The organism is Enterobacter genomosp. S (genome assembly GCF_001631805.1).
In the GTDB taxonomy this organism is placed as follows: Bacteria; Pseudomonadota; Gammaproteobacteria; order Enterobacterales; family Enterobacteriaceae; genus Enterobacter; species Enterobacter quasihormaechei.
Window position 1 is genome coordinate 57672 of sequence record NZ_LVVA01000024.1, and the last position, 96294, is coordinate 153965.

94 protein-coding genes, 1 pseudogene and 1 other annotated feature (1 of these 96 cut by a window edge) are annotated in these 96294 nt (G+C 54.5%); of the genes and pseudogenes, 57 read left to right on the top strand and 38 right to left on the bottom strand.

Features of this window, described 5'->3' with window-relative positions; all coding sequences use genetic code 11:
- The 5 genes in view from oppB to A3466_RS21405 are tightly spaced (at most 45 nt apart) and all read left to right on the top strand, a layout consistent with a single transcriptional unit that may run on beyond the window.
- Positions 1–504, top strand: the 3' portion of a protein-coding gene (gene oppB / locus A3466_RS21385) for an oligopeptide ABC transporter permease OppB (protein WP_063452249.1). 417 nt of this gene lie to the left of the window's left edge; only the last 504 of its 921 coding nucleotides appear in the window; its start codon lies off the left edge, out of view; the stop codon is at positions 502–504.
- A gap of 12 nt (positions 505–516) precedes the next feature.
- Positions 517–1425 carry an oligopeptide ABC transporter permease OppC gene (gene oppC / locus A3466_RS21390; RefSeq protein WP_003856740.1) on the top strand — a complete coding sequence of 303 codons (909 nt, stop codon included), beginning with the start codon at positions 517–519 and terminating at the stop codon, positions 1423–1425.
- Positions 1426–1436: 11 nt separating this feature from the next.
- Complete coding sequence (locus A3466_RS21395) at positions 1437–2450, top strand: ABC transporter ATP-binding protein (protein WP_063452250.1); 1014 nt, start codon at positions 1437–1439, stop codon at positions 2448–2450.
- Complete coding sequence (gene oppF / locus A3466_RS21400; RefSeq protein ID WP_003856743.1) at positions 2447–3451, top strand: murein tripeptide/oligopeptide ABC transporter ATP-binding protein OppF; 1005 nt, start codon at positions 2447–2449, stop codon at positions 3449–3451. The genes A3466_RS21395 and oppF overlap by 4 nt, the downstream gene beginning before the upstream one ends.
- 45 nt (positions 3452–3496) lie before the next feature.
- The gene (locus tag A3466_RS21405; protein WP_063452251.1) at positions 3497–4333 is read left to right on the top strand and encodes an ion transporter; all 837 of its coding nucleotides are present in this window, start codon (positions 3497–3499) and stop codon (positions 4331–4333) included.
- A gap of 31 nt (positions 4334–4364) precedes the next feature.
- Here the strand turns inward: A3466_RS21405 and A3466_RS21410 are convergent, their stop codons facing one another.
- Both A3466_RS21410 and cls read right to left on the bottom strand, forming a co-directional pair.
- Positions 4365–4694 carry an HI1450 family dsDNA-mimic protein gene (locus A3466_RS21410; RefSeq protein WP_006810881.1) on the bottom strand — a complete coding sequence of 110 codons (330 nt, stop codon included), beginning with the start codon at positions 4692–4694 and terminating at the stop codon, positions 4365–4367.
- A gap of 33 nt (positions 4695–4727) precedes the next feature.
- A complete protein-coding gene (cls, locus tag A3466_RS21415) occupies positions 4728–6188 on the bottom strand; it encodes a cardiolipin synthase (RefSeq protein ID WP_063452252.1) in 1461 nt (486 codons plus the stop codon).
- Between the two features lie 143 nt (positions 6189–6331).
- Between cls and A3466_RS23380 the strand changes: the two genes are divergently transcribed.
- Together A3466_RS23380 and leuE are read left to right on the top strand one after the other, a co-directional pair.
- The gene (locus A3466_RS23380) at positions 6332–6505 is read left to right on the top strand and encodes a YciY family protein (RefSeq protein WP_017384232.1); all 174 of its coding nucleotides are present in this window, start codon (positions 6332–6334) and stop codon (positions 6503–6505) included.
- Between the two features lie 134 nt (positions 6506–6639).
- A complete protein-coding gene (gene leuE, locus A3466_RS21420) occupies positions 6640–7275 on the top strand; it encodes a leucine efflux protein LeuE (RefSeq protein ID WP_063452253.1) in 636 nt (211 codons plus the stop codon).
- A gap of 32 nt (positions 7276–7307) precedes the next feature.
- On the opposite strand, the gene A3466_RS21425 is transcribed toward leuE, so the two are convergent.
- Complete coding sequence (locus tag A3466_RS21425) at positions 7308–7604, bottom strand: YciI family protein (protein ID WP_063452254.1); 297 nt, start codon at positions 7602–7604, stop codon at positions 7308–7310.
- 221 nt (positions 7605–7825) lie between these two features.
- Between A3466_RS21425 and tonB the strand changes: the two genes are divergently transcribed.
- Positions 7826–8554 (top strand): TonB system transport protein TonB, encoded by a 729-nt coding sequence (gene tonB, locus A3466_RS21430; protein WP_074161123.1) that lies wholly within the window; start codon positions 7826–7828, stop codon positions 8552–8554.
- Positions 8555–8599: 45 nt separating this feature from the next.
- On the opposite strand, the gene yciA is transcribed toward tonB, so the two are convergent.
- The 5 genes and pseudogenes from yciA to A3466_RS23275 form a co-directional block, all read right to left on the bottom strand.
- A complete protein-coding gene (gene yciA, locus A3466_RS21435) occupies positions 8600–8995 on the bottom strand; it encodes an acyl-CoA thioester hydrolase YciA (protein WP_063452256.1) in 396 nt (131 codons plus the stop codon).
- Positions 8996–9093: 98 nt separating this feature from the next.
- Complete coding sequence (locus A3466_RS21440) at positions 9094–11280, bottom strand: TonB-dependent siderophore receptor (protein WP_063452257.1); 2187 nt, start codon at positions 11278–11280, stop codon at positions 9094–9096.
- Between the two features lie 179 nt (positions 11281–11459).
- A complete protein-coding gene (locus A3466_RS21445; protein ID WP_063452258.1) occupies positions 11460–11999 on the bottom strand; it encodes a septation protein A in 540 nt (179 codons plus the stop codon).
- A 13-nt stretch (positions 12000–12012) separates the two neighbouring features.
- A complete protein-coding gene (locus tag A3466_RS21450; protein ID WP_045347760.1) occupies positions 12013–12756 on the bottom strand; it encodes a YciC family protein in 744 nt (247 codons plus the stop codon).
- 25 nt (positions 12757–12781) lie between these two features.
- Positions 12782–12862, bottom strand: a pseudogene (locus tag A3466_RS23275) (YkgJ family cysteine cluster protein); the annotation flags it as partial.
- Positions 12863–13137: 275 nt separating this feature from the next.
- Between A3466_RS23275 and ompW the strand changes: the two are divergent.
- On the top strand, positions 13138–13770 hold the full coding sequence (ompW, locus tag A3466_RS21455; RefSeq protein ID WP_063452259.1) for an outer membrane protein OmpW: 633 nt from the start codon (positions 13138–13140) through the stop codon (positions 13768–13770).
- A 39-nt stretch (positions 13771–13809) separates the two neighbouring features.
- Here the strand turns inward: ompW and A3466_RS21460 are convergent, their stop codons facing one another.
- From A3466_RS21460 to trpL, 9 genes are all read right to left on the bottom strand, one after another.
- On the bottom strand, positions 13810–14091 hold the full coding sequence (locus A3466_RS21460) for a hypothetical protein (protein ID WP_369750612.1): 282 nt from the start codon (positions 14089–14091) through the stop codon (positions 13810–13812).
- Between the two features lie 478 nt (positions 14092–14569).
- Positions 14570–14803, bottom strand: coding sequence for a sulfurtransferase-like selenium metabolism protein YedF (yedF, locus tag A3466_RS21465; RefSeq protein ID WP_063452261.1), 234 nt, complete (start codon positions 14801–14803; stop codon positions 14570–14572).
- Positions 14800–16011: a selenium metabolism membrane protein YedE/FdhT gene (gene yedE / locus A3466_RS21470; protein ID WP_063452262.1), complete on the bottom strand. Its 1212-nt coding sequence runs from the start codon at positions 16009–16011 to the stop codon at positions 14800–14802. Before yedE ends, yedF begins: the two co-directional genes overlap by 4 nt.
- Before the next feature lie 171 nt (positions 16012–16182).
- Positions 16183–16992 (bottom strand): tryptophan synthase subunit alpha, encoded by an 810-nt coding sequence (gene trpA / locus A3466_RS21475; protein ID WP_063452263.1) that lies wholly within the window; start codon positions 16990–16992, stop codon positions 16183–16185.
- Entirely contained in the window at positions 16992–18185 is a 1194-nt protein-coding gene (gene trpB, locus A3466_RS21480) for a tryptophan synthase subunit beta (protein WP_063452264.1), read from the bottom strand. The genes trpA and trpB overlap by 1 nt, the downstream gene beginning before the upstream one ends.
- A gap of 10 nt (positions 18186–18195) precedes the next feature.
- A complete protein-coding gene (gene trpCF / locus A3466_RS21485) occupies positions 18196–19554 on the bottom strand; it encodes a bifunctional indole-3-glycerol-phosphate synthase TrpC/phosphoribosylanthranilate isomerase TrpF (RefSeq protein ID WP_063452265.1) in 1359 nt (452 codons plus the stop codon).
- A 3-nt stretch (positions 19555–19557) separates the two neighbouring features.
- Positions 19558–21153, bottom strand: a complete 1596-nt coding sequence (gene trpD, locus A3466_RS21490; RefSeq protein ID WP_063452266.1) for a bifunctional anthranilate synthase glutamate amidotransferase component TrpG/anthranilate phosphoribosyltransferase TrpD — start codon at positions 21151–21153, stop codon at positions 19558–19560.
- Positions 21153–22715 carry an anthranilate synthase component 1 gene (locus tag A3466_RS22940; protein WP_063452267.1) on the bottom strand — a complete coding sequence of 521 codons (1563 nt, stop codon included), beginning with the start codon at positions 22713–22715 and terminating at the stop codon, positions 21153–21155. Before A3466_RS22940 ends, trpD begins: the two co-directional genes overlap by 1 nt.
- Positions 22716–22738: 23 nt before the next feature.
- Positions 22739–22832: a sequence feature (Trp leader region), on the bottom strand.
- Positions 22809–22853: a trp operon leader peptide gene (gene trpL, locus A3466_RS23280; RefSeq protein ID WP_071524153.1), complete on the bottom strand. Its 45-nt coding sequence runs from the start codon at positions 22851–22853 to the stop codon at positions 22809–22811. Its footprint overlaps the feature before it by 24 nt.
- A 127-nt stretch (positions 22854–22980) precedes the next feature.
- Between trpL and rnm the strand changes: the two genes are divergently transcribed.
- The 3 genes from rnm to rluB all read left to right on the top strand — a co-directional run bounded on the left by rnm (position 22981) and on the right by rluB (position 25464).
- Complete coding sequence (gene rnm / locus A3466_RS21500; RefSeq protein ID WP_063452268.1) at positions 22981–23874, top strand: RNase RNM; 894 nt, start codon at positions 22981–22983, stop codon at positions 23872–23874.
- A complete protein-coding gene (locus A3466_RS21505) occupies positions 23871–24491 on the top strand; it encodes an L-threonylcarbamoyladenylate synthase (protein ID WP_003856793.1) in 621 nt (206 codons plus the stop codon). Before rnm ends, A3466_RS21505 begins: the two co-directional genes overlap by 4 nt.
- A 97-nt stretch (positions 24492–24588) precedes the next feature.
- Complete coding sequence (gene rluB, locus A3466_RS21510) at positions 24589–25464, top strand: 23S rRNA pseudouridine(2605) synthase RluB (RefSeq protein WP_003856794.1); 876 nt, start codon at positions 24589–24591, stop codon at positions 25462–25464.
- 35 nt (positions 25465–25499) lie between these two features.
- On the opposite strand, the gene cobO is transcribed toward rluB, so the two are convergent.
- Entirely contained in the window at positions 25500–26090 is a 591-nt protein-coding gene (cobO, locus tag A3466_RS21515; protein WP_063452269.1) for a cob(I)yrinic acid a,c-diamide adenosyltransferase, read from the bottom strand.
- The gene (locus A3466_RS21520; RefSeq protein ID WP_063452270.1) at positions 26087–26848 is read right to left on the bottom strand and encodes a YciK family oxidoreductase; all 762 of its coding nucleotides are present in this window, start codon (positions 26846–26848) and stop codon (positions 26087–26089) included. Before A3466_RS21520 ends, cobO begins: the two co-directional genes overlap by 4 nt.
- A 251-nt stretch (positions 26849–27099) precedes the next feature.
- On the opposite strand from A3466_RS21520, the gene sohB reads away from it, so the two are divergent.
- Positions 27100–28146: a protease SohB gene (gene sohB, locus A3466_RS21525; protein WP_063452271.1), complete on the top strand. Its 1047-nt coding sequence runs from the start codon at positions 27100–27102 to the stop codon at positions 28144–28146.
- A 36-nt stretch (positions 28147–28182) separates the two neighbouring features.
- Here sohB and A3466_RS21530 read toward each other — a convergent pair whose 3' ends face one another.
- On the bottom strand, positions 28183–28434 hold the full coding sequence (locus tag A3466_RS21530) for a YciN family protein (protein WP_063452272.1): 252 nt from the start codon (positions 28432–28434) through the stop codon (positions 28183–28185).
- A 398-nt stretch (positions 28435–28832) separates the two neighbouring features.
- On the opposite strand from A3466_RS21530, the gene topA reads away from it, so the two are divergent.
- From topA to acnA, 6 genes are all read left to right on the top strand, one after another.
- Positions 28833–31430 (top strand): type I DNA topoisomerase, encoded by a 2598-nt coding sequence (gene topA / locus A3466_RS21535; protein ID WP_063452273.1) that lies wholly within the window; start codon positions 28833–28835, stop codon positions 31428–31430.
- Positions 31431–31616: 186 nt separating this feature from the next.
- Positions 31617–32591 (top strand): HTH-type transcriptional regulator CysB, encoded by a 975-nt coding sequence (gene cysB / locus A3466_RS21540; protein ID WP_006810844.1) that lies wholly within the window; start codon positions 31617–31619, stop codon positions 32589–32591.
- Between the two features lie 336 nt (positions 32592–32927).
- Entirely contained in the window at positions 32928–33068 is a 141-nt protein-coding gene (locus A3466_RS21545; RefSeq protein WP_216636322.1) for a YmiA family putative membrane protein, read from the top strand.
- A gap of 2 nt (positions 33069–33070) precedes the next feature.
- A complete protein-coding gene (locus tag A3466_RS23495; protein ID WP_063452275.1) occupies positions 33071–33241 on the top strand; it encodes a hypothetical protein in 171 nt (56 codons plus the stop codon).
- A 134-nt stretch (positions 33242–33375) separates the two neighbouring features.
- Entirely contained in the window at positions 33376–33477 is a 102-nt protein-coding gene (gene ymiC / locus A3466_RS23765) for a small membrane protein YmiC (protein ID WP_063452276.1), read from the top strand.
- A 165-nt stretch (positions 33478–33642) separates the two neighbouring features.
- The gene (acnA, locus tag A3466_RS21560; RefSeq protein WP_063452277.1) at positions 33643–36318 is read left to right on the top strand and encodes an aconitate hydratase AcnA; all 2676 of its coding nucleotides are present in this window, start codon (positions 33643–33645) and stop codon (positions 36316–36318) included.
- Positions 36319–36355: 37 nt separating this feature from the next.
- Here the strand turns inward: acnA and ribA are convergent, their stop codons facing one another.
- A complete protein-coding gene (gene ribA, locus A3466_RS21565; protein WP_013096372.1) occupies positions 36356–36946 on the bottom strand; it encodes a GTP cyclohydrolase II in 591 nt (196 codons plus the stop codon).
- Between the two features lie 197 nt (positions 36947–37143).
- On the opposite strand from ribA, the gene pgpB reads away from it, so the two are divergent.
- The 5 genes from pgpB to yciH all read left to right on the top strand — a co-directional run bounded on the left by pgpB (position 37144) and on the right by yciH (position 40792).
- A complete protein-coding gene (pgpB, locus tag A3466_RS21570) occupies positions 37144–37911 on the top strand; it encodes a phosphatidylglycerophosphatase B (protein WP_063452278.1) in 768 nt (255 codons plus the stop codon).
- A 148-nt stretch (positions 37912–38059) separates the two neighbouring features.
- Entirely contained in the window at positions 38060–38368 is a 309-nt protein-coding gene (locus A3466_RS21575; protein ID WP_006810839.1) for a LapA family protein, read from the top strand.
- A gap of 6 nt (positions 38369–38374) precedes the next feature.
- Complete coding sequence (gene lapB / locus A3466_RS21580; RefSeq protein ID WP_063452279.1) at positions 38375–39544, top strand: lipopolysaccharide assembly protein LapB; 1170 nt, start codon at positions 38375–38377, stop codon at positions 39542–39544.
- A gap of 184 nt (positions 39545–39728) precedes the next feature.
- Complete coding sequence (pyrF, locus tag A3466_RS21585; RefSeq protein WP_063452280.1) at positions 39729–40466, top strand: orotidine-5'-phosphate decarboxylase; 738 nt, start codon at positions 39729–39731, stop codon at positions 40464–40466.
- Positions 40466–40792 carry a stress response translation initiation inhibitor YciH gene (gene yciH / locus A3466_RS21590; protein ID WP_063452281.1) on the top strand — a complete coding sequence of 109 codons (327 nt, stop codon included), beginning with the start codon at positions 40466–40468 and terminating at the stop codon, positions 40790–40792. Before pyrF ends, yciH begins: the two co-directional genes overlap by 1 nt.
- A gap of 104 nt (positions 40793–40896) precedes the next feature.
- Here the strand turns inward: yciH and osmB are convergent, their stop codons facing one another.
- From osmB to A3466_RS21630, 8 genes are all read right to left on the bottom strand, one after another.
- On the bottom strand, positions 40897–41115 hold the full coding sequence (osmB, locus tag A3466_RS21595; protein ID WP_003856823.1) for an osmotically-inducible lipoprotein OsmB: 219 nt from the start codon (positions 41113–41115) through the stop codon (positions 40897–40899).
- 262 nt (positions 41116–41377) lie between these two features.
- Positions 41378–42130, bottom strand: coding sequence for a DNA-binding transcriptional regulator YciT (locus tag A3466_RS21600; protein WP_063452282.1), 753 nt, complete (start codon positions 42128–42130; stop codon positions 41378–41380).
- 37 nt (positions 42131–42167) lie between these two features.
- A complete protein-coding gene (locus A3466_RS21605) occupies positions 42168–42350 on the bottom strand; it encodes a YciZ family protein (RefSeq protein WP_074161126.1) in 183 nt (60 codons plus the stop codon).
- A 158-nt stretch (positions 42351–42508) separates the two neighbouring features.
- Entirely contained in the window at positions 42509–44500 is a 1992-nt protein-coding gene (gene pdeR, locus A3466_RS21610; RefSeq protein WP_063452283.1) for a cyclic di-GMP phosphodiesterase, read from the bottom strand.
- A gap of 203 nt (positions 44501–44703) precedes the next feature.
- Complete coding sequence (locus A3466_RS21615) at positions 44704–46638, bottom strand: exoribonuclease II (RefSeq protein ID WP_063452284.1); 1935 nt, start codon at positions 46636–46638, stop codon at positions 44704–44706.
- Between the two features lie 88 nt (positions 46639–46726).
- A complete protein-coding gene (locus A3466_RS21620; RefSeq protein ID WP_063452285.1) occupies positions 46727–47713 on the bottom strand; it encodes a CMD domain-containing protein in 987 nt (328 codons plus the stop codon).
- Positions 47714–47865: 152 nt separating this feature from the next.
- Positions 47866–48654, bottom strand: coding sequence for an enoyl-ACP reductase FabI (gene fabI, locus A3466_RS21625; RefSeq protein ID WP_003856831.1), 789 nt, complete (start codon positions 48652–48654; stop codon positions 47866–47868).
- A 266-nt stretch (positions 48655–48920) separates the two neighbouring features.
- Positions 48921–49337, bottom strand: a complete 417-nt coding sequence (locus A3466_RS21630) for a RidA family protein (RefSeq protein ID WP_063452286.1) — start codon at positions 49335–49337, stop codon at positions 48921–48923.
- Positions 49338–49469: 132 nt separating this feature from the next.
- Between A3466_RS21630 and A3466_RS21635 the strand changes: the two genes are divergently transcribed.
- Complete coding sequence (locus A3466_RS21635; RefSeq protein ID WP_063452287.1) at positions 49470–50060, top strand: TetR/AcrR family transcriptional regulator; 591 nt, start codon at positions 49470–49472, stop codon at positions 50058–50060.
- Here A3466_RS21635 and sapF read toward each other — a convergent pair.
- The 6 genes from sapF to pspF form a co-directional block, all read right to left on the bottom strand.
- Positions 50057–50863 carry a putrescine export ABC transporter ATP-binding protein SapF gene (sapF, locus tag A3466_RS21640; protein ID WP_003856838.1) on the bottom strand — a complete coding sequence of 269 codons (807 nt, stop codon included), beginning with the start codon at positions 50861–50863 and terminating at the stop codon, positions 50057–50059. The two genes, A3466_RS21635 and sapF, sit on opposite strands and share 4 nt — an antisense overlap.
- Before the next feature lies 1 nt (position 50864).
- On the bottom strand, positions 50865–51857 hold the full coding sequence (gene sapD / locus A3466_RS21645; protein WP_063452288.1) for a putrescine export ABC transporter ATP-binding protein SapD: 993 nt from the start codon (positions 51855–51857) through the stop codon (positions 50865–50867).
- On the bottom strand, positions 51857–52747 hold the full coding sequence (gene sapC / locus A3466_RS21650; protein ID WP_063452289.1) for a putrescine export ABC transporter permease SapC: 891 nt from the start codon (positions 52745–52747) through the stop codon (positions 51857–51859). The genes sapD and sapC overlap by 1 nt, the downstream gene beginning before the upstream one ends.
- Positions 52734–53699: a putrescine export ABC transporter permease SapB gene (gene sapB / locus A3466_RS21655; protein WP_063452290.1), complete on the bottom strand. Its 966-nt coding sequence runs from the start codon at positions 53697–53699 to the stop codon at positions 52734–52736. The genes sapC and sapB overlap by 14 nt, the downstream gene beginning before the upstream one ends.
- On the bottom strand, positions 53696–55336 hold the full coding sequence (sapA, locus tag A3466_RS21660) for an ABC transporter substrate-binding protein SapA (RefSeq protein ID WP_063452291.1): 1641 nt from the start codon (positions 55334–55336) through the stop codon (positions 53696–53698). Before sapA ends, sapB begins: the two co-directional genes overlap by 4 nt.
- Positions 55337–55424: 88 nt before the next feature.
- On the bottom strand, positions 55425–56417 hold the full coding sequence (gene pspF / locus A3466_RS21665) for a phage shock protein operon transcriptional activator (protein WP_165602771.1): 993 nt from the start codon (positions 56415–56417) through the stop codon (positions 55425–55427).
- Between the two features lie 151 nt (positions 56418–56568).
- Between pspF and pspA the strand changes: the two genes are divergently transcribed.
- The 15 genes from pspA to A3466_RS21740 all read left to right on the top strand — a co-directional run bounded on the left by pspA (position 56569) and on the right by A3466_RS21740 (position 70988).
- On the top strand, positions 56569–57237 hold the full coding sequence (gene pspA, locus A3466_RS21670; protein WP_063452293.1) for a phage shock protein PspA: 669 nt from the start codon (positions 56569–56571) through the stop codon (positions 57235–57237).
- Between the two features lie 49 nt (positions 57238–57286).
- On the top strand, positions 57287–57511 hold the full coding sequence (gene pspB, locus A3466_RS21675; protein ID WP_063452294.1) for an envelope stress response membrane protein PspB: 225 nt from the start codon (positions 57287–57289) through the stop codon (positions 57509–57511).
- Positions 57511–57870: an envelope stress response membrane protein PspC gene (pspC, locus tag A3466_RS21680; protein ID WP_063452295.1), complete on the top strand. Its 360-nt coding sequence runs from the start codon at positions 57511–57513 to the stop codon at positions 57868–57870. Before pspB ends, pspC begins: the two co-directional genes overlap by 1 nt.
- 12 nt (positions 57871–57882) lie before the next feature.
- Positions 57883–58107: a phage shock protein PspD gene (pspD, locus tag A3466_RS21685; RefSeq protein WP_063452296.1), complete on the top strand. Its 225-nt coding sequence runs from the start codon at positions 57883–57885 to the stop codon at positions 58105–58107.
- Between the two features lie 184 nt (positions 58108–58291).
- A complete protein-coding gene (locus A3466_RS21690; RefSeq protein WP_063452297.1) occupies positions 58292–59989 on the top strand; it encodes a sugar phosphorylase in 1698 nt (565 codons plus the stop codon).
- A gap of 13 nt (positions 59990–60002) precedes the next feature.
- Positions 60003–61295, top strand: a complete 1293-nt coding sequence (locus tag A3466_RS21695) for an ABC transporter substrate-binding protein (RefSeq protein ID WP_063452298.1) — start codon at positions 60003–60005, stop codon at positions 61293–61295.
- Positions 61296–61316: 21 nt separating this feature from the next.
- Positions 61317–62198: a carbohydrate ABC transporter permease gene (locus tag A3466_RS21700; RefSeq protein ID WP_063452299.1), complete on the top strand. Its 882-nt coding sequence runs from the start codon at positions 61317–61319 to the stop codon at positions 62196–62198.
- Entirely contained in the window at positions 62185–63027 is an 843-nt protein-coding gene (locus tag A3466_RS21705; protein ID WP_063452300.1) for a carbohydrate ABC transporter permease, read from the top strand. The genes A3466_RS21700 and A3466_RS21705 overlap by 14 nt, the downstream gene beginning before the upstream one ends.
- A 28-nt stretch (positions 63028–63055) precedes the next feature.
- A complete protein-coding gene (locus A3466_RS21710) occupies positions 63056–64108 on the top strand; it encodes a zinc-dependent alcohol dehydrogenase (RefSeq protein WP_063452301.1) in 1053 nt (350 codons plus the stop codon).
- 17 nt (positions 64109–64125) lie between these two features.
- Positions 64126–64914, top strand: coding sequence for a sugar phosphate isomerase/epimerase family protein (locus tag A3466_RS21715; RefSeq protein WP_063452302.1), 789 nt, complete (start codon positions 64126–64128; stop codon positions 64912–64914).
- An 11-nt stretch (positions 64915–64925) separates the two neighbouring features.
- On the top strand, positions 64926–65984 hold the full coding sequence (locus A3466_RS21720; protein WP_102750176.1) for a Gfo/Idh/MocA family protein: 1059 nt from the start codon (positions 64926–64928) through the stop codon (positions 65982–65984).
- Complete coding sequence (locus A3466_RS21725; RefSeq protein ID WP_063452303.1) at positions 65978–68257, top strand: glycoside hydrolase family 65 protein; 2280 nt, start codon at positions 65978–65980, stop codon at positions 68255–68257. The genes A3466_RS21720 and A3466_RS21725 overlap by 7 nt, the downstream gene beginning before the upstream one ends.
- Positions 68247–68912: a beta-phosphoglucomutase gene (pgmB, locus tag A3466_RS21730; RefSeq protein ID WP_063452304.1), complete on the top strand. Its 666-nt coding sequence runs from the start codon at positions 68247–68249 to the stop codon at positions 68910–68912. Before A3466_RS21725 ends, pgmB begins: the two co-directional genes overlap by 11 nt.
- A 13-nt stretch (positions 68913–68925) precedes the next feature.
- Positions 68926–70008 (top strand): ABC transporter ATP-binding protein, encoded by a 1083-nt coding sequence (locus A3466_RS21735; protein WP_063452305.1) that lies wholly within the window; start codon positions 68926–68928, stop codon positions 70006–70008.
- Positions 70009–70073: 65 nt separating this feature from the next.
- Complete coding sequence (locus tag A3466_RS21740) at positions 70074–70988, top strand: OmpG family monomeric porin (protein ID WP_063452306.1); 915 nt, start codon at positions 70074–70076, stop codon at positions 70986–70988.
- 33 nt (positions 70989–71021) lie between these two features.
- On the opposite strand, the gene A3466_RS21745 is transcribed toward A3466_RS21740, so the two are convergent.
- Positions 71022–72032, bottom strand: a complete 1011-nt coding sequence (locus A3466_RS21745; RefSeq protein WP_063452307.1) for a LacI family DNA-binding transcriptional regulator — start codon at positions 72030–72032, stop codon at positions 71022–71024.
- Between the two features lie 155 nt (positions 72033–72187).
- Between A3466_RS21745 and A3466_RS21750 the strand changes: the two genes are divergently transcribed.
- From A3466_RS21750 to tyrR, 3 genes are all read left to right on the top strand, one after another.
- Complete coding sequence (locus A3466_RS21750) at positions 72188–73585, top strand: YcjX family protein (RefSeq protein ID WP_063452308.1); 1398 nt, start codon at positions 72188–72190, stop codon at positions 73583–73585.
- Entirely contained in the window at positions 73582–74634 is a 1053-nt protein-coding gene (locus A3466_RS21755) for a YcjF family protein (RefSeq protein ID WP_063452309.1), read from the top strand. The genes A3466_RS21750 and A3466_RS21755 overlap by 4 nt, the downstream gene beginning before the upstream one ends.
- 111 nt (positions 74635–74745) lie before the next feature.
- Positions 74746–76287 (top strand): transcriptional regulator TyrR, encoded by a 1542-nt coding sequence (gene tyrR, locus A3466_RS21760; RefSeq protein WP_063452310.1) that lies wholly within the window; start codon positions 74746–74748, stop codon positions 76285–76287.
- A gap of 34 nt (positions 76288–76321) precedes the next feature.
- Here the strand turns inward: tyrR and tpx are convergent, their stop codons facing one another.
- Positions 76322–76828, bottom strand: coding sequence for a thiol peroxidase (tpx, locus tag A3466_RS21765; RefSeq protein ID WP_063452311.1), 507 nt, complete (start codon positions 76826–76828; stop codon positions 76322–76324).
- A 106-nt stretch (positions 76829–76934) separates the two neighbouring features.
- On the opposite strand from tpx, the gene ycjG reads away from it, so the two are divergent.
- Positions 76935–77900, top strand: coding sequence for an L-Ala-D/L-Glu epimerase (gene ycjG / locus A3466_RS21770; protein WP_063452312.1), 966 nt, complete (start codon positions 76935–76937; stop codon positions 77898–77900).
- On the opposite strand, the gene mpaA is transcribed toward ycjG, so the two are convergent.
- Positions 77891–78604: a murein tripeptide amidase MpaA gene (gene mpaA, locus A3466_RS21775; RefSeq protein WP_063452313.1), complete on the bottom strand. Its 714-nt coding sequence runs from the start codon at positions 78602–78604 to the stop codon at positions 77891–77893. The two genes, ycjG and mpaA, sit on opposite strands and share 10 nt — an antisense overlap.
- Positions 78605–78787: 183 nt before the next feature.
- Here mpaA and A3466_RS21780 point away from each other — a divergent pair, with 183 nt between their 5' ends.
- From A3466_RS21780 to A3466_RS21835, 13 genes are all read left to right on the top strand, one after another.
- Positions 78788–80404, top strand: a complete 1617-nt coding sequence (locus A3466_RS21780; protein ID WP_063452314.1) for a peptide ABC transporter substrate-binding protein — start codon at positions 78788–78790, stop codon at positions 80402–80404.
- A 607-nt stretch (positions 80405–81011) separates the two neighbouring features.
- On the top strand, positions 81012–81503 hold the full coding sequence (gene tssB, locus A3466_RS21785; protein WP_063452315.1) for a type VI secretion system contractile sheath small subunit: 492 nt from the start codon (positions 81012–81014) through the stop codon (positions 81501–81503).
- Positions 81504–81543: 40 nt separating this feature from the next.
- Positions 81544–83079: a type VI secretion system contractile sheath large subunit gene (gene tssC / locus A3466_RS21790; protein ID WP_063452328.1), complete on the top strand. Its 1536-nt coding sequence runs from the start codon at positions 81544–81546 to the stop codon at positions 83077–83079.
- Positions 83080–83092: 13 nt separating this feature from the next.
- A complete protein-coding gene (gene tssK / locus A3466_RS21795; protein ID WP_063452316.1) occupies positions 83093–84433 on the top strand; it encodes a type VI secretion system baseplate subunit TssK in 1341 nt (446 codons plus the stop codon).
- Positions 84430–85083 carry a type VI secretion system protein TssL, short form gene (gene tssL, locus A3466_RS21800; protein WP_063452317.1) on the top strand — a complete coding sequence of 218 codons (654 nt, stop codon included), beginning with the start codon at positions 84430–84432 and terminating at the stop codon, positions 85081–85083. Before tssK ends, tssL begins: the two co-directional genes overlap by 4 nt.
- Positions 85084–85086: 3 nt before the next feature.
- A complete protein-coding gene (locus A3466_RS21805; protein WP_063452318.1) occupies positions 85087–86805 on the top strand; it encodes an OmpA family protein in 1719 nt (572 codons plus the stop codon).
- 5 nt (positions 86806–86810) lie between these two features.
- Positions 86811–87302, top strand: coding sequence for a type VI secretion system effector Hcp (hcp, locus tag A3466_RS21810; RefSeq protein ID WP_022651331.1), 492 nt, complete (start codon positions 86811–86813; stop codon positions 87300–87302).
- A 172-nt stretch (positions 87303–87474) separates the two neighbouring features.
- On the top strand, positions 87475–90111 hold the full coding sequence (gene tssH, locus A3466_RS21815) for a type VI secretion system ATPase TssH (protein ID WP_063452319.1): 2637 nt from the start codon (positions 87475–87477) through the stop codon (positions 90109–90111).
- Positions 90111–90671 (top strand): hypothetical protein, encoded by a 561-nt coding sequence (locus A3466_RS21820; protein ID WP_063452320.1) that lies wholly within the window; start codon positions 90111–90113, stop codon positions 90669–90671. Before tssH ends, A3466_RS21820 begins: the two co-directional genes overlap by 1 nt.
- A complete protein-coding gene (locus A3466_RS22715) occupies positions 90665–91189 on the top strand; it encodes a putative T6SS immunity periplasmic lipoprotein (RefSeq protein WP_074161120.1) in 525 nt (174 codons plus the stop codon). The genes A3466_RS21820 and A3466_RS22715 overlap by 7 nt, the downstream gene beginning before the upstream one ends.
- An 18-nt stretch (positions 91190–91207) precedes the next feature.
- Entirely contained in the window at positions 91208–93733 is a 2526-nt protein-coding gene (locus A3466_RS21825) for a type VI secretion system Vgr family protein (protein WP_063452321.1), read from the top strand.
- A complete protein-coding gene (locus A3466_RS21830; protein WP_063452322.1) occupies positions 93730–95412 on the top strand; it encodes a T6SS phospholipase effector Tle1-like catalytic domain-containing protein in 1683 nt (560 codons plus the stop codon). Before A3466_RS21825 ends, A3466_RS21830 begins: the two co-directional genes overlap by 4 nt.
- 17 nt (positions 95413–95429) lie before the next feature.
- Complete coding sequence (locus A3466_RS21835; protein ID WP_063452323.1) at positions 95430–96107, top strand: DUF2931 family protein; 678 nt, start codon at positions 95430–95432, stop codon at positions 96105–96107.
- Positions 96108–96294: the final 187 nt, after the last annotated feature.

The window sequence follows — 96294 nt, forward strand, 5'->3', positions numbered from 1 at the left end:
GTTATCCCCAGCTTCGTTGTCGCGCCGTTGCTGGTCATGATATTCGCCATCACCCTGAAATGGCTGCCCGGTGGCGGCTGGAACGGCGGGGCCCTGAAGTTCATGATACTGCCGATGGTGGCATTATCTCTGGCGTACATTGCCAGCATCGCGCGTATTACCCGCGGTTCAATGATTGAAGTTCTGCACTCGAACTTCATCCGTACCGCCCGTGCGAAAGGGCTGCCGATGCGCCGGATTATTTTCCGTCATGCACTCAAGCCTGCACTGTTACCGGTGCTCTCCTACATGGGGCCTGCTTTCGTCGGCATCATTACCGGTTCAATGGTAATCGAAACCATTTATGGCCTGCCGGGCATCGGACAGCTGTTTGTTAACGGGGCGCTTAACCGTGACTACTCGCTGGTGCTGAGCCTTACGATCCTCGTGGGCGCGCTGACCATTCTGTTTAATGCCGTTGTCGATGTGCTGTATGCCGTTATCGACCCGAAAATCCGTTACTAACTGGAGCACGCCATGATGTTGAGTAAGAAAAACAGCGAGGCGCTGGAAAACTTCAGTGAAAAGCTGGAGGTTGAAGGTCGTAGCCTTTGGCAGGACGCCCGCCGTCGTTTTATGCATAACCGCGCCGCCGTTGCCAGCCTGGTCGTGCTGGTGCTTATTGCGCTGTTCGTCACCCTGGCGCCAATGCTGTCGCAGTTCACCTATTTCGATACGGACTGGGGCATGATGTCCAGCGCGCCGGATATGGAATCCGGGCACTATTTTGGTACCGATTCATCCGGCCGTGACCTGCTGGTGCGCGTGGCGATCGGTGGCCGCATTTCCCTGATGGTCGGCATCGCGGCGGCGCTGGTGGCGGTAATCGTCGGTACGCTGTACGGTTCGCTTTCCGGTTACCTTGGCGGGAAAGTGGACTCCGTAATGATGCGTCTGCTTGAAATCCTGAACTCCTTCCCGTTCATGTTCTTCGTTATTCTGCTGGTGACCTTCTTTGGTCAAAATATCCTGCTGATTTTCGTGGCTATCGGGATGGTCTCCTGGCTGGACATGGCGCGTATTGTGCGCGGCCAGACGCTGAGCCTTAAACGTAAGGAGTTTATAGAAGCGGCACAGGTTGGTGGGGTTTCTACCGCCAATATCGTGGTGCGTCATATCGTTCCTAACGTGCTGGGCGTGGTAGTGGTGTACGCCTCCCTGCTGGTGCCAAGTATGATCCTGTTTGAATCCTTCCTGAGCTTCCTGGGATTAGGTACGCAAGAGCCGCTGAGCAGCTGGGGCGCGCTGTTAAGCGATGGCGCAAACTCCATGGAAGTATCACCGTGGTTACTGCTGTATCCGGCGGGCTTCCTGGTGGTCACTCTGTTCTGTTTCAACTTTATCGGCGATGGCCTGCGTGATGCCCTCGACCCGAAAGACCGTTAAGGAGCGCCGTCATGACCATTATTGAAACGGCAAGCGCGCCACAGGCGCAACAGCGATCCAGTGCACTGCTGGACGTGAAAGACCTCCGTGTGACGTTTAAAACCCCCGACGGCGATGTGACTGCCGTTAACGATCTCAACTTCGACCTGCGTGCCGGTGAAACGCTGGGCATTGTGGGCGAATCCGGGTCCGGTAAATCCCAGACCGCATTTGCGCTGATGGGCCTGCTGGCGTCAAACGGTGCGATCGGCGGTTCAGCGAAGTTCAACGGGAAAGAGATCCTGAATTTGCCGGAGCATGAGTTGAACAAGCTGCGCGCCGAGCAAATCTCAATGATTTTCCAGGATCCGATGACCTCCCTGAACCCCTATATGCGTGTGGGCGAGCAGTTGATGGAAGTGCTGATGCTCCACAAGGGCCTGGGCAAAGCCGAAGCGTTTGAAGAGTCTGTCAAAATGCTGGATGCGGTGAAAATGCCTGAGGCACGTAAGCGCATGCGCATGTATCCGCACGAGTTCTCCGGCGGGATGCGCCAGCGCGTCATGATCGCGATGGCGTTGCTTTGCCGGCCAAAACTGCTGATCGCGGATGAACCGACCACCGCCCTGGACGTGACCGTTCAGGCGCAGATCATGACGCTGCTGAACGAGCTTAAGCGTGAGTTCAACACCGCGATAATCATGATCACCCACGATTTGGGCGTCGTTGCCGGGATTTGCGACAAAGTGTTGGTCATGTATGCAGGCCGCACGATGGAGTACGGTAATGCACGCGATGTCTTCTACCAGCCAGCCCATCCGTACTCTATTGGCCTGCTGAATGCCGTACCGCGCCTTGATGCGGAAGGGGAGTCGCTGCTGACCATCCCGGGCAACCCGCCAAACCTGCTGCGTCTGCCGAAAGGTTGTCCGTTCCAGCCGCGTTGTCCGCACGCGATGGAAATTTGTAACAGCGCACCGCCGCTGGAAGCGTTTGCCCCAGGCCGTCTGCGCGCCTGCTTTAAGCCGCAGGAGGAGCTGGTATGAACGCAATCGACGAAAAAAGAAATGTGCTGCTCGAAATCGCTGACCTGAAGGTCCATTTCGATATCAAAGACGGCAAACAGTGGTTCTGGCAGCCTGCCAAAACCCTGAAAGCGGTGGATGGCGTTACGCTGCGCCTGTACGAAGGGGAAACCCTGGGCGTGGTGGGCGAATCCGGATGCGGCAAATCGACGTTTGCGCGTGCGATTATCGGCCTGGTGAAAGCCACCGACGGAAAAGTGGCCTGGCTGGGTAAAGATCTGCTGGGGATGAAGCCGGATGAGTGGCGCGACGTGCGCAGCGATATTCAGATGATTTTCCAGGATCCGCTGGCGTCCCTGAATCCGCGTATGACCATCGGTGAAATCATTGCCGAGCCGCTGCGTACCTATCATCCGAAGATGCCGCGTCAGGAAGTGCGCGACCGCGTGAAAGCGATGATGCTCAAGGTGGGTCTGTTGCCTAACCTCATCAACCGCTATCCGCACGAGTTTTCCGGCGGTCAGTGTCAGCGTATCGGCATCGCACGTGCGTTGATCCTTGAGCCGAAACTGATTATCTGTGATGAGCCGGTTTCGGCGCTGGACGTTTCCATTCAGGCTCAGGTTGTTAACCTGCTCCAGAAACTGCAACGGGAAATGGGGCTATCGCTGATCTTCATCGCCCACGATCTGGCGGTGGTAAAACACATTTCAGACCGTGTGCTGGTGATGTATCTGGGGCACGCCGTGGAGCTGGGCACCTATGACGAGGTGTACCACAATCCGCTGCATCCTTACACCAAAGCGCTGATGTCTGCGGTTCCCGTTCCGGATCCCGATCTGGAAAAGAATAAAACCATCCAGCTTCTGGAAGGCGAATTGCCTTCGCCGATTAACCCGCCTTCAGGCTGCGTATTCCGTACGCGGTGCCCCATCGCCGGGCCGGAATGTGCAAAAACGCGTCCGGTTCTGGAAGGCAGTTTCCGACATGCGGTTTCCTGCCTGAAAGTAGACCCGTTATAATCGCAAGGGCTGACACGATGTCAGCCCTTCTTTTTCGAGGTTAATGTGTCGCGATTACTCACGTCGGCCCGTCAGCGGCTGTATCATTTCTTATTTGATCCTGAAACGGTTTCCGGTCGCCGCTTCGAAGGACTGTGCGGTTTATTTGCGCTGATTAGCGTCATTATTATCTTTATCGAATCCGGCGCCGGCACGCAGTACCACATGACGTATGAGGAGTGGCACGTTTTTGTCTGGCTGGAATTAATCGTCACGCTGGTGTTTACCGCAGAATATGTGCTCAGGGTCATTAGCTGGCCAAATCCGGCAAAATACGTTTTTAGCTTTTGGGGTTTTATTGATTTAGCCACCATTCTGCCGCTGTACGTCATGTGGCTGTGGCCGGAAATAAGCCTGAACTATGTGTTTGCCTGGCGCGCAATGCGGGCGATTCGGGTGTTACGCATTCTGAAGCTGCTGCGCTTTATGCCATCGCTGCGGGTGTTTTGGGTCGCGATTGTCAGCGCCCGCCACCAGCTTATTCTCTTCTATTCGTTTATTGCCATCGTGATGATTGTTTTTGGCTCTCTGATGTATTTAATCGAAGGGCCGAAATACGGGTTTACCACGCTTAATGCTTCCGTTTACTGGGCCATCGTCACGGTAACGACCGTGGGCTACGGGGATATTACGCCGCATACGCCGCTCGGAAGAATTGTGGCATCCGTTCTGATCCTGATCGGCTATTCGGTGATAGCGATCCCGACGGGGTTAATTACCACCCACATGAGCAGCGCGTTTCAGGGCAGCAAACGGCAGCGTAAATGCACGAGGTGTCAGCAGGGGAATCATGAACCCGGCGCGCGGTTTTGTCACCGCTGTGGAAATGTCTTACCGGATTAATTAAAAAAGGCTGCGATGGCAGCCTTTTTTATTATTCGCGCCAGAGAATATGACACAGCTTGTGGTCTTTTTCGCGGCACAGCAGCACGCGCGCAAAGATGTCGTTAATTTCGCCGCCGTCTTCGTCCGCCAGGCCAATCACCACTTCGGCGAAGAAATCCGGGTTGAGGTCAAAATCGACGTGTTCGGCCCAGTCTTCAGACGGATCGAACAGCTCGGCGCCGCCACGCTCTTCAAATTGCAGGTTGAAAAGAATCACATCAGCCGGGTCGAGATTATCGACCGCCAGTTCGAGAAAAATATCGTAGGCCTGCTCGAGCGTTTCGTCTTCGGTCAGGCGATTGTTCAGATCCATTTCCATGATGACTACCTGTTAAACATCGTTGGGCACGTTTTACAGCAACGGACTAAAGAAGTAAAACAGTCGTTCGGCAATTCGCTGCCACAGCGGACGTTTCGCCCACAGCCTGGCGTCCAGCAGGCGTGAACGGGAAATATAATCGTCCTGAACCGCCGCCAGATCGCCGCCAAACCCGGCGTCATCGATGACCAGCGTAATTTCAAAATTCAGCCACAGGCTCCGCATATCGAGGTTGACGGTGCCCACCAGGCTCAGCTCTCCGTCCACCAGCACGCTCTTGGTATGCAGCAACCCGCCCTCGAACTGATAGATTTTCACGCCTGCGGCCAGCAGCTCGCTGAAGAACGCACGGCTTGCCCACCCGACCAGCAGGGAATCGTTCTTGCGCGGCATAATAATGCTCACATCCACTCCGCGCTGCGCCGCCGTACAGATGGCATGCAGAAGGTCGTCGCTGGGAACGAAATAGGGCGTGGTCATGATCAGATATTCACGTGCTGAGTACGCGGCGGTAAGCAGTGCCTGATGGATCAGATCTTCCGGGAAGCCAGGACCGGAGGCAATGGTATGAATAGTGTGCCCGCTGGCTTCCTCAAACGGCATGATATTGCCGTCCGGCGGCGGGGGAAGAATGCGTTTGCCGGTTTCAATTTCCCAGTCGCAGGAGTAGACGATGCCCATAGACGTTGCCACCGGGCCTTCCATGCGAGCCATCAAATCAATCCATTGCCCCACGCCGGAATCCTGTTTGAAGAAGCGGGGGTCAACCATATTCATGCTGCCGGTGTAAGCGATATAGTTATCGATCAGAACCATTTTTCGGTGCTGGCGGAGATCCATGCGCCGCAGAAATACGCGGAAAAGATTCACCTTCAACGCCTCGACCACCTCGATACCGGCATTGCGCATCATGCCGGCCCACGGACTGCGGAAAAAGGCCACGCTGCCGGCGGAGTCCAGCATCAGGCGGCAATGGATACCGCGACGTGCAGCCGCCATCAGCGATTCGGCTACCTGGTCCGCCATGCCGCCCGGCTGCCAGATGTAAAACACAATCTCGATATTATGTCGGGCAAGTTGAATGTCCCGGATCAGCGCCTGCATCACATCATCGGAAGAGGTCATCAACTGGAGCTGGTTGCCTTTTACACCGGCGATCCCCTGGCGGCGTTCGCACAGCTTGAACAGGGATGACGCCACGCTGCTGTTTTCTTCGGCGAAGATATGCTTGCAGGCTTTGAGATCGGCAAGCCATTTCGCCGTGGAGGGCCACATGGCGCGGGCGCGTTCGGCCCGGCGTTTACCCAGATGAAGTTCACCAAAAGAGAGATAGGCGATTATGCCCACCAGCGGGAGAATGTAGATAATCAGAAGCCAGGCCATGGCGGAAGGGACCGCTCTGCGCTTCATCAGAATGCGCAACGTCACCCCGGCAATTAACAGCCAGTATCCTAAAATGACCAGCCAACTCACCACGGTGTAGAAGGTTGTCATAAATAAAAAATCCTTTTGAAAGCGTATTGTTATGAGTTTACGCATCAGGATTCATCTGGCAAATAAAAACGGCAGATAAAAGCGCTGGTTTGCCGCCCGCTTAGGCTTATAATGGCATCTCTGTTAGAGAAAGAGTTGTAGACATGAAGCGCAGTAGAACTGAAGTCGGGCGCTGGCGCATGTTGCGACAGGTGAGTCGTCGTAAGGCTCGTTGGCTGGAAGCACAATCCCGCCGCAATATGCGTATCCACGCCATCAGAAAATGTGGGCTGAACAGACACCGTAATGCGCTGTTGTTCGCGGTCCAGGACATCTGATAACCCTGAGGGCACCGAAAGGTGCCCGTTGTTTAACTGACGCGGTCTGCGGCTTTAACGGTATACAGTTTCAGATTTCGGGAATATCGACGTTGCGGCGATATTCCCTTTGTTTTGAGCAAAAGGAGTGAGACGTGTTTGCGGAGTTTGGTGTACTGAATTTCTGGACTTATGTTGTCGGCGCATTTTTTATCGTGCTGGTTCCAGGACCGAACACCTTGTTTGTGCTAAAAACAGGGATTGGCCACGGCGTAAAAAAAGGGTATCTGGCCGCCACCGGTGTATTTATTGGTGATGCGGTGCTGATGTTTCTGGCCTGGGCGGGCGTCGCCGCGCTGATCCAGACCACGCCGGTGTTATTCAACATTGTCCGCTACCTCGGGGCGTTTTACCTGCTGTGGCTGGGTGGGAAAATGCTCTGGTCCGTTATTAACCGTCAGAATAATACACATGATAACAGCGCCGAACCGGCAAGCGCGATCCTCAAGCGTTCGCTGGTATTGAGCCTGACGAACCCGAAAGCGATTCTCTTTTACGTGTCGTTCTTCGTCCAGTTCATCGATGTAAACGCGAAGAATACCGGCACGTCGTTCCTGATCCTCGCCACAACGCTTGAGCTGATTAGCTTCATTTACATGAGCTTCCTGATTTTCTCAGGCGCGTTTGTGACGCGTTACCTTAAAACCAAAAAGAAACTGGCGAAGCTGGGGAATGGGCTGATCGGTCTGCTGTTTGTCGGCTTTGCGGCGAGGCTGGCGTCGCTGCACTGAATGAAGAAAAGGCTCCTGCGGGAGCCTTTCTTTTAGAACACTTTTTTATACGGACGAACCGTGACTTTCTCGTACACGCCGGCTGCGACGTACGGGTCTGCTTCTGCCCACGCCTGCGCGGCTTCCAGAGATTCAAACTCGGCAATCACCGTGGAGCCGGTAAAACCTGCCGCTCCCGGATCGTTGCTGTCAACGGCAGGCATCGGGCCCGCGGTCAGCAAACGGCCTTCATCCTGTAGCAACTGTAAGCGCGCCAGATGGGCAGGGCGAACGGAAAGACGTTTTTCCAGAGAATCATGTACATCTTCAGCGTAAATCACGTAAAGCACGGCAAAGCTCCTTAACCGGTGAAAGTGACAATAACGTTATGTGAAAGCACAAATGACTGCAATGTAAAGATAATCACATTGTTAAAACCCTGATCTGGATGCCCCTTTTTTGCCCGCTTACGCGCTTAAATTGCGCCAGGACAAAGTGTCTTATTGAATATGATTGCTATTTGCATTTAAAATCGAAGTTCGGTTTTTTAACGTTGATGATTATGACTTCGATGACCCTTGATTTACCTCGCCGCTTTCCATGGCCGACGCTGCTTTCCGTCGTTATTCACGGTGCTGTCGTGGCGGGTCTACTCTATACCTCGGTTCATCAGGTTATTGAAATGCCGGCGCCAGCGCAGCCAATTTCTGTGACCATGGTATCGCCTGCGGATCTTGAGCCGCCGCAGGTTGCGCCGCCACCACCACAGCCCGTTGTTGAACCGGAGCCGGAACCCGAGCCTGTTCCTGAACCGCCGAAAGAAGCGCCGGTGGTGATCCATAAGCCAGAGCCAAAACCTAAACCAAAACCGAAGCCAAAACCCAAGCCGGTTAAAAAGGTCGAAGAGCGTCCTAAACGTGAAGTGCGTCCGGTAGAGCCTCGCGCCACGCAACCAGTAGAAAATGCCGCTCCGTCGCGTCCGATGATGAACAACACCGCGACAGCGACGAAACCGACGGTAACCGCACCAGCGGGCCCGCGCGCGCTGAGCCGTAATCAGCCGCAGTACCCGGCGCGCGCGCAGGCGTTACGCATTGAGGGGCGCGTAAGGGTGAAATTTGACGTCACCGCTGACGGTCGCGTTGATAACGTGCAAATCCTCTCCGCACAGCCGGCGAATATGTTTGAACGTGAAGTGAAATCGGCCATGCGCAGATGGCGCTACGAGGCCGGTAAACCCGGCAGCGGGCTGGTTGTGAACATTGTCTTCCGCCTGAACGGCGGGGCGCAAATGGAATAACGGCTAAAAAAGCCTCCGCAAGGAGGCTTTTTTTATACCTGAAGCTTAGCTCCGGGGAAGCTGGCGCGGTTTACCGTCGCTATCCACCGCCACATAGATGAACAATGCCTCCGTCGCCTTATAGCGCTGACCAATCGGTTCAGAAAAGACTTTTTTTACCCATACTTCAATGTTGATGGAGATAGAGGTATTGCCGCGTTTTACGCAGCGCGCGTAACAGCAAACCACATCTCCAACCGCAACCGGACGCAGGAAGGTCATACCATCAACCCGGACGGTGACTACGCGCCCGTGTGCAATCTCTTTAGCCAGAATTGCGCCGCCCATATCCATTTGCGACATTAGCCAGCCGCCAAAAATATCGCCATTGGCATTGGTGTCAGCGGGCATTGCCAGTGTGCGTAAAACCAGTTCGCCCTGTGGGGCGTCAATCGTTGTCATTGTTTTTAAACTCGTAACTGAAGACTTCAGGCGGGATGCTACTATGATTTCTGGCTGGAGAGAATAGGGATAGCGCCCGCAGCGCGGGCGCCTGAGGGTCAGAAGGACATGGTTACGCCAGCGTAATACGCGCGGCCCGGTTCGTTATAGGTCGATGCACCGTCATTTTCACGGTAAATCTGCTTGTCAAAGAGGTTGCTGATGCCGGCATTCAGGCGCAGGTTTTTGGTCAGCTGATAATTACTGCCGATACCCACGATGGAATACGCGCCGATCTCTCTGTTGGACATCGCATTCTCCTCTTTGCGGATCTCAGCGCTCTCTCTGGGCTTCTGGCGGCCGTACATCGTCCAGCTTACGTTGGCTGAAAGCTTGCTGTTAACCTCCCAGTCCAGCATGGTATTGACGGTGTATTTGGGGATAATCGACAGCGGGTTGCCGGTATCTTTACTTTCAGACTGGATCATATATGTCGCATTGGTTCGCCAGGTCAGCGTATCGCGAATAACCGGCACGGTGAGGTTGCCTTCCAGCCCTTCAACAACGGCCTTGCCGCCGTTCTCCCATTGCAGAATATTTACGCCGCTGCTTGTCTGCCCCAGCACGTCCGTTCCTGAAACGATTTTGTTTTTGTAATCGTTGCGGAACCAGGTAATCCCAGCCTCGTAGCCTTCCAGTGCAAAGGCCAGGCCGATCTCTTTGTTCACGCTGATTTCCGGATTCAGATCCGGGTTGCCTAACAGGTAGCAGCTTCCCTCGGAAATGTTGTTCGGACAACCGTTCCCGCGGGTGGAAAGCAGGTAGCCTTCGCTGGACTGATACAGGTTCGGCGCTTTAAATACCCGAGCGATACCCGCCTTGGCCTTGAACATGTCGCCTAAATCCTGTGAAACGTTAAGGCTTGGGCTCCAGTTGCTGCCAAATTTATTGTGATAATCGAAGCGGATCCCCGGGATCAGGTTGGTACCCTGACGCGCTTCAATATTGTCCTCAAGATAGATCCCGGTGAGATCGGCGCTGTTTTTGCTGTTGCGCTCGGAAGCGGTGCCGGAAACGCCGTTAATCACTTCTCCCGACACGTCGGTCGCCTGCATTGACGCCGGGTCGTTGAGCTCATCGCGGTTCCACTCCGCGCCGATGGTCAGCGTCTGGTCCACCAGCCAGAACAGCGGAATGTTCAGCTCGCCTGTGGAACGGTACGACTCAAGCCGGCTGGTGTCATACTTGTCGCTGTTGATCATACCCTCAACTCTGCCCGTCGACCCTTCCTGCAAGCGGGTGTTGTTGGTCTTCTCGTAATAGACGCCAAACTTCGACTGGCCCCAGTCCCAGATGCCGTTGTGCGTAATGCCGTATGACTGGCGGTACATACGGTTAGTTTCGTGACCGTACAGGGACGACACCAGGCCACCGGGGCTGACGTTACCGTTGCTGTACTGCGTATCGCCCGCGTAGATATTGCCCTGGCGGCTGTAGCTGTAGTCGAAGTCGATAATTTGCTGCGGCGTGAGTTTCCAGGAGAGAAGGGCGTTGATGTCTTTGTTACGTACGCCTTCGCGTCCGGCGGCGTAAGAGCCGTTTTGCGCGGTGTTAATGTCCTCGGCGTCCGCGTCGGTTTTATTGATGTTCCCGTAAAGGCGCATCGTTAACGCATCGTCTGCGAGAGGACCGCTCAGATCGAAGTTAGCGCGTTTAGTCGCTCCCTCTTTATCATTTTCAGGCTGGTTGGTGTAAAGCGAGAGCGAGCCGTGCCAGTCGTTGGTCGGGCGTTTGGTAATGATGTTGACGACGCCACCGGCAGCCCCGGAGCCATAGCGAGCAGCGGCAGGCCCGCGGAGCACTTCAATGCGCTCGACCATTTCTGGCGGAACCCAGTTAGTGTCCCCGCGGGTGTCGCGCTCGCCGCGCCAGCTATAGCGCACCGAGTTACGGGACGTCACCGGTACGCCGTCAATCAGGATCAGGGTATTTTCCGGCCCCATACCGCGAATATCGATCTGGCGGTTGTTGCCGCGGCTGCCCGTCGCGCTGTTGCCGGTGAGGTTTACCCCGGGCATTTTACGAATGATTTCAGAAAGATCGTTTACCGGCGGGTCCTTTTCGATGTCCTTTGCTGTAATAACGGAGACGCCAGGCTGCTGCTTCAGCGCCTCTTCAGCCGTCGCCTGAACCACCATGGTTTCACCGTCGTCGAGAGTCTCTTCTGCTGCGTGCGCGCCCTGGCCCAGTGCCGCAAGGATGGCCAACGTAAGTGAAGCGGGGGCAAATCTTATTATGCTTTTCATCAACTCATTTCCATTTGTTAAAATGCGATGACGAATATTAATGATAGTGATTCTCATTACAATGAGAAGAGAGCAATCTCCATAAAATCTTCATGATTCGGTCATTTTTGAAGAAGGGGGGCGGAATGTGAACGAAAAGTGAAAAAAGGCCAGATCGCATTGCGATCTGGCCCGAAGGGTTACTGCTTATCGTCCTGCGGCATGTGCCGATAGATGTACACGCCGCTTAGCAGCGTAAACACGAGCGTCAGGGCCGTCAGGCCAAATACCTTGAAGTTGACCCAGATATTTTGTGGCAGCCAGAAGGCGATGTAGATATTGGCAAGACCGCACAGGATAAAGAACAGCGCCCAGGCCAGGTTCAGACGCCCCCAGACTGCCTGCGGCAACGTCAGCTCTTTGCCCAGCATGCGCTGGATCAGCGGCTTTTTCATCACCCATTGGCTGATAAGCAGCGCGCCCGCAAACAGGCCATAAATCACCGTGACCTTCCACTTGATGAATTCATCATTGTGGAAGAACAGCGTCAGGCCGCCAAATACCGCCACCATCAGGAAGGTGATGAGCGCCATCTTCTCAACCTTGCGGTAGCGAACCCAGCTATAAATCAGCACCACAGCCGTGGCCACAATCAGCGCCAGCGTGCCGGCGTAAATGTCGTACAGCTTATAAAAAGCGAAAAATACGATCAGCGGTAAAAAATCAAGAAACTGCTTCATTCTGCGATCCCGGTTACTGACGAATTAACATGTACAGGCGGAACAAATAGACCAGCAGCACGGCTGAAATCAGGTTGCTCAGCGTATTGGCGACAACCGCACCGACGTTTGGCGTTAATACCGCAAAATTCGGCGCAAACAGCAGTAGCAGCGTTTTGGCCAGCAACCAGCTGATAACGGCCGGCGCGACCAGTCGCATATTTGCCCACGCGAGCCTGATGCTGCTACGCATGGCAGTGAAAATGCCCATTTTGTCCTGCACAACCATTACTGGCGCGAATGAAAGAACGATAGCCAGCAGCACGCCCGGAACGACAACCAGCATTATCCCCATCTGGACCAGCAGCGTAGTAAGGAAGATGAGGATAAACAGCTTCGGCAGCACCGGCGCGCTGGCGCCGATTGCACGTAACGCGCTGACGCGTTGCCCGGCAGACACCAGCTGGATCATCAGCAGCACGCCACCCGCCAGAATGGCATTGCCAATCAGGCCCGAGAAGGTAGATGCCGCAGAGGCGCGCAGCAAGATTTGCTGTTGCTCTGGCGTCATATTCTGCACAAGGTCAAACAACCCCGCGCTGCCTGCAAGATGATCCCCCTGGCTCAGCGTGGCAATCTGTTCATCACTGGGTGAGAACGCATGACCCAGCACCACCGTAATAAAGGCGCACAACAACGCGATCAGTAAAAAGGTAATGAACTGATTGCGGAAAAAATTTCCCGTGTCACGGTAGACAGACTTCGCCGTGATAGACATGCACTCTCCTTGAGTATTGCAGGTGTTAATTAGCCGGCAATTGTACACCGGATATGGCGCTGGTGGCAGCATCAAGGCTTGTATGGAAAAGCATATCTTTGTAAAGCTGCAAAAGAAGGACCCACCCAATCAGACTGTGAGAGCGAGAAATTGTCCAGCCGCTACTGCAAGCGCAAGTGAGGAAAAGCAGAAATTTTTGTTACCGAGAAATGCCAGAAATTGACGTGGTAACAACTTATTGCTTTATATGGCGTCACCAAAAATTAACCTAGATCAATGAATGTTAACTTACTGGTTTTAATGTGATCTGTGTTAGATCACTTATTACTCTTTTGTGAGTATATTCTCCTCCGCAATTAAAACCACAACGATGGAGTGGATATGAAAAAATTAGCGGTGGCAGCCCTTATCTTAAGCAGTCTCTCTGGCGGCGCGTACGCGCATGAAGCAGGTGAATTCTTTATTCGTGCCGGTTCGGCAACGGTGCGCCCAACGGAAGGCTCAGACAGCGTACTGGGGATGGGCGGTTTCAACGTCAGCAATAATACTCAGCTAGGCTTGACCTTTACCTATATGGCAACGGATAACGTGGGCGTTGAGCTTCTTGCCGCCACGCCGTTTCGTCACCGCGTCGGTTTGGGACCGACCGGAGACATTGCCACGGTGCACCATTTGCCGCCAACGCTGATGGCGCAATGGTACTTTGGGGATTCCAGCAGCAAGGTGCGCCCCTATATTGGCGCGGGCGTTAACTACACCACCTTCTTTGACGAGAAATTTAACGATACCGGGAAAGCGGCCGGGCTCTCCGACCTTAGCCTGAAGGACTCCTGGGGCGTGGCGGGGCAGGTGGGGCTGGACTATCTGATCAACCGCGACTGGCTGATCAACGCCTCGGTCTGGTACATGGATATTGATACCGACGTTCGCTTCAAGGCGGGCGGAGAGCAGCACAGTATCAGTACCCGTCTGGATCCGTGGGTGTTTATGTTCTCTGCGGGTTACCGTTTCTGATTCGGTAAAAACTGGCCGCACAGCGGCCAGTGCCGGGCGTCAAAAGGACGGATAAACGGGGCGTTCGTCCAGCTTCATGCAGTGCCTGAGCGTCGATTCGCCATCATACAGGTAGCTGAATGCATCGCGTGAAATGGAGTGGAACAGAACATCCCCGTTTGCAAAGGGAATAATTTCGGTATCGCCGACACGCTTATGGCCAGCGCCGGTTTCAAAATGCCCGGGCCACTTTTCCTGGGTGTGGTCGTAGACGTGCAGAATAATTTCGACCAGGCCGCGTTCCGGGCAGTTCAGCCGCAAAAACGTCGATGAGAAATTCAAAGACGAAGCGTGAAACGAGAGGAAAACAAGCAAAAATACAAAACATCTAAAAAACATCAATGCATCAAAACCCTACTCAAACCAGACGTAAGATTTTACTTAAGTGTAAATCTTTCCTGTTGCTGTGGATCAATAAGAGTTAAATTTCAAAAGCCTATGTTAAGTCTTCCTCGCCTTGTGTTCTCGCGGGGACGATATATCCCTGTAAGTCCATGAATTGTTGTATTGTGGTTCTTCCATACATCTGGCTGGAGGGGATATCCCCAACATCAAATTTGAGTGTCCAGTCTGTGCAGGCAAAAAGTTTTATTTCACCACGTTTAGCCCGACGCACAGCCAACCTCACGGTGCGGTCTGTTCAGTTTGCGGAACCCGCCTCACCACCCATTCATGCCTCCCGAAACTCAAAAGACGACGGTGGCTAAAGCCAGCAGTTTGAAACAAGGCCTCCCGTAGAGGCCTTTTTCGTACCTGAGAGCTACTTCTGAATCAAATACCGTATGGTTGGCCCGTCCTGCTGGATATCCAGCACGGTATAGCCGTGGTTTTTGGCATCAATTGGAATGTTGTTGATGGACTGGGGGCAATCGCTCACCACTTCCAGAATTTCACCCTTTTTAAGCTGCGGTAACGCCTCGAGCGTGGCGACGGCCGGATAAGGACAGGGTTCACCCACCATATCGAGACGATAGTCAGGCACGATCTCTTTCATGCGGCATTCTCCTGAGTTTCAGTTTTGACGGTAGCCCGGCGGAAGAAGCGCTTCTCTTGTGCAACCACCAGCAAGAAGGCAACAAGCAGCAGGGCGTAGGTCACCATGAGCCCCCCGAGTGGACCAAAAGTATTCAGCAAATTGACCTTGTCCCAGTTGGTTGCCAGCACCGGAGAGACGTCATCCCAGTAGTACGCCAGGAGGGTTGAGCCAATCACGTTACCCAGACCAACCCACCAGTAATGCACCTGGCCTTCCACGGCGCGATACATCCAGCCGGTTTCGCACCCGCCCGCCAGCACGATGCCAAAACCAAACAGCAATCCGCCAATGACCGCATTAGGACCGGCCCACATGATTTTCGGCTCCACGCCAAGCTGCACATAGCTAAAGATGCCGATCGCGCTGACCGCCATACCGGCAATGATTGCCTTCGCCATCATCGTTCGTCCGGTGATCCACATATCGCGAAACGCGGAGGTAAAGCAGATCTGCGCGCGTTCAATCAGCAGGCCGAAACCGACGCCGAACAGCATTGCCAGACCGAGTTTTGGCTGATTCATCGCCGTGCACATCGCCCAGGCAACCATTCCAAAAAAGACCAGCATACCGAGGCGGAAGCGACGACGGGCCTGATCGGGCTTTTGAGTCAACGGAGAGGCAGCGCTCACTTTCGTCATTTTCACCGGAATGCGGAACAGCGGCAGCAGGGTGAACTTTGCCCCAAAGTATGAGCCGATGGCGGTGGCGACGGCAAAGAACCACGCATGCAGCGAGAACTGCGGAATACCGGTAAAAAACGCGGCAAGGTTACAACCCATCGCCAGGCGGGCGCCAAACCCGGCAATGATGCCGCCGACCACGGCCTGCATAATCCGGATGCGGCTTTTCGGCATGCGTAACTTAACGTTGTTGGCCCACAGCGCGGCCGCAAAACAGCCGCCGAACATGCCGATGATCATCATCCCGTCAACGCGGGTCAGCGGTGTGCCCTCAAGATGGATCAGCTTAAAGTAGCCCCACTCTTCGGCATGAACGCCCGCCAGCTGCAATAGCTGTCCACCCCAGCGGGTAAACTCGCCCGTAACGGCCCAGAAGGTGCCGGTAATACCGAAATAATAAGTAGAGAGAATGCCTGCCGCGATAACGGCCGGAACAGGAGACCAGAACTTAACCAGGTAAGTCTGCTTGAAGTAATGCCAGGACATGAATAACCTCTGAACTCAGAAGGATAACGCTAAAAAGAGTCCAGATCATACGCTTACGCGAAAGATTGGAAAGTCATTCACACCGAAAATATCGACAGGATCAATTTTGACAGGTTGCTCTCAGGGAGCAAGAGGGGAAAACCGCCTGGCGGGACCAGACGGTTGTAACGGTTATGCCCTGCGCGTGGCCGCCTTCATGGATGTGACGAACGTTTTCAGCTCAGCCAGCATCTGCTCAGGTTTATCCACGTTTTTCTCGATAATCTTAACGATAGCCGAACCGGAAATGGCCCCGGCGGCCTTCGCGTCAATGGCCGCAGTAACCTGATCCGGAGACGAAATCCCGAAGCCCTGAAGCGGTGGTGCGGCATGGTATTCTGCCAGCTTCTCCACCAGGTGATGCAGCGGCAGCGCGGCTTTGTTCTCCGCGCCGGTCACGCCCGCACGGGAGAGCAGGTAGGTGTACCCTCGTCCGTAAGAGGCAATCTGGCGCAACAGATCGTCATCGGCATTCGGCGGACAGATGAAAATCGGCGCGACGTTGTGGCGCATCGCCGCCTGACGGAACGGCGCGGACTCTTCAACGGGCACGTCAGCCACCAGCACGGAGTCGACACCCACGCGGGCGCACTCGGCGTAAAATGCATCAATACCGCGGCTGAAGACCAGGTTGGCGTACATCAGCAGGCCAATCGGGATGGTCGGGTGTTTCTGGCGGATCGCCGCCAGCATTTCAAAGCACTGGGTCGGCGTCACGCCTGCCGCAAAGGCGCGCAGGGTGGCGTTCTGGATGGTTGGGCCATCCGCCAGCGGATCGGAGAAGGGAATACCCAGCTCCAGCGCGTCGGCACCGGCTGCGATCAGGGTGTCAATAATCTTCAGCGACTGCTCGGGGCCGGGGTCGCCCAGCGTCACGAAGGGAACGAACGCGCCTTCCTGGCGGGATTTCAGTTCAGCAAATACGTTGTCATAGCGTTCCATCAAATTTCCCCTCGTGCTTTCAGAATATCGTGAACGGTAAAGATATCTTTATCCCCGCGGCCGGAAAGGTTCACCACCAGCAGCTGCTCTTTTTCCGGGTTTTCCTTCATCATTTTCAGCGCGTGTGCAAGGGCGTGGGAAGACTCCAGCGCCGGGATGATCCCTTCATTGCGGCACAGCGTTTTGAAGGCCTCCAGCGCTTCGTCATCGGTGATGGAGACGTAATCTGCGCGCCCCGTGCTGTTCAGGAAGGCGTGCTGTGGCCCAACGGACGGGAAATCCAGCCCGGCAGAAATCGAGTAAGACTCCTCAATCTGCCCTTCGTCGGTCTGCATCATCGGGGCTTTCATGCCGAAGTAGATCCCCACGCGACCATGCTTCAGCGGCGCGCCGTGCTCGCCCGTTTCAATGCCGTGACCGGCAGGTTCGACGCCAATCAGCCCAACGCGGGTTTCGTCGATAAAATCGGCAAACATGCCGATGGCGTTAGACCCGCCGCCGACGCAGGCAATCACCGCATCCGGCAGGCGACCCTCTTTTTCAAGGATCTGTGCTTTGGTCTCTTCACCGATCATGCGCTGGAATTCACGCACGATGGTCGGGAACGGGTGCGGACCCGCCGCTGTGCCGAGCATATAGTGGGCGGTTTCGTAACTGCCAGACCAGTCGCGCAGCGCTTCGTTACAGGCATCTTTCAGCGTGGCGGAGCCGCTGTGCACCGGGATCACCTCCGCGCCCATCAGACGCATACGGAACACGTTCGGCGACTGGCGCTCAACGTCTTTGGCACCCATATAGATGCGGCACTTCAGGCCAAGCAGGGCGCTGGCAAGAGCAGAGGCCACGCCGTGCTGGCCCGCACCGGTTTCAGCGATAATTTCGGTTTTACCCATGCGCTTAGCGAGCAGCGCCTGGCCCAGCACCTGGTTAGTTTTGTGCGCGCCGCCGTGCAGCAGGTCTTCACGCTTAAGGTACAGCGTGGTTTTAGTGCCTTCGGTCAGGTTACGGCATTTGGTCAGCGCCGTCGGACGGCCCGCGTAGTTTTTCAACAGGTCGGTAAACTCCGCCTGAAACGCCGGATCTTTTTGCGCGCTTACGAACGCTTCTTCCAGCTGGCGCAGCGCGGGCATCAGGATTTGTGGGACGTACATCCCACCGAACTCACCAAAATACGGGTTAAGTAATGTCGTCATCTTCTCTTCCTTAATATGCACGCAGAGTTTTGAATACCGATGCCAGCTTGCTGGCGTCTTTTATGCCCGGTTGGGACTCTACGCCTGAATTGAAATCGAGGCCGGCGCAGCCGGTTTTGGCCGCTTCCACACAGTTATCGGGGCTTAATCCCCCCGCCAGAAGGACATTGTCCAGCGCTTCTCCACGCAGCAGCGACCAGTTGAAGCGCTGCCCCGTACCGCCCTGACCGTTGTCGAGCACGTATTTATCAACATGATTCAGGTTACGCGCAGGCAGGGAGTCACCGACGCTCTGCGCTTTCCAGATTTGAACCTGAGGTGCCAGAACAAGACGCAGAGCATCGATATACGCCTGATCTTCGTCGCCATGCAGCTGAACCGCGCTCAGGGATAACGCGTCCGCTTTTGCCGCAATATCGGTGATATCCGCATTGCGGAATACGCCCACATAGCTGAGTGGAGCAGCCGCAATCACCTTGCGCGCCTGCTCTTCATTAACCGCGCGAGGAGAGGACTCAACAAGGATAAGCCCGCCATAGATGGCGCCCGCTTCATACGCGGCCTGCGCATCCTGTTCGCGGGTCAGGCCGCAGACTTTATTCTCACCCAACAGCACGCGGCGCACGGCAGCATTGAGATCGTCGTGTTCCATCATCGCGGAGCCGATCAGGAAACCGTTAGCAAAGTGGCTCAGCTCGCGCACCTGAGCGTAGCGGTTAATTCCGGATTCGCTGATCACCGTGACGCCCGCGCCCAGACGCGGCGCAAGCTGGCGCGTGCGGTCCAGGTCAATCGACAGGTCGCGCAGATCGCGGTTGTTAATGCCGACCACTTTCGCCTCCAGCGCGATGGCGCGCTCCAGCTCCTCTTCGTTGCTCACTTCGGTCAGGACGCCCATGTTCAGACTATGCGCGACGGCGGAGAGCTGGCGATACTGTTCGTCGTCCAGCACAGAGAGCATCAGCAGGCAGGCATCGGCCTGATAAAAACGCGCCAGCCAGATCTGATACGGGTCGATAATAAAGTCTTTACACAAAATCGGCTGTGGCGCGATGCCGCTGACGACGGGTAGAAAATCAAAGCTGCCCTGAAAATATTTTTCATCCGTCAGCACGGAGATGGCAGACGCATGATGCTTGTAGATACCGGCAATACGCGCCGGGTCGAAATCGTCACGGATCACACCCCTGGACGGAGACGCTTTTTTACACTCCAGAATAAACGCGGTGCGCGCGCCCCGGAGGGCATCATAGAAACGACGGCTGCTCGGCACGACGTCATTCTTGAAACTGGCAAGCGGCTGCTGTTGCTTGCGGGCTTCCACCCAGATGGCCTTATCGGCGACGATTTTCGCTAAAACGGTCTGCATTATTTACCCTCTTGCCGCAAGTGCGGTAACGCGATCGTAAGCTGCACCGGAGCGCAGTACGTCCAGAACTTTTTGGGCGTTGGCTTTCAGATCTTCCTCGCCATGTAAACGCATCAGCATGGCAACGTTGGCCGCCACGGCGGCCTCATGGGCAGCCTCACCTTTACCTTGTAATAAGCGCGTGAGAATGTCACGGTTTTCTTCCGGCGTACCGCCAGCCAGCGCATCCTGATGATACGGGGTCAACCCGAAGTCAGCGGCATCAAGCTGATAGTTCAGCACTTCACCGTTATTCAGTTCGGCCACCAGCGTGGGCGCATGCAGAGAAACCTCATCCATTCCGCCGCTATGTACCACGGCGGCACGTTTGTAACCCAGAACGCGCAGCGTCTCAGCAATCGGCAGCACCAGCTCCGGGCTGTAAACGCCAATCAGCGCCAGCGGCGGGTGTGCCGGATTAATGAGGGGACCAAGCACGTTAAACAGCGTGCGGGTTTTAAGCTGCTGGCGAACCGGCATCGCGTGGCGGAAACCGGTGTGGTACTTCGGCGCAAACAGGAAGCAGACGCCCAGGTCATCCAGCGCTTCACGGGAACGCTCGGCGTTCATGTCCAGGTTGATGCCGAAAGCGGCCAGCAGGTCGGACGATCCGGACCGGCTGGAGACGCTGCGGTTGCCGTGCTTGGCCACCTTCAGGCCGCATGCCGCCGCCACAAAGGCGCTGGCGGTCGAAATGTTGATGCTGTTGCTGCCGTCGCCACCGGTCCCGACGATATCCGCAAACTGATAGTCCGGACGCGGGAACGGGGCGGCATTTTCCAGCAGTGCGGTGGCCGCACCGGCAATCTCCTGCGGGCTTTCGCCGCGCACTTTCATGCTCACCAGCGCAGCGGCCAGCTGCTCAGGCTTCAGTTCGCCGCGCACGACGGCGGAGAAAAGCTGGTGGCTCTCCTGCTGGCTCAGGGTCTGGGCCTGATACAGTTTTTCCAGAATCGGTTGCAGGGTATTGGTCTGCTCCAGCTTTTGCAGCGCCCAGTCGAGCGTTTGCTCCAGCAGGCGCGCGCCGTTGGACGTCAGGATAGATTCCGGGTGGAACTGCATCCCGCAGACGCGATCCGCATCGTGACGCACCGCCATCACCATTCCTTCAAACGAGGCGTTGATGGTCAGCCCGGCCGGAATATTGCTCCCGACAAGCGAGTGGTAACGCGCCACCGGAAGCGGGTTCGGCAGACCGGCAAACATCGCCTGACCGTCATGTTCAATGCTCGACGCTTTACCATGCAGGATCTCGCCCGCCTGGCCGACGTAACCGCCGTAGGCTTCCACGATTGCCTGGTGGCCGAGGCAGATACCGATAATCGGCAGCTTGCCGCGCATGCGTGTCAACAGCTCAGGCATACAGCCCGCTTCGCTCGGCGCGCCTGGGCCCGGGGAGAGCATCAGCACCGGGTTTTGCATGGTCGCCAGACGGTCAATCAGCGTCTGGGCCGGAACGTGGTTGCGATAGATAACAACGTTATGACCATTCGCTCGCAGCTGATCTGCCAGGTTGTAGGTAAAGGAGTCAATATTATCGAGCAGCAGAATGTCAGCCATCAGAAAATCTCCTGTGCATGGTGTGCGGTAGCAATGGCGCGCAATACCGCGCGAGCTTTACTGCGGGTTTCGTCAGCTTCAGACTGCGGAACAGAATCAAGAACAATCCCGGCCCCGGCCTGGACGGTAGCAATGCCGTCCTCAACGTAGGCGGAGCGGATCACAATGCAGGTATCCAGATCGCCGTGAGCGGTGAAATAGCCTACCGCACCACCGTAGCTGCCGCGACGGCGTCCTTCCGCTTCGGCAATCAGCTGCATGGCGCGCACCTTCGGCGCGCCGCTCAGAGTGCCCATATTCATGCAGGCGCGATAGGCGTGCAGAACGTCAAGGTCGTGGCGCAGCTCACCGACCACGCGCGAAACCAGGTGCATGACGAAGGAGTAGCGGTCAACTTTGGTCAGATCCGCCACGTAACGGCTGCCCGGCGTGCAAATTCGCGCCAGATCGTTTCGCGCCAGGTCGACCAGCATCAGGTGTTCGGACAGCTCTTTGTGGTCAGTACGCATTTCCAGTTCGATGCGGCTGTCGAGATCGCGGTCCAGGGAGCCATCGGCACGACGGCCGCGTGGACGGGTGCCCGCAATCGGGTAGATCTCAATCTGTCGGCTGGTGGCGTCGTACTTCAGGGAGCTTTCCGGCGACGCGCCAAACAGCGTGAAATCATTGTCCTGCATAAAGAACATGTACGGGCTTGGGTTGCTCTTTTTCAGCACATCGTAAGCCGCCAGCGGCGACGGGCAGGGCAGTGAGAAGCGACGGGACGGCACCACCTGGAAAATTTCCCCGGCGCGAATCGCTTTTTGCATCTGACGTACCACCGCGCCGTATTGATCGTCGGTCTGACTTACTTCGCAGGTCATCTCCTCAATGCGCTGCACCGGCAGCGCGGGCGGTGCTTCCGACATCTGCTGTTGCAGTTGTGCGATGCGCTGCTCAAGGCGGTTTTTCTCAGATCCCGACGGGGTGAACAGGCTGGCCTGGATGCGGGTATATTTTTTCTGATGGTCGATCACCAGCAGGGTTTCGGCCAGGTAGAAGCAGTAATCCGGGCAGCGGTTACCCTGCTCGGTTTCCGGTAAATCTTCAAAGCCGGCTACCAGGTCGTAAGCAAACAGCCCGCCAAAGAACATCGCTTCGCGCTCATCTTCCGGCACGGTAACCAGATTTTGCAGCAGGCGGAAGGCATCGAAAACGGACAGCGAGCAGAGGCGGGCATCTTCATCCAGCAGCTGGCTCACCGGCGGGAAATGCAGAATACGCAGGTCCGGGTGACGTTCATTTTCAATGCCTGAAGGCAGCGCCGCGTCCAGCAGCGGCAGCAGCGACGCGCCATTGTCAGACAACGCCCTGATGGTGACGGTGTCACCTAACGCGGTAATGCGCAGCGCGCTGTCAACCAGCAGCAGGCTTTTGAGGTCGTCCTTGCTGTCGATATCCGCAGACTCCAGCAGCAGCGTCGCGGGGCGTGCGCCGCACACCTGATGAAACAGCGCGGTAGGGTTATGGCGATAGGCCGCCTCGCAGGTCAGCAGTTCGAGGTGTGGTTTGGCTGTTTGCATGTTGTTGTTCTCATATTTTGTTCAAAAAAAAGCCCGCTGGGTAGCGGGCGGGTATCTGTTTGCATTTCGCAGACGCGTGACACTGCCCGAAGATCAGGAAGTACGCCACCAACCGTGCAGAGCGAAATGTGCTGTCATTTTCAGATACCTTTCTCGTGTGAACTTGCGTACTAGTTAACTAGTTCGATGGCGTGTTGTCAACCCCTGATTTCAGTATTTCACGGTAAGTCGGTATCATAGGGGCTTCGGATGTCTCCAGACTGTTATGGGAAGTGCTTTGAGCGATACCACCTACGCCGTAATTTATGATTTACACAGCCACACGCAGGCTTCAGATGGCCTGCTGACGCCCGAAGCTCTGGTCCATCGCGCCGTTGAAATGCGTGTCGGCACGCTGGCAATAACCGATCACGATACAACCGACGCCATCCCCGCCGCGCGTGCGGAGATTGCCCGCAGCGGACTGGCGCTAAATCTCATACCCGGGGTTGAGATCTCCACGCTCTGGGAAAACCACGAAATTCATATTGTTGGCCTGAACATCGATCCAGAACATCCGGCAATGCGTGCTTTTTTGCAAGAACAAAAAGCACGCCGCAATCAACGTGCGGAGATGATAGGCGAACGTCTTGAGAAGGCGCATATTCCCGGTGCGCTGGAAGGCGCGCGAAAGCTCGCGAACGGCGGGGCGGTAACGCGTGGCCATTTCGCCCGTTTTCTGGTTGAAACCGGTAAGGCGACGACCATGGCGAATGTTTTTAAAAAGTATCTGGCGCGCGGGAAAACCGGATACGTTCCCCCCCAGTGGTGTACAATAAAACAAGCTATTGATGTCATTCATCATTCTGGTGGTAAGGCCGTACTGGCCCATCCGGGGCGGTATAATCTTTCTGCTAAATGGCTGAAAAGGCTGCTGGCGCACTTTGCCGAATGCGGCGGTGAGGCGATGGAAGTTGCCCAGTGTCAGCAGGCTCCCAATGAGCGTTCGCAGCTTGCGACCTACGCCCGCCAGTTTGGCCTGCTTGGGTCACAGGGTTCAGATTTCCATCAGCCCTGCGCATGGATTGAACTGGGGCGCAAGCTCTGGTTACCCGCGGGCGTTGAGCCTGTCTGGCAGCTCTGGGAACAGCCTCAGCAAATTGAAGAGAGGGAAGTATGAGTCAGTTTTTCTATATCCATCCGGATAACCCGCAGCCACGCCTGATTAATCAGGCTGTGGAAATCGTCCGCAAAGGCGGCGTAATTGTCTACCCAACCGATTCCGGCTACGCGCTGGGCTGTAAAATCGAAGACAAAGGGGCGATGGAGCGCATCTGTCGCATCCGTCAGCTGCCGGACGGCCACAATTTTACCCTGATGTGTCGCGACCTCTCCGAGCTGTCAACCTACGCGTACGTCGACAACGTGGCATTTCGTCTGATCAAAAACAACACGCCGGGTAATTACACGTTCATCCTGAAAGGCACGAAAGAGGTGCCGCGCCGGCTGTTGCAGGAAAAACGCAAAACCATCGGGATGCGCGTGCCGTCTAACCCGATCGCCCAGGCGCTGCTGGAAACCCTCGGCGAGCCGATGCTCTCCACATCGCTGATGCTGCCGGGCAGTGAATTTACCGAGTCCGACCCGGAAGAGATCAAAGATCGTCTGGAGAAGGTGGTGGAGCTGATTATTCACGGCGGCTATCTCGGCCAGCAGCCGACTACCGTGGTGGATCTCACTGAAGATGCGCCAGAAGTCATCCGTGAAGGCGTGGGCGATGTTAAGCCTTTCTTGTAAGGGTGTAAGCAGATATACTACGCGGCCATCAAAGCAGGGCGTTGCCCTGTTTTTGACCTGATTCGACGCCTGTGAAGGCGACACCTGAGGAAGCTCAATGAGCGAGAAGTTACAGAAAGTGCTGGCGCGCGCCGGCCACGGTTCGCGCCGTGAAATCGAAGCCATTATTGAAGCAGGCCGCGTGAGCGTGGACGGCAAAATTGCCACGCTCGGCGACCGCGTAGAAATCGTACCGGGGCTGAAGATCCGCATTGACGGCCATCTTATCTCCGTGAAAGAGTCTGCTGAACAGATCTGTCGCGTACTGGCTTACTACAAGCCGGAAGGCGAACTGTGTACCCGCAACGACCCGGAAGGCCGCCCGACGGTGTTTGACCGTCTGCCAAAACTGCGTGGCGCCCGCTGGATTGCCGTGGGGCGTCTGGACGTGAACACCTGCGGCCTGCTGCTGTTCACCACTGATGGTGAACTGGCAAACCGCCTGATGCACCCGAGTCGTGAAGTGGAGCGTGAATACGCCGTGCGCGTCTTCGGCCAGGTTGATGAGAACAAATTGCGCGATCTGTCGCGTGGCGTTCAGCTTGAAGACGGCCCTGCGGCGTTCAAAACCATCAAGTTTACCGGTGGTGAAGGCATTAACCAGTGGTACAACGTAACCCTGACAGAAGGACGTAACCGCGAGGTTCGTCGTCTGTGGGAAGCAGTAGGCGTGCAGGTGAGCCGACTGATTCGCGTCCGTTATGGCGACATTCTGCTGCCTAAGGGCCTGCCACGCGGTGGGTATACCGAACTGGATCTGACCCAGACCAACTACCTGCGCGATTTGGTTGGCCTGACGCCAGAAACCACCTCGAAAGTGGCGGTGGAAAAAGATCGTCGTCGCATGAAGGCAAATCAGATCCGCCGTGCGGTGAAGCGTCACAGCCAGGTCAGCAGCAATCGCCGCTCTGGCAGCCGCAATAACAACGGCTAATCGAAAAGCCCGGTAAAGATACCGGGCTTTTTTCTTTAGTAATCAATCCCTATTTGCGCTTTGATACCCGCATCGAACGCATGCTTAACCGGACGCAGCTCGCTTACGGTATCTGCCAGCTCCAGAATATCCCGATGACACCCGCGCCCCGTGACGATCGCCGTCTGGTGAGCAGGGCGATTCCTGAGCGCCTCCAGCACGGCTTCCAGCGGCAGGTAGTCATAGGCCACCATATAGGTGATCTCATCCAGCAACACCATATTCAGCGTCGGGTCAGAGAGCATTCTTTTGGCATGTTCCCAGACGGCGAGGCAGGCTGCGGTATCCGTTTCCCGGTTTTGGGTATCCCAGGTGAAACCGGTCGCCATAACCTGGAACTCAACGCCATGCGGTTCGAGTAGATTACGCTCGCCGTTGGGCCATTCCCCCTTGATAAACTGGATCACGCCCACTTTCTGCCCATGCCCGACGGCGCGGGTGGCGGTACCAAAGGCGGCTGTGGTTTTGCCTTTGCCGTTACCGGTGAACACGATGAGGATCCCGCGTTCGTCCTGGGCGGCGGCCACACGTGCGTCAACCTGTTCTTTCAGACGCTGCTGGCGCTGCTGATGGCGATCTTCACTCATTGCGATATCCCCGGTTTGCGGCCTGGCTGGGCATCGAAGGTCATCCCGGTTTTGCGACGGCTGTCGTCACCCATCAGCCACAGGTAAAGGGGCATGATATCGGCCGGGGTTTTAAGCTTCTGCGGATCTTCTGTGGGGAACGCGCTGGCGCGCATTTTGGTGCGCGTACCGCCAGGGTTAATGCAGTTAACCCGCAAATGGCGGTTTTGATACTCTTCAGCCAGCACCTGCATCATTCCTTCGGTGGCAAATTTTGAGGCTGCGTAAGCCCCCCAGTTAGCACGGCCCTGACGACCTACGCTGGAAGAGGTAAACACCAGCGAGCCGGAATCTGATTTGAGTAATAAAGGAAGCAAGGCCTGGGTCAGGAAAAATGTCCCGTTGACGTTAACCTGCATCACCTGCTGCCAAATCTCCGGATCCTGTTCATCCATCGGGCGCACTTCGCCGAGTAATCCCGCGTTGTGCAGCACGCCGTCCAGACGTGGATAATGCGTGCTGATGCGCTGGGCAAGGGCCTGACATGACGCTGGCGTGCAGGTCAGCAGATCGAGCGTATACCAGGGCGTGGGCGTACCGCCGGCGTCTTCGATTTCACGGGCAACGGATGTTAGCTTTTTTTCATTACGTCCCAGCAGAATAAGGCTCGCACCGTATTCAGAATAGGTCAGTGCCGCTTCGCGACCAATCCCGTCGCTGGCACCGGTAACCAGAATGATGCGGTTCTGTAGAAGGTTTTTTTGTGGCTGATAATGCACGGTGGCTCCTCAGGCGCATTGAGCGTGACTTGCACCTTTATTTATGACTTTTCGGCTTTATGCCCGAAACAGCGTCAGAATTCAATCAGTCTACAGGACAGAACGCTGGGAAATTAACAATTTGCAAAGATTTAAACCAGAACAGGGGGATTCCTGAAGCCGCCTCGCAGAGGTAATGTCCAGAGCGAGACGCCCGCGCAGGGCTGTTGTACACTGGCGTGAAAGATTCGTGGTTAAATCAAGGTGGACGCGTGGAATTACTTTCTCAATATGGGTTGTTTTTGGCGAAAATCGCGACGGTGGTTATTGCTATCGCGGTGATTGCCGCTCTGATTGTCAACCTGACGCAGCGTAAGCGTCAGCGTGGTGAGTTACGCATTACCCGCCTGAGCGAGCAGTATAAAGAGATGCAGGAGGAGATGTCTCTGGCGCTGCTTGACGATCATCAACAGAAGCTGTGGCTAAAAGCCCAGAAGAAAAAACATAAGCAGGAAGCCAAAGCGGCGAAGGCGAAAGCAAAGCTCGCCGCGCCGCAGGCTGATGCAAAGCCGCGCGTTTATGTGCTCGATTTTAAAGGCAGCATGGACGCGCATGAAGTCTCCTCTTTGCGCGAAGAAGTGACGGCGGTACTGGCCGTGGCGACACCGCAGGATCAGGTTGTAGTACGCCTTGAAAGCCCTGGCGGCGTAGTGCATGGGTATGGACTGGCGGCGTCGCAGTTACAGCGTCTGCGTGATAAACAGATCCCGCTCACCGTAGCGGTAGATAAAGTCGCGGCGAGCGGCGGTTACATGATGGCGTGCGTGGCGGATAAAATCGTTGCAGCACCTTTTTCAATTATCGGCTCGATTGGGGTGGTCGCGCAGATCCCTAACTTCAATCGTTTCCTGAAAAACAAAGAGATCGATATCGAACTGCATACGGCGGGTCAGTACAAACGTACGCTCACGCTGCTCGGCGAGAACACCGAAGAGGGACGGCAGAAGTTCCGGGAAGATCTGAACGAAACCCATCATCTGTTCAAAGATTTCGTGCACCGCATGCGCCCAACGCTGGACATTGAGCAGGTGGCTACGGGTGAACATTGGTACGGCACGCAGGCGCAGGAGAAAGGGCTGGTGGATGAAGTGGGCACCAGCGACGATCTCCTGATAAACCTGATGGAAGGCCGTGAGCTGGTAGGGGTGCGCTTTACCCGTCGTAAGCGTCTCCTCGACCGTTTTACCAGTAGTGCGGCAGAAAGCGCGGATCGCCTGCTGCTGCGCTGGTTGCAGCGCGGACAAAAGCCGTTGCTGTAAAGAAAAATGCGAGGCATATGCCTCGCGTTTTTACTTTTAATCGACCAGGTGATATTTCTCTGAGAGGGCATGCGCCAGGTATTTGAACATGTTAAATACGGCGGTGCTTTTCGGGGTTGGCAACCCCTGTTCATCAAGGAAATATTCACCGCTGAACACCAGCACGCCATTACGCTGTTCCACGCCAGTCGCTTCAATCCCCGCCAGGGTGTCTTCATGGTCGCGAATGAGTTTGTTTGCTTCGATAAGCAGAGAAGCTCGGTCAATGGGTTGGGTCGTTTTCTGCATATTCCACTCCTTAAACAGTGACAATAGTCTACGCCTGGGTCGCTTCAGGGGCAAATTTTCCCTGTTATCCGAGGGGATAAGGAAAGGGGATTGGCTGGCGGGAATTGCTTTTGCATGCTAATAAAGTTGCGTAACGAATTTTATCAGGTACAGTGTGCGCTTTCGTCATTCTGGCAACAGAATTGCTTGACATTCGACCGGGAATTCGTCACGAATGAACTTTGATGTGAGAAAAATACCCGAAAACTCAATGACCTGGATGTCGCCATTCTGACGTTCGGTAAGACATAGGGGTTGATATCCCCTGACGACGTCGCAATATCAATGGCTCGTCGTCAGCGGAAGGGAAATCAACGTGCGGCGTATTCCTGGAAGAATTAAATTAGGTAAAGGTGAATATGGGTAAAGCTCTCGTCATCGTTGAGTCCCCGGCAAAAGCCAAAACGATCAATAAATATCTGGGCAATGACTACGTGGTTAAGTCCAGCGTTGGTCACATTCGCGATTTGCCGACCAGTGGCTCAGCCAGCAAAAAGAGCGCAGACTCTACCTCCACCAAAGGGGCTAAAAAGCCTAAAAAGGATGAACGTAGCGCGCTTGTCAACCGCATGGGTGTTAACCCATGGCATAACTGGGATGCACAATACGAAGTGCTGCCAGGCAAAGAAAAAGTTGTTAACGAGCTGAAGCAGCTTGCTGAAAAAGCAGACCACATTTATCTCGCAACCGACCTTGACCGCGAAGGGGAGGCCATCGCATGGCACCTGCGGGAAGTGATCGGGGGTGATGACAAACGCTACAGTCGCGTAGTGTTTAACGAAATTACAAAGAATGCGATTCGTCAGGCGTTTGAAAAGCCGGGTGAACTGAATATCGACCGCGTCAACGCTCAGCAGGCGCGTCGCTTTATGGACCGCGTTGTAGGCTACATGGTCTCGCCGCTGTTGTGGAAAAAGGTCGCTCGCGGCCTGTCTGCGGGGCGCGTGCAGTCCGTGGCCGTTCGTCTGGTTGTTGAGCGCGAACGCGAAATCAAAGCGTTCGTCCCGGAAGAGTTCTGGGAAGTGGATGCCAACGTCACCACGCCGGGCGGCGATGCGCTGCCGTTGCAGGTGAGCCACCACAACGACAAACCGTTCCGTCCTGAAAATCGCGACCAGACCATGGCCGCCGTGGCGCTGCTGGAAAAAGCGCGTTATCAGGTTCTGGATCGTGAAGACAAACCGACCAGCAGCAAGCCTGGCGCACCGTTTATCACGTCAACGCTCCAGCAGGCGGCAAGCACGCGTCTGGGTTACGGCGTTAAGAAAACCATGATGATGGCCCAGCGTCTGTATGAAGCGGGTTACATTACCTACATGCGTACTGACTCCACCAACCTGAGTCAGGATGCTGTCAGCATGGTGCGCGGCTATATCGAGGATAACTTCGGTAAGAAATACCTGCCGGACAGTCCTAATCAGTACGCCAGCAAAGAGAACTCTCAGGAAGCGCACGAAGCGATTCGTCCTTCAGACGTTTCCGTCCTGGCCGAATCACTGAAGGATATGGAAGCGGACGCGCAGAAGCTGTATCAGCTGATCTGGCGCCAGTTTGTGGCCTGTCAGATGACGCCAGCGAAATACGACTCCACCACGCTGACCGTTGGTGCGGGTGATTTCCGCCTGAAAGCGCGTGGTCGTATCCTGCGCTTCGACGGCTGGACAAAAGTGATGCCTGCGCTGCGCAAAGGTGATGAAGACAGAACGCTGCCTTCCGTGAACAAAGGGGACGAGCTGTCGCTGGTCGATCTGGTCCCGGCTCAGCACTTCACCAAGCCGCCTGCGCGTTTCAGCGAAGCATCGCTGGTAAAAGAGCTGGAAAAACGCGGCATCGGTCGCCCGTCTACCTATGCGTCAATCATTTCGACCATTCAGGATCGTGGATACGTTCGCGTTGAGAACCGTCGTTTCTATGCTGAAAAAATGGGAGAGATTGTCACCGACCGCCTGGAAGCTAACTTCCGTGAGCTGATGAACTATGACTTCACCGCGCAAATGGAAGACAGCCTCGATGAGGTTGCCAGCCATAAGGCGGAGTGGAAGAAAGTTCTCGACAGCTTCTTCAGCGATTTTACCAGCCAGCTTGAGAAAGCAGAGAAAGATCCTGAAGAGGGCGGCATGCTGCCTAACCAGATGGTTCTGACCAGCATCGACTGCCCAACCTGTGGCCGTAAAATGGGAATTCGTACCGCAACAACGGGCGTATTCCTCGGTTGTTCTGGTTATGCACTTTCTCCGAAAGAGCGCTGCAAAACCACCATCAACCTCGTGCCGGAGAACGAAGTTCTCAACGTGCTGGAAGGGGACGATGCGGAAACCAACGCGCTGCGCGCCAAACGCCGCTGTAAGAAATGCGGCACGGCGATGGACAGCTATCTGATCGATCCGAAACGTAAGCTGCACGTTTGCGGTAATAACCCGACCTGCGACGGTTATGAGATTGAAGAAGGCGAGTTCCGCATTAAGGGCTATGACGGTCCGGTCGTGGAGTGCGAGAAATGTGGTTCCGAAATGCACCTGAAAATGGGACGCTTCGGTAAGTACATGGCATGTACCAACGACGACTGTAAAAACACGCGTAAGATCCTGCGTAACGGTGAAGTTGCGCCGCCGAAGGAAGATCCGGTTCCGCTTCCGGAGCTGCCGTGCGAGAAGTCAGAAGCCTATTTCGTACTGCGTGACGGCGCAGCCGGGGTGTTCCTGGCCGCTAACACCTTCCCGAAATCGCGCGAGACCCGTGCGCCGCTGGTCGAAGAGCTGTACCGCTTCCGCGACCGTCTGCCGGAGAAACTGCGTTACCTGGCCGATGCGCCACAGCAGGATCCGGAAGGCAACAAAACCGTGGTGCGTTTCAGCCGTAAAACGAAGCAGCAGTACGTGGCAGCAGAAAAAGAGGGTAAAGCGACCGGATGGTCAGCCTTCTTTGTCGACGGTAAATGGGTTGAAGGCAAAAAATAATCTTCTCTTATCGTAACTTACCTGTGAAAGGGCCGGATCTCCGGCCCTTTTTTATTACCTCGTTATTATTTTTTGTTCCGTACTATACAGCCTGGCTATAAATGATATAGTGGTTATAGTTAACCCGTTTCTTATTATTAAATCGTCTTAAGCGATTGTCGCGTGCGTTAAATCGGATGGTCTGGCATGAAATTACAGCAGCTTCGCTATATTGTTGAGGTCGTTAATCACAACCTCAACGTCTCTTCCACCGCAGAAGGCCTTTATACCTCGCAGCCCGGTATCAGTAAGCAGGTGCGTATGCTGGAGGATGAGCTGGGTATTCAGATATTTGCCCGCAGCGGTAAGCACCTGACGCAGGTCACGCCGGCAGGACAGGAAATTATCCGCATCGCGCGGGAGGTGCTTTCCAAAGTTGATGCCATTAAATCCGTTGCAGGGGAACACACCTGGCCGGATAAAGGCTCACTGTATATTGCCACCACGCACACCCAGGCGCGTTACGCGCTTCCCGGGGTGATTAAAGGTTTTATTGAACGCTATCCCCGCGTTTCCCTGCATATGCATCAGGGCTCGCCGACACAAATTGCCGAGGCCGTGTCCAAAGGTAATGCCGATTTTGCCATCGCGACGGAAGCCCTTCATCTGTACGATGACCTGGTTATGCTGCCGTGCTACCACTGGAACCGCTCCATTGTCGTGACCCCGGACCATCCGCTGGCGGGGAAGGGCGAAGTGACAATAGAAGAGCTGGCGCAATACCCGCTGGTGACCTATACGTTCGGTTTTACGGGCCGTTCTGAGCTGGATACCGCTTTTAATCGCGCTGGATTAACGCCACGGATTGTCTTCACCGCGACGGACGCGGACGTCATAAAAACCTACGTGCGTCTGGGCCTGGGCGTGGGGGTTATTGCCAGCATGGCGGTGGATCCTGTCTCAGACCCGGATCTGGTGCGTCTGGATGCGCATGATATCTTCAGCCACAGCACCACCAAGATTGGTTTTCGTCGTAGCACGTTCCTGCGCAGCTATATGTATGATTTTATTCAACGCTTCGCGCCCCATTTAACGCGTGACGTGGTAGATACGGCCGTAGCGTTACGCTCCAACGAAGATATTGAAGAGATGTTTAAAGACATCAAACTTCCCGCCAAATAATCACATCCGGTATCTTTCTCTTGCGGAAAGATACCGCCATTCCCCTTTAAGCTAAATTAGAATTAACCTCATTTGCGACGACTGTCATATATCGTCATAACCCATTTGATGATTAGGGTTTTACTGTCGCAAATTTGCGACAAAAGTAGAAACTAATTTACAGGTGTGCAAATTATTCTTTTCAATTATTTATTTCTGGTCAAAAGATTGAATTTTTCCCAGGCCCAGATGCGTAAATTCACTGGCTTTTCGGCTAAAGTTTCTTTAGGATTTATCTCATCAGATGATTACTTGTGCCAATTGTTTGGTCTATAAATGATAAGCGATGTCGATTGTATGAGGTTAGCAATGCCGTCAGGAAGTGAAGAACCGCAAAGGGATCCCGCGCTTAAGCGTAAAGCCTGGCTGGCGGTCTTTCTTGGCTCTGCCCTGTTCTGGGTGGTGGTTGCTCTCCTTGTCTGGAAATTCTGGGGTTGAATATGGTCATGACGGTGCGTGCGGCAGTGCGAAAAGAGATATGTCAGCTTCGTGACAATGCTCACAAAGCGCGTAAGGTGCCAGCAACCAGCGTGCCAGCTTCCTGGAAACTGACGCCACAGCAGCGGGCCTTTATTGATGTGTTCGCGGAAGACGAGCCCAAAAAACAATAATTTTGCTTTTTGCGTAATGATGCAAATAGTCTGAATAAAGACTGTGCGCTTTTGTACTCTTTAATAAATACACATCGGCAATATAGATCGAGGACAGACCTCGGAACCTCAAATAATTAAAGACTGGTGTCCCTATGACGAATAACATGACAACCGTAAAATACTGGTCATGGCTCGGCGTATTCTCAGCGTCGATCCTCTTCTGGTGTCAGCTTATCTGGCTGGCTCTCCACTAAATCGTAAAACCTCGCCACGGCGGGGTTTTTTGTTTTATGCCTCGCGTTGGACCATTCTGAAATTTATCAATTTGGGTTGTTATCAAAACGTTACGACATCTTTGTGTTATCTTTAATTACAGCCCTGATGATTGTCAGGACATCCCTGTTTTTAAGGAGGAGCTTATGTCGTTAACCCTACGCGAAGCCAGTAAGGACACGTTACAGGCGGAAAATAAAACCTGGCACTTCTACAGCTTACCGCTGGCTGCCAGGACGCTTGGGGACATTTCGCGGTTGCCCAAGTCGTTGAAAGTCTTACTGGAAAACCTCTTACGCTGGCAGGATGGCGACTCGGTTACCGAGGAGGATATCCAGGCTCTGGCAGGGTGGCTGAAGAATGCACATGCAGACAGAGAAATTGCCTATCGCCCGGCCAGGGTGCTGATGCAGGACTTCACCGGCGTGCCTGCGGTTGTGGATTTGGCCGCCATGCGTGAAGCCGTCAAACGTCTCGGGGGCGATACCGCTAAGGTTAATCCACTCTCCCCGGTAGACCTCGTCATCGACCACTCCGTCACCGTCGACCACTTCGGTGACGACGATGCTTTCGGCGAAAACGTCCGTCTGGAAATGGAACGTAACCATGAACGCTACGTATTCCTTAAATGGGGTCAGCAGGCGTTCAGCCGCTTCAGCGTCGTTCCTCCGGGCACCGGAATTTGCCACCAGGTGAACCTGGAATATCTTGGTAAAGCCGTCTGGAGCGAATTGCAGGATAAAGAGTGGGTTGCGTACCCGGATACTCTGGTGGGCACTGACTCTCACACAACTATGATTAACGGCCTTGGGGTTCTGGGCTGGGGCGTGGGCGGTATCGAAGCGGAAGCGGCCATGCTTGGCCAGCCGGTATCGATGCTCATTCCCGATGTGGTGGGCTTTAAGCTCACCGGTAAGCTGTCTGAAGGCATTACCGCCACGGATCTGGTCCTGACGGTTACACAGATGCTGCGTAAGCATGGCGTGGTAGGTAAATTCGTTGAATTTTATGGTGATGGCCTGGATTCTCTGCCGTTGGCGGACCGCGCGACCATCGCTAATATGGCTCCGGAATATGGTGCAACCTGCGGCTTTTTCCCGATTGATAGCGTAACGCTTGAGTACATGCGTCTGAGCGGTCGCAGCGAGGAGCAGGTTGCCCTCGTCGAGGCTTACACTAAAGCGCAGGGCATGTGGCGTAACCCGGGCGACGAGCCGGTATTTACCAGTACGCTGGAGCTGGATATGGGCACCGTTGAGGCAAGCCTCGCAGGGCCGAAACGTCCTCAGGACCGCGTCGCGCTGAGCAACGTACCGAAAGCTTTTGCCGCCAGCAATGAGCTGGAGGTCAATGCCGCGCAAAAAGATCACCGTCCGGTGGACTACGTGCTCAACGGGCATCAGTATCAGCTCCCTGACGGCGCCGTGGTAATCGCCGCCATTACCTCCTGTACCAACACGTCCAACCCGAGCGTGCTAATGGCCGCCGGGCTGCTGGCGAAAAAGGCGGTCGAGCTGGGGCTCAAGCCACAGCCGTGGGTGAAAGCGTCTCTGGCGCCGGGCTCGAAAGTGGTGTCTGATTATCTGGCGCAGGCCAGACTCACGCCTTATCTCGACGAGCTGGGCTTTAACCTGGTGGGCTATGGCTGTACCACCTGTATCGGTAACTCGGGTCCACTTCCTGAACCTATTGAAGTGGCGATCAAGCAGGGGGATTTGACCGTTGGCGCAGTGCTTTCCGGTAACCGAAACTTTGAAGGACGTATTCATCCGCTGGTGAAGACCAACTGGCTGGCCTCGCCGCCGCTGGTTGTGGCTTACGCTCTGGCCGGAAACATGAACATTAACCTGGCGACCGATCCGATTGGTCACGATCGCAAGAATGAACCGGTCTATCTGAAAGACATCTGGCCATCATCGCGTGAAATTGCGCGTGCGGTCGAGAAAGTCTCCACCGAGATGTTCCGCAAAGAGTATGCGGAAGTGTTCGAAGGGACGCCGGAGTGGAAAACGATCGACGTAGTGGGTTCCGATACCTATGACTGGCAGGATGATTCCACCTATATCCGCCTGTCGCCATTCTTCGATGAGATGCTGGCAGAGCCCGCACCGCTGAAGGATATTCAGGGTGCGCGGATCCTGGCGATGCTGGGGGATTCCGTCACGACTGACCATATCTCCCCGGCGGGAAGCATCAAGGCGGATAGCCCTGCGGGACGTTATCTGCAAAGCCGCGGCGTGGAGCGACGTGATTTTAACTCCTACGGCTCGCGTCGCGGTAACCACGAAGTGATGATGCGCGGGACCTTTGCCAACATCCGCATTCGTAATGAGATGGTGCCGGGTGTGGAAGGGGGCATGACGCGCCACCTGCCGGATACGGAGGTCATTTCAATTTATGACGCTGCCGTGAAGTATCAGCAGGAGGGGACACCGCTGGCCGTGATTGCCGGGAAAGAGTACGGCTCCGGCTCCAGCCGCGACTGGGCTGCGAAAGGTCCGCGTCTGCTGGGGGTTCGCGTGGTCATTGCCGAATCCTTTGAGCGTATTCACCGTTCAAACCTGATCGGGATGGGGATCCTGCCGCTCGAGTTTCCACAGGGCGTGACGCGTAAAACGCTGGGGCTGACCGGGGAAGAGCAGATTGATATCAGCGGTCTGCAAAATCTGCAACCGGGTAAAACGGTGCCCGTGAAGTTAACGCGCGCAGACGGTCGAACGGAGGTGCTGGAGTGCCGGTGTCGCATTGATACGGCAACAGAACTGACCTATTACCAGAACGACGGCATTTTGCATTATGTGATTCGTAAGATGCTGGACTGATAAAACTCGCCCGGCAGACGTGCCGGGCGTTTTGCGATTACTCGCTCAGCAGATGGCCCATTTTGGCGGCTTTGGTATCGAGGTAGTGCGCGTTTTTCGGGTTGCGGCCAACAATCAGCGGCACGCGTTCGACGATGTTGATGCCCGCTTCAGTAAGGATCTCTACTTTTTTTGGGTTGTTGGTCAACAGACGCACTTCGTCCACGCCCAGCAGCTTGAACATATCTGCGCACAGTGTGAAATCGCGCTCGTCAGCAGCAAAGCCGAGCTGATGATTGGCTTCGACGGTATCGTAGCCCTGATCCTGCAACGCATAGGCGCGGATTTTATTCAGCAGCCCGATATTGCGTCCTTCCTGGCGGTGATACAGCAGTACGCCACGACCTTCCTCTGCGATATGAGAAAGGGCGGCTTCGAGCTGGAAACCGCAGTCACAGCGCAGGCTGAACAGCGCGTCACCGGTCAGACACTCTGAATGAACGCGAGACAGTACCGGCGTCTGCCCTGAAATGTCACCGTATACGAGCGCGACGTGATCTTGTCCGGTTGCCAGTTCTTCAAAACCCACCATCAGGAAATCGCCCCATGGGGTTGGCAGTTTGGCTTCTGCCACACGTTTAAGCTGCATGTGATTCTCCAGAGGAGGCTGACACGTTTCGTGTCTGTGCCCCATTTTGCTTTCTGTATTCGACTATTTTGCCACAAGCCCGGCAACTTCACCTAATCACCACCACGCTATACGAACGTTAAACGCACGATCCGACATCTCCACCAGAATGATGAAATTCAGTTATGATTGTGGTGCTTAGTCAAAAAGGAGAGGACATGCTTTCAATTGCCAGACGTACGGCCGCCGGGGCCGCCGTATTGCTAGTTATACCCCTTGTCGTTTGGTTCTCCGGCTGGATGTGGCAGCCTGGATATAACGAGACGTGGCTGAAAGCCTTATACTGGATAACCGAAACGGTTACCCAGCCGTGGGGGATTATTACGCATGTGCTGCTCTGTGCATGGTTTCTGTGGTGCCTGCGCTTTCGCCTTCGCGCGGCGCTGGTGCTGTTTGCCATTCTCGGTGGCGCCATTCTTGTGGGGCAGGGTGTGAAGTCATGGGTGAAGGATCGCGTGCAGGAGCCCCGTCCCTTTGTTGTCTGGCTGGAAAAAACGCACCATATTCCGGTAGATGAGTTCTACACTTTAAAGCGTAAGGATCGCGGGGCGCTTGTGAAAGAACAGCTTGCGGAACAGCAGGATATCCCGGCCTTTTTACGCAAACACTGGCAAAAAGAGACCGGCTTTGCCTTTCCTTCCGGTCATACAATGTTTGCTGCCAGCTGGGCGTTACTCGGCGTGGGGCTTCTGTGGCCGCGTCGGCGTACCCTCACGATTGCGATTTTGCTTGTCTGGGCAACAGGCGTAATGGGCAGCCGAATGCTGCTCGGGATGCACTGGCCGCGTGATTTGGTGGTGGCAACGCTGATCTCGTGGATTCTGGTGACGCTGGCGACCTGGCTTGCACAACGTTTTTGTGGGCCACTGACGCCGCCGCCGCAAGAGGAGCAAGAAATAGCCGAAAGGGAGTCTGGCGGAACCTGAAGGTTGATATTCCGCAATTTGACCATAAATCCATGAAGGGCGCGTCACTTTTTCCATTTCGCGCCCGCCACTAAAATGGTAGCTTATAAGGCTGATTGCAGTGAGTTGAACACGCTTTATACGCTCGAACCACATAACGGGAAGTCATGTGAAATATTTACTCATTTTCTTACTGGTACTGGCGATTTTTGTCATTTCAGTCACATTGGGCGCGCAAAACGATCAACAGGTCAGTTTCAACTATCTGCTGGCGCAGGGCGAGTACCGGGTGTCGAGCCTGCTGGCCGTGTTATTCGCAGCGGGTTTTGTCATTGGCTGGCTCGTATGCGGCCTGTTCTGGCTTAAGGTTCGTGTTTCTCTTGTTCGCGCTGAACGTAAAATTAAACGACTTGAACATCAACTTACGCCTGCGACTGACATTCCGGCGAGCTCTGGTGTGCCGGTAGTCAAGGAATAATCGAATATGCTGGAGTTGTTGTTTCTGCTTTTGCCTGTCGCCGCAGCCTATGGCTGGTATATGGGCCGCAGAAGCGCGCAACAAACAAAACAGGATGAAGCAAACCGCCTCTCCCGTGACTACGTTGCGGGGGTGAACTTCCTGCTGAGCAATCAGCAGGATAAAGCGGTCGATCTGTTCCTCGACATGCTCAAAGAGGATACCGGCACCGTAGAGGCGCATCTCACCCTGGGAAACCTGTTCCGCTCGCGCGGAGAGGTTGACCGTGCCATCCGTATCCACCAGACCCTGATGGAAAGCGCGTCGTTGACCTATGAGCAACGGTTGCTGGCCGTGCAGCAGTTGGGCAGAGATTACATGGCGGCGGGGCTTTACGATCGCGCTGAAGACATGTTCTCCCAGCTGGTGGATGAGACCGATTTCCGTATCGGTGCGCTTCAGCAGCTTCTGCAAATCTACCAGGCTACCAGCGACTGGCAAAAAGCGATTGATACCGCTGAACGGCTGGTCAAACTCGGCAAGGACAAACAGCGCGTCGAGATTGCCCACTTTTACTGCGAGCTGGCCCTTCAGCAAATGGGTAGCGATGACATGGATAAGGCCATGGCATTGCTAAAGAAAGGCGCCGCGGCCGATCGCAATAGCGCCCGCATCTCGATCATGATGGGGCGGGTCTTTATGGCAAACGGTGATTACGCCAAAGCGGTGGAAAGCCTGCTTCGCGTTATCGATCAGGACAAAGAGCTGGTCAGCGAAACGCTGGAAATGCTGCAAACCTGCTATCAGCAGTTAGGTAAGCAGGATGAATGGGTTGCGTTTTTGCGCCGCTGCGTTGAAGAGAACACCGGGGCTACCGCCGAGCTGATGCTGTCCGACGTCGTCGAACAGCACGAAGGGAGTGATACCGCCCAGGTGTATATTACCCGTCAGTTGCAGCGCCATCCGACGATGCGCGTCTTCCACAAGCTGATGGATTACCACCTCAACGATGCAGAAGAAGGGCGCGCTAAAGAGAGCCTGATGGTGCTGCGAGACATGGTGGGCGAGCAGGTGCGGAGTAAACCGCGCTATCGCTGCCAGAAATGTGGCTTCACCGCTTACTCGCTCTACTGGCATTGCCCTTCTTGCCGTGCGTGGTCCACCATTAAGCCAATCCGTGGTCTGGACGGGCAGTGATTTTTTAAAAGACCCCATTTTAGTTACAACATACTAATGGTTGTATCCATGCCGTCAGCAACGTGCGGTCTGTAGTTCAGCAGGAAAAGCATTCGATTCTGTTCATTTATGCCGATGGCAGGTAGAATGCACGCCGTTTATCTGTTCCGCGCCGCTGCGCGCCCATAGACGAAAAGGGCTGGTCATGACGTCTGTTACTTCCTCCACTTCCCGCGTAGTTACCGATTCTCCCGTTGTTGTTGCTCTGGATTACAATAACCGTGACGCCGCACTGGCCTTTGTTGATGGTATTGATCCCCGCGATTGCCGTCTGAAAGTCGGCAAAGAGATGTTTACGCTGTTCGGTCCGCAAATCGTTCGCGATCTGCACCAGCGTGGTTTCGACGTTTTCCTCGACCTGAAATTTCACGATATTCCTAATACCACTGCGCACGCCGTTGCTGCGGCGGCTGAACTGGGGGTGTGGATGGTTAACGTTCATGCTTCCGGCGGGGCACGGATGATGACAGCGGCGCGCGAGGCGCTGGTGCCGTTTGGCAATGACGCACCGCTTCTGATCGCCGTCACCGTCCTGACCAGTATGGATGAATCTGACCTGCGAGACCTGGGTGTGACGTTGTCACCAGCCGAACACGCGGAGCGTCTCGCACGCCTCACGCAACAGTGTGGCCTTGATGGGGTGGTCTGTTCCGCTCAGGAGGCGGTTCGCTTCAAAACCGAGTTAGGCCGCGACTTTAGGCTAGTGACGCCGGGTATTCGTCCGGCGGGCAGTGAGTCAGGGGATCAGCGACGCATCATGACGCCAGAGCAGGCGCTGATCGCCGGTGTAGACTATATGGTGATTGGTCGCCCGGTGACGCAATCTGCTCACCCGGCAGAGACCCTGAAAGCGATTAATGCATCACTGAAAAAGGGGGCATAATGCGTGACGCCAATAGTCGTCTGGTCTATTCAACGGATACCGGGCGCATCGAAGAGCCAAAAGAGAAAGCGGAACGCCCGAAAGGCGACGGCATCGTGCGGATCCAGCGCCAGACCAGCGGTAGAAAGGGCAAAGGCGTTTGCCTGATCACCGGCGTCGATCTGGATGATGCAGAGCTGATAAAACTCGCCGCTGAGCTTAAAAAGAAATGCGGATGCGGTGGGGCAGTGAAAGACGGCATTATTGAGATTCAGGGCGATAAACGCGATTTAATTAAATCGCTGCTGGAAGCTAAAGGCATGAAAGTCAAACTGGCGGGCGGCTAAAATAAATGAGCCACGGACATTGCCGTGGCTATTTTTTTTACGTGCGTTAGTCAGACCTGAAAATACAAAATATATTATTATATCGGTGAGAGCCGTTATGGTGATTATTTGCCCACCTGGTGACCGATAATACCACCTACGGCAGCACCACCTAACGTACCCAGCGTACTACCATCCGTTAACACTGCACCACCAAGCGCACCAGCACCGGCACCAATTGCTGTGTTACGGTCACGTTTAGACCAGTTAGAGCAAGCGCTCAGGGACATTGCTACAGTGATTGCCAGAACAGCGGCGGCTAATTTTTTGCTGGTAAAGGTCATAATACTTTCTCCTGAATTATCGATTCACGGAAAGGAATGCACTTTAAGTATAGACAATATCCATACTTAAATTCTGTTTCCGTGAAAGCTGGTCGCGCAGGCGTTTCATCATCACGCAGGTGATAGTCACTTCCTGTTATATCGCTAATATTAATTTTACGTATTTAGAAAGGTTTCAACAGGTAAAAACTCTTAAAGGAGGTATCGGAATAATCTCAGAGAAAGGTTGAAGTGCGCCCTTTATTCGGGCGCAGCAGGATAATCAGGCCGTTTTTTTCACAATATCAACAGTCAGACCATCCTGTTCTAATTGCTGGCGGTATTCCTCACGTAAGCGCTCATCCGTAATTACGCGGCTGAAGCGTGAAGAAGGCCCCATCGTATATGGGTGCACGGCGCCAAACTTAGAGCTGTCGGTCAGCACAATTGCTTCACACTCTTTGGCGAGCACGGCGTTAACCACATCGGAGCGCATCATGTCTCGGCCGGTAAAACCGGTGTCAGGCTGCCAGCCATCAATACCAATAAAGGCTTTGCTGAAGTGAACCTGCTGTACGTATTGACGCGTTAAAGGTCCCACCATGCTTTCGCTTTTCTTCTGGTAAATACCGCCCAGCAGGATCACCTCGCAACGAGTTTCCTTCAACAGGTGGGCGATATAGCTGCTGACGGTGATGATGGTAATGTCTTTTTGATCGGCAAGCGTGCGTGCAAGAAGGGCGTTACTACTGCCATTTTCAATAAAGACGGTCTCACCATTATTCACTAAGGATGCCGCGAACTCCGCCAGCTCCCGCTTGAGCGCATAATTGTTCATCATGCGGGTTTCGACATCGTCACTGTCCAGTGGAACGGCATAACCGTGCGCACGACGCAGGTAGCTCTGTTTTTCCAGAAGATTCAGATCCTGACGGATGGTGACTTCAGAAACGCCGGTGGCTTTAGCGAGATCGACCACGCTAACGCGCCCCTGATCGATCACCATCTGCAAAATGATTTGTTGTCGGGAATTCATAGCATCCATTTAAAAGACAAAGGCGGAAAAGACGTGGTTACACTTCCCACGGGGCTTTTGGTTGAGTGGAGTCTGGTGCGTTATTGGCGCCGTTCTCAGCCAGCAGTTCAGACTTGAGGATCTCAAGATTACGGATAGCAGAGTGATAATCACCCGCAACAAGAATATCCAGCACGGTATCGATACGCTGTGCCACGGCTGCTGCATCAATGTTAGACATAAGCTCACCCTGAAGCGAAAAGTTAATATTATCAATGATGCAGAAAATTGATTCAAAAGAGAAGGTAAAAAATGCAATAACCAAATTCGTTAAATGGAAGTGAGAAATTAAAACCCCGCAGGCTGCGGGTTCCAGGGGGCTATGAGTCTAAAACTGCGCTAACGGGCATTCCTGGCCTGATAGTGCTTTAGCCATCGCCCGAATTCGGCTGCGGGCATGGGCTTAGCAAAAAGATAACCCTGCCGTTCGTTGACGCCGTTCTTCGTCAGAAAGGCGTCTTCTTTCGCGCTCTCCACCCCTTCAGCTATGACCTGCAAATTCAACGCCTGGGCCACGGCGACTATCGCGCGCACCAGAGACTGTGAAATGGACTGCTTATGGATATCCCGCACGAAAGACTGGTCAAGCTTGATGGCATCGATAGGGAAGCGCGCCAGTTGCGACAGGGAAGAGTACCCGGTACCGAAGTCATCCAGATGAATTTGCGCACCCAGGCGACTAAACTGCTGGATCACCGAGAGGGCCAGCTCTTCATTTTCAATAAGACAGCTTTCGGTCAACTCCACATCAATCGGGCAGTATTCAAAATTCAGGTCTTTCAGCGCCTGCTTCAGGTCGCTGAATATGGTCTGGTCCGCCAACTGACGGGCAGAGACGTTGACCGCGACGCGCAGGTTGATCCCTTCGTCGCGCCATTTTGCCACCTGACGTACCACATCAAGCATAACCCAGCGGCCAAGGGGGACAATCAGCCCCGATTCCTCGGCGTAGGAGATAAATTCCATCGGCGGGATCAGGCCACGCTCTGGCGACTGCCAGCGCACCAGCGCCTCCAGGCTTCTGACTTCGCCGCGCCAGGTCATTTTCGGCTGGTAGTGGATCAGCAGCTGATCGTTATCCAGCGCCTTACGCAGGTTGGTATCCAGCCAGAGATATTCAAACACGCGCTGGTTCATCTCTGGCGAGAACACGCAGAATTTACCCCGGCCATTTTCCTTGGCGGTATACATGGCGGTATCGGCACTGCGAATGACGCTTTCGCGATCGGTACCGTGCTGGGGCGCAAGCGCGATGCCAAGCGAGCAGCCCGTGTAGACTTCAATCAGCCCGATGCGGAAAGGCTGGCGCAGCCGGGTCAGAATGCGCGACGCCAGGGCCTCCAGCGCGCCCTGCGAGGTATCGGTGGCCATCACGATAAACTCATCCCCGCCAAGGCGCGCCAGGGTTTGTCCTTCATCGAGGCAGCTCAGGATCGCCAGCGCAACGGCCTGGAGCAGCTGGTCGCCAAACATGTGCCCATAGGCATCGTTCACTTTTTTAAAGTTATCCAGATCGAGATAAACCACGCCCACCTGCGTTTCACCCCGGGCGGTGATGGCATCGGAGATCCGCTCATGGATGGCGTTTCGGTTAGGCAAACCGGTGATCGTATCCGTGTTGGCGAGAACGCGCAGGCGCTCCTGGGCCCGGCGCTCTTCCGTTATGTCGGTACCTGAACAGATGAGGAAAATTTCATTTTTCCCGCTACCGCTATGAACGAATTTATTTCTGAACAGAAACAGGCGTTGACCCTTGCGGGTCTTGATCCAGCGTTCGACTTCGTAGGAGCTGCCGTTACGAAAAAAACCGGTGATGTTGCGTTTGGAGGCCGCGGCTTCGCTGCGGCTCATAAACAGTTTGAACACGTTTTGCCCGATGACGTCCTGTTCTTTAAGTCCCGTATATTCTTCACTTAAGCGGTTAAAACGCTGAATGTTTCCGTTCTGGTCGAGGATCACGATCACGGAGTTCGCCTCGGAAACCACCTGCTCGGCGAAGGAGAGACCCTGCGCCAGATCGCGCGCTACGGAAGGGGTATCGTTCCAGGCGGATGCCGTTCCTGCCCACTCATTTTTGTTAATTTTACGCCCGACAAGATGAACGGGAACATCCACGCCGTACAAGGGGAGGGTCATGGCTATGCTGGAGGTGATCACGGTGAGCTGGCGAATCAGAGCGGCCTGCTCGTCCTCCAGCGCAACCACCTGAATGATGTCAGCGCTTTCGGTGGCAGCAAGATGCAGAGCGTTGCTGTCTGCTGTCAGTCGCCACCACGGGCTATGCGTACCCATGTAACGAAACAGCAAATTCTGCTCCTGATCGTCCATCATGTTTTCTCCCGCGGCTGCTGAGTAGCGCAAAATTATTCATTTGCAGTCGACAAGGACGACGCTCTTTTACTGTAGATAATTCTGGCGGAATGTGGCGGCGGGATACTGAAAAGTGTGAGTAAAAACGATGATATTGCGGGAGATAGTGCGGGAGAGAAGTATCGGCCATCCATTAAGAAGATGGCCGATATTCCAGGTGATTATCAGGCGACAGGGCGCGCGATAATGCTGCGGGTTTCCATGCGAACTTCAGCGATGGTGACATCAATCACGTCAGTGACCTTGTAAACCGTTTCGCCTTTAATTTGCACGGTCCCGTTTTCCTGGCTGCAAACCAGCTCGTCGCGAGCGGCATGCAGGAACGGGGCAGGGATAAAGGCTACGGCGCCATTATCCACCAGACGTACACGCATACCGCCTCGGCTGATGTCGATAATTTCAGCCGGGAAACGGGTGTCGGTTCCTGCCTTATCATTCAGGAAGCGCGCGTATAACCAGTCACCTACATCACGCTCCGCCATACGGTTCAGACGGCGACGCTCTGCCATCTGCAACGTTGTATCATCCTGTGGGCGGGCAACGGACTCTCCTTTAACGATCGCTTTCAGCAGACGATGGTTAACCATGTCGCCGTACTTACGGATCGGTGAAGTCCAGGTGGCGTACGCCTCAAGGCCGAGACCAAAGTGCGGGCCTGGCTCGGTGCTGATTTCCGCGAAGGACTGGAAGCGGCGAATACGGCTGTCAAGGAACCCTGACGGCTGCGCATCCAGCTCGCGGCGCAGTTTGCAAAAACCTTGCAGGGTCAGCACTTCCTCAGGATCGACGTGTACGTCATGGGTTTTCAGCAGGGCAGCCAGCGCTTCGGTGTTCGCCGGATCGAACCCGGTGTGCACGTTGTAAATGCCGAAGCCTAATTTGTCGCGCAGCACGCGTGCGGCACAAATGTTGGCGGAAATCATCGCTTCTTCAACGATGCGGTTGGCAATGCGGCGTGGCTCAGCGACGATGTTCAGCACTTCGCCTTTCTCACCCAGCACGAAACGGTAGTCAGGGCGATCCTTGAAGACCAGCGCGTGGGTCTGACGCCATTCGCTGCGGCTCAGGCAGACGCGGTGCAGCAGGCGAATTTGCGCGGCAATATTCTCAGAGTCAGGTGTCCAGTTGCCGGTGTTCTCCAGCCAGTTGGAGACGTTGTCATAGGCCAGCTTGGCTTTGGATTCGATGGTGGCGGCGAAGAATTCGATATCTTCTTCAATGGTACCGTCAGCCGCGATGGTCATGCGGCACGCCAGTACCGGACGCAATTCATGGGGACGGAGGGAGCAGAGGTCGTCAGAAAGTTCGCGCGGCAGCATCGGGATGTTGAAGCCCGGCAGGTAATTGGTGAACGAACGTACTTTGGCCATCTCGTCCAGCTTGCTGCCTTCGACAATCCATGCGGTAGGGTCGGCGATGGCAACGGTCAGATGCAGTTTGCCATCCGCGGCTTCTTCCGCGTACAGCGCGTCGTCCATATCCTCGGTGCTGGCGCTGTCGATGGTGACAAAGTCCAGCCCGGTCAGATCGCGACGCTCCAGGCCCTCGTCCTGCATTTCTGTCGCCACGCCATCCGGCGCTTCTTTTTCCAGGTTATGGCGCGCCAGCGTCACCCACCACGGCACGAAGTGGTCATCGCCAAAGGTGATGAACTGGGTCAGCTCGGCGTAAAAGCCGCGATCGCCTTTTAACGGATGACGGCGCATCTCAGCAACGGCCCAGTCACCCTCTACAAAATCATGCTCAACGCCACGCGCGGCGCGGCACGGAATAGCCTCTTTCAGGAGAGGATGATCCGGCACGATAGAGAGACGATCGTCTTTTTTATGCACTTTCCCGACAAAGCGGGTCAGGAAAGGCTCGATCAGTGCTTCCGGCTCGGCAGACTCTCGTTCCTTTTCGGTATGAATAACGGCCGAAATGCGGTCGCCATGCATCACTTTCTTCATTTGAGGTGGCGGAATGAAGTAGCTCTTTTGTCCGTCAACTTCCAGAAAGCCAAAGCCCTTTTCCGTGGCTTTTACGACCCCTTCTGCACGCGGCGTCTGGGAATGCAGTTGCTGTTTAAGCTGCGCAAGCAGCGGGTTGTCCTGAAACATAATGTTCTATTTTCGTAGCCATTGAGCGGCTGACAGTTTTACGCGATTCTCACTGCTACAGCAAGCGCTCTTTAGGTAAAGAGTACGGTTATTCCTCTCTGCCGAGCGCTACGCGCAGACGGTCCAGCCAGCCGTAAAACGCGTGCCGGGTGAGCAAATTAATGGCGGTTTCTGGCGAGATACCCGACTCGGTCAGGGGCGTTAACTGGGCGGCGCTAAAGCGATCCGGCGAAGCAACGAGCAGCGCTTGGGCGGCTGAGAGCATCGAAGAGGCGTGACCTTCGCTTTGCGGATAGTTAATCAGTATGTCGCCCGTCAGATTAAGCAGCATCGGTTCATGGCACAGCACCGGCGTGAGTGCCTGTAGCGCCGGTTCCGCCTGCCAGCGTGAGAGTGCCTCAAGCTGAAGCGCGCTGGCATATTTTAGTTCAACCGCAGGTAGCGTGGCGGCCCATCTGTGGAAGCTGACCGGTAGCGTATGAGGCTGTATGTGGTGTCCGGGCAGCCAGCGTACCGGGTGGCCGAGCAGCGCCTGAAACACCGCGACTACGCGTGCCTGAAAACCGATAAAACCGATGATCTGGTTGATAAGCACAATGTCATACGTTGTGAGCCCAACTTCATCAAGCTGGTGTTGGGCTTTGTCGTCGATGACATCCGGTGAGCTGGCTAACTGGCGGGCATACTGGGTGATTTCTGCAAGGCGTCGATTGCTTTCCCGGGAAGAGTCGGGGCCCGGGAGGGGAGCGAGCAGCGCCGCGTAGTGGTTACAGAGCCGCTGGACGCCACACGCCTGCGCAACCGTTAAGGCCGTGCTCAGCCTGTCGTAGGCGCTAAGCGTGTGCAGACGATTAACAGAAGTTTCAAGCGGGAACAGGAGGTCACAGAGAGCTCGGGCAGGCGAGAGCCAGCCAGCGCAGTTTGCGAGGATGTCTTCAGGTAGGGCTAAATCGAGCAAAAAACGATCGTCGACGTTAGCGGCTTCAGGCACCAGCGGCAAAACGTCCGTCTGCGAATGATTCGACTGGGTTTCATGATACCAGTGGCCTTTGCCGGAAAAACGGCGTTGTTCCATGGGCGTTCCTTGATCTCAAAATGGCGATCAATATCCTGGCGTAAGGTGGAGGAGGGGAAAAATATTGTTAGGTGATAACAAATAGCAGAACGGAATAACGACGTGCGGGAGGGGAGAAAACTCTCTTCCCAGGCGGGAAGAGAGTAACAGGCTTATTTGATTTCCAGCTCGTTCATTGCAGCGATGTTGAAGCCGCCGTCAACGTGAACCACTTCGCCGGAGATACCCGCAGAAAGGTCAGAGCACAGGAATGCCGCAGAGTTACCCACATCTTCGATGGTAACGGTACGACGAATCGGGGTAACCGCTTCGCAGTGTGCCAGCATTTTACGGAAATCTTTGATGCCGGAAGCAGCCAGGGTACGGATTGGCCCCGCAGAAATGGCGTTAACACGCACGCCTTCAGGACCCATTGCGTTCGCCATATAGCGTACGTTGGCTTCCAGAGATGCTTTCGCCAGACCCATCACGTTGTAGTTAGGGATAGCACGTTCTGCGCCCAGGTAGGACAGGGTCAGCAGGGCTGCGCCCGGGTTCAGCATCGCGCGGCAGGATTTTGCCATCGCAACGAAGCTGTAAGAGCTGATGTCGTGCGCGATTTTGAAGCCATCACGGGTAACCGCGTTTACGTAGTCGCCGTCCAGCTGGTCGCCTGGAGCGAAGCCGATAGAGTGAACAAAACCGTCGAATTTCGGCCATGCTTTTGCCAGTTCAGCAAACATGCCATCAATGCTTTCGTCTTGTGCAACGTCACATTCCAGAACAATGCTGGAACCCAGCTGCGCGGCAAATTCTTCAACACGGCCTTTCAGCTTGTCGTTCTGGTAGGTGAACGCCAGCTCAGCGCCTTCGCGATGCATAGCCTGTGCGATGCCATATGCGATGGACAGTTTGCTGGCAACGCCAGTCACCAGAATGCGCTTACCGGAAAGAAAACCCATAGCTTTAATCCTTATATTCATTGCTTATTTTGCCTTGTAATTCATAGCGTTACAGGCAGTATTTCAAAATCATTCGAAATTAGCTCGAAATTATAGCCCACTCACAGCCCCTTGTGTCACGATATTTCTCGCTTCAGGGCGTTGACTGGGCTCATGGAAGACGTTGAACTGACGCTTCATCATGCTGTTTCGTGCGTATTCCAGCAGTATATCACCGGGGGCTGGGTTCGCCTCATCCAACCAGAAGCTGGCCGGAAGCTTCACGCTTACAGGGGCGGATATTCATTCGCCGGCGAGGGGATTCGGGCAATCACCTTAATTTCAAAATCAAATCCGGCCAGCCAGTTAACGCCTATAGCCGTCCAGTTTGGGTAAGGAGGCTGCGGAAACGCCCGTTTTTTCGCCTCCATAATGACGGGGAACTGGTTTACAGGATCGGTATGAAACGTCGTGACATCAATCAAGTCGTCAAACGTGCAACCCGCGGCGGCCAGAGTCGCCTGTAAATTATCGAATGCCAGCTGCACCTGAGCGGCGAAGTCAGGTTCAGGCGTGCCATCGCTGCGGCTGCCGACCTGACCGGAAACAAATAACAGATCGCCAGAGCGAATGGCAGCTGAATAGCCATGCTCCTCATAAAGGGTATGTCGATTGGCAGGGAAGACAGGATTACGTGGAGGCATGGCAGTTCCTTTTCTGTCAGAGGTGTTGTTGTGGTTACTTAAGAGAAGTAACATACGCGATGTATGTGAAAAAATGTAATTCACATACGCCGCGTATGTCAAATTAAAAATACCGCCTTTATAGGAAGTTCTATGGCTACAAAACGTCGTGCTGAAACGGCTCAGGAAAATCGCGAAAAAATGATTCAGGCGGCACGGAAGGCTTTTGCTGAAAAAGGCTATGCCGCAGCGTCGATGGATGAACTGACGGCAAGCGTGGGGTTAACGCGCGGCGCGCTGTATCATAATTTTACCGATAAGAAAGGATTACTGGCGGCGGTAGTCGCGCAGATAGACAGCGAAATGGCGACCAACGCGAAAGCCGTTGCCGCAGCCGCAGACGATGACTGGGAGAGATTGCTGGCGGAAGGTATCGCCTACATCAACATGGCGCTCGTTCCGGAAGTTCAGCGTATTGTGCTGCTTGACGGCCCGGCCGTTCTGGGCGATCCGGCGCAATGGCCCAGCCAGAACAGCTGTCTTGAGTCGACCCGCCGGACCATCGAAAAATTAATCGAACGCAACGTGCTTAAAAAAATGGATGCAAAAGTCGCAGCCCATTTGCTAAACGGCGCTGCGCTGAATGCTGCCCTGATGATTGCCGCGAGCGATGAACCGCAGAAGACGCTGCCGCATGCCATTGAGGTGTTTACTCTGCTGGCAAGCGGGTTACGCAACGGCTAACGATCTTTCCGCCATGCGTCCGCCGTCAACGCTTCACCAAAGTGTCCGGCAATCAGGCGTTTTGTTAGATCGTGGAGCGGAGAGGCCAGCACGTCAGCGGTACTGCCGCGCTCAACCACTTCACCCTGGTGCATCACCAGCACCTGATCGCTGATGTGCTTCATCATGCCCAGGTGCTGAGTCACGTAGATATACGAGATCCCCTGCTTTTCCTGTAGCTCAAGCATCAGGTTGATGAGTTGCGAACGCATCGACATATCCAGCGACGCCAGCGCTTCGTCGGCGATAATCACCTTTGGGCGCAGGATCAGCGCGCGGGCCAGACCGAGACGCTGCTTTTGGCCCGGGGCCAGCATGTGGGGGTAATAGCTCACGTGGTCGGGCAGGAGGCCTACCAGACGCAGGGTTTCAACAATCCGTTTGCGACGCGCTTCCGGCTCCAGGTCGGTATTCAACCGCAGCGGGAAGTCCAGGATCTGGGAAATACGCTGGCGCGGGTTGAGGGACGTCGACGGATCCTGAAAAATCATCCGGATGCGCTGACTGCGGAAAGAGTAGTCACCAAATTCCAGAGGATGATCGTCAATCAGTATTTCACCGCCGCTCGGCTCTACCATGCCCGCGAGCATTTTTGCGAGGGTCGATTTGCCCGAACCATTTTCACCGATAATCGCCAGCGTCTGCTTTTCGCGCAGCGTGAAGCTCAGCGGTTTAACCGCTTCGACGGTCTGACGGTGAAACAGCCCTGTACGATAGCGAAAGGTCTTACTCAGGTTACGCACTTCCAGTAAGGTTTCGACCATTTCACTCTCTCTCCATGTTCAGCGGGAAATGACAGGCAAACAGATGGTTTTTCGGCCCTGTCAGGCGCGGTGTTTCAATACATTTACGCTGAGCATACGGGCAACGCGGCCCCAAACGGCAGCCAATGGGCAGCGACTCCAGCAGCGGGATCGCGCCGGGCAGGGTATTCAGACGGCTCTTGTGCGGCATCGCGCTGCCAAAGTCAGGGATCGCGCGAATCAGCGCCTGCGTGTAGGGATGATGCGGCATCGTCACCAGGTCTTCACTTGGCGCGGTTTCTACCGTCTGTCCGCAGTACATCACGTCAATTTTATCCGCCCACTTGCTGAGCATTTGCAGGTCATGGCTGATCAGCAAAATGGTGGTGTTGTTATTCTGATTCAGACGCGTGAGCAGGCGGAAAATCTGCGCCTGGGTCGTTGGCTCCATCGCGTTCGTGGGTTCATCCGCAATCAGCAGACGCGGCTGATTGGCCAGGGCGATAGCTATCATCACTTTCTGGCATTCACCGTCGGTCAGTTCATACGGAAAGCTACGCATTGCGTCTTTATGATCTTTGATCCCGACGCGGTGCAATAGCTCAACGGCACGGCGCTTACGCCAGCCGAAACGCTGCCACCAGCGGCCTTTATAGGTCCAGCCGGGAATGTTCTGCATCAGCTGTTTGCCCACGCGCTCGGACGGGTCAAGACAGGATTGCGGCTCCTGGAAAATCATCGAGACGTTATGGCCCACCAGCTTGCGGCGTTCGCGCGGTGAGAGACGCAACAGATCGATGTCGTCGAAGCGCATACGGTCGGCGGTGACGCGCCAGTTGTCTTTCGACACGCCGCAAATGGCTTTGGCGATCAGGCTTTTACCTGAACCGGATTCGCCCACCAGACCGCGTATTTCGCCTTCTGCAAGGGTAATGCTGATGCGATCCACGGCTTTAACCCAGCCTTCACCCGTTTTGATTTCGATGGTGAGGTTGCGGATATCAAGTAACGGCATTATTGCACCCCCGCATTGATTGCGCGGCGGATCCCATCGCCCAGCAGATTGATGAGCAGAACGCTCACCATAATGGCCGCGCCCGGCAGCATGACTGTCCACGGCGCAACGTAAATCAGCTCCAGCGCATCGCCGAGCATAGCGCCCCATTCCGGGGAAGGGAGCTGTGCGCCCAGGTCAAGAAAGCCCAGCGCCGCGATATCCAGAATCGCCATCGACAGGGCGCGGGTGATCTCCGTCACCAGCCCGGCGGCAATGTTAGGCAGCACGGCAAACCACAGAATATTGAACGTGGTGGCACCGTCCAGACGGGCGGCGACGACATACTCTTTCTCCAGTTCGTCGTGAACCAGGCTGTAAACCGAGCGCACCATGCGCGGCAGAATCGCCAGCCAGACGGCAAACATCGCGTGCGTCAGGTGCGGCCCCGCGAAGGCCACGACGATTATCGCCAGCAGCAGCGAAGGAATAGAGAGTAGGGTATCCAGAATATGGTTAAGCACGGCTGAGCGCAGCCCGTGGGTTGATCCGGCAAAAATACCCAGCGCCAGGCCGCAGATCGCCGCGGCAAGCGTCACCACAAATGCGCCGCCCACCGTGGGGGCCGCGCCGCTCAGCAGGCGGCTTAGCACGTCGCGTCCGAGATCGTCAGTACCGAGGAAGAAAGAAACCTCCCCGTAGCGCGACCATGACGGCGGTAAAAGCTGGTAGCCAAGGAACTGCTGATCGATGCCATACGGCGCAAACCACGAACCCAAAACGCACAGCAACACGAGGCCAATGCAGCCGTAAAAGCCGATCATTGCCGTGGTGTCGCCGTAAAAATTACGCCACACGGTACGTAGCGCACCAGGTGTGCGCTTTTCGCTGTAGACGTTATCGTAAGGCATACCATTCCTTATGCTTCAACGGGTTGGCCATGGCACCCAAAATATCGGAAACAACGTTAACAATAATAACCAGTGAGCCAATCACCATCACGCCGGCGGAGATAGCCGCATAGTCCTGCTGGCGAATCGCGTTGATCATCCAGCGCCCAAGGCCTGGCCAACTGAAGACCATCTCGGTGATCATCGCCAGCGTCAGCATGGTGGAGAATTGCAGCCCAAGACGGGGGATCACCGGCGGCAATGCATTGTGCAGCACGTGGCGGCGCAAAATCGTCAGACGAGACAGTCCGCGCGTGGCCGCGGCTTTAACATAGTTTTGCTCGAAGACTTCGATGGTGCTGATACGCATCAGGCGAATCACTTCGGTGGTGGGCGCGACGGCCAGCGTGAGCACTGGCAACACCATGTGGCGCAACGCGCTTACGATCATTTCATCGCGCCAGACCGAATCGGAAAGCCAGGCGTCAACGATGGCGAAGCCGCTCACCGTTTGCACGTTATACAGCAGATCAAAACGACCCGACACCGGCAACCAGCCCAGCGTCAATGAGAAGAAGAGGGTTAGCAGCAGCGCCAGCCAGAAGACTGGGATAGAGAAGCCAATTAAGGCAAGCGCGCTGATGAATTTATCCTGCCATTTATTGCGATAAATTCCCGCCAGCATCCCCACCGGGATCCCCACCATAAGGGCAAAGCCGAAGGCGAGTATACACAGCTCCATGGTGGCCGGGAACACCACCTTAAGCTGCTCGGAGATGAGCTGTCCGTTGATGCTGGACACGCCGAAATCCCAGTGCAGCAGGCCGTTAAACCAGAACAGCCAGGCGTCCCAGAGGGATGAGCCCTGAAGCGGAGCGTGCGGCGTAAAGTAGCTAAGGCTAAAGCCGACAAAGGTCAGAAGGAACAGGGTGACCAGCAGTAACAGCAGCCGACGCAAGGTAAAGATAATCATGGCTTTTTCACCTCTTGCTCTTTCTCACGGGTCACGCCCGCGAAGGAGGCGTTACCAAACGGGCTAAGTACCAGCCCTTTAATATCGTAACGGTAGGCCTGAAGGCGCAGGGAAGAGGCAAGCGGCAATACGGGAAGCTCTCTGGCCAGAATATTTTGCGCCTCATCATAGGCTTCAATGCGTGACGCAAGCTGCTGAGACGCCAGCGCTTTTTGCAGCACGGCATCAAATTCACGGTTACACCAGTGGGCGTAGTTGGTCTGGGAATTTATCGCCGCACAGCTCAGTAGTGGACGGAAGAAGCTGTCCGGATCGTTACTGTCGGTAGACCAGCCAGCCAGTGTTAAGTCGTGGTTCATGTCCATCAGACGCGCCTCCTGGAAACGGCCTTCGACCGGGACGATGATCACCTTAACGCCCACCTGCGCCATATCTGCCTGCAACAGTTCGGCGGTTTTCAGCGGGCTGGGGTTCCACGCCTGAGAGCTGGTAGGCACCCAAAGCTGTAGCGTCAGGTTTTCTGCCCCCAGCGCTTTAAGCTGTTCGCGCGCTTTCGCCGGATTATATTCCGTGATCTTCGCCTCGCCGTCATAGGCCCACGAGGCACGCGGCAGAATCGAGGCGGCGGTTTCCGCGGTACCGTAGTAAATCGACTGCATCAGACGCTGATTGTTGATCGCTAACGCCAGCGCATGGCGCACGGCCGGGTTATTCAGCGGCGGCTTATCAGTGTTAAATGCCAGATAAGCGATGTTCATCCCCGGGCGCAGGGTCAGGCGCAGGCGAGGGTCGTCGCGCAAAATCGTTAACTGGCTGGCCGCAGGCCACGCAAGGACATCGCACTCGCCGGTCAGCAGTTTAGAGAGACGGCCTGTTCCTCCTGAACCCAGATCAACGATAACCTGCGGCATCAGCGGTTTGCCGCGCCAGAAATTATCGTGACGTTGCAGGCGAATGTATTGTCCGGCGCGGTACTCAGCCAGCTGGAACGGCCCTGTGCCCACGGGCTCACGATCGAGGCGTTCCTGACGATCCTTTTTCGTCAGCTGATCCGCATACTCCGCTGACATGATGGAGGCGTAGTGCGTCGCCAGATGCCAGAGGAAGGAGGCGTCCGGGTGCGTCAGGCGAAACTCAACGGTGCGGTTATCCAGCTTGCGAACGCTTTTGACCGTGTCCGCGAATTGTAGACTGTCGAAATAGGGGAAGTTGCTGCCGTTGACGTTATGCCATGGATGATTGCGGTTGAAGATGCGCTGGAAGGTGAAAACCACGTCATCCGCGTTGAGCTTGCGGGTTGGCGTAAACCACGGGGTGTGCTGAAAAGCAACATCATCACGTAGACGGAAGCGGTATGTTGCGCCGTTATCCATCACTTCCCAGCTTTCGGCAAGCTCCGGAACCAGCCGATAGGTATAAGGATCGACGTCGAGCAGGCGATCGTAGAGCTGTGCGGCCAGCGTATCAACAATCAGGCCGCTCCCCGCTTTTTGCGGGTTGAAGGTATCAACTTGCCCGCTGACGCAATAGACGAAACCACTCTCACGAATATCAGGGGGCACAGCGCGATCGGGCGCAGCAAAGGCCAGATTGCTGAACAGACCGAGTGCAAACAGGGACGATAAAACCAGGCGCATAGTTTTTAAGGTTTTTAGATTCGATCTGCAAAGTGTATCGCACTTACGCCTGCTTCGTAAAAATGTCTGGGGGTAAGTGCTGATAATGTCAGCGCATTTGATGTTTTTTGAGCAATGCCCTTAACTGATGGTAGGTCAGACCCAGCAGTTCAGCCGCCCGTTTCTGATTATATTTCGCCTCTTTCAGGCTCTGTTCGAGCAGCTGCTGTTCCTGCTGATGCTGGAACTGGCGTAAATCGAGCGGCAACGCCGGACCCTGCTGGCGCGCTGCCGGAGCAGGGGCCTGTTTAACCTCGCGCCGAAACGGATCGAGTATAATGTTGTCCAGCTCGGACTCGCTGCTGCCATGACGGTAAACGGACCGTTCCACCACGTTTTTGAGTTCACGAATATTTCCCGGCCAGTGGTAGCCGAGCAGTGTCTCGGTGGCCTGTTCGCTAAAGCCCGGAAAGAGCGGCAGGCCCAGTTCCCGGCACATCTGAATGGCAAACTGATCGGCCAGCAGCATGATATCGCTACGTCGCTCCCGCAGCGGCGGCAGCTGAACGACATCGAAAGCCAGCCTGTCCAGCAGGTCGGCGCGGAATTTGTCCTCTGCCACCATCGCGGGCAGATCGGCGTTGGTGGCGCATACCAGGCGAACGTTGACCTGGAGCGGCTGACTACCGCCAACGCGTTCCAGTTCACCATACTCTATGACGCGCAGCAGCTTTTCCTGCACCAGCATCGGCGCTGTGGCCAGCTCGTCGAGGAAAAGCGTGCCGCCATCGGCGCGCTCAAAACGGCCGGGATGACGCTTTTGTGCGCCGGTAAAGGCGCCGGCTTCATGACCGAAAAGCTCCGTATCAAGCAGATTTTCATTCAGTGCCGCGCAGTTAAGCGAAATAAAAGGACCATCCCAGCGGCCAGACAGAAAGTGCAGGCGGTTAGCAATGAGTTCTTTACCGGTTCCACGTTCCCCGATGATTAGCACTGGTTTATTCAGCGGCGCGAGGCGTGACACCTGTTCAATCACTTCCAGGAAGCTGTTCGCTTCGCCAAGCAAATTGTCTTTGTATTCAGCCATGATGAAATTAACCACTCCTTAGTGATATTCACCAGGTGAGAATAGTCTCTGGCTGGATGAATATCAATCAGAATCAATAAAATCAATAAGATAAAAACTTGGCACGGGAATTGTATTTACTACACAGCAGGGCATCGCCCGATAACAGAACTATGAGGATTGAATTATGGGTATTTTTTCTCGTTTTGCCGACATCGTGAACGCCAACATCAACTCGCTGCTGGAGAAAGCGGAAGATCCGCAGAAGCTGGTGCGCCTGATGATTCAGGAAATGGAAGACACGCTGGTTGAAGTACGCTCCACCTCCGCCCGCGCGCTGGCAGAGAAAAAGCAGTTAACGCGTCGTATCGAGCAGGCGACTGCCCAGCTCAACGAGTGGCAGGAAAAAGCTGAACTGGCGCTGCGCAAAGATAAAGAAGATCTGGCCCGCGCTGCGCTGATTGAGAAGCAAAAGCTGACCGAGATGGTTGCCACGCTGGAACATGAAGTGACGCTGGTGGATGATACCCTGACCCGCATGAAGAAAGAGATCGGTGAGCTTGAAAATAAACTCAGCGAAACCCGTGCGCGTCAACAGGCGCTGGCGCTGCGCCATCAGGCTGCAAGCTCGTCCCGCGACGTGCGTCGCCAGCTGGACAGCGGCAAACTGGATGAAGCGATGGCGCGTTTCGAATCGTTCGAACGCCGTATCGACCACATGGAAGCGGAAGCCGAAAGCCACAGCATCGGTAAGCAGAAAACCCTCGATCAGCAGTTTGCTGACCTGAAAGCCGATGATGAAATTAGCGAGCAGCTGGCTGCGCTGAAAGCCAAAATGAAACAAGATAACCAATAATAATTCCTGCGGCACCTGAGCGTGCCGCATCGCAAGACAAGGAGTACACATGAGCGCGCTTTTTCTGGCAATACCCCTGACAATTTTTGTGCTGTTTGTTCTGCCCATCTGGTTATGGCTGCACTACAGCAACCGCACTTCACGCGGTGAGCTGTCGCAGAGTGAACAGCAGCGGCTGGCGCAGCTCTCTGCTGAGGCAAACAAAATGCGCGAACGTATTCAGGCGCTGGAAGCTATCCTGGATGCGGAACACCCGAACTGGAGGGAGCGTTAATGGCTGGACTGAATCTGAATAAAAAACTGTGGCGCATTCCACAGCAGGGCATGGTACGGGGCGTTTGCGCCGGGCTGGCACACTATCTGGATGTCCCGGTAAAACTGGTGCGCGTGGTCACCGTATTGTCGATTTTCTTCGGCCTGGCCTTTATCACTCTTGTGGCATACATCATTCTGTCGTTTGTACTCGATCCTATGCCGGACGGTGAACTGGATGCAGAGAACACGCCTACCAGCAGCGATCTTCTCAATGCGGTAGACGAGCAGCTGAGCGCAGGGGAGAAGCGATTGCGTGAGATGGAACGTTACGTCACCTCCGATACCTTTACGCTGAGAAGTCGTTTTCGTCAGCTTTAAGAGAGAACATACATGAAACAAAACTGGCAACAGGCCGGTCAAAAGGTAAAACCCGGCCTGAAAATCGCAGGTAAACTGGTTCTGATGACGGCGTTACGTTATGGTCCGGCGGGTGTGGCGGGCTGGGCGATCAAGTCTGTTGCCCGTAAGCCGGTCAGAATGGTGCTGGCGGTCGCACTGGAGCCGCTATTAAAGAAACTGGCGAAACGCGTTTCCCGCCGCTACTTTTCACGCTAATCCCTCGCACAAAAGCCCTTTCTCATTCAGAGAGAGGGCATGAATTTCCCCTCTGCTTTTTCTCGTTCTTTGCGGCAGCTCACATTACTGCGTTGCGCTGCTTTGAGAATGCCTTTTTCAGCCCACAGGTGCGTTGACAGATATTTTTCATGGGAGTAGATTGCCACTCCGTGGGACCGCTACCATGGAAAATAAAGTGAACGCAAAAATTAAAAAACTCATCAATCATATTTACGGTGAATCATTTTCAGATGCACACCTGAACGTGTTATTAACGAAGCTTGAACAGGCGGCGGATAATATTACGGAAAAGCGTAAGTCAGGCTGGGATGAAAAAGACGTTGTTCTGATTACCTATGCCGATCAGTTCTCCGCGAAAGGGGAGGACGCATTGCCGGTATTTACCCGGTTCTATAATCAATGGCTTTCTCGCACGTTTTCCCATGTCCATCTTTTACCTTTTTATCCGTGGTCGTCAGACGATGGTTTTTCCGTTATCGATTATCACAACGTTGCACCTGAAACGGGTACCTGGCAGGATGTTGCGGAATTAAAGCAGTCAGCCAGCTTAATGTTTGACTTCGTTTGCAACCATATGTCAGCGAAAAGCGAATGGTTTGCTCATTATCTGGCGCAGAAGCCTGGCTATGAAGATTTCTTTATTTCAGTCGACCCCGAAACCGATTTATCTGCGGTGACGCGTCCACGTGCCTTGCCGCTGCTGACGCCGTTTACGCTGAATGATGGCAGCGTTCGTCATCTGTGGACCACATTCAGTGAAGACCAGATCGACCTTAACTTCGCCTCGCCGCAGGTGCTGATTGCCATGGTGGACGTACTGCTCCATTACCTCGCAGAAGGGGCGCGTTACATCCGACTGGATGCGGTCGGTTTTATGTGGAAGATACCCGGAACAAGCTGCATCCATCTGGAACAAACCCATTGCCTTATCCAGTTGTTCCGCGCCATTACGGATGCCGTTGCACCCGGAACGGTGATCATCACTGAGACAAATGTTCCGCACAAAGACAATATCTCTTACTTCGGTGATGGTGAAAATGAAGCCCAGATGGTCTATCAGTTCTCCTTACCTCCGCTGGTGCTGCATGCCGTTCATTGTCAGGATGTTAAAGCCCTCAGCCAGTGGGCGGGGTCGCTGGCGTTGCCTTCTACACACACCACCTGGTTTAATTTCCTGGCCTCGCATGATGGTATCGGTTTGAACCCGCTGCGCGGCATTCTTCCGGAATCAGAGATCCTCTCGCTGGTCGAGAAGCTCCAGCAGGAAGGCGCGCTGGTCAACTGGAAAAATAACCCTGACGGAACGCGAAGCCCCTACGAAATTAATGTTACCTATCTTGATGCCTTAAGTTTACAAGACAGTTCAGACGATGAGCGCATTGCACGGTTCATCCTCGCGCATGCTGTGTTGTTAAGTTTTCCAGGCGTACCGGCCGTTTATATTCAGAGTATTCTTGGTTCGCGTAACGATTATGAAGGTGTTGAACGCCTCGGCTATAACCGCGCGATTAACCGGAAAAAATACACGGCGGGGCAGATCGATAGCGAACTGAATAATAAGAAGAGTATTCGTTATCAAATTTATTCTCGTTTGAGTGAGCTTATCGCTATTCGTCGCGGGGAAAGCGCATTCCACCCAGACAGTCAGGCTGTTTTCGACACAATGGGTAAACAAATTCTTAAAATTATCCGTGTTGCTGAAAATGGCGAACGTATTACAGCATTATTTAATTTTAGCAATAAAATGCAGACCGTTTATGAGCAAACGCTATCTGGTAAAGAATTACTATCAGGACAATATATTAGCGGTACGGATCTGACCCTCAATCCATGGCAGGTAATGTGGATTAAAGAAAACTAAAAAGGACCCTAAAATGAAAATGCCCAAAATTGTGCTGTTATCAGCACTGGTTTCGTGCGCCCTGTTAACAGGCTGTAAGGACGATAAAGCATCTCAGGTCACCATTGAGTTTATGCACTCTTCGGTGGAACAGGAACGCCAGGCGGTGATAACAAAACTGATCGAGAAATTCGAGAAAGAGAACCCGTCGATTACGGTGAAGCAGGTACCCGTTGAAGAAGATGCCTACAACACCAAGGTCATTACGCTGGCCCGTACCGGTGCGCTGCCGGAGGTGATAGAGATCAGCCATGACTATGCCAAAGTCATGGATAAAGAGCAGCTTCTGGATCGTGATGCCATCGGCCGCGCCATCAAGGCGGTGGGCGAAGAGACATTTTACGACGGCATTTTACGCGTGGTTCGCACGGAAGATGGCAGCGCATGGACGGGGGTGCCGGTTAGCGCCTGGCTGTCCGGCATCTGGTATCACAAAGATGCCCTCGGGGCCGCGGGTATTGAAGAGCCGCACAACTGGGACCAACTGCTGAAAGCCAGTCAGGCGCTCAACGATCCGGCTAAAAAACATTACGGTATCGCGCTTCCAACCGCAGAAAGCGTTATGACCGAGCAGGCCTTCTCGCAGTTTGCCTTGTCGGGCGGCGCCAACGTCTTTGATGCAAACGGCAACGTGGAAATCGATACCCCTGAAATGTCGAAAGCGCTGGCATTTTATAAGGCGCTGGCCGCGACCACGATGCCGGGTTCGAACGATGTCATGGAGATCAAAGACGCCTTCATGAACGGCTCTGCGCCTATGGCCGTGTACTCCACCTATATCCTGCCTGCGGTCTACAAAGATGGCTCGCCGGCCAACCTGGGCTTCGTGGTGCCGACGGAAAAATCCTCCGCCGTCTACGGCATGATTACCTCGTTGACCATCACCACCGGTCAGACCGAAGAAGAAACGCAGGCCGCCGAGAAATTTGTCATCTGGATGGAGCAGGCTCAGAACGCCTCTGACTGGGTCATGATGTCTCCGGGTGCCGCGCTACCGGTCAACAAACTCGTGGTGGGCACAGATTCCTGGAAAAACAACGACGTGATCAAGGCCTTTGGTCAACTGCCATATGAGCTGATTGCGCAGTTCCCGAACGTCCAGGTGTTTGGTGCCGTGGGCGACAAAAACTTTACCCGCATGGGAGACGTTACCGGGTCCGGCATTATCAGTTCCATGGTGCATAACGTGACGGTGGGTCAAAAAGATCTCAATGCGACGTTAAGCAACAGCCAGAAAAAACTGACTGACCTGACATCACAACGATAGGAGCGCTTTGCGAAGGGAATTATGAAGACGTTGTTTTCTGGTCGTTCAGATATGCCTTTCGCCATGCTGCTGTTGGCCCCCAGCCTGATTTTGCTGGGGGGCCTGGTAGCCTGGCCAATGATTTCCAACATTGAAATCAGTTTTTTACGTTTACCGTTGAACCCGCGTATTGATGCGGCGTTCGTCGGCCTGGATAACTACATTCGCATTTTGGGCGATGCCGCGTTCTGGCACTCCCTGTGGATGACGTTCTGGTACACGGCGCTGGTGGTGATCGGCAGCACCGGGCTGGGGCTGGCCGTGGCGATCTTCTTTAACCGTGAATTCCGTATGCGGAAAACGGCGCGTTCGCTGGTGATTCTGTCCTACGTGACGCCGTCTATTTCCCTGGTGTTTGCCTGGAAATACATGTTCAACAACGGCTACGGGATTGTGAACTATCTGGGCGTTGACCTGCTGCATCTCTATGACCAGGCACCGCTGTGGTTCGACAATCCGGGCAGCAGCTTTGTGCTGGTGGTGCTGTTCGCCATCTGGCGCTACTTCCCGTATGCCTTTATCTCGTTCCTCGCGATTTTGCAGACCATTGATAAATCACTGTACGAAGCGGCAGAGATGGATGGCGCCAACGCCTGGCAGCGTTTCCGCATCGTCACGTTGCCCGCCATCATGCCGGTGCTGGCAACGGTGGTCACGCTGCGAACCATCTGGATGTTCTACATGTTCGCGGATGTTTATCTGCTGACCACGAAGGTCGATATTCTGGGCGTGTATCTCTACAACACGGCCTTCGCATTCAATGACCTGGGTAAAGCGGCTGCGATCTCCGTTGTGCTGTTTGTGATCATCTTCGCCGTCATTCTGCTGACCAGAAAAAGGGTAAACCTCAATGGCAACAAATAAACGCGTACTGGGCCGCATCGGTTTTTATCTGGGGCTGGCGGTATTTCTGATTATCACGCTATTTCCGTTTTTTGTGATGTTAATGACGTCGTTCAAAAGCGCGAAAGAGGCGATATCGCTGCATCCGACCATTCTGCCGCAGGAGTGGACGCTTCAGCATTACGTCGACATTTTTAACCCGCTGATTTTCCCGTTTGTGGATTACTTCCGTAACAGCATGGTGGTGTCGCTGACCTCCTCAGTCATTGCGGTGTTTCTCGGCACACTGGGCGCTTATGCGTTGTCCAAACTGCGCTTTAAGGGGCGCGCGACGATCAATGCGAGCTTTTACACCGTCTATATGTTCTCCGGGATCCTGCTGGTGGTGCCGCTGTTCAAAATCATCACCGCGCTTGGCATTTATGACACCGAGCTGGCGCTGATCGTCACCATGGTGACCCAGACGTTACCGACAGCGGTCTTTATGCTGCGCAGCTACTTCGACACCATCCCGGACGAAATTGAAGAAGCCGCCATGATGGACGGCCTGAACCGCCTGCAAATTATCTTCCGCATCACCGTGCCGCTGGCGATCTCTGGCCTGGTGTCGGTCTTTGTGTACTGCTTCATGGTGGCGTGGAATGACTATCTGTTCGCCTCCATTTTCCTGTCCAGCGCCAGTAACTTCACGTTGCCGGTTGGGCTGAACACGCTCTTCAGTACGCCAGATTACATCTGGGGCCGAATGATGGCGGCATCGCTGGTGACGGCGCTCCCGGTCGTCATTATGTATGCCCTGTCTGAACGTTTTATTAAAAGTGGTTTGACCGCCGGCGGCGTGAAGGGCTGAGGCGGCCGATTTTAACAAGGAGTGAGTCATGAAAAAATTAGTTGCGACAGCGCCCCGTGTAGCGGCGCTGGTGGAATACGAAGATCGTCCTGTTGCAGCGCATGAGGTGAAAATTCGCGCCCGTTATGGCGCGCCGAAGCACGGCACCGAAGTCGTAGATTTTCGCGCGGCAAGCCCGTTCATTGATGAAGAGTTCAACGCCGAGTGGCAGATGTTTACCCCACGTGAAGAAGGGGCAGCGCGCGGCATCGAATTTGGCAAATTTCAGCTGGGGAACATGATCGTCGGCGACATCATCGAGTGTGGCGCAGACGTGACGGCATACCAGATCGGCGACAGCGTCTGCTGCTACGGCCCATTGCAGGAGACGGTCATCGTCAACGCGGTGAACAACTATAAGCTGCGCAAAATGCCGCAGGGCGCGTCGTGGAAAAACGCCGTTTGCTACGATCCGGCGCAGTTCGCCATGAGCGGCGTGCGTGACGCTAACGTCCGCGTGGGGGATTTCGTTGTGGTTGTCGGGCTGGGCGCGATTGGCCAGATCGCCATTCAGCTGGCGAAAAAGGCCGGTGCGTCCGTAGTAATTGGTGTCGATCCTATCGAACATCGCTGTGACATCGCCCGCCGTCACGGTGCTGACCACTGCCTGAACCCAATCGGTACCGATGTCGGTCTTGAAATTAAGAAACTGACCGGCAAACAGGGTGCGGATGTGATCATCGAAACCAGCGGTTTTGCGGATGCGCTGCAATCTGCGCTGCGCGGGCTCGCCTACGGCGGCACGATCTCTTACGTGGCGTTCGCCAAACCGTTTGCGGCGGGCTTCAACCTGGGCCGCGAAGCGCACTTCAACAACGCGAAGATTGTCTTTTCCCGCGCGTGCAGTGAACCGAACCCGGACTATCCGCGCTGGAGCCGCAAGCGCATTGAAGAGACCTGCTGGGAACTACTGATGAACGGTTATCTCAACTGTGAGGATCTCATCGACCCGGTCGTCACCTTTGCCACTAGCCCCGACAGCTATATGAAGTATGTCGATCAGCACCCGGAACTGAGCATCAAAATGGGCGTCACTTTTTAAGCTAAGGAAAGCAAATCATGAAGATCGCAACACAAAACCAGGCCTTTTTCCCAACCAATATCATGGAAAAATTCAAATACATCAAAGCGATGGGTTTTGATGGCTATGAAATTGATGGCCGCCTGCTGGTGGAAAATCTCGATGAAGTGAAAGCCGCTATTAAAGCCACCGGCCTGCCGGTTACCACGGCGTGTGGCGGATACGACGGCTGGATCGGGGATTTCATCGAAGAACGCCGTTTGAACGGTTTACAGCAGATTGAACGCATACTGGAAGCCCTGGCTGAAGTGGGCGGAAAGGGGATTATCGTGCCGGCTGCCTGGGGGATGTTTACCTTCCGTCTGCCGCCAATGACCTCGCCACGCAGCCTGGACGGTGACCGCAAGGCGGTTAGCGCCTCCCTGCGCTGGCTGGATGAAGTAGCGGCGCGCACCGGCACTACCGTTTACCTGGAGCCGCTGAACCGCTACCAGGATCATATGATCAATACCCTGGCCGACGCGCGTCGTTATATCGAAGAGAACGGCCTGAAGCACGTGCAGATCATCGGTGATTTCTATCATATGAACATTGAAGAAGACTCGCTGACGGATGCGCTGCATCAGAACCGCGATCTGCTGGGCCATGTGCATATTGCTGACAACCACCGCTATCAGCCGGGCAGCGGCAGCCTCGATTTCGCCAGCCTGTTCGATCGGCTGCGTGCCGATAACTATCAGGGTTATGTGGTGTACGAGTGCCGGGTTCGTGCCGACGATCCGGCCAAGGCCTATCAGGACTCACTCAATTACCTGCGTGAATGCTAAGGATGACGAGCGTGATGAGTGCTTCTACACCTTTGCCTCTGCGCGTCGCCATCATTGGCGCCGGGCAGGTTGCAGACAAAGTGCATGCCTCGTATTACGCCACGCGCAGTGATGTTCAAATGGTGGCTGTCATGGACAGCCGCCCTGAACAGGCACAGGCGTTCGCGGAACGTTATGCTATTCCATCGGCATGGCAGGACGCTCACGAGATGTTGCAGACAGTAAAACCGGATGTGGTAAGCGTCTGTTCGCCTAATCGGTTCCATTTTGAACACGTCATGGCGGCCCTCGAAGCGGGTTGTCATGTGATGTGTGAAAAGCCGCCGGCAATGACGCCGGAACAGGCCGACCAGATGCGTATTGCGGCGCGTAAGGCAGGAAAAGTCCTCGCGTATGATTTTCATCATCGCTTTGCCCTGGATACCCAGCTGCTGCGTGATGCGGTGATGAACGGCACGCTCGGCGAAGTCTACTTTAGCTCGGCGCAGGCGCTGCGCCGCTGCGGTGTACCGGGATGGGGCGTATTCACCAACAAATCGCTCCAGGGTGGCGGACCGCTTATTGATATTGGCATTCATATGCTGGATGCCGCCATGTACGTCCTGGGTTTCCCGGCGGTAAAGCGGGTGACCGCGCACAGCTTCCAGAAGCTGGGGAACCGGAAACACAGCGGCCAGTTTGGCGAGTGGGATCCCGCGCAGTTTACCGTAGAAGATGCCCTGTTTGGCACGATCGAGTTCTGCAACGGCGGCGTTCTGCGTCTGGATACCTCCTTTGCGCTTAATATCCGCGAGCAGTCCATCATGAACGTCTCTTTCTGCGGTGAAAAGGCGGGCGCAACGCTGTTCCCGGCGCATATCTATAACGACGAAGCCGGTGTTTTGGAAACCCTTGCCCAGCGTGAAGAGGCGGACGATCGGCGCCATCTGCGCAGCATGGATGCCTTCGTGCGGCATGTGCTGGGAGAGTCCGTGATGATCGCTGACGCAGAGCAGGGACTGGTTATTCAACAGCTTGTCGCCGCGCTTTATGAATCCGCAGAAACAGGGGAAAGCGTGACATTATGCTGAACGTATCTGTATTAACCGATCCGGGATTTTGTCCTCACAGCCTGAATAAATATGCCTCTGTCATGACCTGCGGCAATGGCTACATGGGCATTCGCGCTGCGCATGAAGAAGATTACACCCTGCAAACCAGGGGCATGTATCTTGCCGGCCTTTATCATCGTGCGGGTCGCAACGAGACCACTGAATTGGTCAACCTGCCGGATATCACCGGTATTGATGTTGAGCTGGACGGCGTCAATTTCACCCTTCTTTCAGGGGAAATACTTGAGTGGCAGCGCGAGCTGGCCTTTGCCAACGGCGAACTGCATCGCAACGTTGTCTGGCGTTCACCCAACGGCAAACGCTATCGGCTGGAGAGCCGCCGTTTTGTGTCGCTGGACCAGCTACCTTTAGTGGCTATTCAGCTCGCAATCACCCCCCTTGATGCCTCCGCGCAGGCCGTGCTGAAAACCGGCATTGATGCGACGCAGACGAATAGCGGCAGACAGCATCTGGATGAACTCTCGGTCAGAGTCTTTGACCAGCACTACATGCAGGGCGTTTATGAAACGCAGGACCGGGCGTCTGAGATTGTGATTTCGGCGTTTTGCCAGCTCTCGACGAAGAGCGACAGCTGCTTCACCGCCAAAAATCGTCGGCTCAGCGTGCATCATTCGCTGACGATTGCTCAGGGTGACACTGTCACGCTTGAGAAGATCGTCTGGGTAACGCATCGCAGCGATAAAGCGCTGTCGCAGGAAACTTTAGCACGTAACGCGCTGGCCGATCTCAAAGTCTGTGCGGCAAGAGGTTACGAGGCGCTGCGTGAGAGCTCAGCGTATGCCTGGAAAGACGTCTGGCGCGACGCCCGTGTGGAAGTGGCTTCCACGGAGCAACAGGATCAGCTGGCGCTGGATTACGCCGTCTGGCACCTGACGACAATGACGCCAGCCCATGATGAGCGAAGCAGTATCGCCGCAAAAGGGCTGACGGGTGAGGGGTACAAGGGGCACGTCTTCTGGGATACCGAAATTTTCCTGCTGCCGTTCCATCTATTTACCCGTCCAAAGATTGCCCGCAACCTGCTGCGCTATCGCTGGCTAAATCTCTCAGGCGCCCGTGAAAAAGCACGTCGTAACGGCTGGCCGGGCGCGCTGTTCCCGTGGGAAAGCGCCGCCAGCGGACAGGAAGAGACGCCTGAGTTCGCGGCAATCAACATTCGTACTGGGGTTCGCCAGAAGGTGGCTTCCGCACTCGCTGAACACCATATCGTGGCAGATATCGGCTGGGCCGTCGTCGCTTATTGGCATGCGACGCATGATGATGCCTTTATGCGTCACGAAGGCCTGACGTTGCTGATGGAAACCGCTTCGTTCTGGATGGGCCGCGCGACGGAGGTCAATGGTCGTCTGGAGATCCTTGACGTGATCGGACCGGACGAATACACCGAGCATGTCAACAACAACGCCTACACCAACTACCTGGCCTGGCACAACGTGGCCTGCGCGCGCCAGTTTATGGCGATGTTTGGGCGTGACGATGCGCGTTTTACGGAAAATGCCGAGACGTTTCTGGCGCGTTTGTGGTTACCGGAGGCCGACGCAGAAGGTGTGATCCCGCAGGATGATACCTTTATGACAAAACCGGCTATAGATCTGAGCCGTTACAAGGCTAAAGCGGGTAAACAGACCATTCTGCTCGATTACTCCCGCGCGGAAGTGAACGAGATGCAGATCCTGAAGCAGGCCGATGTCGTGATGCTTAACTACCTGCTGCCGGAACGGTTTACGCCGCAGCAATGTGCCGCCAATCTGGCGTTCTACGAGCCGCGCACGATTCATGATTCGTCGCTGAGTAAAGCTATCCACGGCATTGTGCTCGCGCGCTGCGGTGACACCGAGGGGGCCTATGCGTTCTGGCATGACGGTATCGCCATCGATCTGGGGGACGACCCGCACAGCAGCGATGACGGTATACATGCTGCGGCCACCGGCGCGATCTGGTTGGGGGCGATTCAGGGGTTTGCCGGGATGCACATTAGCGACGGGGAACTGCATCTTGCGCCGAAGCTGCCCGCTCACTGGCGGAAACTCGCCTTCCCGCTGCGGTGGCGGGACGCAACAATGCACATCACCTTTGAAGATGATCTGTTAACCATTAAAACTACCGCACCCGTCACGTTGACGCTGTGGGGTCAAACGCTGAACGTATCGGGGCGGAAGGTATATGCGCATCAGGACTTTCCTGCACCTGTTAATGGGACCGCTACCAAGGAGGGGCGCCATGATGCTTAACGCTGTTGTATTCGATCTGGACGGGGTGATCACCGATACCGCGCACCTTCACTTTCTGGCCTGGCGTGCCGTGGCCCAGGAGATCGACATCACCTTCGACGAAGTCTTTAACGAACAGCTAAAGGGGATAAGCCGCATGGATTCGCTCCAGCGCATCCTGAAGCACGGCGGGAAAGCGGGGATGTTCAGTGAGGAGCAGTGTCTGGCGCTTGCAGCCAGGAAAAACGCCCTCTATGTCCAGTCGCTGGCGTCTCTGACGCAGGATTCGCTGCTTCCGGGTATTCGCGAGGTGCTGGCGGATATTCGTGCTGCGAAGGTCAAAATTGGGCTGGCATCCGTATCGCTTAACGCCCCGGGGATATTGCATGCGCTGGGTATTCATCAGGCCTTCGATTTTTGCGCCGATGCCTCCCGGATCCACCGCTCAAAGCCGGACCCGGAGATCTTCCTCGCGGCATGTAAAGGACTGAACGTGCGTCCTGAAGAGGCCATCGGTATCGAAGATGCCGCCGCGGGGGTGGAAGCGATCAACGCCGCAGGAATGCTGTCGGTCGGGATTGGACCTGGCCTGGACCATGCGGGATTACAACTTCATTCAACGCAGGAACTGACCTGGGAACGCCTGACGGCGTTCTGGGCAGCCCGGGCGTATTGATAAGGAATTTACAATGGCTCAACTGTCTCTGAAACACATTCAGAAAATCTATGATAACCAGGTCCACGTGGTTAAGGATTTTAATCTCGAAATTGAGGACAAAGAATTTATTGTCTTCGTCGGTCCATCGGGCTGTGGTAAATCCACGACGCTGCGAATGATTGCCGGACTTGAGGAGATCAGCGCAGGTGAACTGATTATTGACGGGGTTTGCATGAATGATGTTCCCGCCAAATCCCGTGATATCGCGATGGTTTTCCAGAATTATGCGCTCTATCCGCATATGACGGTCTACGACAACATGGCGTTTGGCCTGAAGATGCAAAAAATTGCCCCCTCCATCATTGAAGAACGCGTTAGCTGGGCAGCCCAGATCCTGGGCTTACGGGACTATCTCCAGCGTAAGCCCGGCGCGTTGTCCGGCGGCCAGCGCCAGCGCGTGGCGTTAGGCAGGGCGATAGTGCGTGAAGCCGGGGTTTTCCTGATGGATGAACCGCTGTCAAACCTTGATGCCAAGCTTCGTGTGCAGATGCGCGCTGAAATCAGCAAGCTGCACCAGAAGCTCAATACCACCATGATTTATGTGACGCACGATCAGACGGAAGCCATGACCATGGCGACCCGCATCGTGATTTTAAAAGACGGCATCATCCAGCAGGTGGGCGCGCCGAAACAGGTGTACAACGAACCTGCGAATATGTTCGTGGCAGGGTTCATTGGTTCCCCGGCGATGAACTTTATTCGTGGCGCGATCGACGATCGCTATTTCGTGACGGAAACGCTGCGACTGGAGATCCCGGAAGATAAGCTCGCCGAACTGAATGCGCAGGGTTACCAGCGTAAAGCGGTCGTCTTTGGGATCCGTCCTGAAGACATTCTTACTCTACAGCGTAGCGATGAAAACGTTACGGCGAAAATCAGCGTCGCTGAACTCACCGGGGCAGAATTTATGCTGTATGCCACCGTGGGTGGGCATGAACTGGTTGTCCGTGCGGGTGCGGCGGATGATTACGTTGCAGGAGATATTATCGGCATCCAGTTCGATATGAGTAAGTGCCATTTCTTCGATGCTGAAACTGAAGCAGCAATTAGATAAGAAAGGTGTTCGCCGGAAATGAAAGTTTCCGGTTTTTTGTGAGTTAATTATAAAGGAATATTTTAATGAGTACTCTACTAAGAAGTGCTGCGCTCGTTCTGTGCGCAGGGGTTAGCTGCGCGCAAGCAACAGAAACAGCAAAACACTGGGAGTTTAATATTGGTGCCATGTATGAAATTGAAAACGTCGAAGGGCAGGGCGACGATAAAGATGGATTATATGAACCTTCCGTGTGGTTTAACGCCACGTATGATGCGTGGACCATTTCACTGGCCATGTATCAGGAAGGCCCGGTTGATTACAGCAGCATGACGCGTGGCACCTATTTCGATCGCCCTGAATTCGAATTACGGTATCGCTTCATTGGCACCGATGATTTTACGCTGGGTCTTACGGGTGGGTTCCGTAATTATGGATATCACTTTAAAGATGAACACGGTGCGAAAGACGGCAGTGCTAATATGCAGCGCTACAAAATTCAGCCAGACTGGGATCTGAAATTAACCGATGACTGGCGTTTTAGCGGTTGGTTTGCTATGTACCAGTTTGCGAATGACCTGGGAAAAACCGGTTATTCTGACAGCCGTGTTGAAACGGAAACCGGTTTTACCTGGACAATAAACGAAACCGTCTCTGCAAAAGTTAACTACTATTTAGAGCGTGGTTTCAATATGGACAGTTCACGTAATAACGGTGAATTCTCCACCCAGGAAATTCGTGCCTACTTGCCTGTTTCATTAGGCCAGACAACGCTTACGCCTTATACCCGTCTGGGGCTCGATCGCTGGTCAAACTGGGACTGGCAGGACGATCCAACCCGTGAAGGGCATGACTTCAACCGACTGGGGCTGCTCTATGCTTACGACTTTGCGAATGGCCTTTCCATGACGCTGGAGTATGCCTACGAATGGGAAGATCATGACGAAGGTGACAGCGACCGCTTCCACTATGCGGGGGTCGGCGTGAATTACGCGTTCTGATGATGTGATACCAGGGGCATTCGCCCCTGGTTTTTAGCGTAACGAAGCCGCATCTGTAAAGTGGGTTTCAACCAACACCTTATGCGGCGCAGGTTTACTTGCGATGCATTTGAATAAAAGAGTGCAGCTCTCTTCGCCCAGCTTTCTCGTTGGGATATCAAAGCCGCCGGGTGCAGGGGTCAAAATGAGAGACAGCATCGGGTCGCTGTACCCAGCCATGGCAACCTGCTCCGGGATCGTCAGATTTAGCGCATCCGCAGCACGATAAAGGCTCAGCAATTTCATGCTGTCAGTTGCAAAAACCGCATCGGGCGGGTTGTCTGAGGAGAGGAGCTGGCTGGCCGCCTGAAGCGCACTTTCATGGGTATATCCGCCATCGATAACCCAGGCCGGGTTAATTTCGATGCCGTGTTTCTCAAGGCTGGACTTATAGCCCGCCAGGCGATCGATAGAAACGTGATAATCGAGCGGGGCATGCAGGCAGGCAATTTTGGTGCGGCCATGCTTGATAAACGAGTCTGTTAATATGGCGCTGTCGCGGAAATTATCCGTATCGACAGAATAGATATTCTGGTAATTACCTTCAACTTTACCAATAACAACCACGGGCACGCCGTATTCATCCAGCGTCGAGAAAAAAGACTCGTTCGCCGGCGAGCTTAGCATGATGATCCCTTTGATCATCTTCTGCTTTATTTTACCCACGCATTTTTGCAGATCGTCTTCACTGCTTTTGGACGTTTGTAAAATAACATCAAAACCTTCCTCTTCTGCTTTTGCCGCTATGGCATGTAGTACATCAGAGAAAAAGGGATTTCCAGCGGTGGTTTTGGTTGAGCGGGTCGAAATAACCATAATGGCGTCGAAGCCAGAAGAGGTGAGTGCGCGGGCAAGTTTATTAGGCTGGTAATTTAATTCATCTATCGCCTTCAACACCTTTTCACGCGCTTCAGGAGAAATATTCGTTTGTTTATTCAGAACGCGTGACACGGTTGATTTCGAAACGCCAGCAACGCGGGCAATATCATAGATGGTGGGTGACATACACCTTACTCACTCCAGACGGACAGCAATTGCGCCCATCTTACTGGAGAGAAAACGGCAATAGCAATAATTAAGAATTGATAATCAACGATCTGCCCCAATTTACTGTATTCTGAAGTGACTCTTTTCAGGGTTCCAGGCAATGAAGGACGGCGATGAAGCGACTTAAAAACGAATTCAATTCTCTGGTGAACCGTGGCGTTGATCGCCACCTGCGTCTTGCCGTGACGGGGCTGAGCCGCAGCGGTAAGACGGCATTCATTACGGCAATGGTCAATCAGCTGATGAACCTGCATGCAGGGGCGCGGCTGCCGCTGCTTAGCGCGGTGCGTGAGGAGCGGCTGTTGGGCGTGAAACGCGTACCGCAACGTGATTTTGGTATCCCCCGCTTCACCTATGATGAAGGTCTGGCGCAGTTATACGGGGAGCCTCCTGCCTGGCCCACTCCGACGCGTGGCGTGAGCGAAATTCGCCTTGCGCTTCGTTTCCGCTCGAATGAATCCCTGATGCGTCACTTCAAAGAAACGTCCACGCTGTATCTCGAAATTGTGGATTATCCGGGTGAATGGCTGCTTGATTTACCCATGCTGGCGCAGGATTACCTGAGCTGGTCCCGACAGATGACCGGCCTGTTGCAGGGGCAGCGGGCAGAGTGGTCGACCAAATGGCGTCAGCTTTGCGAAGGGCTGGATCCGCTGGCGCCGGCGGATGAAAACCGTCTGGCCGTCATAGCCGAAGCCTGGACGGATTACCTGCACCAGTGCAAACAGGAGGGGCTTCATTTTATCCAGGCGGGCCGTTTTGTGCTGCCGGGTGATTTAGCAGGCGCCCCCGCGCTCCAGTTTTTCCCGTGGCCGGACGTTGACAGCATCGGCGAATCGAAGCTGGCGCAGGCGGACAAGACCACCAACGCCGGTATGCTCCGCGAGCGATACAACTACTACTGTGAAAAGGTGGTTAAGGGCTTTTATAAAAATCACTTTTTACGCTTTGACCGCCAGATCGTGCTGGTGGACTGCCTGCAACCGCTCAACAGCGGGCCGCAGGCGTTCAATGATATGCGGCTGGCGCTGACGCAGCTGATGCAGAGTTTCCATTACGGACAGCGTACCCTGTTTCGCCGTTTGTTCTCTCCGGTCATCGATAAGCTGTTGTTTGCCGCCACAAAAGCCGACCACGTGACGGTCGATCAGCACGCCAATATGGTCTCCCTGCTGCAACAGCTGGTGCAGGATGCCTGGCAGAATGCGGCTTTCGAAGGGATCGGCATGGATTGTCTGGGGCTGGCGTCCGTACAGGCTACGCAAAGCGGTTTGATTGACGTTAACGGCGAGAAAATTCCGGCCCTTCGGGGCAACCGCCTCAGCGACGGAGAGCCGCTCACGGTCTATCCGGGGGAAGTTCCCGCGCGTCTGCCGGGCCAGGCCTTCTGGCAAAGCCAGGGTTTTCAGTTCGAAGCCTTCCGTCCGCAGAGGATGAGCGTTGACCAGCCACTGCCGCACATCCGTCTGGATGCGGCGCTGGAGTTTTTGATTGGAGATAAATTGCGATGACGGAACTGTTGAAACCACGCATTGATTTTACCGGTCAGCTTGATCAGACCCCGCATGAAGCGTTTAAAACGGCGCAAACCTTCAGCGGCCCGCAGGCCGACAACTTTGCTCCCGTGCTGACAGAGGAGCCGCTGGTTGAAGAGGGGCAGGCGGAAGCGGTCGTTGACGCGGCACTGCGCCCGAAACGCAGCCTGTGGCGCAAGATGGTCACCGCCGGGCTGGCCCTTTTTGGCGCGAGCGTAATCGGGCAGGGCGTGCAGTGGGGCGTCAATGCCTGGCAAACGCAGGATTGGGTGGCGCTGGGTGGCTGTGCCGCCGGAGTGTTGATCGTTGGTGCGGGCATAGGCTCAGTCGCCACCGAGTGGCGTCGCCTCTGGCGTCTGCGTCAGCGCGCGCACGAGCGCGATGAAGCGCGGGATCTGCTGCACAGCCACGGCACGGGAAAAGGACGTGCTTTTTGTGAAAAGCTGGCGGCTCAGGCCGGGATAGATCACTCTCACCCGGCGCTACAGCGCTGGTATGCGGCGATCCACGAAACGCAGAATGATCAGGAGGTAGTCACGCTGTATGCCCATATAGTCCAGCCGGTACTGGATGCGCAGGCTCGCCGTGAGATCAGCCGTTCGGCGGCGGAATCCACGCTGATGATCGCCGTTAGCCCGCTGGCGATGGTGGACATGGCCTTTATCGCCTGGCGTAACCTGCGCCTGATTAACCGCATCGCCAGGCTGTACGGCATTGAGCTTGGCTATTACAGCCGTCTGCGCCTGTTCAAACTGGTGTTGCTGAATATCGCCTTTGCCGGGGCCAGCGAACTGGTGCGCGAGGTCGGAATGGACTGGATGTCGCAGGATCTCGCGGCGCGTCTCTCCGCGCGGGCAGCGCAGGGGATCGGTGCCGGTCTGCTGACGGCACGCTTAGGTATTAAAGCGATGGAGGTCTGTCGTCCGCTTCCCTGGATCGACGGCGACAAGCCGCGACTGGGCGATTTCCGCCGCGAGCTGGTAGGTCAGCTTAAAGAGACGCTCAGTAAAAAACCTGTGCAGTGAGGATTTGTTTACTATTCGTACTGGCTGTCAATATTTCTTGACAGCCATCTTCCCGAATACCGTGATCTGACATATCATTTTACTGTTAATGGCTTAAACGGTGAATTTCCCATGCGTCTGGAAGTCTTTTGTGAGGACCGTCTCGGTCTGACCCGCGAGTTACTCGATCTTCTTGTTTTACGTAGCATTGATTTACGTGGCATTGAGATCGACCCTGTCGGGCGAATTTACCTTAACTTTGCCGAAATTGAATTTAATACTTTCAGTAGCCTGATGGCGGAAATCCGCCGTATCGCTGGCGTTACGGATGTTCGCACCATCCCCTGGATGCCGTCCGAGCGAGAACATCTCGCGCTGAGCGCACTGCTTGAAGCGATGCCGGAGCCTTTTCTGTCTCTCGATTTGAAAAATAAAGTCGAGCGCGTTAACCAGGCCAGCTGCCAGCTGTTTGCGCAGAGCCAGGAAAAGCTCATCGGTCACCACGCTACGCAGCTGATCCCGGGGTTTAATTTCCAGCGCTGGCTGGACAGCAGCCCGCAAAATACCCATAGCGAGCACGTCGTCATCAACGGACAGAATTTCCTGATGGAGATCACGCCGGTCTACCTGAAAGGCGAAAATGCCGCGCGGGTGCTGACCGGCGCAGTGATCATGCTGCGCTCCACGGTGCGCATGGGCCGCCAGTTACAGAATCTGTCCAGCCAGGACGTTGGCGCATTCAGCCAGATTATTGCGGTAAGCCCGAAGATGCGTCACGTGATCGACCAGGCGCGCAAGCTGGCTAATCTGACCGCGCCGCTGCTGATTACCGGTGATACCGGCACGGGGAAAGATCTGCTGGCGCATGCTGTGCACATGGCCAGCCCGCGCGCGGCAAAACCGTATCTGGCGCTGAACTGTGCATCGATTCCGGAAGATGCGGTGGAAAGCGAGCTGTTCGGGCATGCGCCGGAAGGCAAAAAAGGCTTCTTTGAACAGGCAAACGGCGGTTCGGTGCTGCTGGACGAGATTGGCGAAATGTCGCCCCGCATGCAGGCGAAGCTGCTGCGCTTCCTGAATGACGGCACGTTCCGTCGCGTGGGGGAAGATCATGAAGTGCACGTGGATGTGCGCGTCATCTGCGCCACCCAGAAAAACCTGGTGGAGCTGGTGCAGAAAGGGGTATTCCGCGAAGATCTTTACTATCGTCTGAACGTTCTGACGCTCAATATCCCGCCACTGCGCGATTGCCCGCAGGACATCATGCCGTTGACGGAGCTTTTCGTCGCCCGTTTTGCCGACGAGCAGGGCGTGCCGCGTCCGAAGCTTTCTGCCGACCTCGGTACCGTGCTGACGCGTTACGGCTGGCCGGGCAATATTCGTCAGCTAAAAAATGCGGTTTATCGCGCATTAACTCAGCTTGAAGGGTATGAACTGCGTCCTCAGGATATTTTGTTGCCGGATTACGATGCCGGGACGGTCTCGGTAGGCGAAGAGGCCATGGAAGGCTCGCTGGACGATATCACTAGCCGTTTCGAGCGTTCGGTGTTAACACAGCTTTATCGTAGCTATCCGAGCACGCGCAAGCTGGCGAAACGTCTTGGGGTCTCACATACTGCGATTGCGAATAAGCTGCGCGAGTATGGGTTGAATCAGAAGAAGGGTGACGAATAAACAAAAAAGCCTCTTTGCAGAGGCTTTTTTACGTTTAGGCTTTAAGTGCCTCAAGTGCAGCGGTGTAATCCGGTTCGGTGGTGATTTCGTTAACCAGCTCGCTGAAAACAACGTTGTCGTTTTCGTCGATGACCAGCACCGCACGTGCAGCCAGACCTTTCAGCGCGCCTTCGGAAATGGCAACGCCGTATTGCTCCAGAAAATCCGGGCTACGCAGAGTGGAAAGGGTGATGACGTTGCTCAGGCCTTCAGCGCCGCAGAAGCGGGACTGGGCAAACGGCAGGTCAGCAGAAATGCACAGCACCACGGTGTTGTCCATTTCGGTCGCCAGCTGGTTGAATTTACGCACGGATGCCGCGCAAACGCCCGTATCGATGCTTGGGAAAATGTTCAGGACTTTACGTTTGCCAGCAAACTGGCTCAGCGTGACGTCAGACAGATCTTTAGCCACCAGAGTAAAAGGCTGTGCTTTGCTGCCAGACTGAGGGATGGAACCTGCAACAGCTACCGGGTTGCCCTGGAAATGAACGAGTTGTGACATAGATATCTTCCTGTTTACAAATAGTTAACGTCGTGGCTAGTGTATGTCATCCGCAGTTAGCACGGCAAACCAATTTTATGCCTTACCGGCCTGCAAGGAGTCAGTGATGAGAAGCGTTAAGGTCTATGAAGAAGCCTGGCCATTGCACACCCCGTTTGTGATCTCGCGCGGCAGCCGTAATGAGGCCTGCGTGGTGGTGGTTGAATGTGAAGAGGACGGCATAAAAGGCGTCGGGGAATGTACCCCTTATCCTCGCTACGGAGAAAGCCTGGCCTCAGTCATGGCGCAAATTATGACGGTGGTGCCCGACTTGCAGGCGGGCCTGACGCGTGAGGCCCTTCAGCAGCGGTTGCCGGCCGGCGCGGCACGCAACGCGATCGACTGCGCGCTCTGGAGTCTGGAAGCGGCGAAGCAACACAAACCGCTGCCTTCACTGCTGGACGTTACGCTGCCGCAATCGATCGTCACCGCGCAAACGGTCGTCATTGGTGAACCCGAGCAAATGGCGGCCAGCGCTCAGGCGTTATATGCCACCGGTGCAACCTTATTAAAGGTGAAGCTCGACGATCGTCTGATTAGCGAACGCATGGTCGCCATTCGGGCGGCGGTTCCAGATGCCACCCTGATAGTCGACGCGAACGAGTCATGGCACAGCGAAGGGCTGGCGGCCCGCTGTCAGCTGCTTGCCGATCTGGGCGTTGCCATGCTGGAGCAACCTCTCCCGGCAGACGACGACGCCGCGCTGGCGAATTTTATTCATCCGCTTCCCGTCTGTGCAGATGAAAGCTGTCATACGCGCGAGAGTCTTTCAGATCTCAAAGGCCGCTACGAGATGGTGAACATCAAGCTGGATAAAACAGGGGGGTTAACCGAGGCCCTGGCGCTGGCAAAGCATGCGCAGGCGCAAGGCTTTACCCTGATGCTGGGCTGTATGTTGTGCACGTCCAGAGCGATCGGAGCTGCACTCCCGCTGGTGAACAGCGTGCGTTTTGCCGATCTGGATGGCCCAACCTGGCTGGCGGTTGACGTTTCACCCGCCCTGAGTTTTACCTCTGGCGTTCTTCATCTTTGAGGCTGCCAGCGCAGAAGATCTGTCATCGCTCTGAGGTATTTTTCACTCGCTTCATCCGAGGAGATAGGAGGAAATTCTGCGGTGATACAGTGCAGGCCGAGATCGGCGCACCAGCTTCCAAACGACCCGGGAGTTTCATAGCCGACGCTGGTTACCAGCGGAAGAGCAAACGCATCCGCCAGCCACTGCCCGAGCGCCGTATGACGAGGATCTTCAATACAGGCGAGGGGATCGTGGAAAGAGACTACCCAGGCCGGGTGGATCTTATGAATAAGCTGGCACAACGCCTGAGTCTCGGGCTCGGAACCCGGTTTGTCGCCCGTGAGCAGAACCACATCGCGTTCCTGCGCCGAACTGTTCCAGCGATACACCGTTTCACCCGCGCGCCAGTTTGCTGCCGGAAAGTTCCTGTTTAGGTCAACGCCTCGTGCATTTGCCCGTAATCCAAGCTGGCAACCGTCCGGGTTGACGCTCAGAATCACATGATGTCGTCGTAAATCGGGGGCCAGCGTACGTAGCGCACACGAAAGCGTTACGATGGACGAGTTTTCGTCGCCATGCGTGCCCGCAATGATTAAGCCGCTGGTACGATCGGGCTCGGGTGCGGGGAACCAGATCAGTGGAGCGCCTAAAAATGAGCGGCCATAATGTTCAGTCCCGGGCGGGAAGGCGCCGCGTTCCGTTCTTGGTCGGGTGGTTGCCATAGTAAACCCTGATGATGAAGTCGCTTCTGGCAGTGTTGTGCAAAACCCGCGCTTAATCAAATAGTTTCCGTCTGGATGGAAAATTGCCTGACATCAACTTTCCAGAGGAAGCATTTGCATTTCTCCGTGTCGAAACAAATAATTACGCATCTGCCTGTTACCTGACATCATTAAGGGGATCGTATGAAGCATCCTGTTTCGCTTCTTTGTACTGCGCTGTGGCTGTGCGGGCTATCTTCACTTTCATATGCCGCGGAGGTTCCCAAAGGAACGGTTCTGGCGCAAAAGCAGGAGCTGGTTCGACACATCAAAGATGAACCCGCGTCGCTCGATCCGGCTAAAGCGGTGGGTTTACCCGAGATACAGGTGATCCGCGACCTTTATGAAGGGCTGGTGAATCAGAACGAAAAAGGGGAGCTGGTTCCCGGCGTGGCGACGCGCTGGCAGAGCAATGATAACCGTGTCTGGACATTCACGTTGCGGGATAACGCTAAGTGGTCTGACGGTAGCCCGGTGACGGCCCAAGATTTTGTCTACAGCTGGCGTCGCCTGGTTGATCCCAAAACGACGTCACCGTTCGCCTGGTTTGCAGCGCTCGCGGGCATTAACAATGCGCAGGCCATTATTGATGGAAAAGCTGCTCCGGATACGCTCGGCGTGACGGCAGTCGATGCTAAAACGCTGCGCGTGCAGCTGGACAAACCACTGCCATGGTTCAGCAACCTCACGGCGAACTTTGCGTTCTATCCGGTTCAAAAGGCAAACGTGGAAAGCGGTAAAGAATGGACGCGCCCTGGCGCGCTCATCGGCAACGGTGCATATGTGCTGAAAGATCGCGTGGTGAATGAAAAGCTTGTGGTTGAGCCGAATACTCACTACTGGGATAACGCCAATACGGTGATAAAAAAAGTCACATTCGTGCCGATCAACCAGGAGTCCTCAGCGACCAAACGCTACCTGGCGGGCGACATTGATATCACGGAATCATTTCCGAAAAACATGTACCAGAAGCTGCTAAAGGATATTCCGGGGCAGGTGTATACCCCGCCCCAGCTTGGTACCTATTACTACGCGTTTAACACGCAAAAAGGCCCAACCGCTGATGCGCGCGTGCGTCTGGCGCTCAGCATGACTATCGATCGGCGTATTATGGCAGAAAAAGTCCTGGGAACCGGTGAGAAACCGGCCTGGCATTTCACTCCTGATGTCACTGCCGGTTTTACGCCGGAAACCTCGCCATTTGAGCAGATGTCACAGCAGGAGCTGAATGCTCAGGCGAAAACGTTATTGCAGGCGGCAGGCTATGGTCCCCAGCGCCCGCTGAAATTAACTCTGCTGTACAACACGTCTGAAAACCATCAGAAAATCGCAATTGCCGTCGCATCTATGTGGAAGAAAAATCTGGGCGTTGACGTTAAGTTGCAGAATCAGGAGTGGAAGACCTACATCGACAGCCGCAATACCGGAAATTTTGACGTGATCCGTGCGTCGTGGGTAGGGGACTACAATGAGCCGTCGACTTTCCTGTCGCTGCTGACGTCCTCACACACCGGCAACATCTCCCGGTTTAACGATCCTGCGTACGATAAGATTCTTCATCAGGCGACGCTTGAAACGACTGAAAAAGCGCGTAATGCAGACTACAACATGGCCGAGAAGATCCTCACCGAGAAAGCACCGATTGCCCCTATTTATCAGTATACCAATGGCCGTCTCATTAAACCCTGGGTTAAAGGGTATCCGATAAATAACCCAGAGGATGTTGCGTACAGTCGTACAATGTACATTGAAAAGCACTAAAACCACGTAAGGCGCTTAAGTGGTCATGGCAAATAACCATACATCGCTTAAGCGCCTGAACGCAGGGTTAATGCTATCTACAGCCGAGTTTTTACCATAAATCCTTCCATAAAAAATGGCATTCATTCTTTTGATGAATGCCACCAGCGACATTACTCTTCCGGTTTATCTAAAAGCGCGTAAACATTTATTCACCATCTGTTAACAGCATAATTCTTGCTGCTTAAACCTGTTTTGTCCGATATAGGACTTTTCCATATTCAGGAAGTTTATTGAATAAGATGATATTAGGTTACGTTTCTGCGTCTGTTGTTTAGATTCGCATTGATAAAAATCAATTATTCAGCGACAGAGGGCAATAAATTCAATGTTCTCTTTCAAGGCAGGCATTCCTGCTGGTTTATTGTGAATAAATGGTTAATGCTTTCTACGTGCCACGTATATCTGATATTTATAAATACTAATTATTAGTAGAAAATTCTTAAGAAAAGTCTAAGTGTAGATCTTTGATCTGTTTAGTTGATTTTAAATGGATATTTATTCTAATATGGTTTTGTAAAGAACCGTCACTCACTTAACATTATTTCTTTTAGAGAAAGGGACCGCTATGGCTGATTCGTTCCAGAATGAGGTGCCCAAGGCACGCATAAATTTAAAGCTGGCGCTGCATACAGGAGGTGCGCAGAAGAAAGTTGAACTGCCGCTTAAACTCCTTACCGTCGGTGATTTCAGTAATGGAAAAGAGAATCGTCCATTATCCGAAAGGGAGAAAATTAACGTCAATAAAAATAACTTCAACAGTGTACTTTCGGAATTTAATCCGGGAGTTAATCTGACGGTTCCTAACACAATGGCAGGGGATGGTTCTGAAGAAAGTATAAAACTTAACTTCTCCGATATTAAGGATTTCGAACCTGAACAGGTGGCCCGCCAGATCCCTCAGCTCCGTGCCATGCTGGCTATGCGTAATTTATTACGCGATCTCAAATCCAATCTTCTTGATAACGCTACTTTCAGAAAAGAACTCGAGAAAATTCTTAAAGACCCGGCGCTGTCTCAGGAATTACGCGACGAAATGAGTGCACTGGCCCCGAAATAAGCGGCATGTGTAATGTAATGGATTAACCGGGAATATGCTGATGTCTGTGAATACTGAAACCGCCTCCGCGCAGGGGCAGACCACCGTACTGGAAAAAGAGGGCGTTTACGCCTCCCTGTTTGAAAAAATCAACCTGACCCCGGCCTCCAGCCTGGGTGATATCAATGCTTTTCTGGATGATGCCGCACTTTCTGACGCTCCGGCGGGTGAACGCCTGACGGCGGCGATGCAGGTATTTATGGACTGCATCCGCAAATCCGGTCAGCCCGTGGATAAGCTCGACAAGACGCTGATTGACCACCATATCGCCGAGCTGGATTTTCAGATTAGCCGTCAGCTGGATGCCGTAATGCATCATCAGGAGTTCCAGAAAGTGGAATCCCTGTGGCGCGGCCTGAAGCAGCTGGTAGACAGTACCGACTACCGCCAGAATGTGAAGACCGAGATTCTGGACGTCTCCAAGGACGACCTGCGTCAGGATTTTGAGGATGCACCGGAACTGATCCAGAGCGGCCTCTACTGGCACACCTATACCGCCGAATACGACACCCCGGGCGGCGAGCCGATTGGTTCAGTCATTTCATCCTATGAGTTTGACGCCAGCCCGCAGGATGTGGCGCTGCTGCGCAACATCTCTAAAGTGTCTGCTGCCGCACACATGCCGTTTATTGGCTCTGTCGGCCCGAAATTCTTCCTGAAAGATTCTATGGAAGAGGTCGCTGCGATTAAGGATATCGGCAACTACTTCGACCGCGCTGAATACATTAAGTGGAAATCCTTCCGCGATACTGACGACGCCCGCTATATTGGCCTGGTGATGCCGCGCGTGCTGGGGCGTCTGCCGTATGGCCCTGATACCGTGCCTGTTCGCAGCTTCAACTACGTTGAGCAGGTGAAAGGCCCGGATCACGAGAAATACCTGTGGACCAGCGCGTCGTTCTCCTTTGCCTCTAATATGGTGAAGAGCTTCATCAATAACGGCTGGTGCGTGCAGATCCGCGGCCCGCAGGCGGGCGGAGCGGTGAAAGATCTGCCGATCCATCTGTACGACCTCGGTACCGGTAACCAGGTGAAGATACCGTCCGAAGTGATGATCCCGGAGACCCGCGAATTTGAGTTCGCCAGTCTCGGCTTTATCCCACTGTCGTACTACAAAAACCGCGATTACGCCTGCTTCTTCTCGGCCAACTCCGCTCAGAAACCGGCGCTGTACGACACCGCAGATGCGACGGCCAACAGCCGCATCAATGCCCGTCTGCCGTATATCTTCCTGCTGTCGCGTATTGCGCATTACCTGAAGCTCATCCAGCGCGAGAACATTGGCACCACCAAGGACCGCCGTCTGCTGGAGCTGGAGCTGAATACCTGGGTGCGTAGCCTGGTGACTGAAATGACCGATCCGGGCGATGAATTGCAGGCTTCTCATCCGCTGCGTGACGCGAAGGTTGTGGTGGAAGATATCGAAGACAACCCGGGCTTCTTCCGCGTGAAGCTGTATGCGGTTCCGCATTTCCAGGTGGAAGGGATGGACGTGAACCTGTCTCTGGTAAGCCAGATGCCGAAAGCGAAAGCGTAAGGCGGTAGCAGGGATGAAAATTTATCGTCCGTTATGGAGTGACGGGGCTTTTCTTGCCCCTCAGCAGTTCCAGCAGCAGGCCCGCTGGGATGCGCACGTAGCTGATACCGTTGCAAGGATGGCGCTGGCGCACCCCTGGGGAGTGTTATGCGCTGAGTTTGACGACAGCGCACTCTCTCTTTCCCGACTAAATGCCACCCGGCTGAACATACGTTTTGCAGACGGGACGTTGGTAGACACGGATTTGGCGGATAATTTGCCGCCGGTGTGTGATGTCTCCTCTGAGGTTCAGGAAAGTCTGGAGGTGCTGCTGTGCCTTCCATTGCTAAGCGCAAACGGCGGTAATCTGGATGACGGGCGCGACAGCGCCCGTCCTCGTCGCTGGCGATCCGAACGCGTGACTGTGCAAGAGCTTGCGGGTCATGAACGTAGCGATCTGGCTGTACTGCGTCATTCACTGACACTTCGGCTGTCAACGCAGGAAAACGCTGCTTACCTGACCTGTCCGGTGGCGAGGCTGATTCGTAACACTCAGGCACAATGGGTCCGTGATGACAGCTTTATCCCACCGTTGATGTCACTGGACGCAAGTCCCGTACTGCTCGGTGAACTCAGGGATCTTTTGCACCGTCTCTCAGCCCGGCGTAAGCGGCTGATGTCGATGCGGCGTGAAAGCAATGAAAGAATGGCAGACTTTGCCGTTGCGGATGTTTCCCTGTTCTGGTTGCTCCATGCCCTCAACAGTGCCGAACCTGTACTCACTGAGTTGCACCAGGCACCGACACGCCATCCAGAACTACTGTATCGCGAGCTGGCCAGGCTAGCCGGTAGCCTTTTGACGTTTTCCCTTGATCATAACGTCGACGATATACCCGCTTACCGACATGATGCGCCAGAGTTGGTATTTCCACCGCTATTTACCCTTTTGGATCAGCTGCTTGAGGCCAGCCTGCCGTCGAGAGTTATCGCTATTGCGCTTGAGCAGGGCGAAGACAGAGAAATCTGGCGCGGTAAGATTCATGACGCGCGCTTACGTGAAGGGGCTGACTTCTATCTCTCCGTGCGTTCTTCCATGCCAAATCATGAATTACAGACTCGTTTCCCACTGCTCTGTAAAGCGGGCAGTCACGATGAGGTGTCTGAGGTGGTAAATATTGCGCTTAGCGGAATGGTAATTAAACCGCTGAGTCACGTCCCTGCGGCAATACCGCTGCGTCTTGAGAACCAGTATTTTGCGCTTGACCTTTCCACTGATGCTGCCCGGGCGATGCTGGAAGCGGGAAACTGCACCTTCTATACGCCTGAATCATTAGGTGACGTGAAACTTGAACTGTTTGCGGTGCTGCGCTCATGAATACCTCAGATACTGACCTGATAAATAAAACGTTTTATCCGGGCTGGCTGATGGTCAGCCAGTTACGTAGCGGCCATGAGATTCAGGATGGCGAGGCTCTCTACCGCCGCGCCTGCCGGTGGGTAAACGAAGCCCGTGAATCGCTAACCCAGGCAGGTTTCAGCGAAATAAGCTGTGACCATATGCTGTATGCCTATTGCGCTTTGCTGGATGAAAGCGTGCTTAACCGCGATAAACAGGATGATGGCTACCGCAAATGGCGCAAAGACCCACTCCAGGCACGATTTTTTAGTACCCTCAATGCTGGAGAGGAGTTATGGGAACGTATTCGCTCCATCTTGCACGAACCAGCGCCGAATGTGGCGGTATTGACCTGTTTGTACCGTACTCTGCAACTAGGCTTCGTCGGACTTTACCGTGATCAGGATGATGAACGCCGCGAAGATGTAGTCCGTGCGCTCAGTGAGCGGGTACCACCATTTACATTGACACAAGATGCACCCGTGGTGGTCAGGGTACCCGGTCTGCGCAGCGGACGTCGGATGTACTGGCTTGGCTGGGCTACCGGCATTGTGATCCTGGCGGCACTGTGGTTTACCTTCTCCACTGTTCTGGCGCAGATGGTATCGCAAATAGCTGGACGGGGATAAGAAATGCGCGAATTTCCCCGAGCGGTTCTGGCTGTGCTTACTGCTGTTCTGGCGCTGTGGCTGGTGTTAGGGTACTGGCCCCTTCCAGGTGGAAGCCGCTTTGCACTCTCCCTGTGCATTTTATTGATTTGCAGTGTAGTGCTGTGGAGACAATGGAGGCGGTTTCAGCGCAGCAGAGAAGTCGGTACACAGCTTGAAGAAAGCAGACTTCCGCCTGAAGAGTTTCAGGGCGCGGTGGTACTGGTCTGCGGTGATACCGAATCCCTTTTTTCTGATGGAGTGGCGCATCGGGAAACGCGTCATGGATGGTACATTAGGGCTGAAACTGCTGAGCAACTGCCGTTGCTGGCGCAGCATCTGGCTAACGCACGCCCGGCACTCCTGCCACAGGTTTCAGTGCTGCTGGCGGTGATGCCGGAACAGCATCATTCAGATGAGTTGCTGGCACAGTCGTTGCGCGGATGGCGGCGAAGCATCGCACAATGTCGCACATGGCTGAATGGTTTGCCGCCTGTGTGGAATGTAGTTTGGGTATCGCCACCGTCCAGTGAATGTCTGGAAGAGCACTGCTGGTTTACTCTTACGCCGGACCTTCCGGGTATTCAGGTGCGGCAACGCAACCATGTTCCGCTTTCAGTTGATGACTGGCAGCGTGAAGAAGGAAGTAATGCCTTACGCCTCAATCATGTGCTCTGGCTGGATAGTGTACTTGCTCTGACTGAGCGCCAGATAATTCGGCCGTTCAATACCAGACAGGGTGAACTTCCGTCACTTAAATTCTGTGCCAGCGGCATCAGCCTGGCGGCGGTCACGGCCGTGCCAGACAATATTTGGCAGCAGCAGATAGCGGAGATCACTTCGCTTACCCCGGCCTGCGCGCCAGTTGCAATGACGGCTTCCCTTCCGGACATCCTTCTTCCCTACCTGCCTCGCAGCCAGGGTGTGAGCCGGCAGATGCAGGAGATACGACTGGCTGCTGGTATCTGTTTCCTCTTCCTTGCGCTGGCGCTGCTGGCTTCTTTTATCAACAACCAGCGGCTGGTGCGCAGCGTTAGTGACCACCTTGCCGTATACCACCGCCTCAGCGGCACACCACCTGAACCGAAGCAGCAGGCGCAGCAGCGTTTGCGGGCTGATAGCCGCCTTCTGGATGACTGGCTGCGCCGGGGCCAGCCACTGCGTTACGGGCTTGGTCTGTACCAGGGCATGCGTCTGATCCCGCCGGTAGAAGCCGCCATTAATAGCTGGACGCCACCGCCGGCACCTCGTCCGGTCATTAAGAAAATCGTACAGGGGCCGCAGACTATTCGTCTCGACAGTATGTCCCTGTTCGACACCGGCAAGTGGGCGCTCAAACCCGCTTCGACAAAGCTGCTGGTGAACTCGCTGGTGGGGATTAAGGCGAAGCCCGGCTGGCTGATTGTGGTCGCTGGCCATACCGACAGCACCGGAGATGACAAATCCAACCAGATACTGTCCCTGAAGCGTGCGGAATCCGTGCGCGACTGGATGCGTGACACCGGCGACGTGCCGGAGAGCTGTTTTGCGGTGCAGGGCTACGGTGAAAGCCGACCTGTCGCCACCAACGACACGGCAGAAGGCCGGACGCTGAACCGCCGTGTCGAAATCAGTCTGGTGCCGGAGGCGAATGCCTGCCAGGCCCCGGGCAATACCCATGCGTCATTGCAGGATGATGGCGCTGATAACAATCTAACGGAGTAATTAACATGGCAATTCCAGTCTATCTGTGGCTGAAGGACGACGGCGGCGCGGACATCAAAGGTTCCGTGGATGTGAAAGACCGTGAAGGCAGCATCGAAGTGGTGGCCCAGGAGCATAACCTGTACATCCCGACCGATAACAACACCGGCAAGCTGACCGGCACGCGTATCCACACGCCATTCCTGTTCACCAAGGAAATCGACTCCTCCAGCCCGTACCTGTACAAGGCGGTGACCACTGGCCAGACCCTGAAATCTGCCGAGTTCAAATGGTACAGAATCAACGACGCGGGTCAGGAAGTGGAGTACTTCAACACGAAGCTTGAGAACGTGAAGCTGGTGAAAGTGAATCCGAAGATGCATGACATCAAGGATCCTGCTTTCGAGAAGCATAACCACCTTGAGCAGATTGAGCTGCGCTACGAAAAAATCACCTGGACCTACAAAGACGGCAACATCATTCATTCCGATTCCTGGAACGAACGCGCCACTGCGTAAGTGCCCGAGCAGACGGTTTGCCGTCTGCTTTTTTTGCTGAGCGCCTGCACTGACGGACGTTCAGCAAAAAACTACACAATTTGCCTGCCTGACCTGATGCGCTTTGGGTTCCTGAATAACAGGGAACAGCGACGGGCGGTAGCGTGTCCGGAACTGTTAAAGAGAGAGTCTCATGGAAAATCCAGCCATCCTGTTACGCCGTCTTAACCCTTACTGTGCCCGCGCGCTGGAAGGGGCCGCGTCCCTGTGCCAGACCCGCGCACACGCGGAAATTTTGCCTGAGCACTGGATGCTGAAGCTGCTGGAACAGGGCGAGGGCGACCTGACCGTGCTGGCGCGACGCTACGAATGGGATATGGATGCGATATGGCAGGATCTGCTGGGTTTTCTGGACAATCTGCCACGTTCGGTACGCAGCCGCCCGCAGCTGTCGGACAGCGTTCAGGCTCTGATGCAGGGGGCCTGGCTGCACGCTTCGCTGGCGGGGGAAGAGCACATCCGCAGCATTCACCTCCTGATGGCCCTGGTGGAAAAACCAAAACTGGTGCGCTGCGACGGCCTGTGGCCGCTGCTGACGCTGGGGCAGAGCCAGCTTGAACGCCTGCGGGGACTTCTGGATGCGCAGTCGGATGAACGCCCGGAGGTGCAGCAGGAAGCGGAGCTTAAGCAGGGCGGTGAGGTGGAGTTTGTTGGCCGTCCGGTAAATGCCGATATAAAAGGAGAGCTGAACCCGGCCTTGCAGAATGCGCTGGACAAGTTCACCCTCGATGTTACCGCCCGCGCCCGTGAAGGGAAGATCGACCCGGTCTTTGGCCGTGACAATGAAATCCGCCAGATGGTGGATATTCTTTCCCGACGCCGTAAAAATAATCCGATTCTGGTCGGCGAGCCGGGGGTCGGTAAGACCGCGCTCGTGGAAGGACTGGCACTGCGAATTGCGGAGGGCAATGTGCCGGACGCGCTGAAGCCGGTCTCGGTGCGCACCCTCGATCTCGGTCTGCTACAGGCAGGAGCGGGCGTGAAGGGGGAATTCGAGCAGCGCCTGAAAAACATCATCGAAGCGGTGCAACAGTCGCCATCACCGGTACTGCTGTTTATTGACGAGGCGCACACCATTATCGGCGCGGGCAACCAGGCGGGCGGCGCCGATGCGGCAAACCTGCTGAAACCGGCTCTCGCCCGCGGTGAACTCAGAACCATCGCCGCCACCACATGGAGCGAGTACAAACAGTATTTCGAGCGCGACGCCGCGCTGGAGCGTCGTTTCCAGATGGTGAAAGTGGATGAACCGGACGACGACACCGCCTGCCTGATGCTGCGCGGACTCAAGTCACGCTACGCAGAGCACCACGGCGTGCATATTACCGATGAAGCGGTAAAAGCCGCCGTCACGTTGTCCAGGCGTTATCTGACCGGACGCCAGCTCCCGGACAAGGCGGTTGATCTGCTGGATACCGCTTCTGCCCGTATCCGCATGAGCCTGGATACGGTGCCGGAGCCGCTGACCCGCATGAAGGCGCAACTTACGGCACTTGCCATGGAGAAACAGGCGCTACTGGAGGATATCGCGGTGGGCAATACCGCCCACCGCGAACGTCTGGCCGTCATCGAACAGGAAGAAGTCCGCATCATTTTGCAGCTCGACGAACGGGAAAACCAGTACGGTCAGGAGCTGAAGCTGACGGAAGAACTGCTCGCCTGCCGCACTGATATCTCCCGTCAGGGGGAGATTGCAGACCTACAGATGCAGCTTACTGCCGTACAGAAAAATACGCCGCTGCTGGGGCTGGACGTGGACGCCCGTACCGTCGCAACCGTTATCGCCGACTGGACCGGCATACCGCTCTCGTCATTAATGAAGGATGAGCAGACGGAACTGCTGAGCCTGGAGCAAAACCTCGGCGGGCGGGTGATTGGCCAGGACGCGGCGCTGAACGCCATCGCGCAGCGCCTGAGAGCAAGTAAAACCGGCCTTGCACCAGAGAATGGCCCGCAGGGCGTGTTCCTGCTTGTGGGACCGAGCGGCACCGGCAAGACGGAAACGGCGCTGGCACTGGCGGACGAGTTGTTCGGCGGCCAGAAATCCCTTATCACCATCAACCTCTCGGAATACCAGGAGCCGCACACCGTCTCTCAGCTCAAGGGCTCACCTCCGGGCTACGTTGGTTACGGTCAGGGCGGCATTCTGACCGAAGCCGTCCGCAAGCGCCCGTACAGCGTGGTGCTGCTGGATGAAGTGGAAAAGGCGCACCGGGACGTGATGAACCTGTTCTACCAGGTCTTTGACCGGGGATTCATGCGCGACGGAGAGGGGCGTGAAATTGACTTCCGCAACACGGTGATACTGATGACCTCGAACCTCGGCAGCGATCTCATCATGCAGATGCTTGATGAACAGCCGGAAGCGACAGAGCCGGAACTGCACGAACTGCTGCGTCCTGTCCTGCGCGAACACTTCCAGCCCGCGCTGCTGGCGCGCTTCCAGACGGTGATTTACCGTCCGCTGGCTCAGGCTGCAATTCGGACGATTGTTGGCATGAAGCTGAGCCAGATGAGCCAGCGCCTGGCGCGTCACTACGGTATGACGACCACCATCGCTGAATCCCTATATGACGCGCTGACCGACGCCTGCCTGTTGCCAGATACCGGTGCGCGTAATATCGACAGTCTGCTGAATCAGCAGATTCTGCCGGTACTGAGCCAGCAGCTGCTGAGGCATATGGCGGCAGGACAGAAGCCGCAGCGTCTAACTCTGGAATGGAATGAGGAGAACGGCATTGTGATTGAGTTGCCTCAGGAAGGTGAGTGATGACTATCCATGATGAAAAAAAGAAAACTGATCAAAAAGAAGATCAGGAAGGTTCGCTGCGGTTACTGACTCCAGGAGAGATTGTGCTGGCGAAGTCGGTCTACAAATCGACGATCCCTTACCATAAGGTTTGGATCCACCATGACAGTTATCTGCCGTTTGGCCTCCAGAATAAAAATACGGCCATGGCCCCAAACGGGGAAATGTATTTCCGTGAGCATTACCGGGAAGATTATTCGATCAGTGTTCCTTTCTATAAGCATATGTTTATTCATGAAATGGCACATGTCTGGCAGCGTGAAAAAGGCATGAACGTCATCGGACGGGGTCTGGTTAGCTGGGCAGTGAGTTACCGTTATGTCCTCGATGGAAGTCTGTTAAGTGACTATCCCATGGAACAGCAGGCACAGATTATCGCCGACCATTTTATTCTGCACACCGAGGGATACATGAAATGGTGTGGGCTTCGGGATCACGATGTCATTACGCTCGACGGTAATATCAGCGAGTCGGTTATTGAGAAACTGTATGAAAATACGTTACGGGGGTTTCCATGGTGAACATTATCCGGCAACGTTATTATTCAGCCTTCCTTTTGTCGTGCTGTCTCACTGTGCTGACGGGATGCCCCGGAGACCGGTGGCAATTCGACGAAGAAGCGACAGTTAGCACCAGAGGCGAAAATATCTGTTTTGCCGTACCGGACGCAGAAGATTATCAACCGGTCAACATTGGTATTAATCCTCGAGGAACACTGCCCCGCGAGGAAGAAATTTTTTTTCGCCACGTTCTCAAGGTAGAAAAAGGGCTGCTATGTCTTCCTCCGTCTTTTTATCATTTCCCGGATAAAGGGCAGTTCATTATCACCTATGTTCTGCATTCGAAGCGCCATAAAGACACGCCACGAAGAATGGTATCTGGGGTGGAAATTACCGGTGGGTGTATTTTCAATATTCCTCTTACGGATATGGAGATAGTGCGGCCCTATAGCGAGATGAAAAAAACAGATATTACGTCTGTTCAGAGCCGTAACACCGGAACCTGTGAAAATCCATATTCCTCTGATTCCCATAAATAATTTCATGGACTGAACATTATGAGTTTTACTGACTCCCTGCATAACCCTCTTGCGACGTCGGGAACCCTGAACCGTTACCGCCTTGATATTCCATCTTGCCCATGGGCACTGGATGTTGAAGAGTTTAGCGGTATGGAAGGGATGAGCCGGATATACTGCTATGACATTATCTTTACCAGCACCAACAGGCAGCTTGACGCCACTGCATTTTTGCGTAAATCGGCAACCCTGACGATGGGGGTTGGGTTGCTTGAGAGCCTGACTGAACAGAAAAAAGTGCATGGTGTTATCACTGATTTCAGACGCATTTCCGGTTCTGCTGACCAGACGCAGTACTTAATCACGGTAAAACCGTTCCTTTCCCTGCTGGATAAACAGTTCCGCACACATCGCTTTTTCGTTAATAAATCGGTGCCTGAGGTGGTTGAACAGGTCCTGACCGAACACGGCCTGAAAGGTTGGGAGTATGAATTCAGGCTCAAACAAACTTACCCGAAGCGTGAGCAGATTAACCAGTATCAGGAAAGCGATCTGGCGTTTATTCAGCGTCTGCTGGCCGAATTGGGTATTTTTTACTTCTTCAGCCTGCAACCGGATACGCAGACGGAAATAGTCCACTTCGGTGACTCGCAGGCCGCGCTGATATTTGATAAAAAACTGGCCGTTAACAGCCCCTCAGGCATGAGTGACAGCGGATCTGATTCCGTATGGGGGCTGAACGTGGCGAACAACGTGGTGGAGGGGAACGTCACCACAAAAGACTACAACCACCGCGAAGCCCAGAACCTGCTTCAGTCTGCACCGGCAGACATGACCCGGGGAGAGGGCGATTATATTAACTATGGCGAGGTATATCATTACCTGCCCCGCCATCCCGAACGGGGTGATAATACCGATCCGGCACCGGAAACGGCCAATTTCTGGGCACGCCTCGATCACGAGCGTTTTTTGGCCCGGCAGACAATTATTACCGGCAAAAGTACTGATGCCACCCTATCCCCGGCGCAGGTACTGACCATTACTGACAGTCTTCCGCCGACATTACCGTCGCCATTACAGGAGCCGGTTCTGCTCACCCGCCTGATCTTCACCGGCAGCCGGAAATCAGCATTGCATGCGGACTTAACCGGTGTACCCTACAGTGAAATTCTCTGCTGGCGGCCGCCCCTGATTCCGCGCCCGAAGGTGACAGGGACGATGACGGCGCGCGTCACCAGTGCAAAAGCTAACGATATTTACGCCTGGCAGGATGCGTCCGGCCTGTACAGGGTGAAATTTGACGCTGACCGGGACTGCAAATCGCAAGGGCAGGAAAGTATGCCGGTGCGTCTTGCAAAACCCTACGGTGGCGATGTGTATGGTTTTCATTTCCCGCTGATCCAGGGAACCGAGGTGGCGATTGCCTTCCATGAGGGTGACCCGGATCGGCCCTATATCGCCCATGCACTGCATGACTCGCGGCATGTCGATCATGTGACGGAGAAAAACAGCACCCGTAATGTGATCCGCACCCCGACCAACAACAAGTTGCGGATGGAAGACAGGCGCGGTGAGGAGCATATCAAGCTCAGTACCGAATATGGGGGCAAGACGCAGCTGAATCTTGGGCACATCGTCAACGCATCCCGGGGACGGCGTGGAGAAGGGGCAGAATTGCGGACGGATGACTGGATAAGTATTCGGGGCGGGAAAGGGGTTTTTATCAGTGCGGACATGCAGCCTCAGGCGCAAGAGAAAGTCCTTGAAATGGAAGTCGCTATTCGACAACTAGAGCAGGCTTTAACGTTGGCTCGCAGTATGTCCAAGGCAGCAGCCTCTGCAAAGGCGATTCAAGGTGATGTAGGTAGTCAGCAACGATTGAATGCCTCTTTAAGGGATCTTACAGCACCAGGAATGCTCCTGCATGCTCCAGAGGGTGTTGGCATGGTCAGTGCCAGGGCACTTCGGATAGCTTCGGGAAGTGAGAGTGTGGGGATCATGTCGGGAAACAATACAGATATCAGCGCTGGCCAGTCCTTCACCGTTGCAGCAGGAAGTGCTGTCAGTCTATTGGCAAATAACCAGGGCATGCAATTACTGGCCGCAAAAGGTCAGGTAAATATTCAGGCGCAGAGTGATGTTTTATCGATGAGCGCACAAAAGGATCTTGATATTCAAAGTACGGAGGGGAAAGTAACTGTTTCTGCTCATCAAGAGCTGGTTCTTGCGTGTGGCGGAGCCTATATCAAACTAAGCAATGGAAATATCGAACTGGGTTGTCCGGGAAATATTCTGCTGAAATGTACGACTGCGCAAAAAATGGGCCCAGCTAATCTGAAAATAGCGCCGGTAGAAATGCCGATGGGGTTTGGAGGCGGTTTTATTCTTACCGATGAAAAAGGTACTCCGCAACCCTCAACGCCTTATCGCATAACCACGGCAGAGGGAGATATTTTACAGGGAATCACTGATGAAAAAGGCAAAACAGCGCCGATCAATACGGCAACTCCTTCATCGCTGAAAGCTGAGTTCGGTAAGGTCAAAGCTAACGGAGAGGCAGAATGACAAAATATCAGGGTTATGACGTAACAGACGCCACCCATGAAACCAGTATTCGTAATGAGTGGAAAACGATTGTTGCAAAGAAAAAGCCAGTACGGGGCGTGACCTTAACTATTGGGATATTTTTCGACGGCACGGGGAATAATAGAGAGAATACTGCATCACGCCTGGCACGATTTAATGAATGCAGTGCTCCCAGTCAGGGGGTTAATCAGAAAGACGCACAAAGCTGCGAGGACTTTCTTAAAGCCATTAACGAAGACAGCCTCGCTAATGGTAGCTATAGAGGGTATTACTCCAACATTTACTGGTTGAATTTACTATATAAACCGAACCAGTTGTTAGCAGAAAACCAAACTGAAGCCCAAATAAAAACTTACGTTTCGGGGATCGGTACTGAGGTGGGCAAATCAGATTCGATCTTTGGTAAGGGGCTGGGCATCAGCATACTGGATATGTATGAAGGTGTGGTAACTAAAACTGATGAGGCAATGGAAGGCATCACTCGTGCACTTTCAGAGTTTATGGCATTCAATAAAAATCCTGACTTTTGTATCGCAAAGATTCAGTTTGATGTTTTTGGCTTTAGCCGCGGGGCGGCGGCGGCGCGGCATTTTGCCAATCGGGTTATGGAACAGGACCCAGCCATAGCCAGTGCGATTGCAAAAGGTCTAAGTGGGGATTATTACGACGGCAAACCTTCCGGTGAAGTTCGCTTTCTGGGGATATTCGATACTGTGGCAGCCATCGGCGGAATCAGCAATTTCTTTGACATTAATGGACGTAGCAATCCGGGGGTGAATCTGGAATTGCGTCCTTCGGTTGCGAAGAGAGTGTTTCATATTACCGCTATGAATGAATACCGGTATAACTTTAGCCTGAATAGCATTCAGGGCATGTGGCCTGAACTTGCGCTGCCGGGAGCGCATTCAGATATTGGTGGAGGATACAATCCGGTAGGGTCACCTTTGCAGGAAAATGAAAATCTTTTTCTGTGTTGCCCCGAATTTGAAATTGTCAGCGACGATACCAGAGAAATCGATACGCGAGTATACCGTAATGCGGAGAAAGCCAGAGAGATGTTAATATCGCTGCCTGCCTTAAAACACATTTTGCCTCATGGAAAAATCACTACTAAAACCCGCTCCGTAGGAGTGATAGATAATAATCAACGTCGGGCCGGCATAATACAAAAACAGGTGGGAGCAGCAGTATTTTTTGAGCGAATGGCGGTTCCCAATGACTGGGCCAATGTCTGTTTGCGCGTAATGCTCGATGCTGCTCAGGAGGCAGGAGTATTGTTTGAACCAATTCGCCAAACAAATATAGAATTACAACTACCTTCCGAATTAACTCTCTTGGCTGATAAAGCCATCGCACAGGGAAAAGCGGTGCGTTTGGGCCAGGAACCTCAGGTTTTTACTGAGGAAGAGCGGTTTCTGATAGGGAAATATACCCACTGCTCAGCCCATTGGAATATCGAGTCCGATCGCAATGTATGGGTGGACCCAAAAACGGGAGAGATATTCATTCATCGTTTTGGTCCCAAAGAGGACAAGGCGTTTGTCTTTGCGCATAAACCTAATGACCACTGGGTACGCTCCGTATGGTATATGGACGATCAGCAGCGACGAAATGATAACGCATCAAAAAACGACGACGCTTTGGAGGCTAATTATTAACGCGACAGGATGGCAATATGGGTAAGGTTAAAATCATTTTTACAACACTGCTGATAATATCACTGACGGGGTGTACCGCAGGACACTCTTCGTCTGCTGCCCCGGATAAGACAGAGTGGAGTTATAAAAAACTGCCTTACGACGAATGGAAATTTCTGTTCATTTATCCCAAAGCGCTGCCCGCCCTGGCTACCCGGGCTCTGATGGTGGACGGGGCCGGCTACAAGACCTCCTACCAGTACGTTGATGTTACCGAATCAAGCGATGTCAGCGTAGGGCACTGGAATGATCGGTTAGGGGGAGTAGAGGCTTATTACAATAAAGGTAAAGCACTGCCCCTGATGCTGCGGTTCTGCTGGGACTCGATTATTGATAAAAAGAGTTACGAAACCTTGATATTGTTCAAGAAAGGAACCTGGGAGCAGATGATGACACCTTATACAGATAGTCGCAGGGACGAAACCTACTATCGTTCAACCATGATTATTGGTCTGGCTCCTGAGGGTAAGGTTAGCGTCTGGCTGGGAGACCGCGGTAATCCGGTAGTGCCTCAGACAGATGCCAAAATTACCACGGTATCAGGTGAGCAGATGAGCATGTGCAGGGGGGTGACAAAACATCCTGATGGATATGTTTACTATGGTGATACACCTGAGTTTATTAAAGGTAAAACTTACCCCTACGGCAACTGGTGAAACCCAGCCGCAGGGACAGCATATTAACGCTACAGGATGGCAATATGACCAGGGTTAAAATCATTTTTACAACACTGCTGATGATGTCAGTGACGGGGTGTACCGCAGGACACTCTTCGTCTGCTGCACCGGATAAGACTGAGTGGGGTTATAAAAAACTGCCCTACGACGAATGGAAATTTCTGTT

Excerpts from the sequence above, each read along its gene's own strand:
- oppC (WP_003856740.1), top strand. The coding sequence starts at position 517 with ATGATGTTGAGTAAGAAAAACAGCGAGGCGCTGGAAAACTTCAGTGAA.
- A3466_RS21395 (WP_063452250.1), top strand. The coding sequence starts at position 1,437 with ATGACCATTATTGAAACGGCAAGCGCGCCACAGGCGCAACAGCGATCC.
- oppF (WP_003856743.1), top strand. The coding sequence starts at position 2,447 with ATGAACGCAATCGACGAAAAAAGAAATGTGCTGCTCGAAATCGCTGAC.
- A3466_RS21410 (WP_006810881.1), bottom strand. The coding sequence starts at position 4,694 with ATGGAAATGGATCTGAACAATCGCCTGACCGAAGACGAAACGCTCGAG.
- cls (WP_063452252.1), bottom strand. The coding sequence starts at position 6,188 with ATGACAACCTTCTACACCGTGGTGAGTTGGCTGGTCATTTTAGGATAC.
- A3466_RS23380 (WP_017384232.1), top strand. The coding sequence starts at position 6,332 with ATGAAGCGCAGTAGAACTGAAGTCGGGCGCTGGCGCATGTTGCGACAG.
- tonB (WP_074161123.1), top strand. The coding sequence starts at position 7,826 with ATGACCCTTGATTTACCTCGCCGCTTTCCATGGCCGACGCTGCTTTCC.
- yciA (WP_063452256.1), bottom strand. The coding sequence starts at position 8,995 with ATGACAACGATTGACGCCCCACAGGGCGAACTGGTTTTACGCACACTG.
- A3466_RS21440 (WP_063452257.1), bottom strand. The coding sequence starts at position 11,280 with ATGAAAAGCATAATAAGATTTGCCCCCGCTTCACTTACGTTGGCCATC.
- A3466_RS21445 (WP_063452258.1), bottom strand. The coding sequence starts at position 11,999 with ATGAAGCAGTTTCTTGATTTTTTACCGCTGATCGTATTTTTCGCTTTT.
- A3466_RS21450 (WP_045347760.1), bottom strand. The coding sequence starts at position 12,756 with ATGTCTATCACGGCGAAGTCTGTCTACCGTGACACGGGAAATTTTTTC.
- ompW (WP_063452259.1), top strand. The coding sequence starts at position 13,138 with ATGAAAAAATTAGCGGTGGCAGCCCTTATCTTAAGCAGTCTCTCTGGC.
- yedF (WP_063452261.1), bottom strand. The coding sequence starts at position 14,803 with ATGAAAGAGATCGTGCCTGACTATCGTCTCGATATGGTGGGTGAACCC.
- yedE (WP_063452262.1), bottom strand. The coding sequence starts at position 16,011 with ATGTCCTGGCATTACTTCAAGCAGACTTACCTGGTTAAGTTCTGGTCT.
- trpA (WP_063452263.1), bottom strand. The coding sequence starts at position 16,992 with ATGGAACGCTATGACAACGTATTTGCTGAACTGAAATCCCGCCAGGAA.
- trpB (WP_063452264.1), bottom strand. The coding sequence starts at position 18,185 with ATGACGACATTACTTAACCCGTATTTTGGTGAGTTCGGTGGGATGTAC.
- trpCF (WP_063452265.1), bottom strand. The coding sequence starts at position 19,554 with ATGCAGACCGTTTTAGCGAAAATCGTCGCCGATAAGGCCATCTGGGTG.
- trpD (WP_063452266.1), bottom strand. The coding sequence starts at position 21,153 with ATGGCTGACATTCTGCTGCTCGATAATATTGACTCCTTTACCTACAAC.
- A3466_RS22940 (WP_063452267.1), bottom strand. The coding sequence starts at position 22,715 with ATGCAAACAGCCAAACCACACCTCGAACTGCTGACCTGCGAGGCGGCC.
- rnm (WP_063452268.1), top strand. The coding sequence starts at position 22,981 with ATGGGAAGTGCTTTGAGCGATACCACCTACGCCGTAATTTATGATTTA.
- A3466_RS21505 (WP_003856793.1), top strand. The coding sequence starts at position 23,871 with ATGAGTCAGTTTTTCTATATCCATCCGGATAACCCGCAGCCACGCCTG.
- rluB (WP_003856794.1), top strand. The coding sequence starts at position 24,589 with ATGAGCGAGAAGTTACAGAAAGTGCTGGCGCGCGCCGGCCACGGTTCG.
- cobO (WP_063452269.1), bottom strand. The coding sequence starts at position 26,090 with ATGAGTGAAGATCGCCATCAGCAGCGCCAGCAGCGTCTGAAAGAACAG.
- A3466_RS21530 (WP_063452272.1), bottom strand. The coding sequence starts at position 28,434 with ATGCAGAAAACGACCCAACCCATTGACCGAGCTTCTCTGCTTATCGAA.
- topA (WP_063452273.1), top strand. The coding sequence starts at position 28,833 with ATGGGTAAAGCTCTCGTCATCGTTGAGTCCCCGGCAAAAGCCAAAACG.
- cysB (WP_006810844.1), top strand. The coding sequence starts at position 31,617 with ATGAAATTACAGCAGCTTCGCTATATTGTTGAGGTCGTTAATCACAAC.
- A3466_RS21545 (WP_216636322.1), top strand. The coding sequence starts at position 32,928 with ATGAGGTTAGCAATGCCGTCAGGAAGTGAAGAACCGCAAAGGGATCCC.
- A3466_RS23495 (WP_063452275.1), top strand. The coding sequence starts at position 33,071 with ATGGTCATGACGGTGCGTGCGGCAGTGCGAAAAGAGATATGTCAGCTT.
- ymiC (WP_063452276.1), top strand. The coding sequence starts at position 33,376 with ATGACGAATAACATGACAACCGTAAAATACTGGTCATGGCTCGGCGTA.
- acnA (WP_063452277.1), top strand. The coding sequence starts at position 33,643 with ATGTCGTTAACCCTACGCGAAGCCAGTAAGGACACGTTACAGGCGGAA.
- ribA (WP_013096372.1), bottom strand. The coding sequence starts at position 36,946 with ATGCAGCTTAAACGTGTGGCAGAAGCCAAACTGCCAACCCCATGGGGC.
- pgpB (WP_063452278.1), top strand. The coding sequence starts at position 37,144 with ATGCTTTCAATTGCCAGACGTACGGCCGCCGGGGCCGCCGTATTGCTA.
- lapB (WP_063452279.1), top strand. The coding sequence starts at position 38,375 with ATGCTGGAGTTGTTGTTTCTGCTTTTGCCTGTCGCCGCAGCCTATGGC.
- pyrF (WP_063452280.1), top strand. The coding sequence starts at position 39,729 with ATGACGTCTGTTACTTCCTCCACTTCCCGCGTAGTTACCGATTCTCCC.
- yciH (WP_063452281.1), top strand. The coding sequence starts at position 40,466 with ATGCGTGACGCCAATAGTCGTCTGGTCTATTCAACGGATACCGGGCGC.
- osmB (WP_003856823.1), bottom strand. The coding sequence starts at position 41,115 with ATGACCTTTACCAGCAAAAAATTAGCCGCCGCTGTTCTGGCAATCACT.
- A3466_RS21600 (WP_063452282.1), bottom strand. The coding sequence starts at position 42,130 with ATGAATTCCCGACAACAAATCATTTTGCAGATGGTGATCGATCAGGGG.
- A3466_RS21605 (WP_074161126.1), bottom strand. The coding sequence starts at position 42,350 with ATGTCTAACATTGATGCAGCAGCCGTGGCACAGCGTATCGATACCGTG.
- pdeR (WP_063452283.1), bottom strand. The coding sequence starts at position 44,500 with ATGATGGACGATCAGGAGCAGAATTTGCTGTTTCGTTACATGGGTACG.
- A3466_RS21615 (WP_063452284.1), bottom strand. The coding sequence starts at position 46,638 with ATGTTTCAGGACAACCCGCTGCTTGCGCAGCTTAAACAGCAACTGCAT.
- A3466_RS21620 (WP_063452285.1), bottom strand. The coding sequence starts at position 47,713 with ATGGAACAACGCCGTTTTTCCGGCAAAGGCCACTGGTATCATGAAACC.
- fabI (WP_003856831.1), bottom strand. The coding sequence starts at position 48,654 with ATGGGTTTTCTTTCCGGTAAGCGCATTCTGGTGACTGGCGTTGCCAGC.
- A3466_RS21630 (WP_063452286.1), bottom strand. The coding sequence starts at position 49,337 with ATGCCTCCACGTAATCCTGTCTTCCCTGCCAATCGACATACCCTTTAT.
- A3466_RS21635 (WP_063452287.1), top strand. The coding sequence starts at position 49,470 with ATGGCTACAAAACGTCGTGCTGAAACGGCTCAGGAAAATCGCGAAAAA.
- sapF (WP_003856838.1), bottom strand. The coding sequence starts at position 50,863 with ATGGTCGAAACCTTACTGGAAGTGCGTAACCTGAGTAAGACCTTTCGC.
- sapD (WP_063452288.1), bottom strand. The coding sequence starts at position 51,857 with ATGCCGTTACTTGATATCCGCAACCTCACCATCGAAATCAAAACGGGT.
- sapC (WP_063452289.1), bottom strand. The coding sequence starts at position 52,747 with ATGCCTTACGATAACGTCTACAGCGAAAAGCGCACACCTGGTGCGCTA.
- sapB (WP_063452290.1), bottom strand. The coding sequence starts at position 53,699 with ATGATTATCTTTACCTTGCGTCGGCTGCTGTTACTGCTGGTCACCCTG.
- sapA (WP_063452291.1), bottom strand. The coding sequence starts at position 55,336 with ATGCGCCTGGTTTTATCGTCCCTGTTTGCACTCGGTCTGTTCAGCAAT.
- pspA (WP_063452293.1), top strand. The coding sequence starts at position 56,569 with ATGGGTATTTTTTCTCGTTTTGCCGACATCGTGAACGCCAACATCAAC.
- pspB (WP_063452294.1), top strand. The coding sequence starts at position 57,287 with ATGAGCGCGCTTTTTCTGGCAATACCCCTGACAATTTTTGTGCTGTTT.
- pspC (WP_063452295.1), top strand. The coding sequence starts at position 57,511 with ATGGCTGGACTGAATCTGAATAAAAAACTGTGGCGCATTCCACAGCAG.
- pspD (WP_063452296.1), top strand. The coding sequence starts at position 57,883 with ATGAAACAAAACTGGCAACAGGCCGGTCAAAAGGTAAAACCCGGCCTG.
- A3466_RS21690 (WP_063452297.1), top strand. The coding sequence starts at position 58,292 with ATGGAAAATAAAGTGAACGCAAAAATTAAAAAACTCATCAATCATATT.
- A3466_RS21695 (WP_063452298.1), top strand. The coding sequence starts at position 60,003 with ATGAAAATGCCCAAAATTGTGCTGTTATCAGCACTGGTTTCGTGCGCC.
- A3466_RS21700 (WP_063452299.1), top strand. The coding sequence starts at position 61,317 with ATGAAGACGTTGTTTTCTGGTCGTTCAGATATGCCTTTCGCCATGCTG.
- A3466_RS21705 (WP_063452300.1), top strand. The coding sequence starts at position 62,185 with ATGGCAACAAATAAACGCGTACTGGGCCGCATCGGTTTTTATCTGGGG.
- A3466_RS21710 (WP_063452301.1), top strand. The coding sequence starts at position 63,056 with ATGAAAAAATTAGTTGCGACAGCGCCCCGTGTAGCGGCGCTGGTGGAA.
- A3466_RS21715 (WP_063452302.1), top strand. The coding sequence starts at position 64,126 with ATGAAGATCGCAACACAAAACCAGGCCTTTTTCCCAACCAATATCATG.
- A3466_RS21725 (WP_063452303.1), top strand. The coding sequence starts at position 65,978 with ATGCTGAACGTATCTGTATTAACCGATCCGGGATTTTGTCCTCACAGC.
- pgmB (WP_063452304.1), top strand. The coding sequence starts at position 68,247 with ATGATGCTTAACGCTGTTGTATTCGATCTGGACGGGGTGATCACCGAT.
- A3466_RS21735 (WP_063452305.1), top strand. The coding sequence starts at position 68,926 with ATGGCTCAACTGTCTCTGAAACACATTCAGAAAATCTATGATAACCAG.
- A3466_RS21740 (WP_063452306.1), top strand. The coding sequence starts at position 70,074 with ATGAGTACTCTACTAAGAAGTGCTGCGCTCGTTCTGTGCGCAGGGGTT.
- A3466_RS21745 (WP_063452307.1), bottom strand. The coding sequence starts at position 72,032 with ATGTCACCCACCATCTATGATATTGCCCGCGTTGCTGGCGTTTCGAAA.
- A3466_RS21750 (WP_063452308.1), top strand. The coding sequence starts at position 72,188 with ATGAAGCGACTTAAAAACGAATTCAATTCTCTGGTGAACCGTGGCGTT.
- A3466_RS21755 (WP_063452309.1), top strand. The coding sequence starts at position 73,582 with ATGACGGAACTGTTGAAACCACGCATTGATTTTACCGGTCAGCTTGAT.
- tyrR (WP_063452310.1), top strand. The coding sequence starts at position 74,746 with ATGCGTCTGGAAGTCTTTTGTGAGGACCGTCTCGGTCTGACCCGCGAG.
- tpx (WP_063452311.1), bottom strand. The coding sequence starts at position 76,828 with ATGTCACAACTCGTTCATTTCCAGGGCAACCCGGTAGCTGTTGCAGGT.
- ycjG (WP_063452312.1), top strand. The coding sequence starts at position 76,935 with ATGAGAAGCGTTAAGGTCTATGAAGAAGCCTGGCCATTGCACACCCCG.
- mpaA (WP_063452313.1), bottom strand. The coding sequence starts at position 78,604 with ATGGCAACCACCCGACCAAGAACGGAACGCGGCGCCTTCCCGCCCGGG.
- A3466_RS21780 (WP_063452314.1), top strand. The coding sequence starts at position 78,788 with ATGAAGCATCCTGTTTCGCTTCTTTGTACTGCGCTGTGGCTGTGCGGG.
- tssB (WP_063452315.1), top strand. The coding sequence starts at position 81,012 with ATGGCTGATTCGTTCCAGAATGAGGTGCCCAAGGCACGCATAAATTTA.
- tssC (WP_063452328.1), top strand. The coding sequence starts at position 81,544 with ATGTCTGTGAATACTGAAACCGCCTCCGCGCAGGGGCAGACCACCGTA.
- tssK (WP_063452316.1), top strand. The coding sequence starts at position 83,093 with ATGAAAATTTATCGTCCGTTATGGAGTGACGGGGCTTTTCTTGCCCCT.
- tssL (WP_063452317.1), top strand. The coding sequence starts at position 84,430 with ATGAATACCTCAGATACTGACCTGATAAATAAAACGTTTTATCCGGGC.
- A3466_RS21805 (WP_063452318.1), top strand. The coding sequence starts at position 85,087 with ATGCGCGAATTTCCCCGAGCGGTTCTGGCTGTGCTTACTGCTGTTCTG.
- hcp (WP_022651331.1), top strand. The coding sequence starts at position 86,811 with ATGGCAATTCCAGTCTATCTGTGGCTGAAGGACGACGGCGGCGCGGAC.
- tssH (WP_063452319.1), top strand. The coding sequence starts at position 87,475 with ATGGAAAATCCAGCCATCCTGTTACGCCGTCTTAACCCTTACTGTGCC.
- A3466_RS21820 (WP_063452320.1), top strand. The coding sequence starts at position 90,111 with ATGACTATCCATGATGAAAAAAAGAAAACTGATCAAAAAGAAGATCAG.
- A3466_RS22715 (WP_074161120.1), top strand. The coding sequence starts at position 90,665 with ATGGTGAACATTATCCGGCAACGTTATTATTCAGCCTTCCTTTTGTCG.
- A3466_RS21825 (WP_063452321.1), top strand. The coding sequence starts at position 91,208 with ATGAGTTTTACTGACTCCCTGCATAACCCTCTTGCGACGTCGGGAACC.
- A3466_RS21830 (WP_063452322.1), top strand. The coding sequence starts at position 93,730 with ATGACAAAATATCAGGGTTATGACGTAACAGACGCCACCCATGAAACC.
- A3466_RS21835 (WP_063452323.1), top strand. The coding sequence starts at position 95,430 with ATGGGTAAGGTTAAAATCATTTTTACAACACTGCTGATAATATCACTG.